Here is a 113,797-nt window from a genome sequence, read left to right as displayed (position 1 = left end):
GCTCGGCTTCATCACCACGGCGTTGCCGGCCGCGAGGGCGCCGATCACCGGCGCGAGCAGCAGTTGCACGGGGTAGTTCCAGGGGGCGATGACGAGCACGACCCCGAGCGGCTCGAGCATGGTGGAGGCGGTGGCCGGCGCGATCGCGAGGGGCACGCCGACCCGGCGCGGCCGGAGCCAGCTCCGCAGGTGCGCGAGGGTGTGGTCGATCTCGGAGAGCAGGATGTTGATCTCCGTCAGCTGCGACTCTGCGGGGTTCTTGCCGAGGTCGAGGAACAGGGCGTCCTCGAAGTCGGCGGAGCGCTCCACGAGCATCCGCCGCAGGGCCTTCAACTGCTCGGTGCGCCACCGCAGCGACCGCGTGACCCCTCGGCCGAAGCTCGCACGCAGAGGCGGAACGACGGGAGCGAACGCGATCTCTAGGGTCATTCCCCCATCGTAGGAGTCGCGGCCTAGCGGTGGAAGAAGGGAACGATCAGGTAGATGCCGAAGAGCACGGCCGCCGCGCTCAGCGCGAAACAGGCGTACGCGAGCACGGAGGCGTAGCGCGGGCGCACCGGCCGGCCGGTGCGGGCATCCGGATGCGTCAGGCCGTGGAACCGCAGGCCGAAGGAGTACAGGCTCACCACGACCGCGGTCGACACGATCGAGGCGACGGCCACCACGAGAAATGCACCCCAGTCGATCGTCATCGGGCCGCCCTCTGCTTGCGGCGGGTGGCCTTGGGGCTCCGCACGACGTCTCCGGCCGCATCGATCTCGCTGATGGCGTTGCTGGAGGTCACCTGGTTGCGTCGCGAGATCACGAAGATCGACACGATCACCCCGAGCCCCGCGAAGAGGTCGACGACGATTCCCACCGTTCCGAGCCGTGCGACGAACGCGGCGACCGCCCCCACCACCGCGGATGCGGGCAGCGTGAGCAGCCAGCCCACGCCGATCCGGCCCGCCGTGCGCCAGCGCACCGAGGAGCCGCGACGGCCGAGACCCGAGCCGATCACCGAGCCCGAGGCCACCTGCGTGGTCGAGAGGGCGAAACCGAGATGGCTCGACGCCAGGATGGTGGCGGCCGTGCTCGTCTCGGCCGCGAAGCCCTGCGCCGGCTTCACCTCGGTGAGCCCTGCGCCGAGGGTGCGGATGATGCGCCAGCCGCCCATGTAGGTACCGAGCGCGATGGCCAGGGCGCAGGCGACGATGATCCAGATCTCGGGGCCGGTGCCGGCCGGCTGCAGACCGGCGGAGATGAGCAGCAGCGTGATGACTCCCATGGTCTTCTGCGCGTCGTTGGTGCCGTGCGCGAGCGCCACGAGCGAGGAGGAGAAGATCTGGCCGTACCGGAACCGGCCGCGCACGCCGGACTGCTCGCTCGAGGCGGGCATCCGGGTGATGAGGTAGGCCAGCCGCGTGGCGACGAAGGCGACGACGCCGGCCACCACCGGCGCCACGAGCGCGGGCAGCACGATCTTGCTGAGGAGCACGCCGTAGTCGACGACCCCGAACCCGGCGCCGACGACGGCGGCGCCGATGAGGCCGCCGAACAGGGCGTGCGAGGAGCTCGACGGCAGGCCGAAGAGCCAGGTCACGAGGTTCCACACGATCGCCCCGATCAGGCCGGCGAAGATCATCTCCGGCAGGATCTGCACCCCGCCTGCGCCCTCGCGGATGAGGCCGCCCGAGATCGTCTTCGCCACCTCCGTGCTGAGGAACGCGCCCACCAGGTTGAGCGCCGCGGCGAGGGCCACGGCGACCTTGGGCCTCAGCGCACCGGTGGCGATGGGCGTAGCCATCGCGTTGGCGGTGTCGTGGAAGCCGTTCGTGAAATCGAAGAACAGGGCCAGGGCGATCACCAGCACGACGATCACCGACAGATCCACTGACGCTCTCCTGATCTGTTGCGTTCGTCGCGCATCCGGCTTTCACCGGATGTTCATGCTGTTCGGGTTGCCCTCGGGGCCGTGACGACTATGCCATCCGGCCCGGCGCAGGTCAACACGGGCCGGCTCTACGCTGGAGGGATGGATGCTCTCCCTCCCCAGGCCCGTCGACAGCCCATCGAACGCGTTCACCACGGCGACACGGTGATCGACGCCTACGAGTGGTTGCGCGACAAGGAGAACCCCGAGGTGATCACCTACCTCGAGGCCGAGAACGCCTACACCGAGCAGGCCACCGCGCACCTGGCGGGGCTGCGCCAGAGCATCTTCGACGAGATCAAGTCGCGCACCCTCGAGACCGACCTCTCGGTGCCCGTGCGCGACGGCGGCCACTGGTACTACACCCGCACCGTCGAGGGCTCGCAGTACGGCGTGCACTGCCGGGCCCCGATCGCCGGCCCCGACGACTGGACTCCTCCGCAGCTCACGCCGGGCGAACCCGTCGCCGGCGAGCAGGTCGTGCTCGACGACAACACCGAGGCCGAGGGCCACGAGTTCTACTCGCTCGGTTCCTTCGACGTGAGCCCCGACGGGATGCTGCTGGCCTACGCCGTCGACACGCTCGGCGACGAGCGCTACACGCTGCGCATCCGCGACCTCGCCACCGGCGCCGACCTGCCCGACGTGGTGGAGGACACCTTCCCCGGCGCCGTATTCTCCGGCGACGGCGGCAGCGTCTACTACCCCACCGTCGACGAGGCCTGGCGGCCCGACACCATCTGGCGCCACCGCGTGGGCACGCCGGCCGCCGACGACGAGACCGTGTTCACCGAGCCCGACGAGCGCTACTGGGTCGGCATCGGCCTCACACGCAGCAAGAAGTACCTCGAGATCGCGCTCGGCTCGAAGATCACGAGCGAGGTGCTGCTTCTGGACACCACCGATCCGGATGCGCGGTTCGAGCTGGTCTGGCCGCGCCGCGAGGGCGTGGAGTACTCGGTGGAGCACGCGGTGGTGGGCGGCCGCGACGTGCTGCTCATCCTGCACAACGACGGGGCGGAGAACTTCGAGCTGATCGCCGCCGACCCCGCGCGTCCGGCCGACCCCGCGGGCTGGACCACGGTGCTCGCGCACGACCCGGCCGTGCGCCTCGAGGACGTCGAGGCCTTCGCCGGGCACCTCACGGTGGACTACCGGCGCGACGGGCTCACGCGCATCGCGGTGCTGCCGCTCGACCCGGCGTCGACGGAGATCGACGGCTCCGCGCTGCGGGAACTCGCCTTCGACGAGCCTCTGTTCGCCGTAGGGACCTCGGGCAACCCCGAGTGGCTGCAGCCCACCGTGCGCTACGGCTACACCTCGTTCGTCACCCCCTCGTCGGTGTTCGACTACGACGTGACCACCGGAGCCTCGACGCTGCTCAAGCAGCAGCCGGTGCTCGGCGGGTACGACCCCGCCGCCTACGAGCAGCGGCGGGAATGGGCCACGGCGGCCGACGGCACCCGCGTGCCGATCTCGGTGGTCGCACGGCGGGGTGTGCTGGACGCCGGGCCGGCCCCGTTCATCCTCTACGGCTATGGATCGTACGAGTCGTCGATCGACCCCGGGTTCTCCGTGGCGCGTCTCTCGCTGCTCGACCGGGGGGTCGCCTTCGCGATCGCGCACGTGCGCGGCGGCGGCGAGCTGGGGCGGCACTGGTACGAGAACGGCAAGACGCTCAGCAAGAAGAACACCTTCACGGACTTCGTCGCCTGCGCCGAGCGCGTGATCGAGCTCGGCTACACGAGCCCCTCCTCGCTCGTGGCGCAGGGCGGCAGCGCCGGTGGGCTGCTGATGGGCGCGGTCGCGAACCTCGCGCCCCAGCTGTTCGCGGGCATCCTGGCGCAGGTGCCGTTCGTCGACGCGCTCACCTCGATCCTGGACCCGTCGCTGCCGCTCACGGTGATCGAGTGGGACGAGTGGGGCGACCCGCTGCACGACCCCGAGGTGTACGCCTACATGAAGAGCTACTCGCCCTACGAGAACGTCACCGAGCAGCAGTACCCGCGCATCCTCGCCGTGACGAGCCTCAACGACACCCGGGTGCTCTACGTCGAGCCCGCGAAGTGGACGGCCCGCCTGCGCGAGGTCGGCGCCCCCGTGCTGCTGAAGACCGAGATGTCGGCCGGCCACGGCGGCGTCTCGGGCCGCTACGCCCGCTGGCACGAGGTCGCCGAGGAGTACGCCTGGATGCTGGACGTGCTCGGCCGCGCGAGATAGCCGACCGCGCCGTGACCCCCTTGATCGGAGTGCTGGTGGCTTTTGCCGTGGCCGCCGCTCTCACGCTGGCGGTCTTCGGCATCTCGGTCGTCGTCGCGCACCACCTCCCGAAGTCGCTCACCGCCGAGTACGTCCCGCCACCCGGAAACCTCATCGACCACGGCCTCGCCGTGCGCGCCGACCGGCGAATCGTCGCAGCGATGATTGCAGACCTCGCCATGCGCGGCCGCATCCGCGTGCTCGCGCCCCGCGGCTCCCGGGGACCCGTGGCAGTGCAGCCACTGCCGGGTACCGTGCTCGCGCGCGGGGAACGAGCATTCCTCGCGATGCTCAACCCGTCGTCGCCGAACCTCTGGCAGACGCGAGTCCGCGATCAGGCGCTTCGGGAAATCGGACTCGAGCGGGGCGGGGCGCCCGATCTCGTCTTCCTCACCGGTCCGGCGTCCTTTCCATCCCATCGAGCGCGTGAAGTGGCGGTGTTCCTCGCCAAACGGCGGACGGCGATGGGATACCGGGGGCTGACGCGGGGCCTGTCACCGGGACTGCACCTGCTGCTGATCGCACTCTGCCTCCTCGCCACCGGGGCACTCGGCCTGCTCGGCGGTCTCGGAGCGCTGATGGCGGGCTGGTGGCCGGTCGCGATCGCGATCGCCGTGGTACTCGCGGGGTTGCTGTATGCGATCGCCGTGGCACCGCCTACGCTAACGCGGTTCACGCCGGCCGGAACGGCGCTTCGCCGGAGGCTCTCCGGCCTTCGCTACTACATGCGCCTCGCAGAACAGGAGCGGATCCGCTTTCTGGCCTCCACCGAGTCGGCATTACGCACACCGGCCGGCGACCCCACCCCCGCGGGACTCCGGCTCGGGATCCGCATACCCACGCCCGCGGTCGACCCGGTCGCTCAAGCGGGCCTGGACCGTCTAGTCCTCACCGAGCGCCTCTTGCCCTACGCCATCCTCTTCCGTCAGGAGAAGTCGTGGCGTCGCGAACTCCGAGGCCTCGCGGAACTCCCGGCTTCTGAGGGCCTGATCGTCTTGGGAGCCACGACGAACGCCCTGCTCTCCTCCCTCGACGCTCTCGTCGCCGTCGGTCAGGTGGCTCGCATGACGTGGTCACTCGCCGGACTGGTCACCAACGCACTGAACTGAGAGCTAAGCGCCGGCCCGTCTACGAGGCCGGCGACCCGGCGCCCCACTCACTCCGGAAACGGTCGTAGCTCCAGCTGTCCGTTCCGCGCCATGGGATGCCGGGATGCCACCGCGATCGCCTCGGCGACATCCTCGACTTCGAGGATGTCGAAGCCCCAGAGCTGATCGCCGACCACCGTGCGGTCGCTCACCAGCGTCTCCCCGCCTCGCACGCGCACCGTGGTCGCGTTGCCCGGGTCGAGGATGTCGCCGATCAGCCGCCGCCCGGATGCGTCGAGCTCGTCGACCCACACCTCGACATCCGACTCATCGGCCACCGCGTCCGGCGCCGCATCCGACAACACGAACATCATGAACTTCACCGACACTCCTCCGCCCGCCCCACCAATGTGAACACTGTACACATCATCGAGCACCGCGAGAAGGGGGCGGGGATTTCGTCTTCCGCCGCCTTTGAGCTCCGCTCAACYGAAGGCGGAAGTCGAAATCCCCCTCCGATTCGCCTACCTCAGCCCCCTACAACCACTTGGCCGCCAGGTGATCCGCCTCGATCCGCCGGATCGTCCCCGAGTGCGAGCGCAGCACGATCGACTCCGTGCGGATGATCGGCCCGAGGCGCTTCACGCCCGCGACCAGCCCGCCGTCCGTCACGCCGGTGGCCACGAAGAAGGTGTTGTCGCCCGAGACGAGGTCGTTCGCCTCGTAGAGCTTGTCGATGTCGAGGCCGGCGTCGATGCCCTTCTGGCGCTCGTCGTCGTCTTTCGGGGCGAGCCGGGTCTGGATGAAGCCGCCGAGCGCCTTGATGGCGCACGCCGTGGCCACGCCCTCGGGGCTGCCGCCGATGCCGACGCACATGTCGATGCGGGTGCCGTAGCGGGCCGCGTTGATGCCGCCGGCCACGTCGCCGTCGAGCATGAGCCGGGTGCCGGCGCCCGCCGCGCGGATCTCCTCGATGAGCTCGACGTGGCGCGGGCGGTCGAGCACGGCCACGCGGATGTCCCCGACGTCCTTGCCCTTGGCCTTCGCGAGCGCGCGGATGTTGTCGCCGATCGGCCGGTCGATGTCGATCACGCCGATGCCGTCGGCATCCGTCACGATCTTCTTCATGTAGAACACCGAGGAGGCGTCGAGCATGGTTCCGCGGTCGGAGGCCGCGAGCATCGAGATGGCGTTCTGGCGCCCGGCAGCGGTGAGCGAGGTGCCGTCGATCGGGTCGACCGCGATGTCGCAGGAGGGCCCGCGCCCGGTGCCCACGTGCTCACCGTTGAAGAGCATCGGGGCCTGGTCCTTCTCGCCCTCGCCGATCACGATCACGCCGTCGAAGTCGACGGTGCCGAGGAAGGCGCGCATCGCGTCGACCGCGGCCCCGTCGGCGGCGTTCTTGTCGCCCTTGCCGATGAACGGCTGAGCCCGGATGGCCGCGGCCTCGGTGGCGCGCACCAGCTCGAGCGCGAGGTTGCGGTCGGGGTGTTCGTAGAGGGGGATGCTGCTGGTCATGACACAGTCCTTCCGAGAAGTGCAGAGGCGCGCCGTGACGGACCGCGCCGGCGGGGGCCACACGCCTCCCGGTGCGTTTTCCAGCCTATCGGTCGGAGTGCTCACACCACCGCTGGCTAGACTCGGTGCTGTACGCAGGCCGGCGCGCTGCCATCGCGCCCACCAAAGGAGATGACATGCCCATTGCAACCCCCGACCAGTACGCCGAGATGCTCGACAAGGCGAAGCAGGGCGGCTTCGCCTACCCCGCCGTCAACGTCTCCTCGTCGCAGACGCTGAACGCCGTGCTCCAGGGCCTGGCGGAGGCCGGGTCCGACGGCATCATCCAGGTCACCACCGGTGGAGCCGACTACTTCGCCGGCCAGACCGTGAAGGCCCGCGCCACGGGCGCCCTCGCCTTCGCCGCGTTCGCCCACCAGGTGGCGAAGAACTACCCCATCACCGTCGCCCTGCACACCGACCACTGCCCGCAGCCGGCTCTCGCCGACTTCGTGCTCCCCCTCATCGCCGCCTCGGAAGACGAGGTCAAGGCCGGCCGCGAGCCCATCTTCCAGTCGCACATGTGGGACGGATCGGCCATCCCGCTCGGCGAGAACCTCACGATCGCGCAGGACATGCTGAAGCGCACCAAGGCCATCAACGCCATCCTCGAAGTGGAGATCGGCGTCGTCGGCGGCGAAGAAGACGGCGTGAGCCACGACATCAACGAGCACCTCTACACCACGCTCGACGACGCCATCCAGACCGTCGAGGCCCTCGGCCTCGGCGAGAACGGCCGCTACATGGCCGCGCTGACCTTCGGCAACGTGCACGGCGTCTACAAGCCCGGCAACGTGAAGCTCAAGCCGGAGCTGCTGAAGGAGATCCAGGACGGGCTCGAGGCCAAGTTCGGCACCGGCCCGAAGCCCCTCGACCTCGTGTTCCACGGCGGATCGGGCTCGACCGACGCCGAGATCGCCGAGGCCGTCGCCAACGGCGTCATCAAGATGAACATCGACACCGACACCCAGTACGCCTTCACCCGCTCGATCGCGGGCACCATGTTCACCAACTACGACGGTGTGCTGAAGGTCGACGGCGAGGTCGGCAACAAGAAGGTCTACGACCCGCGCGCCTGGGGCAAGATCGCCGAGACCGCGATGGCCGCCCGCGTGGTCGAGGCCACGCAGCAGCTCGGCTCCGCCGGCCACTCCGGCAAGTGAGCCGCGAACAGGAGATTTCGTGACCGACGAGCGACCGAAGCCGAAGTACGGAGAGCTGGCCCCCGAGGGCTGGGTCTGGCAGCCGCCGCAGCAGGCGGCGCCGGATGCGGACGAGCCCGCCTCTCCGGCCCCGGCCGCGGCCGCGCCGCCCGCCCGAGGCGCTCAGGCACCGGGCGCGGCGGCGACGCCGCACACCGGGCTCGGCTTCAGCACCGGCGACGTCGTGGCCACCGTGATCCTGCTGGCGATCGGCCTGTACTCCACGCTGAACTCCATCGTGGGCGGTCTGCTCAATCTGCCGGCCCTCATCCAGCCCGTCATCGACGCCCAGGGGCTCGGCGTGACGTACACGGCCACGAGCGCGGCGAGCGTCATCGGCACGATCGGCGCCGTGGTGCTCGCCCTCATCTACGCTCTGGCGGTGTGGGCCTCGGTGGTCGCCATCCGCAAGCACAAGCGGGCCGTCTACATCCCGCTCGCCTGCGCCGTGCTGAGCTTCATCGCGCTCGTGTTCGTTCTGGTGCTGGCCATCTTCGCCGACGGCGCACTCGTGAACGCGATGCTCGCGAGCTCCGGGGTCTGATCGCCCGAGCCGAGCCGTCAGTCCGTGCCGCCGGAACCTCGGATGGAGGCGCGGACGGACGGTTCGGCAGCAGGCTCAGGCGCTGTGGCGACCGCCGAGGGCGCGGGCGTCCTTCTTGCCGGCGGTGTCGCGGCGGAGTTCCTTCGGAAGCGAGAACACCAGGTCCTCCTCGGCCGTCTGCACGGTCTCGATGTCACCGTAGCCGGCCCCGGCGAGGTCGTCGAGCAGTTCTTGCACGAGCACCTCGGGAACGGATGCGCCCGAGGTCACCCCCACGGTCTCCACGCCGTCGAGCCACTCCTGCTTCACCTCGTGCGCGTAGTCGACCCGGTAGGCGGCCTTCGCGCCGTACTCGAGGGCGACCTCGACGAGGCGCACCGAGTTCGACGAGTTCGCCGAGCCCACGACGATCACGAGATCGGCGTCCTTCGCCACCTTCTTGATGGCGACCTGACGGTTCTGGGTGGCGTAGCAGATGTCGTCGGACGGCGGATCCTGCAGCTTCGGGAACTTCTCGCGCAGGCGGCGCACCGTCTCCATGGTCTCGTCGACCGAGAGCGTGGTCTGCGAGAGCCACACCACCTTGTCGGGGTCTTTCACCTCGATGCCGTCCACCGCATCCGGGCTGTTCACGAGCGTGATGTGCTCGGGCGCCTCGCCCGCGGTGCCCTCGACCTCCTCGTGGCCCTCGTGGCCGATGAGCAGGATCTCGAAGTCGTCGCGCGCGAAGCGCACGGCCTCGCGGTGCACCTTGGTGACGAGGGGGCAGGTGGCGTCGATGGCCTGCAGCCCGCGATCGGCGGCGCCCTGCACCACGGCCGGCGACACCCCGTGCGCCGAGAACACGACGTGGGCACCCTCGGGCACCTCGTCGACCTCCTCGACGAAGATGGCGCCGCGCTTCTCGAGCGTGGTGACGACGTGCACGTTGTGCACGATCTGCTTGCGCACGTAGACGGGGGCGCCGTAGTGCTCGAGCGCCTTCTCCACGGCCACGACGGCCCGGTCGACACCGGCGCAGTAGCCTCGCGGTGCGGCCAGGAGCACGCGCTTGTGCCCGGCCACCGGGTTGTCCTTGAGCCTGTTCCGCACGCCGGGGATCCTCGGCATCGGCAGGCTGATGGTCGTCGCGTTGCTCACCCGATCGATTCTACGTGCCCCAGCCTGGGTGACGGCGGCGTGTGGAATGCTGGACGGCGTGACCGACGCACCCACCGCCCCCGCCGCATCCGGCCCGTCGACGGCCGACGCCCCGTGGCCGGTGGGCGAGCTCGCACAGAAGATCCGCGGCTACATCGAGCGCCTGGGCACCGCCTGGGTCGAGGGCGAGATCACCCAGTGGGGGGTGTCGGGCGGCAACGTCTACGGCAAGCTCAAAGACCTGAACGACGAGGCGACCATCAGCTTCACGGTCTGGTCGTCGGTGAAGGCGCGCCTTCCGGCCGACCTGAAGCAGGGCGACCGCGTGATCGCGCTGATCAAGCCCAACTACTGGGTGCGCGGCGGCACGCTCACCATGCAGGTGTTCGAGATGCGGCACGTCGGCCTCGGCGACCTGCTCGAGCGGCTGGAGCGGTTGCGTGCCCAGCTCGCCGCCGAGGGCCTGTTCGACGCCGCGCTCAAGAAGCCGCTGCCGTTCCTCCCCGGCGTGATCGGCCTCGTCACCGGCAAAGACAGCGACGCCGAGAAAGACGTGCTGCGGAACGCCCAGCTGCGCTGGCCCTCGGTGCGCTTCCGCGTGGTGCACGCGGCGGTGCAGGGAGACCGCACTCCGCGCGAGGTCGTGGCCGCCATCGAGGAACTGGATGCCGACCCGGCCGTCGAGGTCATCATCATCGCGCGCGGCGGCGGCGACTTCCAGAATCTGCTCGGCTTCAGCGACGAGGCGGTGCTGCGCGCCGCTGCGGCGGCCCGCACGCCGATCGTGAGCGCCATCGGGCACGAGGCCGACCGTCCGCTGCTCGACCTCGTGGCCGACCTGCGCGCGTCGACGCCGACGGATGCCGCCAAGCGCGTCGTTCCCGACGTCGGCGAAGAGCTCGCCCGCGTCGACCAGGCGCGCCTGCGCATCCGAGGCCGCGTGTCGTCGCTCGTGTCGGTGGAGGTCGACCGGCTGCAGCAGATCCGCAGCCGGCCGGTGCTCGCCACCCCGGGCCGGATGCTCGATGCGCGCTCCGAAGACCTCACCCGCTTCGTGGCGCGCGGCGAAGAACTCGTCTCTCGCGTGATCGAGCGCGAGGGCAACAGGGTGCGGGAGCTCGCCGGCCACCTGCGCGCCCTGTCCCCGCAGCGCACCCTCGACCGCGGCTACGCGATCGTGCAGGCGTCGAACGGGCACATCGTGCGCGCGGCGACCGAGGCGCCGAGCGGCACCGCGCTCACCATCACGGTCGCCGAGGGCGCTCTCGACGCGCACTCAGACGGACCGCACAGCGATCGATAGGATTGTTCCCATGGCCTCCACGCCCGCATCCCCCTCGTCCTCCGGCCCTTCGGCTGCGGCGTTCGCCGACGTCGCGGAGCTGAGCTACGAAGAGGCGCGCGACGAGCTCATCCGTGTGGTGAGCGAGCTCGAGCAGGGCTCCGCCACCCTCGAGCAGTCCCTCGCTCTCTGGGAGCGCGGCGAAGCGCTCGCCTCGCGCTGCGAGAGCTGGCTGATCGGCGCCCGCGAGCGACTCGAGGCCGCCCGCCAGACGGCAGCGGAGTAGGCGCGTGGCCAAGAGCACCGCGAGCGCACCCCCCGAGCGGCCCGTCGTCGCCGAACTCGGGCGGCCGGAGACGCCTGAGGAGGAGGCTGCCCGCAAGCGGGCGCGAACCATCGCCTACCGCGACAGCAAGACACTCAAGAACCTGCTGATCGCCCTGGGGCTCACGGTGGCCCTCCTGCTCGGATTCATGCTGCTCGTGCCGCGGCCCGACGGAGTACCGCTCTACCAGGCCGTCGACTACCAGCAGGTGGCTGCAGGTGCACAGGCCTCGATGCCGATCCCGCTCGCCGCGCCCGCCCTGCCCGAGGGATGGTCGTCGAACGTCGCCGAGATCCGTTCCGGCGCGAGCGACAAGGTCGTCTCCTGGTACATCGGGCTGATCTCGCCGAGCAAGCAGTACGTCGGCGTCACGCAGGCCCTCGACGCCAACCCGAGCTGGCTCGCCGAGCAGGTGGCCAAGGGCTTCGCCTCCGACGTGGTCACGCTCGACGGCGTGCAGTGGACCGTCTACGACAACCGCTCCACCGGCGCCGACGTGGGCAACGCGAAATACGCCCTCACCACCGAGTCCGGGCCCACCACCTACGTGGTGTTCGGCACCGCCGGGGTCGACGACATCACCACGGTGGCCACCGCGCTCGGCGACAACGTGCGTGCGCAGGCCGCCGTCGACCCGGCGACGCTGCCGTCGGCATCCGCTTCCCCCTCCTCCTGAGCCGCACTACGACCCCACCCGATTTGGAGAACGACACCGTGGCCGAATTCACCCCCCCTGCTCGCGTCTGGGCCACCATGGTGCGCGGCAACGAGCGGTTCATCGCCGGCACCCCCAAGCATCCGCGCCAGGACGCGGAGACCCGCGCCGAACTCGCGCACCTGCAGAACCCCCGCGCGGCCCTGCTCGGCTGCAGCGACTCCCGGCTCGCGGCGGAGATCATCTTCGACCTGGGCCTCGGCGACCTGTTCGTGGTGCGCAACGCCGGTCAGGTCGTCTCCGAGTCCGCGGTGGGCAGCCTCGAGTACGCCGTCGAGGTGCTCGGCGTCTCGCTCGTGGTCGTGCTCGCCCATGACGAGTGCGGCGCCGTGCGCGCCGCCATCGACTCGCAGTTGCCGGATGCGGCGCCGCTGCCCGGTCACATCCGCACCCTGGTGCAGAAGATCGTGCCGGCCATCAGCGAGGTGCCGGCCGAGCGCGCCGAGGACGGTTCGCTGCTCTCGGCGCCGGATGCGGCCGACGTGGGCCGGGCTCACCTCCGCGACACCGTGAAGGCGCTCCTGGAGTCGTCGGAGATCATCACGGCGGCGGTCGCCGAGGGTAGATTGGCTGTGGTCGGAGCCAACTACCGACTGGCCGAAGGCCGAGCCGTGGCCGACATCGCCATCGGCGAGATCTGACCCCTCGATTCCCCGCGACCGCGCCCGCGCGCCGCGGATGACACACCAACGAAAGGACGACCACACAGTGGTGGACAACGCCTCGGAGACCGAGTACCGCATCGAGCACGACACGATGGGCGAGGTGCGCGTGCCCGTCTCTGCGCTCTACGGAGCGCAGACGCAGCGCGCGGTCGAGAACTTCCCCGTGTCGGGCTCGGTGCTCGAGCCGGCCCAGATCGCCGCGCTCGCGCGCATCAAGAAGGCCGCCGCGCTCGCCAACGCCCGCCTCGGTGTGCTCGACGGAGCGATCTCGGAGGCGATCGCCGCCGCCGCCGACCGCGTGATCGCGGGCGAGTTCGACGCCGACTTCCCGATCGACGTCTACCAGACCGGCTCAGGCACCTCCTCGAACATGAACATGAACGAGGTGCTCTCCTCGCTCGCCACCGCTTCGCTCGGCTCGCTCGTGCATCCGAACGACCACGTGAACGCCTCGCAGTCCTCGAACGACGTGTTCCCCACCTCGGTGCACGTGGCCGTGACGAGCGCGCTCATCCACGACCTCATCCCCTCGCTCGAGCACCTCGCCGAGGCGCTCGGGGAGAAGGCGGTGCTCTGGGCCGGCGCTGTGAAGGCGGGCCGCACGCACCTCATGGATGCCACGCCCGTCACGCTCGGTCAGGAGTTCGGCGGCTACGCGATGCAGATCCGGCTCGGCATCGAGCGCGTGCAGTCGGCGCTCCCGCGGGTCGCCGAGGTTCCGCTCGGAGGCACGGCGGTCGGCACCGGTATCAACACCCCCGCCGGGTTCCCGCAGCTCGTCATCTCGATCCTCGCCGAGGAGACCGGGCTGCCGATCACCGAGGCCCGCGACCACTTCGAGGCGCAGGGCGCGCGCGATTCGCTGGTGGAGGCATCCGGAGCCCTCCGCGTGCTCGCGGTGTCGCTCACGAAGATCTGCAACGACCTGCGCTGGATGGGCTCCGGCCCGAACACCGGCATCGGCGAGCTGCACATCCCCGACCTGCAGCCCGGGTCGTCGATCATGCCCGGCAAGGTGAACCCCGTCATCCCTGAAGCCGTGCTGCAGGTGTGCTCGCGCGTGATCGGCAACGACGCCTCGATCGCCTGGTCGGGCGCCTCCGGAGCGTTCGAGCTGAACGTGGCCATCCCGGTGATGGGAACGGCTCTGCTCGAGTCGATCCGCCTGCTGTCGAACTCCGCGGTGCTGCTGGCCGACAAGACGGTGGCGGGGCTCCAGGCGAACCTCGAGCGGGCGCGCGCGCTGGCCGAGTCCTCGCCGTCGATCGTCACTCCGCTGAACCGGATCATCGGCTACGAGGCCGCTGCGAAGATCGCCAAGCACTCGGTGGCGCGGGGCATCACGGTGCGCGAGGCCGTCATCGACCTCGGCTTCGTGGAGCGCGGCGAGGTCACCCTCGAGCAGCTCGACGCAGCGCTCGACGTGCTCTCGATGACCCGCCCGCCGCAGGCCAAGTAGAGCGCCGGCGCCGGCGCCGGCCGGCACCGAAACGACGGAGGCTGCACCCCGATACGGGTGCAGCCTCCGTCGTTTTCGTCACCGGGCTGCTTTCTCCGTCGTCTCGGCGTCAGGGTGAGGTGAGGAGGGGCAGCTCGGCGGCCCAGAACGCCGCCAGCAGGGCGGGGCCGAGCGGATGCCGGGCCGCGCACACGGGGTCGAGCGGATGCCGGGCCGCGCGCACGGGGCCGAGCGGATGCCGGGCCGCGCGCACAGGGTCGAGCGGATGCCGGGCCGCGCGCAAGGGGTCGAGATGTGCGGGGTCGAGATGTGCGGGGTCATCGGGCACGGGGTCATCGGGCACGGGGTCGGCGGGCACGGGACGCCCCACACGCGCTCGCACGCCAGTGCGCGACGGAATCACCATGCCTGCTCCCCTGCCCACAGTCCACGCCCCGAAGACCTGCGCGCTGACGACGGCCGCGCCCACGAGAATCCCGGCACTCAGGGACTCCGCTCGCCCGAGGGCTCCCGTCATCCCCGCCAGCGAGCCCAGCCACAGGCCCAGCTTCACATCGCCCATCCCCACCCAGCCGGCAGCCCATCCCGCACCGAGCACGGCAGCGGCAGACGCCCCGCCCGCGATCGCCGGCCCCGCGCCGCCCGAGTCCGTGATCGCGGGGCTCGCGCCTCCCGATCCAACGGGTGCCGGCCCCGCGGCTCCAAACCCGCCGAGTCCAGCCCAAAGCATCACCCAGCCCGTCAGAACGAGACCCGGCACCACGAACGTATTCGGCAACCGGAACTCCCGCAGGTCGGCGAGCGCGAGCGGAACCGTCACCGCAGCGAGGTGGAGCAGCGGCAGCATGACGGGCCACCACGGTGGCGAGAGGATGGGCATGCCGACACCGTAGGACTCGCGAAGCGGCCCGCCGAGTTCTCCACAGGGATCCGCTGAACCGCCACGAGGTGAACGATCTGTGGACAAGCTGGCGGGCGTCGGCGGATCGGGGTATCCCGGAGGCAGAGCCGCCCGACCGGAAGGATCCACGATGACGCAGCCGCCCTTCTCCCCGCCACCCGGCATCCCGGCCTCCGCGCCGGGTGCGCCTGCCCGCAATCCGCTCGGCCTCGCCGCACTCATCGTGGGCTCGGCCGGACCCGTGATCGGGCTGGTGTTCCTTCTCGTCCAGGCGGTGCTCGTCGCCCGCGGCGAGCTCTCGATGCTCGCCGTGGTCAGCACAGCGAACGGAGTGCTCGCAGCTCTGGCGGCGGTGGTGGCGGTCATCCTGGGTGTCATCGCCGTCACGCGCCGTGGGCGATCCCGGGTGCTCGCCGCGGCCGGCATCGCACTCGGAGCATCCGGTCTCGTCGGAGTGATCGGCACAGTGCTCTACGGGATCGTCGTGAACCTCTCACGGGTCTACGACTGAACGACCCGGCAGTTCGTGTGCGCACCCCGCAGAGAGGGCGGCACGAGCTGCCGGGTCGGCGACCTGGCGAGCGGCTAGGCCAGCTCGTTCGACTCCAGCATCTCGGTGACGAGCGCGGCGATCGCCGAGCGCTCCGAGCGGGTGAGCGTGATGTGCCCGAAGAGCGAGTGCCCCTTGAGCGTCTCGATCACCGAGGCCACGCCGTCATGCCGCCCCACCCGCAGGTTGTCGCGCTGGGCCACGTCGTGGGTCAGCACCACCCGTGAGTTCTGGCCGATGCGCGAGAGCACGGTGAGCAGCACGTTGCGCTCGAGCGACTGCGCCTCGTCGACGATCACGAAGGCGTCGTGCAGCGAACGGCCACGGATGTGCGTCAGCGGCAGCACCTCGAGGATGCCCCGGTCGATCACCTCGTCGAGCACGTTCTGCGAGACGAGCGAGCCGAGCGTGTCGAACACGGCCTGCGCCCACGGGTTCATCTTCTCGGCGGCGTCGCCCGGAAGGAAGCCGAGCTCCTGCCCGCCCACCGCGTACAGCGGCCGGAACACCATGATCTTCTTGTGCTGCTGCTTCTCGAGCACCGCTTCGAGACCGGCGCAGAGGGCCAGAGCCGACTTCCCTGTTCCGGCTCGACCTCCCAGCGACACGATTCCCACCTCGGGGTCGAGCAGCATGTCGATCGCGACGCGCTGCTCGGCCGAGCGCCCGTGCAGCCCGAACACGTCGCGGTCTCCGCGCACCAGCTGGAACGAGTCGCGTGAGGTCACGCGGCCGAGCGCCGAACCACGGTCGGAGTGGATGACGAGCCCCGTGTTCACGGGCATGTCACGCACCAAGGGGGTCGTCAGCTGCTCCTGGTCGTAGAGCTTCGACATCTCATCGGAGCCGAGCGTGATCTCGTCGAGGCCCGTCCATCCGGAGTCCACGGCGAGCTCGGCGCGGTACTCCTCGGCCGGAAGGCCGATCGACGCGGCCTTGACGCGCAGCGGCAGGTCCTTCGACACGACAGTGACGGCGAAGCCCTCGTTGGCGAGGTTCATGGCCACGGCCAGGATGCGCGTGTCGTTGTCGCCGAGTTGCAGCCCCGAGGGCAGCACCGAGGTGTTCGAGTGGTTGAGCTCGACACGGAGGCTTCCCCCCTCCGTGCCGACGGCGATCGGGAAGTCGAGACGTTCGTGCTGGATGCGCAACTCGTCGAGATTGCGCAGCGCCTGGCGCGCGAAGTACCCGATCTCGGGGTCGTTGCGCTTGGACTCGAGCTCGGTGATGACGATCACCGGCAGGACGACCGCGTGTTCGGCGAACCGGAAGATGGCTTTCGGATCAGACAGAAGAACCGAGGTGTCCAGTACGTAGGTCACCTCGGTCGTGTGCGTCGATCCGGTCGTGCGGGTGGTGCTGCGGGCATCCTTTCCGGTGTTCGTCCTGCTGGGCTTCTGAGTCATGGGCTCGGCCACATCCACTCCAACCCCGAGCGCTCGGCGCTCGGATCAGTAGGCGATCGGGCCACAGTGGAGGTCAGTCGAAACGTACTTATGTGGCCGTCTCGATCAGGCGCCATGCCTGATGAATCCGAAGCTACGCCCGATCCCGGATGCGCGGGTTACGACACACAGCCAAAGAGATTAACTTCGTGTTACACGGCTGTAATTCAGCCCGTTCCCTAGCCGCCGAAGCGGCGCTGGCGGCGGGAGTAGTCGCGGAGGGCGCGGAGGAAGTCGACCTCGCGCACGTCGGGCCCGAGTGCCTCCATGAAGTAGAACTCACTGTGCGCGGACTGCCAGAGCATGAAGTCGCTGAGCCGCTGCTCCCCCGAGGTGCGGATGACGAGGTCGGGGTCGGGCTGGCCGCCGGTGTAGAGGTGCTCGGCGATGAGCTCCTGGTCGATGGCCGCCTCGAGTTCGTCGAGGCCGTGCCCGAGCCCGCGGTGCTTCTGGATGATGCTGCGCACCGCATCCGCGATCTCCGATCGACCGCCGTAGCCGATGGCGAGGTTCACGTGCAGGCCGGTGTGCGAGGCCGTGCGCTCCTCCGCGGCGTCGAGCGCGGTGATCAGCGCCTCGGGCAGGCCCTCGTCTGTGCCCACGTGCTTCACCCGCCAGTCGCGGTAGTGGGAGATGTCGTCGGCGAGCTCGGCGATGATCTCGATCAGCTCGCCGAGCTCCTCGGTGGAGCGGTTCGTGAGGTTGTCGGTGGAGAGCAGGTAGAGCGTCACCACCTCGATGCCGAGGTCGTCGCACCACACAAGGAATTCCAGGAACTTCGCGGCCCCTGCCCGGTGCCCGTGCGCCACCGTCTCGAGCGAGCGCTGCCGGGCCCAGCGACGGTTGCCGTCGAGGATCATGGCCACGTGCTTGGGCAGCACCGAGCCGTCGAGGTGGCGGCGGATGCGTCGCTGGTAGAGACGGTAGAGGAGGCCTTTCCCGACCTTCTGCTGACTGTTCGACACACCGATACGCTACTCGCTCGCCCTGACCAGCACGTGCATCCGGCTCACGCCCGGCGCTCACCCGGCTTCCGTGCATCGCTCAGGCGTAGTCTGAGCGCATGGCCGCACGCGAGACCCCCGCCACCTCTCCCACCCCGGATGCGCAGCGCGAGTCCGCGGACGACGGCGGCCCCGAGCTGCCCCGGATCCCGCTGATGGAAGACGCGCTGGAGCACCCGGTCGCCGAGGTCAAGCCCACCTGGCGCGGCTGGATCCACGCGGGCACCTTCCCGTTCACGATCGCCATGGGCATCGTGCTGATCTGCCTCGCTCAGGGCGCGCCGGCCAAATGGGCGAGCGCGGTGTTCATGCTCACCTCGATGCTGCTGTTCGGCAACTCGGCCCTGTACCACCGCTTCAACTGGAAGCCGAAGATGAAGCTTCTGCTGAAGCGCATCGACCACGCGAACATCTTCCTGCTGATCGCCGGCACCTACACGCCCATCGCCGTGCTCGCGCTGCCGCCGGACAAGGGCGTGCTGCTGCTGAGCCTCGTCTGGGCCGGCGCCCTGCTCGGCATCGGCTTCCGCGTGTTCTGGATCGGCGCGCCTCGCTGGCTCTACGTCATCCTGTATCTCGCGCTCGGCTGGGCCGCGGTGATGTACCTCGTCGACATCTTCCACGCGAACCCGGCCTCGATGGTGCTCGTGATCGTGGGCGGACTGGCCTACACGGCGGGCGCGATCGCCTACGGGCTCAAGCGGCCGAACCCGTTCCCCGGGAAGTTCGGGTTCCACGAGATCTTCCACACGCTCACGGTGGTGGCGTTCCTCTGCCACTGGACCGCCATCCTGCTGCTCGCGATCAACCCGCCGTTCAACGGCTGACGGTCAACGGCTGGCGGTCGGGCCCGGCCCGGCGGCCTGCACGTTCGAGACCACCAGGGCGGCGAACTGCGGAAGCAGGGCCGTCTGTTCGGCCGGAACCCGCAGGTCGAACCAGGCGTTGTCGACCAGCACCGCGATCTCGGTTCCGTCGGGCGAGACGTAGGCCTCGCCGGGGTAGCCCGTGGTGGGGGTCCATGCCCCGCCGCCAATCGGTGAGGATGTCGTGAAGTACCCGGCGCCGCCCGGCAGCACGGAAGCCGACATCGCGCCGCCGGCGCCGGCGCCCGACCACGCGCATCCGTAGCCGCCGACCTGGGCGTTGCTGCGGAAGGTGGCGATGCGGAACTCGCCCTCGTAGCTGCGGAAGTTGTACATCGTCGGGTCTCCCGTGAGGTCGACCAGCTGCTGGGTGGTCGCCAGCCCGTCGCAGTCGGTCACTCCCGCGAGGTTCGGCCCCGCGGGCTCCCAGAGCGGCCCGGAGGCCCCGGCCCCGGCCACCGCATCGGCGACGGCCGAGAACCGTTCGCGGGCCGCACTCAGGGTGGACTCCGAGATGTCCAAAGTCGCCGGGACCACGACGAGTTGCACGCCGGAGCCCGCGACGCGATCGACGAGCGCGCACAAGGGGTAGCTCGTGCCGATGGTGCAGGCCTCTCGCGAACCCTCGCCGAACCCGGGGATCGTGGGATACGAGCCGAGATCGATGCCGTCTGAGGTGGCGCGGTAGTCCTCGGCGGTGACGTCGGGCACGATCGTCAGAACCACGGTCGGGGTGTAGGTGCCGTTCGGCGCCCCCGCCGGGGAGAGCCACCCGCAGAGGAGCGATCCTGCACGCTCGTCGGCGAAGCCGAGGGGACCAGGGGCGGCCGACGGCGCAAGAGGCACGAGCGGCATTCCCACCATTGCTTCGGCGACGGACTGCGGCAGCAGAGTGTCGCAGCTCAGCGGCACGCGCACCGGGGCCACGGTGGCCACGGGCGTGGGGGTGGGAGCCGGGGTCGGGGTCTGTGTGGGAGTCGGCGACGGGGAGGGTGTGTCGGTGACGACCACCGACGCAGGCCCTCCGCCGAACAGCGAGACGCCGCTCAGGGCGAGCGCGGCACCGCCGGCACCGAGACCGCCGACCACCGCCGCGGCGATGATCGCCACGCCGATGCGAATCTGACGCCGCCGGCGCACAGCGGGGCTCGCCTCGACCGTCTCCATGAGGAGATCACGGATGGCCGCGCTGCGGGCTGCATCGAAGGTCCGGTTCTCGGTCATTCCGCACCTCCCTGAATCGTGGTCTGCACATCGGTCGCATCGGCACCCGTCGCATCGATACCCGTCTCATCCGCACCCGTCAGCCCGGCGAGCCGGGACTTGGCGCGGGAGAGGCGCGACTTGACGGTGCCGGCGGGAACTCCGAGCACCTCGGCCGCCTCGCTCATGCTGAGCTCCTCGAGAACGCAGAGGGTGATGACGTTCTGGTCGGCCGCGCTCAACGACGCGAAGGCGCTGCGCACCCTCTCGTCGCGCCCGGCGCGATCGAGCCTCTCGCCGACCGCGTCGGCGTGATCGGGCTGCTCGTCGATGCGCGGGAGCGGCAGTCTCTCCAGTGCCGCCCGATACCGGCGCCGGCTGCGCTCGAGGTTGTGCACCACGTTGTTCGTGGTCACGAGCAGCCAGCCGATGACCGAACCGTCGACCACGCGCACGGCGTTCCGACGGCGCCAGGCCTCGAGGAAGACGAGCGCCGTCGCATCCTCGGCGTCGTGCGGGGAACGGAGCAGCCGCAGGGCCTGCCCGAACACGCGGTCGCGGTGGGCGTCGAACACGGCCGCGAAGGCCGCAGAGTCGCCGCCCCGCGCCGCAGCCCAGGTGTCAGCACTCGCGGTGCTCTGTTCCGTCCTCATATCCCCTAATGTCCGCTCGCCCCGAAACGGTTCCCTCGGGTGAGGAGACTACTTCGGTGCGTTCCCGCCGGCACTCGGCGCGCTCGGGGCGTCCGGCGCCGACGGTGTGCCGGCCGGATGCTCGGCGAGCTCCGCCTCGAGCTCCTCGCGCACCTGGGCGCGGTAGTTCACGCGGCGAACGCGGCGCACCATGTCGACGATCAGGCCGACGGTGACGATCGCGATGAAGAAGGTGGCGATGAAGCCGATGATGCCGGGGGTGACGTCGTCGGGGTTCGGCGTGGCCGGGTCGGTGGCGACATCCGTGGCCGCGAGCACGATCGAGACGAGCACGGGACTCATGCCTGGCCCTCGCCCTCGTCGGTGACGCCGTCGAAGAGATCCGTCTCAGGCGTCGGGGTGGTCACGCGCGCGTTCGCGAGCTCGAAGTCCTCATAGGGCCAGGCCCGGAACTGCAGATCGTTCGGCCAGAAGAAGAACGGATGGTCGGGCGCCACCTGGCTCGCGTGCGCCCGCAGCGCGGCATCCCGCACCGGGAAGAACCCGCCCGCCGGAATGCTCACGACCTCGAAGGCCCGGGCGTCTTTCATGCGCTCCCGCATCTCGGCGAACTGTGCGAGGAAGGGATGCTCGGGCTCTTCGACCGTCAGCAGTGCGACCACCGCCTCGAAGCGCGCCGGGTTCATCACGCGGTCGTAGTAGAGCTTCGACACCTCCCACGCCGGGCCCGCGTCGGGGTAGGCGGAGGCATCGGCCGCGGCCTCGTAGGCGAGCGCCGAGATGTCGTGGCAGCGGATGTGGTCGGCGTGCGGGTAGCCGCCGTTCTCGTCGTAGGTGATGAGCACGTGCGGGCGGAACTCGCGGATGAGCTTCACGAGCGGAGCGGCCGCGGTGGCGATCGGCGTGACGCCGAAGGCATTGGCCGGGATGACGTCGTCGGAGCCGGGTTCCTGGTAGCCGGAGTCGACGTAGCCGAGCCAGCGGTGCTGGAAGCCGACGGCGGCCTGTGCGGCGGCCATCTCCTCGCGGCGCAGACCCGCCATGTCGCGCTCGGCGCGGATGCGGGGCTCGAGCCCCTCGTTGAGCACCGAGCCGCGCTCTCCCCCGGTGCAGCTCACCACCATCACGTCGACACCGCGGTCGAGATAGTAGGCGTAGGTGGCGGCGCCTTTGCTCGACTCGTCGTCGGGATGGGCGTGCACAGCCATGAGGCGCAGCGTCAGCGGTCTCAACTCCTCGGAAATAGCAATTAGCCTGGTAACCAGGACCACCTCAAGACTAATTGCTTTACCCCGGGAGATTACCGCGTGAGCCTCGACGACGAACTGCAGCCGACGCCCGTCACGGCGCCGGCCGAGTCGGCCGAGTTGCAGAGCCGCTACGGCCGCACTCCGGGCCGCCGGTTCCGCGGCCGCGTGATCGCCTGGATCGCGGGCGCCGGCGTGGCCGTGGTGATCGCCGCCTGGGTGATCTGGGCGGGCCTGGACAGCAATCAGGCGAGCCTCGACACGCAGGACACCGCACACTCGGTGATCGACGCACACAGCGTGCAGGTCGAGTTCAACGTCACGGCGCCCCGCGGCAGCACCGTGAGCTGCGCCCTGCAGGCGCTCAACGACACCTTCGCGGTGGTGGGCTGGAAGGTCGTGGCGCTCCCCGCATCCGACAGCGCCACTCGCTCGTTCAGCGAGACGGTGCGCACGAGCGAACTGGCCTCGACGGGTTTGATTTACAGCTGTTGGCTCACATAGTCTTTCTTGATCGCTCGGGCCGGTCGGCCCGGGCGAACGCATGCCCGGCGCACGCGGGCGCGAAGGAGCAATTCGATGGCTGAACAGACCCCGGTCACCTTCCTGACCCAGGAAGCCTACGACCGCCTCGCGAACGAGCTCGAAGAGCTGAGCGGACCCGCGCGCATCGAGATCGCGAAGCGCATCGAAGCGGCCCGCGAAGAGGGCGACCTGAAGGAGAACGGCGGCTATCACGCCGCGAAAGACGAGCAGGGCAAGATCGAGGCGCGCATCCGCCAGCTCACGCTGCTGCTGCGCACCGCCGAGGTGGGCGAGACGCCCGAGAGCCACGGCGTGGTGGAGCCCGGCGTGGTCGTGAGCGCGCTCGTGGCGGGCGGCGAGGAGCGGTTCCTGCTCGGCAGCCGCGAGATCGCAGGCGCCGCCGATCTGGATGTCTACAGCGAGCAGAGCCCGCTCGGCGCCGCCATCATCGGCCTCAAGATCGGCGAGAAGACCACCTACACGGCCCCCAACGGGCGCGACATCACGGTGGAGATCACCGACGTCGAGACCTTCCAGGGCTGAGCCCCTCCTCGCGAGTCGCCGAAAAACGCCCCATCCGGACGGATATGGGGCGTTTTTTGGCGACTCGCGAGGAGGGCTACTGCTCGACGCGGAGCTCGTAGCCGGCGTCGCGGAGCTTCGCGATGACCTGGTCGCGGTGGTCGGGCCCGCGGGTCTCGATGTGCAGCTCGAGCTCCACCTGGCTGATCTGCAGCCCTCGGCCGTGCCGGGTGTGCTGCACCTCGACCACGTTCGCGTTCGCCTCGGCCACGAGCTCGGCGGTGCGGGCGAGCTGTCCGGGGCGGTCGGGCAGCATGATGCGCAGCTTCAGGTAGCGGTCGGAGGCGGCGAGACCGTGGCTGATGACGCGCTGCATGAGCAGCGGGTCGATGTTGCCGCCGGAGAGCATCACCACGGTGGTGCCCGAGTTCTTCACGAGCCCCGCGAGCACGGCGGCCACGGCCACCGCGCCGGCCGGCTCGACGACCTGCTTCGCGCGCTCGAGCAGCATCAGCAGCGCTCGGGTGATGTCGGCCTCGGTGACGGTCACGACCTCGTCGACGAGGCTCGAGATGATCTCGAAGTTCAGGATGCCGGGCTTGGAGACGTGGATGCCGTCGGCGATCGTGGGTGAGGTGACGATCTCGACCGGCTCCCCCGCGGCCAGCGAGGGCGGATAGGCCGCCGCATTGGCCGCCTGCACGCCGACGACGCGGATCGAGCGACCCTCGGCCGCCGCACGCTGCTTCACCGCGCTCGCGATGCCGGCGATGAGACCGCCGCCGCCGATGGGAACGACGACGGTGTCGGCATCCGGAACCTGGTCGAGGATCTCGAGGCCGATGGTGGCCTGCCCCATGATGACGTCGCGGTGGTCGAACGGCGGGATGACGACGGCCCCGGTGGACGCCGCGAACTCGGCCGCGGCACGCAGCGCCTCCTCGACGCTGTGCCCACGCAGGATGACGTCGGCCCCGTAGTGCTTGGTGGCCTGCAGCTTCGGCAGCGGGACGCCGATCGGCATGAAGATGGTGGCCTTGATGCCGAGCTCGCGCGCCGCGAAGGCGACGCCCTGGGCGTGGTTGCCTGCCGAGGCGGCCACGACACCGCGCTCCTTCTCGGCGTCGCTGAGGCTCGAGATCCGGTTGTAGGCACCGCGGATCTTGTACGACCCGGTGCGCTGCAGGTTCTCGCACTTCATGTACACCGGGGTGCCGAGCACCTCGGCGAGGTAGCGCGAGCTCTGCATCGGCGTGACCTGCGCCACGGCGGAGACGCGCGCCCGCGCACCCTCGATCTCGGCCAGGGTGGGGCCGGCGAAAACGGTGTCGGAATCAGGCATCGGTGGGCAGTTCCTTCTCGGGTGACGGTGGGGTGGTCGACGTCGCGCTCGGGGGCTCCGAGCCGTCGCCGGGCGGCGATGCGGAGACGGGCGGCGATGCGGGGTCGGGCGGCGATGCGGGGTCGGGCGGCGCGGTGCGCCAGGCTCCGCCGGCGACGTAGTTGATCATCACGTTGAGCGTGGCCACGAACGGAACGGCGAAGAACGCCCCGGGGATGCCCGCCACCATCGACCCGCCCGCGACGGCCAGCACGACGGCCAGCGGATGCACCTTGACGGCCGTTCCCATCACGAGCGGCTGCAGGATGTGCCCCTCCACCTGCTGCACGAGCAGCACCACGCCGAGCATGATGAGGGCGATCACCCAGCCGTTGTAGACGAGGGCGATGAACACGGCCACAGCGCCGGTCACGACGGCGCCGATGATCGGGATGAACGAGCCCAGGAACACGAGCACGCCGATCGGGATGGCGAGCGGCACCCCGAGGATCGCCGCGCCGACGGCGATGCCGACCGCGTCGATCGAGGCGACCAGGATCTGCACCTTCACGAAGCTCTGCAGCGTCGCCCAGCCGGTGCGCCCGGCGCCATCGACCGCGGCCCGGGCGCGCCGCGGGAACACGTGCACGAGCCAGGCCCAGATGCGCTTGCCGTCGATGAGGATGAAGAGCGTCGAGAACAGGGTCAGCAGCACGCCCGTGAGCACGTGACCGACGCTCGAGCCGACCGCGGCGGCGCCGGAGATGAGGGCCGAGCTGTCCTGCTGGATCGAGGTCCAGATCTGCGAGACGTAGTTGTTGAAGTCGGCTTCGGAGACCTGCAGCGGCGAACTCGCCAGGAAGGCCTTGAGATCGTTGAAGGAGGTGATCGACTGGTTGCGCAGATCGTCGAACCCGGAGTAGACCTGCGTCACCACCAGGAACAGCAGCCCCGCCACCACCACGATGGTGCCGAGCTCGGCGGTGGCGATGGCCGCCCAGCGGGGCCACCGGTGCCGCACCAGGAAGTTCTTGAACGGCACGAGCAGGGCCGAGAGCACCACGGCCACCAGCACCGGGATGATGAGCAGCCGCAGCTGCACCACGAGGAACCCGAACACGGCCAGCGCGGCGACGAGAACGAGGATGCGCCAGGACCAGGCACCGGCGATCCTCATGCCGAGCGGCACCGAGTCGTCAGCGGATCGCCTGGTCGTGCCGGTCTCTGACATGCCTCAATTCTATGGACGGACGTATGCGCCCGCCCGCATGCGTCCGAATCTCCCAGCGGCGCCGCCGGGATGCCCGTCGGCGCGGCCGTCAGCGGCCGGCGGGCACCCACGCCTTGACGGCCACCGGCGCCGGATCGAACTGCAGGAACAAGCGGGCATCGACGGACGGCACGAAGCCCGGCGCGTGCTGCACCGACACCACGGTGCCGTCCTCGAGCGCCACCGCCGTGCGCCGGATGGAGCCGAGGAAACTCGTCGACACCACCTCGACGGGTACGCCCTGCTCGGCGAACCGCAGGTCTTCCGGCCGCACGAAGGCCACCACCTCCCCCGCGGGGACCGCCTGGTCGATGAGCGGCAGCGTGACGCCGCACACCGTCACCCGGCCGCCCGAGACGGTGCCGCGCAGACGGTTGCTGAGGCCGACGAACTCGGCCACGAACGGCGTCTTCGCCCGGGCGTAGAGCTCTTCAGGAGCACCGATCTGCTCGATCGTGCCGGCCCGCATCACGGCCACCCGGTCGGCGACCGCGAGGGCCTCCTCCTGGTCGTGCGTGACGAAGACCGTGGTGATGCCGAAGTCCTGCTGGATGCGCCTGATCTCGTCGCGCAGCTGCACCCGCACCCGCGCATCCAGAGCCGAGAGCGGCTCGTCGAGCAGCAGCACCCGCGGCTCCGTGACGAGCGCCCGGGCGAGCGCCACCCGCTGCTGCTGGCCACCCGAGAGCTCGTGGGCGTAGCGGGCGCCGAAGTCGGCGAGGCCCACCATCTCGAGGGCGGCGGCGGCCCGGGAGCGGCGGTCCGCCGCAGGGACCCGGCGCATCCGCAGACCGAACTCGACGTTCGCCAGAGCCGTCATGTGCGGGAAGAGCGAGTACGACTGGAACACCATGCCGATGTCACGCTTGCGCGCCGGCAGGCCCGAGACGTCGGCGTCGTCGATGAGCACGGTGCCGCCCGAGGCCGCTTCGAGCCCCGCGAGCACGCGCAGTGCGGTGGTCTTGCCGCACCCCGAGGGCCCGAGCAGCGCCACGAACTCCCCCGGCTCGATCACGAGGTCGATGCCGTCGAGCGCGCGCTGGCCGCCGCCGAACTCCTTCACGATGCCGCGCAGCTCGACGCGCGCGCCCGCCTGGCGGCCCGGGGAGCCCGAGGCGGTGCCGGCCGGAGAGATGGTCTGCGTCATGCGGAGCCTTTCGGAGTGGAAGCCGGTGCCACCGGCGGGAGAGCGGATGCGGCGGCGCGACGGCGCGAGCGGCGCCCCGGCCGCCCTCCCCCGCCGATGAAGCCGATGGCGAGCAGCAGCACGAAGGCGAAGAGCAGGGCGAGCAGAGCGAAGATCACCGCGATGAAGGGGTCGGCCTTGTTGACCACGAGCAGCGCCGTCTGGAGGTTCACCCGGTTCAGCAGCGCCGCGATGGTGAACTCGCCGAGCACCACGGCCACCGAGATGAACGAGGCGGCGAGCAGACCCCGGCGGATGTTCGGCACCACCACCGTGAACAGGATGGTGAGCCAGCCGGCCCCGAGCGAGCGTGCCGCCTCGCTGAGCGTCACGACGTCGACCGCCACCAGGTTCGCCTGGATGGAGCGGTAGGCGTAGGGCAGCACGATCACGCCATAGGCGAAGGCGAGCGTCCAGACCCCGCTGCCGAACATCTTCGACACGACCGAGTACACCGGCGCGAGCCCCACCACGAGCACGATCGCCGGGATCGTGATGGGCAGCAGGCAGAGGAACTCGAGCACCCGCTGCAGCTGAGGGAACCGGATGCGAACGAGCACCATGGTGGGAACGAGCAGCACCAGCATCACCAGCACCGTCACCACCGCGAGCAGCAGCGAGTTGCCGAGCCCCGTGAAGATGGGCTTGAACTCGGGCGTGAGCCCGCCGCCGAACACCGTGGCCCAGCGCGCGAAGTCGTGGCCGCCGTCGACGCCCTTGCGGAGGGTGAACTCGACCATCGCGACGATCGGCACCAGGAAGAGCGCTCCGATGACGGCCACGATCACCCAGCGGGCGACGCGGCCGGGGCCGGGATGCACGGTGCGCAGACGGGCGGCGCCGGCCCGGCCGGCGGCCTGCGGGCGGCTCATCGCTGCCACCGCGCGGCCCGGCGCATGAGCAGGGAGTAGACCGTCATCACGACCACCATCACGACGATCATGCCGAGCGCGAGCGCACCGGCGAGGTTCTCGCGCCCGAGCACGGTCTCGCTCGTGAGCGCCGCCCGGATCTGCAGCGGCACGATCTGCGAGCCCTGGCTCGTGAGCGCAGCCGCCGTGGCGAACGAGGAGAAGGCGTTCGCGAAGAGCAGCAGCAGGCATCCGAAGAACGAGGGCAGCAGCACCGGCACACCGATGTGCCGCCAGTAGCTCAGGATGCCGCCGCCGAGCATCGCGTTCGCCTCGGCCCACTGCGGCTTCAGGCTCTCCAGGGCGGGCGAGAAGGTGATGATCATCAGCGGAACCTGGAAGTAGATGTAGGGCAGGATCAGCCCCGGGGTGTCGTAGAGCCACACGCCGTCGGCGAAGATGTCGACACCGAAGCTGGTGCGCAGCCAGACCGTGATCATGCCCTGGATGCCGATGGTCGCCACGAAGGCGAAGGCGAGCATCACGCCGCCGAACTGGGCGAGAACGCCGCTGGCCGCATCCACGATCGAGCGCAGCACCCCGGTGGGCTTCGCACCGAGCAGGGCGTAGCAGAACAGGGCCCCGAGGAGGGCGCCGATCACGGCGGTGAGCGCCGAGAGCCAGAGCGAGTTGCCGAAGGTGCGGAGGATCACCGGGTCGCCGAGAGCCGTGAGGTTGTCGACGGTGAAGGCTCCGTGCTTGTCGACGAAGCCGGTGACCAGCGCGATCACGGTCGGCAGCGCCAGGAACAGCACGATGTAGGCCGTGAACGGGATGAGCCCGAGGACGCTGCCCGAGAGCAGCGAGGAGAAGCGAGGGCGCGCCCGAGGGCTCCGGGGCGGTGTTGCCGCCCCGGAGCCCTGTGCACCCGCGACCGGACGGAGGGTGTCGGTCATGTCGTTCGCGTCAGGAGGCCGGAGCCTACTGAACCGCGGCCGCCCACTTCTGGCCGAGCAGAGCGGATGCGGCGGCGGCCTGTGCGGCGTCGGGCACCACGGTCTTGTCCGGGCTGGCCGGCAGCGCGGCGAACAGCGTCTTGTCGATCGTGCCCGCGGCGGCCATGGCGTCGGCGCGCACGGGGCGTGCCCCACCGGCGAGCCAGAGGTTCTGCGCCTCGTCGCTGTAGAGGAACTCCTGCCAGAGGCGGGCGGCGGCCGGGTGCGGCGCATCCTTGCTCACGGCCTGGTTGTAGTAGCCGGCGTAGCCCGTTCCGGGGAGCAGAACGACCTTCCAGTCGCGCTGACCCTGGAGGCCCTTTCCGTAGCCGACGTTGAGGTAGTCCCAGTCGAAGACGACGGGGGTCTCGCCCGAGGCGATCGTGGCGGGGGTCGGGTCGATCTTGAGGAAGTTGCCCGCCTTGTTCAGCTCGGAGAAGAAGTCGATGCCGGGCTGGAAGTCGTCGACCGATCCGCCGTTCTGCACGGCGGCCATGCCGACGGCGGCGAAGGCCGCTCCGGCCTGCGTCGGGTCGCCGTTGATGGCGATCTTGCCCTTGTAGGCCGAGCCGAGCAGGTCCTTCAGGCTTGTGGGCGCGGGCACGGCGGCGGGGTCGTAGCCGATGGCCATGTATCCGCCGTAGTCGCCCACCCAGAGGCCGCTGGCCTCCTTGAGCGCATCCGGGATGTCCGACCAGGTGGCCACCTGGTAGGGCGCGAACTGGTCGGTGTTGGCGAGCGCGACCGCGGCGCCCACGTCGAAGACGTCGGGGGCCGTGTCCTGACCCGCGAGGTTCTTGGCCGCCTGGATCTCCTCGGCGCTCGAGGCGTCGGGGGTGGCCTCGTTGATGGTGATGTCGGGGTACTTCGCGGCGAAGGCGTCGAGCACGGCTCCGTAGTTGGCCCAGTCGCGCGGGAGCGCGATGACGTTGAGGGCGCCTTCGGCCTTGGCCGCGGCCTCGAGCCCGGCCAGACCGCCGAACGCGTCGAGGTTGGTGGCGGTGGCCGCGTCGGCGGCGCCCGAGGTCGACGAGGCGGTCGACGCGGACGAGCATCCGGCCAGCCCCAGGGTGAGTGCCACGGCGGCGGCGATGCCGGCCGTCGCGATGCGCTTCGTGAACACGATGTCCTCCATGGAGTCGGCCCGCGGGCCGCCCGCGCTGTGTGCGGGCAGTTCGACGCCGTTGTGCCGACAACCGGGACAGTAGGCAGCCGACCGGGCGGGCATCCGTCTGGCCCCTGAATGGGGGATGAACGAGAAGTGACGAGCGTCGGCGGTCGGTGTCGGATGCTCTGGGTAGGGTCGTAGTCGTGGTCGACACTCTCTCCCCCGCTCTGGCGCGCCGCGTGGCCCTCGCCGCGCAGGGGTTCGGGCGGCCTCCGGCGAACACGGCCAGCACCCGGCAGTTCGGGCTGCTGCTGAAGCGGCTCGGACTGCTGCAGATCGACTCCGTGAACGTCTACGAACGCAGCCACTACCAGCCGGTCTTCGCCCGGCTCGGCCACTATGACAAGGCGCTGCTCGACAAGCTCACCTACGGCAAGACCGTCACCGAGTTCTGGGCGCACGAGGCCTCTTTTTTGCCGATCGAGACGCTGCCGCTGATGGCCTGGCGCAAGGGCGACTACCGCGACTACTACGCCGCGCATCCGGATTCCTGGGGGGCGTCGAACCCCGAGACCCTGGCCTGGCTCCTCGCCGAGCTGGCCGAGAAGGGCCCCATGCGGGCGAGCGAGATCGAGCACGAGTCCAACCGGAGGCAGGGGCCGTGGTGGGGCTGGTCCGACATGAAGCGCGGGCTCGAGACGTTGTTCCGGCAGGGCGACGTGGTGTCGGCCGGGCGGGTGCGCTTCGAGCGGGTCTACGGGCTGCCCGAGCAGGTGCTGCCCGAGGCCGTGCTGAACACGGAGGTGCCACGGACCGACGCCGTACGCCAGCTGATGTCGATCTCGGCGCGCGCCCACGGGGTGGGCACGGCGAGCGACCTGGCCGACTACTTCCGGCTGAAGACAGTGGATGCGCTGCCCGCCATCGCCGCGCTCGAGGAGGACGGCGAGCTGCTGCCGGTGACGGTTCCCGGCTGGAAGAAGAAGGCGTGGCTGCACCGCGATGCGCGGCTCCCCCGCCGTCTGGAGACCGCGGCGCTGCTCTCCCCGTTCGACCCCGTGGTGTGGGAGCGCGAGCGGGCGCTGCGGATGTTCGACTTCCACTACCGCATCGAGATCTACACCCCGCAGCCCAAGCGTGTCTACGGCTACTACGTGCTGCCCGTGCTGATCGACGATCGCATCCCGGCCCGCCTCGACCTGAAGAGCGATCGCCAGAACGGCGTGCTGCGCGTGCAGGCGGCCTGGGCGGAGCCCGGCCTCGTGGCCGACGACGTGCCGCGGATCGCCCAACTCGTGCGGGAGGCGGCCGCCTGGCAGGGCCTGCCCGGTGAGATCGTGGTGGCCGGCCCCGGCACCCTCGCGCCCGCGCTGGCCGCCGAACTCAGGCGGGCCTGAGCGGAGGGCTAGAAGCTGCCGCCCATTTCGTGGAGGCGCTTCACGCGGTCGGGGATCGGCGGGTGGGTCGCGAAGAGGCGGTCCATGATGCCGGGCTTGTTCGGGTCGGCGATCCACATGTGGGCCATCGAGGTGGACTGCTTCTGCAGCGGGCGCCCGTAGGCGCCGAGCTTCTCGAGGGCGCTGGCGAGCGCATCCGGGTGGCGGGTGGTCATGGCGCCCGTCGCATCCGCGAGGTATTCGCGCTGGCGGGAGACGGCGAGCTGCACCACGGTGGCCACGATCGGGGCGACGATGATGGCGACGAGACCGAACACGAGCACGATCGGGTTCTGGTTGTTGTTGTTGCGGCCGAAGAAGGCCATGCGCAGGAACATGTCGGCGATGAAGCCCACGGCCACCACCAGCCCGAACACGATCATCGAGACGCGGATGTCGTAGTTGCGCACGTGGCCGATCTCGTGGGCCATGACGCCCTCGAGCTCGGCGTCGTCCATGAGGTCGAGGAGGCCGGTGGTGGCGGCCACGATGGCGTGCTGCGGGTCTCGGCCGGTGGCGAAGGCGTTCGGCGCCGGGTCGTCGATGACGTAGACCTTGGGCATCGGGGTGCCGGTGGTGATCGACAGGTTCTCGACCACCCGCCAGAGCCGCGGGTTGTCGCGCTTCTGGATCTCACGGGCGCCGCTCATGGCCAGGGCCTGGCCGCTGGCGGCGAAGTACTGGATGAGGGCGTAGGCGATCGCGACGATGAGCGTGATGATGACGATCGACCAGCTGCGGTAGATGATGCTGGCGAGGTAGCCGAGCCCGCCGATGATCAGCAGGAACAAGGCGATGATGATGACGGTGTTGCGCTTGTTCTTGGCTATGGCGCTGTACATGGAGCCGTTCTAGCTGCTCGGGTGTCGTTGATCGGCGTGCGGGTCAGAACTGCACGCGCGGCGGCTCCGCGATGGCGGCGACGTCGGAGACCTCGAAGAACTCGCGCTCGGTGAAGCCGAGGTTGCGGGCGAAGATGTTGTTGGGGAACACCTTGATCTTGGTGTTCAGCTCGCGCACACCGCCGTTGTAGAAGCGACGGGAGGCCTGCACCTTGTCTTCGGTGTCGACGATCTCGGCCTGCAGCTGCAGGAAGTTCTGGCTCGCCTGGAGCTGCGGGTAGGCCTCGGCCACCGCGAAGATGCTCTTCAGGGCGGTCTGCATGTGGTTCTCGGCCACGGAGGCCTCGGCCGGGCCCTGGGCGCTCAGTGTCTCGGCGCGCGCCTTGGTGACGTTCTCGAACACGCCCTTCTCATGCGCCGCGTAGCCCTTGACCGACTCGATCAGGTTGGGCAGCAGGTCGGCTCGGCGCTTCAGCTGCACCGTGATGTCGCTCCAGGCCTCGTCGACGCGCACATTGAGGGTGACGAGGGAGTTGTAAGTCGCCCACAGGTAGATGCCGACGATGAGCACCAGAACGACGACGATGATTACCGGGATGAGCCATTCCATGCGCTGAGTATATCGACCCGACGCCCGTCGATCACGGGGATGCAGGCGTCCTCACAGCATCCCGCGGCCGCCGCACGATGGCCCGCGTGCGCCGAGACGACGGAGGTGTATGCCGACGACGGAGTGGAGATCCGTCGTTCGCGTGAATCGGGTCGAGACTCCGTCGTTTGGGGAGTGGGGGTGGGTGGAGTCAGGTGCGCGACTCGGCGACGAGGCGCAGCCAGGCGTAGGAGTCTTTGGGGGTGCGGGTGAAGTCGTCGAAGTCGACGTGCACGAGGCCGAAGCGCTGGGTGAAGCCGGCGGCCCACTCCCAGTTGTCCAGGAGCGACCAGACGTAGTAGCCGCGCAGCGAGATGGCCGAGGCCGGGCCGCCGCCGGTCACCGCGCCCACGGCGGCGTCGAGGTGGGCCGCGAGGTAGTCGATGCGGGAGCCGTCGTGCACGTGGGGTTCGCCGGTCTCGGGGTCGAGCTCGACCGCATCCGCGAAGCTCGCGCCGTTCTCGGTGATGAACACGGGCGGCAGCAGCGAGCCGTAGCGCGTGGCCAGCTCGTCGAGCGCCGTGCCGAGGAACTCGGGCGCGATCGGCCAGCCGAAGCCCGTGCGCGGGAACTCCGGCCAGGGTGCCAGGTGGAAGGGCAGCGACGCCATCGCGTCGGAGGAGCCGTCAGGGGTGGCGCTCCCGCCGGAGCCCGCCGCGATCTTCGTCGGCGCGTAGTAGTTGAGGCCGTAGAAGTCGAGCTTCTCGGAGATCACCGCGAGGTCGGCCGGGTCGACCTCGGCGAGCGCCGAGAACAGCGCCTCGAAGCCCTCGGGCGGCGCCGGGTAGTGCCCGAGCAGCACCGGGTCGGCGAAGACGCGGTTGTGCAGCAGGTCGAACAGCTCGGCGAAGGCCGCATCGGCCTCCGAGCCGGTGGCCGGCACGACGGGCGAGTGCACGTTGACGATGCCGATACCGCCCTGCACGCCGGCCGCCCGCAGCGCCTGCACGGAGAGCCCGTGGCCGAGCAACTGGTGGTGCGCGGCGGGCAGCGAGTTGAACAGGCGGGTGGCGCCCGGGGCGTGCACGCCGAGCGCATAGCCGTCGAGCGTCACCGTGGCCGGCTCGTTGACGGTGACCCAGCGGCCGATGCGGTCGCCGAAGCGCTCCCCCATCGCGTGCGCGAAGTCTCCGAAGCGCAGCGCGGTGTCGCGCGCGAACCAGCCCCCGCGCAGCTCGTTCGGGGTGTCCCAGTGGAAGAGGGTGGCCATCGTGTCGATGCCGGCGGCGGCGAGCTGGTCGAGCAGCCGCTCGTAGAACTCGACCCCGGATGCGCGCAGCGCGCCCTTGCCCTCCGGCTGCAGCCGCGGCCAGGCGAACGAGAAGCGGTAGGAGTCCACGCCGAGGTCGTGCAGCAGCGCCACGTCCTCGGTCGTGCGATGGAAGTGGTCGGTGGCGCGATCGGCCGTCGACCCGTCGAGGATGCGGCCGGGCTGGGTGGTGAAGGCATCCCACACCGACTCCCCGCGGCCTCCCTCGTGGGTGGCCCCCTCGATCTGGAAGGCGCTCGTCGCGGCGCCGAGCACGAAGCCCGCCGGCAGACGGCCGCCGAGGTCGCGCGCGAACTCGCGGCGCTCCTCCGGGGACATGGCGGGCATGGTTCAGGCTCCCAGCACTCGGTCGAGGTAGGCGTTGGAGAACATCCGCGCCGGGTCGAGTCTGTCACGCAGGGCCACGAAGTCGGCGTGCCTCGGATAGAGCGCTCCGAGCGCGGCGGCGTCGAGCGTGTGCAGCTTGCCCCAGTGCGGCCGCCCGGCGTGCCGGGCCATGATCTCCTCGACGGCCTCGAAGTATTCCGTGTGGCTCTCGCGAAAGTAGCGGTGCACGGCGATGTAGCCGCTGGCCCGGCCGGAGGCGGTCGAGAGCCAGAGGTCGTCGGCGCGCGCGTTGCGCACCTCGATCGGGAACGAGATCCTCCAGCCGCGCGACTCGATCAGCTCGTCGATCTCGGTGAGCACGACCGGCACGTCCGCCGCCGGCACGGCGTACTCCATCTCACGGAACCGCACGGTGCGCTTGGTGGTGAACACCTTGTGCGAGTGGTCGGAGAAGGAGCGGTTCGACCAGAGCCGCTCGGCGAGCGCGTTGACGCTCGGCACGATCGCGGGCACCACGGCCCCGGCGGCGCAGGTGACCCGGTAGACGCCGTTGGCCAGGAAGGTGTCGTCGACGAACACCTGGCGCCGGGTGAGCGGCCGGCGCGTGACGGATGCCGCGGCCCGCGTGTTCGTCTTGGTGACGGCCGTGCGGGTGCCCGGGAACCAGTAGAACTCGAAGTGGTCGGCGCCGCCGATGTGGCCGTCGAGGTCGCCGATCACCTCCGCCAGCGGCAGCGGCCGCTCGACGGCCTCGAGCACGAAGGCCGGCACGCACTGGAGGGTGACCTCCACGATGATGCCCAAGGCCCCGAGCCCCACGGCCGCCGCCGGGAGGAGCTCGGCGTTCTGGTTCTCGTCGATCGTGAGCAGTTCGCCGTCGGCAGTGACGAGCGTGAGCCCCACCACCTGCGTGGAGATGCCGCCGAAGTCGCGGCCGGTGCCGTGGGTGCCGGTGGAGATCGCGCCCGAGATCGACTGCCGGTCGATGTCGCCCATGTTCTCCATGGCGAGCCCGTGCGGTTTCAGCAGCCGCGGCAGCTCGAACAGGCGCGTTCCGCCGAGGAGCGTGACGCGCATCCGTTCGCGGTCGACGGCGACGATGCCGCTCAGCTCGTCGAGCTCGAGCAGCACCCCGGTGGCCACGGCGATACCGGTGAAGCTGTGGCCGGCGCCCACCGCCTTCACCCGCAGGCCGGTGCGTGCCGCGGCCCGCACGGACCGCTGCACCGCCCCGATCGAGGAGGGCCGCTCCACCCGCACCGGTTTCACCGTCTCGGTGCGCGCCCAGTTGCGCCACACGCCGTTCGCCGCCGTCACAGGAACGCCTTCCCTTCACCGCGGTAGCTCGGCACCACGTCGATCACCTTCTCGTCCTCGACCACGCAGAACTCGTTCACGTGCTCGGAGAGCTCGCCCGACTTGGTGTGCCGGAGCCACACCCGGTCGCCCGTGCGCAGCGCCGCAGCACCACGGCCCGAGAGGGGCGTCTGCACCTCGCCGGCCATCTCGCGCGCCTGCATCCTGGTGTTGCGGGGCCACACGATCTCGGGCAGCCGGTCGGCGGCGGGCGGCCCGGATGCGACCCAGCCGCCGCCCAGCAGCGTCGCCATCTCGGGCCGGGGCTTGCGCACCACCGGCAGCGCGAACGCGGCCGCCGGCGCCGGGGCGAAGCGCGAGTAGGTGTCGAACAGGTGCCCGCCGAAGAGCCCGCTGCCGGCCGCCACCTCGGTGACAGAGGGGTCGGCGCTCGTGCTCTCGAGCGACCCGGTGCCGCCGCCGTTCACGAACTCGAGCTCGGCGATCCGCCGCACCGCCGCCACCACCGCGCCGCGCCGCTCGGCGAGCTCGGCGACCGAGCGGGACTGCATCCAGTCGATCACCCGGCCCATCGCCGGCTTACCCGCCGGGCGATTGCCGACGCCCGCGATCTGCGACTCGTAGGCCATCATGCCCACGAGCGCGAAGCCGGGGCGCGAGACCACGGCGTGCGCGAGCGCCTCGGCCTGCGAGACCGTGGAGATCGGCGAACGCCAGACGCCGAGCCGGCCGAGACCCGGGGCGGTGTAGGAGGCGTCGAGCTCGATGGCCACGCGGAGCGCCGGCCGCGCGCCGGGCGCGATGGCGGCGTCGATGAGGTCGAGGTGCTCGACCGAGTCGATCATGAGGGTCACGCGCGCGGCCAGCGTCTCGTCGGCGGCGAGCGCACGGATGGCGGCGCGGTCGACGCTCGGATACCCCACCACCACGTCGGTGACCGTCTCGGCCAGCCAGAGCGCCTCGGGCAGCGTGTAGGCGAGCACGCCGGCGTATCCCGGCAGCGCGAGCACCGCATCCTGCACCGCCCGCACCCGGATGGACTTGCTCGCCACCCGGATGGGCATGCCGCCGGCCCGCCCGAGCATGTCGCGGGCGTTGTGCACGAGCGCCTCGAGGCCGATCACGGCCACGGGCGGCTCGCGGTCGGCCGTGGCCTCGGTGAGGCCGCGCCAGTAGCGCTGGCCGTCGCGCCAGGCGCCGGGGTTGGCGGGGGTGCGGGACAGGTCGAGGGTCATCGGACGCTCCTCACGCGCGAGACGGCGAACGCTCCGGCGAAACCGAAGATCGCCGAGAGCAGGAACAGGGCGGGGAAGCCGCCGAGCAGGGCGACCACGAAAGCGCCGAGCAGGGGCGCGATCGCCTGCGGCACGGCCGTGGCGATGTTCATGATGCCGAGGTCTTTTCCGCGGGAGGCGGGGTCGGGCAGCACCTGGGTGGCGAGCGCCTGGTCGACCGAGAGGAAGCAGCCGTAGCCGAGGCCGAGCAGGGCGGCGCCCACCATCGTGACCGTGAGGTCGGGCACGAAGGCGAGCAGCAGCGCCGCCACGGCCTGCAGCACGGCGGCGACGAGCACGAACACCCGGCGGCGCCGCAGCTTGTCGGAGAGCGCACCGGCGCTGATCGAGGCCACCACCACGAAGATCGTGTAGATGACGATCAGCACGAGCAGGTCGTCTTCGGCGGTCGGGTCGTTGAGGCCGTACATCAGGAAGTAGAGCAGCAGCGTGGTGCCGAGCGCGTTGCCGATGTTGACGAGGATGCGGCTGAGCAGCGTCCAGCCGAAATCCGGATGCGCGCGCGGGCTCACCCACATGCTCTCGACGAGCGCGCGCAGGGTGAGCGGCGGCCGGTCCTCGGGCCGCAGTCGCGCATCCGGCATCCACAGGCAGAACGGGCCGACGAGCAGCAGCAGGAGCACGGCCACCGCGGTGTAGCCCAGGAACTGGCCGGTGAAGAGGGTGGTGGCCAGCAGCACGCCGAGGATGAGGCCGACGGCCTGCGGTGCCGAGATCCAGCTCGAGACGAAGCCGCGCTGATCGACCGGCACCTGGTCGGAGATGCTGGCGGTCAGGGCGGCCGAGAGCACGCAGAAGCCGATGATCGCGAGCGTCCAGAACACGCCGATGCCGAGCAGGTCGACCTGGAAGCCGAGGAGGAAGAGCGCGAGCGCGAAGAGCACGGCACCGCCCGCGATCCAGGGGCGGCGACGGCCGAAGCGCGAGGTGGTGCGGTCGGAGAGGGCGCCGGTGACGGGGAAGGTCACGAGGGCGAAGACGCCGGCGATCGCCGAGATCACGCCGAAGGCCACCACGTTGTCGGTCCAGCTCGCCGCTCCGAGGCGCTGCTCGACCTGCAGTGGCAGCAGCAGCTGCACCGGGGTGAGCTGCGCCATCCAGATGCCGAGCCAGGAGGCGCCGAACAGGGCGATCCACAGCCCTCCGACCCGGCGCACGGGCTCCGAGAACACGCCCGGGGCGGCCTCCTCGCGTTCTGTGGTCATGACGCTTCTCCTCTGCGGGTCGTGGGGGTGGTGCCGGTGAGGGTGGTGCGTGAGGTGGGGTCTGTCGGGGCGGCGGCGGGCGGCGGATGCACGCCCTCCGCAGCCAGGGCGCGCGCGGCGAAGGCGATGGTGCGGCGCGCGCGCCCGTCGTCGCCGTCGGCGAGCCAGGCGAGCGTGATGCCGTCGGTGAGGGCCACCAGGTCGGCCGCGAGCTCGGGCAGGGGCACCCGCCACGAGCATCCGGTGCGGTCGGCGGCCTCCCGAAGCGACGCCACGGCCAGTTCGCGGTAGCGGGCGTACTGACGCTCGGCGAAGCCCTGCATCGAAGGCGTGCGCATGGAGTACTGGGTGAGTTCGAACATCGCGCGTTCGCGCAGCGGGTTCTCGCGCACCTGCTCGAAGTAGCGCAGCAGGCCCAGTTCGAGCAGGCGCTCGAGATCGGTGCCGGCTTCGGCGGGGAGGGCGAGCACCACCTCTTGGTTGCCGACCACCACGTCGACGAGCTGGGCGAGCAGCTCCTCGCGCGACTCGAAGGCGTAGTGGAAGCTCGCGAGCTTCATGCCCGCCTCGTCGACGATGGCCCGGGTGGTGGCACGGCTCACGCCCTGGCGAGAGATGACCGCGAAGGCGGCGGAGAGCAGGATGCTGCGGCGCTCGGCCACGGGCATGCGCGCCATGCTCCCCCTTCGCGTGCCTCGGGACGATGGAGTGGGTCATCTGACCCAGTTGCGTCAGTATGCCGTAACGGAGCCGATCTGTACACGCCCGGCTCCGAATTTCATCCGAAACGCCGGGGCGGGGGTGGCGCGGAACGCGGGGCATCGGCGTAAATGGTGGGAGGTGTCGGGATCGCGCAAGGGGTGGGAACGAACGCCGTCGCGAGTCGGCGACGGCGTCGAGTGGCGAACCCTCGACCGCTCACGGCCCGACTCGGGCGCACGAGCCGGCTCTCCCGCCCGGCTCGTCGCGGCCCTCCTCTTCGCCGCGGCCCTCTTCGCGGGCGGCCTCGCCGCGGTGGGCGGCGCAGGCGCCGCTTCGGCGAGCGCCTCCCCGATCGCCGCCGCGCCCGCGCCCACTCCGGCGCCCTCGGAGGCTCCCGCAGCACCGGCACCGGCACCGTCGACCGACCCCGGGGGCTCCTCGCCGACGCCGCCGGCAGAGCCCGCCGCCCCGGTCATCCTCTCCCCCGCCGGCGGCGCGCAACTCGCCGGCACGGTCACCGTCACGGGCACGGGAGAGCCCGGCAGCTCCGTGCAAGTGCTCGCCGGCGGGTCGTCGGAGCCGCTGTGCATCGTGACGCCCGGCGACTCGGGCGACTGGAGTTGTGCGACGACAGGGCTCGCGAGCTCGGCCTCGACCGTCATCCGCGCAGTGCAGCTCGTGTCCGGCTCGCCGCAGCAGGAGGCTTCGGTCACCGTGCGCGTGCTCAACGCCCCGGTGGTGACGGGCGGACCCCGCGGACCCCTCACCAACGCCGTCGTTCAGGGAACGGGCTTCGCCGGCGCCACCGTCACGGCCACCGCGGGCTCCTTCGCCTGCAGCGGCACGGCCGACGCCTCCGGAGCCTGGTCGTGCCCGCTGGGCGGCGGCATCACCGACGGCGACTACCTGGTCTCGGCCACCCAGAGCACCCCGTGGAGCAGCGGAGCATCGCCGGCGAGCGACGCCGTCGCCATCCGCGTCGACGTGACGGTGCCGGCGGCTCCCGTGCTGCTCTCGCCGCAATCGGGCACCACGCTCCCCACCTCGGGCTCGACCTTCCGCGGCACCGGCGAGGACGGCGCCACCGTCTCGGTGTTCGCCGGCGCCTACACGATCTGCCAGGTCGCCGTGAGCAACGGCTCGTGGTCGTGCGCCGCGGCCGCCGTGCCGGCGGGAAGCTATTCGCTCGCCGTGCTGCAACAGGATGCCGCGGGCAACGTGAGCGTGCAGTCGGGCCCTCTGACGATGCTGTTCCAGGATGCCTCGACCGCGACGCCGACCACGCCCTCGGGCCCGACGACGGCGCCGGCCGGCCCCACCGCCCCCGCCTCCCCGTCCGCCGGCTCCGACCCGGCCGCACCCGGCCCGCCGGCGACGGGCGACGGCTCGACGCCGGGCGGCGGAGCGGAGCCGTCCAGCCCGTCGGCGCCGTCGCCCCCCGGCGGGGCCGCCCCGCCCGCGGCCGGCGGCAGCCCGGTCGCCCCCGGAAGCTGGTCGGACGCTACCCGATTCACCGCGGCACTGCAGCCCGCCTTCGGCACCGGCGCCGGCGCTCTCTGGTGGCTCGCGCTCGTGCTCGGGGCTGTCGCCCTGGTGGGGATCGCCCTTCCGGCCCGGTTGCTCGCCGGCACCGTGCGCGAACTCGCTCCCCGGGAGACCCCGAGCGGCGGCGCACGGGTCGGACTGGCGGCGTCGCTGCTGGGCCGCAATCGCCGCCGCCAGGAATACGACCAGGCCCCGGAGATCCACATCAGTCCGGTCGTCACCACGGTCGCGGTCGTGCTCGCCTCGGCGGCTCTCGTGACCCTCTCCGGACCCGTCGAGAGCCAGCCCGCCTACCTGCGGCTGTTCCTGGCGGTGGTGGCCGGACTCGCCATCGTGAACGCGGTGGCGACGGTCGTTCCCGCAGCTCTCGCGAAAGTCACGCTCGGTGTGGTCGCGGCCCCGCGCATCCGGCCCGCCCTCTTGCTGGTCTCGGCGGTCCTCGCGCTGTTCTCGCGTCTGGCCGATCTCGACCCGGCGCTGGTCTTCGGACTGGTGGCCGGACTCGTGGTCGCGGAAACCGCCGCACGCAGCGCCCGCGGAGCCCTCGCCACCGTGCAGGTGCTCTGCCTGCTCGTTCTCGGCGCCGCGGCGTGGCTCGCCTCGGGGGCGCTCGGCGTGGATCCGGCGTCGAGCGACGTCTGGGGCGCCGCGCTCGCCGAGCTGCTGCACGTAGTGGTGCTCGCCTCGTTCGGCGCGAGCTCGGCATTGCTGCTGCCGGTGGGCCGTGCCCCCGGCCGCAGCCTGCTCGACTGGTCGCCGGCCACCTGGACCCTGCTCACCATCGCCTCGTTCACGGCGCTCGCGATGCTCTTCGTGCCCACCCTCACCGCGGGCACCGGCGGAGCCCTGCTGGCGCTCGGCATCGCGACGGCGGCCTTCGCGGCCGTGAGCGTCTCGGCCTGGGTGTGGCAGCGCTACCTCGCCGACGACGAGGAGCACGCCCGCTGACACGGAGCAACCGTCTCCGCAGGTATTAAGAGCGTGTTACGCAGGTTACGCCGTGGGGCGGAGTGGGCCGGGAACCGACTTAGTATCGAAGGGTGACAGGCGCACCGGCTTTCCCGAACCACCACGAATTCGACCGCGGGAGCGAACACCACGAGAACAACCTCGTGGCGCACCCGAGCGCCGAGAGCGTGAGCCCCGACGAGTTCAAGGCGGCGTTCCGCAACCACCCCGCCGGGGTCGCGGTCATCACGGCCGACGCCGGAGACGGTCCGGTCGCGCTCACCGCGACCTCGGTGTTCTCGGTGAGCGCCGAACCGCCGCTGCTCGTCTTCTCCGTCTCAGAGCTCTCCTCGAGCACGCCGACCATCCGCAAGGCCGACACCGTCGTGGTGCACCTGCTCGGCGCCGGCCAGCTCGACATCGCGAAACTCGGCGCCACGAGCGGCATCGACCGCTTCGCCGACACCTCCATCTGGGAACGGCTGCCCACGGGTGAGCCCTACTTCCCCGCCGCGCACGCCTGGATCCGCGGCCGGGTGGTGAACAAGATGGAGGCGGGCGGCTCGACCGTCGTCGCCGTGCAGGCCCTGCAGACGAAGGCACCGCCCGCGGGCGACCCCTCGGCCGACGCCTCCGAAGCCGAACCGCTGGTGTACCACAACCGCACCTGGCACCGCCTCGGCGAACACTCCAAGATCCAGTAGATAAGCCCCCGAAAAGGGGACATACTCCGAAGGTCTCGAGGCGCACACTGGTGAACAACCCCGGTGCCCGACCGGGGGGATGCCCGGAGTTCCACCATGACCCAGTCCCGTGATATCCGTTTCGAACGCATCGAGAGCGACTACTGGCTCGTGCGCGACCACAGCGACGACCACGCCGTGCCCCTCGGCTGGGTGCGCGAGCGGCTCGTGTTCGAGGCCGGCCGCTATGGCCAGGTGCGCGCAGACCGGCTCTGCACCTCGCTCGAGGCCAGCCGTCGCTGGTTCACCGAGCTGGCCGCCGCGGCGGGCGCCTCAGCCGTCCGGCGTACGCGATAGGTCATCCGATCGGGTGATGCCGCGCGCATCCACTCTGCGTAGCGTGGTCGGTGGCGGCGCTCCCCGGCGCCCCGAGCCGAGGAACGGATGCGCCATGCACGAGCTGACCCACGAACTGCTGAAGTACGGCATCCCCTTCGCCGCGTTCTGGCTCGCGAGCTCCGTCGGCGTCGCCGTGGTGCTCGGCCGGATGATCCGGGCCCGGGATCACGGCGGCCTGCGCCGGTAGAGTGACGCTCGTGTGGGCCTGGTTCGAACAGCATCCGCGGATCGCCGACCTCGCGATCGGCGGTATCGCGCTGATCCTCTTCGGGCTCGCCGACCTTCTGCGCGACGGCGCGCGCGGCGCCCTCATCACGGTGGTCTTGGCCGTCTCGGTGGTGTTCTGGCGACGGCTGCCAGGCCTCGGACTCGCGATCGCCTGGCTGGGCGCCCTCGTGCAGGTACTCACCTTCGGCGGCCTGCTGGTGGGCGACCTGCTGATCCTCGTCGCCGTGTTCGCCACCGGGCTCGCCCGCAGCCGGCCCGTGCGTGTGGCGGGCGTGGTGTCGGGCATCGTCGGCGGCGCGATCGCCGGCGCGCGGCTCGTGCTGTTCGCGCCCACCTCGAGCGACGCCGCCTTCCTCGTGACCGACCCCTCCGCGCGGGGGGTGCCCTTCGCGATCGTGAGTGGCGTGGTGGCGGCGGCGCTCATCCTGTTCTGGGCCCTGGGTGTGCTCGTGCGCAACCGTCAGGCCGCCGCCCGGCAGCGGCAGGAGCGCGACCGCGAGCGCATCCTCGCCGAAGCCGCGCTCATCCAGGAGAAGGAGCGGGCCCTGCTCAGCCGCGAGATGCACGACCTCATCGGGCACGCGCTGGCCGTGGTCATCGCGCAGTCCGACGGCGCTCGCTACGCGAAGGCGAACGACCCGCACGCGGAGAGCACGGCACTCGAGACCATCAACCGCGCCGCGCGAGCCGCCCTCGACGACGTTCACGAGCTGCTCAGCGTGCTCCGCGAACCGAGCGATGCCCGCCGTCCGGCGGTCACGAGCGCCGACCTCGAGCAGTTGCTCGCGAGCGTCGGGGATGCCGGGCTCGCGGTGTCGCTGGCCGTGACCGGAGAGCCGGTCGCGCTCTCCGGGGCGCACGAGCTCGCGATGTACCGCGTGCTGCAGGAGTCGCTCACCAACGCGATCAAGCACGGAGGCCCGGGAACCCGGGCCGAGGTGTGGATCGAGTGGGGCGCCGACGAGGTGCGTTTCGGGGTGGTCACCACCGAGTCCACGCGTCGCGTCGCGCCGCTGGCCGCGGCTCCCGCTGAAGGGGCCAGGAACACCTCGGTCCGGCATTCGTCCCTGACCGCGGCGGCGACCACGGCCTCGGCCGGTCAGGGCCTCATCGGCATGAGCGAGCGGATGCGCCTGCTCGACGGCTCGGTCGACACCGGCCCGAGACCGGGCGCCGACCCCGGCTTCACGGTCTCGGCCCGACTGCCCTACCGCGCGCCGGACGGCACCCGATGAGCGCCGAGGCGATCCGCGTCGGGCTCACCGACGACCAGCCGCTGTTCCGCGCGGGCATCGCCATGGTGGTGGGCTCGCAGCCCGACCTCACCGTGGCCTGGGAGGCCTCCGACGGGCTCGAGGCCGTCGAGCTCACCGCTCGTGAACCCGTGGACGTGGTGCTCATGGACCTCGAGATGCCCCGGCTGGGCGGCATCGACGCCATCCGGCAGATCGTGCAGCGCGGCGGCGCCACGACCCGCTTCCTCGTGCTCACGACCTTCGACCTCGACGACAAGACCTTCCAGGCCATCGAGGCCGGCGCGAGCGGATTCCTGCTGAAGTCGGCCGAGCCCGAGTTCCTGCTCGCGGCCATCCGCACCGTGCACTCCGGCAGCGCCGTGATCGCGCCGCGCGCCACCGCGGGTCTCGTGCGCCGCTTCGCCGAGCCGCGCGAGCGCACGGCCGGCGAAGGAGACGACCCGCTCGAACCGCTCACCCCGAGGGAACGCGACCTCTTCGCCCTGCTCGCCCAGGGGCTCAGCAACGCCGAGATCGCAGGCCGGCTCGTCGTGAGCGAAGCGACCGTGAAGACGCACGTCAGCCGCATCCTCGGCAAGCTCGAGCTGCGCGATCGCGTGCAGCTCGTGATCTTCGCCTACCAGAACCGGCTCGTCTCCTGATCCCGGGCGGGGGCCGGATGCGCGCCGCGGCCCCTGCTGTCATCCGAGCGATGTACGCCGGAGTTCGCCCGTCCGGGCGATTCGGCGAACCGCTCCCGCTCCCTAGTGTCGAAGCACCGACATCGAGGGAGACCCCATGAGCGACACCGCCATCCGCACCATCGCCGCCCGAGCCCGAGGGGTGGGCAAGACCTACGGCGCCGGCGATTCGGCCACCGTGGCCCTGCACGACGTCGATCTGGACATCCGGGCGGGCAGCCTCACCGCCATCATGGGGCCGAGCGGATCGGGCAAATCGACCCTCATGCACGTGTTCGCCGGCCTCGACTCGGCCAGCACCGGCACCGTGCTGATCGGCGACGTCGACATCACCCACCTCGACGACGACGCCCTCACCCTGCTGCGCCGCCGCAGCCTCGGCTTCGTCTTCCAGGCCTTCAACCTCGTGCCCACCCTCTCGGTGTTCGGCAACGTGACGCTGCCGTTCGAGCTCGACGGACGCAAGCTCACCGACACCGAGTCCGCCTGGATCCACGAGCTGCTCGCCCGCCTCGGCCTGGGCGCACTCGAGCAGCGCCGCCCGCACGAGCTCTCCGGCGGCCAGCAGCAGCGCGTGGCGATCGCCCGTGCCCTCGCCATGAGGCCGCAGCTGATCTTCGCCGACGAGCCCACCGGGAATCTCGACTCCCGATCGAGCCGTGAGGTGCTCACCCTGCTCCGCGACCTGACCCGCGAGTACCAGCAGACCGTCATCCTCGTCACGCACGACCCGGTGGCCGCGTCGCACGCCGATCGGGTGATCTTCATCGCCGACGGGACCCTCGCCCGCGACGTGCCGGCGAGCGACCCGAAGACGCTCTCCGACATCATCCTCGACCTCGAGGTGCGGTCGTGATCGCGCTCGCCCTGCGGGAGCTGCGTCACCGCGGTCGCCAGCACACCTCGAGCCTGCTCGTGGCGATCATCACCTCGGTGTTCGCGACGATGATGATCGAGATGGACATGGTGCTGCGCCTGCAGACCCTCACCGCCGGCTTCATGCAGCACGGCTTCGTGCGGCTGCTGCTCGACGTGCTCGACGCGCTGTTCTTCTTCGTGGCGGTGTTCGTGGCGTGCATCGTGACCGCCAACACCTTCGGCATCATCATGGCGGGGCGGGCACGCCACATCGCCCTGATGCGCCTGCTCGGCGCTTCCGCCCGCACGCTGCGCGGCGCGATCGCGATCGAGGGGGCCGCCGTGGGCCTCGTGGGCTCGGTGGCCGGGCTCGGGCTCGGGCTCGTCGTGACGGCGGTGACGTACGCGGCGCTCGTCGCATCCGGAACCTTCGTGGACACCCCGATCGAGCTGTTCTCGCCGTTGCTGGCGGCCCCGGTCGTCGTGGGCGTCGTCAGCACCACGGGAGCGGCGTGGTACGGCTCACGCCGCGTGCTCGCGGTATCGCCGATCGAAGCCACCGGCCAGATGCAGGAACCGGCGCCGGTGAGCGCCTCGGAGATGCCCCGGCGCCTGCGCACCCTCGTGGTCGTGGCCACCGTCGGCGGCGTCGTGCTGCTCGTCGCGGGAGTCGTGATCGGCCTGAAGTCGCCGCTCGGCCTCCTCCTCGCCGCCCCCGGCGGGGCCCTCAGCTTCGTGGGCTTCGTGCTCGGTTCCTCGTCCGTCATCCCCGTGCTGCTGCGGGCGGCCGGGCGCCTCACCGGCTCCTCGACGCCCAGTGTGCTCGCGAGCGCGAACGCCCTGCGGTACCCGGCGCGTTCGTCGCGCTCCACGGTCGGGCTCGTGATCGGCGTCACCCTCATCACCATGTTCTCGGTGGCGGGGCAGTCCTTCCTCGCGCAGACCGGTCCGGTCGCCGCGGCGGCCGACCCGGCCGAGGCGGCCTCCGACGCCGCCTTCCTGCAGCTGACCACCGGCATCCTCGCCGTGCTCATCGGCTTCTCGCTCGTGATCGCGGCCATCGGCCTCGTGAACTCCCTCTCGCTCAGCGTGCTCCAGCGCCGGCGCGAGATCGGGCTGCTGCGGGCGCTCGGCTTCACGAAAGCGCAGGTGCGGCGCATGGTGCTCGCCGAGAGCATCCAGCTGACCGTCGTGGGCGGGGTCACCGGGCTCGTGTTCGGCATTGTCTACGGTTGGGCCGGTGCGCTCGCGGCCATCGGGAGCGACCACCACATCGGCGGCCTCTTCCCGCCCACCGTGCCGCTCTGGATCATCGGCGCCATCGCCGCCGGCGCAGTGCTGCTGGCCGTGGTGTCGTCGGCCGTGCCCGCCCGCTCGGCCGTGCGGGTCTCGCCCGTGCGGGCGCTCGCGATCGACTGACGGGCCGCCGGCTGCCGCAGAACCGGGCGCCAGGCCGTGGCGAGCGGGTCACTCGGGGTGAGGATCCGTGACCAGGGCAAGCGCGTCGGCGAAGTCCACGACGGAGCTGCTCAGCACGCGGGCGTCGGCGGACACCGCCCCCTCCGCGTCGGTGCCGGCGATCACGATCACGCGCGCGTCGGCCAGCCGGCACACGCGGATCTTGTAGTTCACCGAGACCCGCTCCCCCGCACGCTGCTGCAGGATGACGACCTCGGTGGGGAACGCCGGATCGGTCAGCAGCTCTCCGAGCGAGCCGGCGGAGATGCGGATGTCGACGCCGGGGCTGCGCACGAGGGCGGCGGTCTTCGCGCGCAGCTCACGGGCATCCGCGTCGAGCACGGCCACCGTCGTCAGGTGTGGATGCGACATCGGCCTCCTCCGTCGGATCAACGGTACGTCGCCGGAGGCCGAAGAGCACCACCCCGGCGCAAACCTTGTCGGGTGGGTCACTTCGGGCGTCGCGTGTTCGAGCAGCTTCGGAGAAGCCCGCCGCGGCGTCAGCCGCGTGTGGCGCGGTCGTGCACGGTCACGAGGTAGCCGTCGAGGTCCTGGAAGACGAAGGTGGTGCCGAACGGACCCTCGAAGGGTGGCTGGACGATCACGGCCCCCGCCGCGGCGACCGTGGCGTGCAGCGCCACGGCATCCGGGTCGTGCAGCCAGAGCGCGATGCCGAGACCCGCGGGGCCGGCATCCAGATCGACACCCGGAGCGGGCTCGCGCACGGCGAAGGTCGGCTGGGTGTCGAAGACGACGGCGTGCGGCGGCGAGAAGGGTGCCCGGGTGAGCCCGACGACCTCCTCGTAGAAGCCCGCCGCCTTCTCGAGGTCGCGCACCTGCAGGGCGATGAAGTCGGGGCCGGTCACACTCACGATGGTTCTCCTTTATGTCAGTTTCCTTACATTCGATTGTATGTGAGGATACTGACATGAGCAACTCCTCACCGCAGCTCGGCTACCTGCTGAAGCACGCGCAGTCGCTGCTGCACCTGCGCATGGACGAGGCGCTGAAGCCTCTCGACCTGACGGTGTCCCACTACTCCTGCCTCTACCGGCTTCGCCTCGAACCCGGCATCTCGGCCGCGGCTCTCGCGCGGCGCACCTTCGTGACGCGACAGTCGATGAACGTGATGCTGCAGCAGCTGATCGACCGAGAACTCGTCACCCGGCCGGCCCAGGCCGACAGCGGCCGCGCCCTGCCCGCCGTTCTGACGCCCGCCGGCGATGCCGCCCTCGACGCCGCCCAGGCGCTCGTCGACGCCGTGGAGCAGCGGATGCTCTCCGCCCTGACCCCCGGCGACAGCGCGGCCCTCGCCCGGGGCCTCGCGGCGTGCGTGGACTCACTCGCCGAGTGAGTTCACGAGCCGTCCGACGGCTCGGCACAGGAACGCTGGATGCACGCCCGCAATTCGTTCAGAAACCTAGGTGATCGGCACTCCCGCACCTACTGTGGGGCGTGCCGCACGCGCGTCGTTCCCCGCCCCGCGTCGGCCACCCAACGCCGGGCCGGAGTGATGACAGATCACTGTGCTCTCCGGCTCGGCCGCCATCGTGGAGGCCAGATGCCAGACAGTGTCACCGACTACGGCAAGCACAAGTTCCACTCCGCCAGCGCACGCCCCAAGATCGTCGGGGTCTACGCCGGAGCCGGCGGCTGGACGACGCCCACCGCCGACGAGCGCCTCACGAAGGGCACGGCGGAGCGGCTACGCGACGCCGGTTACACCATGGTGCGGGTGCGGCACCATTTCAAGACCCAGGAGATCATCCTCCGCCGGTACCTCGGCGGGTAGACGTCGGCGGACTGCGCACCGAGCAATTGGTACCCCCACTGGGACTCGAACCCAGACTGGGACGATTTTAAGTCGCCTGCCTCTGCCGATTGGGCTATGGGGGCCCGGGTGCGCCCGTCGCACCGGGCCGGAGCTCCGGAGACCCCGGTGCAGGGCGTCCCCCATCGTAACGCCGGCACGGCCGGAGACAGCGGCGCCGCGCATCCGGAGGGGAAATCGACCGGATGCGCGGCGCGCGATGACGGGGGCGTGGACGCCCGGAGACTACTCCGCGGTGGGTGCAGCCTTCGGGGCGCGGGCTTTGGTGGTGCGCGGCGCCTTGGCCGGCGCGGCCTCGGCGTCGGCGGCAGCGACGGCCTCGGCGGCCGGAGCGGATGCCGGGGCGCCGACGAGCACGGGCGCCTCCTTCTCGGCCGGCGCCGGGGCGGGTGCGGCCGGTGCGGCCGGAGCAGCGGCCGCCGGAGCAGCCGGACGCGGACGCGCCGCCCACTTCTCGAACGCTGCGCGCGGCTCGACGCGCGCCTCGAGCGAGACGTTGTCGCGACCGAGGAAGAAGTTGTTGACCCAGCCCCAGATCACGCGGAACTTGCGCTCCCACGAGGGCATCGCGAGACCGTGGTAGCCGCGGTGCGCGAACCAGGCCGGGAGTCCCTTGAGCGCGATCTTGCCGGACTGGAACACGCCGATGCCGAGGCCGAGACCGGCGACCGCACCCATGTTCTTGTGGAAGTAGTCGCGAACGCCCTCGCCGCGCAGCGTGGCGACGATGTTCTTCGCGAGCAGCTTGCCCTGGCGCACGGCGTGCTGGGCGTTCGGCACGCAGAAGCCGCCGACGCCGCCACCCGTGAGGTCGGGCACGGCCGACACGTCGCCGGCGCCCCAGGCGCCCTCGACGATGCCGTCGTCGCCCTCGACCCGCAGGTCGGCGCGCACGCGCAGGCGCCCGCGCTCCTCGATCGGCAAACCGTAGTGCTTGATGTCGGGCGTGGCCATGACGCCCGCCGTCCAGATGATGAGGTCGCTCTCGAAGCTCTCACCGGTCGACAGCTCGATGACGCCGCCGACGGCGGACTTGAGCTGGGTGTCGAGGTGCACCTGGGCGCCGCGCTCGGCGAGGTTCTTGATGACCCAGAGCGAGGTGGGCAGGCTCACCTCGGGCATGATGCGACCCATCGCCTCGATGAGGTGGAAGTGGGTGTCCTCGAAGCCGATCTCGGGGTAGCTGTCGAGCAGCGCGGTCACGAAGGAGCGCAGCTCGGCGAACACCTCGATGCCCGCGAACCCGCCGCCGACCACGACGACCGTCAGCAGGCGGTCGCGCTCCGGGCCGGCCGGGAGCTGCGCGGCCTTGTCGAAGTTGGTGAGGATGCGGTCGCGGATGGCGGTCGCCTCCTCGATCGTCTTGAGCCCGATGGCCTCGTCGGCCACGCCGGGGATCGGGAAGGTGCGCGACACGGCGCCGGCGGTGATGACGATCTGGTCGTACGTCTCCTCCCACGGCTCACCGGCCACGGGGGTGATGGTGGCGGTCTTCGAGTCGTGGCTCACCGAGGTCACCTTGCCCGCGATGACGCGGGTCTTCTTGAGGTGGCGACGGATGCCGACGACGGCGTGACGAGGCTCGATCGACCCCGCCGCGACCTCGGGCAGGAACGGCTGGTAGGTCATGTACGGCAGCGGGTCGACCACCGTGACCTCGGCCTCACCGGAGCGAAGCCACTTCTCCAGCTTCCATGCAGTGTAGAAACCGGCGTAGCCGCCGCCGACAATCAGGATCTTGGGCACAGTGAAACGATCTCCTCAGTACAGGGGCCTGGGTACAGGCTACTACTTGCGAAGCAGCCCTCTGAAATGCGAGACCGCTCCGATGGCCGATGTCGCCATGAGGATGAGGAACCCGAGCAGGAGCCCCAGCGGCACCGCCCATTGAATCAGATTGTACACCTCGGGTCGTTCGGCCGAAGCGGCCGGAGTGGGCGTCGGCGAGGCAGCGGGCGGCGGGACGACGAGGGTGTCGATCGAGGTCGTGCTGGAGCCGGGCCGGTAGGTCGCGATCCAGGCGCTGAGGTCGCCCAGCGGGTTCGCGGAGACCGGCGGGACATCGGCCGAGACCGCAGCCGCGGCATCCACGAGTCCGTAGCCGTAGAGCGGACCGGGCACCGGCGAACCCTTGGGGGTGGCCGTGGCGATGATGCGCTGGATGACGTCGTTCGCACTGAGCTCCGGATGCGCGGAGCGCACGAGCGCGGCCAGCCCGCTCACGAGGGGCGTGGCCCCCGAGGTGCCGCTCCAGAGCACGTAACCGCCGCCCGGCACCACGCCCACGAGCTGCTCGCTCGGTGCGGCCACGGCGATCGAGATCCCCTGTGACGAATCATCGGCGCTCGCCTCGCCCTGCTGATTCACCCCGCCGACCGCCACGACCCCCGGGATGGTCGCCGGCGCGCCGACCTCGGTGGTGCCGCTCCCCCGGTTGCCCGCGGCCGCCACAACCACGACGTCGTGGGCGAAGGCGTAGGAGAAGGCGTCGTCCCAGCTCGCCGGCCAGTCGAGGCTGTTGCGCGTGAGCGACATGTTGATGACGTCGGCGCCGTGATCGACGGCCCAGCGCACGGCTCGCGCGATCTGCTGGTCGGAGTCGACCGAGCCGGTGCTGAGGGCCACGGAGATCGACAGCAGTGAGGCCTCGGGAGCCACTCCCAGCACGCCGCTGCCGACGCCCGAGCCGCGTCCCGCGATGAGAGAGGCCACCATGGTGCCGTGGTCGGGAACGTCACCGACCGGGGTCTGGCCGTCGGAGGAGCCGATGCCCGAGACATCCGTTCCGTCGACCACGGCGCCCTTCAGCTCGGCCACGCTGCCGTCGACCCCGGTGTCGATCACCGCGACCGTCGCCCCGGCCCCCCGCGTCTCGGCCCAGGCCGAGGTGTAGCCGTAGTCGCCCAGCCAGTACTCCATGTCGCGGATCGAGTCGGCCCGGGCAGCGGGCACCGCCCCGAGCGGCCCGACGGTGTCGAACGGCCAGAGGGCGCCGATGGTCGCGACCGCCGTCACGAGCACGACGACGACGGCGACCCGGGATGCGCGGCGGCGCCGGGGAGCCGACGGATGCGCGGACCGGCGCCCGGACATCACACGTCGATCGCGTAGTCGACGCACTCGCAGACGAGCGGCGACCAGTCGCCGCGCTCGAGCGCGAGATCGCCGATGGGGTTCACCCCGGGGCCGGCGGCCAGCGAGTGCGCGGCGAGCGCGTGCAGGCACTTGACGCGCGCGGGCATCCCGCCCGCCGAGATGCCGGCGATCTCGGGCACCTCGCCGTAGTGCGCGCGGTCGGCTAGGTAAGCCACGTGGGCTGCGGTATAGGCGGCCTGGAACTCTTCGTCGGCGAGCGCATCCTGCAGCTCAACCATCACGTGCTCGGCCTCGAGGTCGCTCATCGCCGCCGTGGCAGCGGGGTGCGAGAGGTAGTAGAGGGTGGGGAACGGCGTGCCGTCGGCGAGGCGCGGCGCGGTGGCCACCACGGTGGGGTTGCCGCACACGCAGCGCGCGGCGATGCCGAGCACGTTGCGCACGGGGCGGCCGAGCTGGGCGGAGGCGACGGCGAGGTCGCGCTCGGTGGCCGGTTCGAACGGGGGCGTCGTCATGGCAGCACCACTCCGTTCGTCTGCAGCTGGTCGGGGGTCTGGGTGGAGAGGCCGGCCGTCACCCCCGAGGCGAAGAGCGAGGAGAGCCAGTCGACGTTCGTGGTGGTGATGGTGCCGCTCACCGGCGCGGGCGTGCCCGAGTCGGAAGCGGGAACATCGTCGATGATGAGGAAGCTCGTCTCCCCCGGCATCACGTAGTAGAGCCGGTCGCGCGCCTCGGCCTTGATGTAGGCCGGGTCGTTCCACCGAGCGATCTGGGTGGTGAGATCGTTGTTCGCGGCGGTCTGCGAGTCTACCGCCGCGTGCAGCTGCGCGAGCTGCTGCCGTTGCTCGATGTACACCCGGAGCCCCGGCGCCACGATCACCACGAACATCACGATCACCACGAACATGAGGACCGTGAAGCCCGAGAACCGGATGCTCCGCAGCCAGTTCGCCGGCGCCGCCTGGCCCGCAGACGACGGCGGCAGCGCAACCGGCACCCGTGTGGGGCGCGATGCCGGTGTGCGCTGCCGCATGCTGCCTACCTCTGGTCTGTCGCCCTGGTGTCAGGGCAGGCCGGGCGGCGGGGAGCCGCTAGGCCGTGAAACGGGGGAACGCGCCTCGGCCGGCGTAGACCGCCGCCTCGGCGAGCTCCTCTTCGATCCTCAGCAACTGATTGTACTTAGCCACGCGCTCGCTGCGGGCAGGCGCACCGGTCTTGATCTGACCCGCATCCGTCGCCACGGCGAGGTCGGCGATCGTGGTGTCCTCGGTCTCACCGGAGCGGTGGGAGAGGATGGCGGTCATGCCGGAGCGCTGGGCGAGGGCCACGGCGTCGAGGGTCTCGGTGAGCGTGCCGATCTGGTTGACCTTCACCAGGATCGAGTTGCCGGTGCCCTTGGCGATGCCGGTGGCCAGGCGCGTGGGGTTGGTGACGAACAGGTCGTCGCCCACGAGCTGGACCTTCGAACCGATCTCGGAGGTGAGGTGCGCCCAGCCGTCCCAGTCGTCTTCGTTCAGCGGGTCTTCGATCGAGACCAGCGGGTAGCTGGCCACGAGCTCGGCGTAGTAGGCCGACATCTCCTCGGCCGAGCGCTTCTGGCCCTCGAAGGTGTAGGCGCCGTCGGTGTAGAACTCGCTCGCGGCCACGTCGAGGGCGAGGCCGATGTCCTTGCCCGGGGTGAAGCCGGCCTGCGTGATGGCCTCGAGGATGAGGTCGAGCGCTTCACGGTTGCTCGGGAGCTCGGGGGCGAAGCCGCCCTCGTCGCCGAGGCCGGTGGAGAGGCCCTTCGACTTCAGCAGCGCCTTCAGCGAGTGGTAGGTCTCGACGCCCCAGCGGAGTGCCTCGGAGAAGGTCTCCGCGCCGAGCGGCACGGCCATGAACTCCTGGATGTCGACGCCGGTGTCGGCGTGCGCGCCGCCGTTGACGATGTTCATCAGCGGCACCGGAAGGGTGTGGGCGTTCGGGCCGCCGACGTAGCGGAACAGCGGCAGGTCGGAGGAGTCGGCGGCGGCGCGGGCCACGGCGAGCGAGACGCCGAGGATGGCGTTGGCGCCGAGGCGCTTCTTGTTCTCGGTGCCGTCGAGGGCGATCATCGCGGCGTCGACGAGACGCTGGTCGGTGGCGTCGAAGCCCTCGATCGCGGGGCCGATCTCGTCGATGACGGCGTCGACCGCCTTCTCGACTCCCTTGCCCAGGTAGCGCTTCTTGTCGCCGTCGCGGAGCTCGTAGGCCTCGAACGCGCCGGTGGAGGCGCCGGAGGGAACGGCGGCCCGCGAGACGACGCCGTCGTCGAGCAGAACCTCGACCTCGACGGTCGGGTTCCCTCGGGAGTCTAGGATTTCACGAGCGCCAACGGCTTCGATGAGTGCCACGGGTGGTTTCTCCTCTGTATCAGGCAAGGCGGGGACGCCTACCTGCGCCCACCGCTGGCTAGTCTAACGATTCGCGCGCGATGGCCTGCATGGTCATGACGGCGTCGAACAGCCACTCGGTGAACTCTTGGTCGTAGGCGGCGTCGAGCGGCCGGTGCAGGGCGCTGTCGACGGCCGCCATCACGAGGGTCACCGAGAGCTGAGCGCGCTCGGGCGTGGTGCGCTGCTCGGCGAGCTCCACGATGTCCTCCCGCAGGGCGGCCGCGAACTTGATGACGTCGGGGGCGATCTCCCGCCGCTTGCTCAGCAGGTGACGGATGGCCTCGCGGTCGACGCCGTCGCGGGCCGTGGCATCCATGATGCCGCCGACGAGGGTGCAGAGGTCGCGCACCAGCCAGCGCTCGCCCGGGCGCGCCAGGAAGGCCTCGCGCTGCGCATCCGTGATCTCGAAGGAGGGCAGGCCGACGACGGCGGAGACCTTCGAAGGGAAGTAGTTGAAGAAGGTGCGCGTGGAGACGCCGGCCTCGGAGCAGATGGCGTCGACCGAGGCGTGCTCGACGCCGTTCTCGGCCACGAGGCGCAGGGCGGCTTCATGGATGGCCGCCCGGGTCTCGACCTTCTTGCGTTCCCGCAGCGGCAACGCGGTGGTGCCCGGGACGGGCTCGTGGGTGTTCAGCGTCGTCATCGTCGCTCGATCCTGTCGTTGAAGAGACCCAGCAGGCGCACGAAGGTCTCGAGGTCGTCGTCGGACCAGTCGTCGAGCATGCCGGAGTAGTCGGCCTTGGTCTCGAGGCGCAGCCGCTCCATCCGCTCGAGGGTCTCGTCGGTCGGGGCGTAGAGGCTCGCGCGCCGGTCGTCGGGGTCGGGGACGCTCGTGACGAACCCGAGGTCCTTGAGGATGCGGAGCTGCCGGCTCACCGCGCTCTTGTCCATGCCGAGGCCGTTGATCACGGCGCCCGGCGGCGTGGGTCCGTGCACGATCACGTACCGGAGCACGGCATAGCCGGAGGGCTGCACCTCGGGCGAGAAGCGCAGCGCGTTGCCGTGGATCATCACGCGCACCGAGCGCACGAGCCGAGCCATCTCCCCCTCGATCGCGAGGGCGGAGTCGGCTCGGCTCGGCTCGGATTTCACAGCACTCAGCGTAACTTCTCGGCCTGGGTCTGCCGATCGCCCCGGGCCAGGAGGGCCTCCTGGTCTTCGAGCTCCTCGCTCACGGTGTCGCCGGCCACTTCGGCGCCGGCGACGGCCACGAGCGTGGCGGCCTCGCTCTCGGCGATCTGCTCCACCGAGGTCTTTGTGCCGAGCGTGCGGTTCGGCAGAAGGGCGATGGCGATGATCGAGATGACGGCGAGCGGCACGCCGAGGAGGAAGACGTCGCCCACGGCCTCGCCGTAGGCCGACTCCACCAGGATGCGCATCGGGTCGGGCAGCGTGCTGAGGTTCGGGATGCCGCCGCCGTCCAGCGATCCCACGGAGCTCGGATCGACGCCCAGCTTCACCAGTCCGTCGGTGATCAGCGTCGTGATGCGGCTGCCGAGGACGGCGCCCATCACGCTCACGCCGATGGTGCCGCCGAGGCTCCGGAAGAACGCCACCGAGGCGCTGGCCGTGCCGATCTGCCGCGGGTCGACCGCGTTCTGCACGATGAGAACGAGGTTCTGCATCACCATGCCGACGCCGGCGCCCATCACGAACATGAAGAGGAACACCAGGCCGAAGCTCGTGTCGTAGCGGATGGTGCTCATCAGGGCGAGCCCGATGGTGAGCAGCACCGAACCGATCACCATGTAGCGCTTCCACTTGCCGGTGCGGCTGATGACCTGGCCGATCACGATCGAGGAGACCAGCACGCCCGCGATCATCGGGATCGTGTACAGACCCGACTCGGTGGGGGTCTTGCCCCGGGCCAGCTGCATGTACTGGCTGAGGAACACGCTCGTGCCGAACATCGCCACACCCACGGAGATCGAGGCGATGACGGCGAGCCAGAAGGTGCGGTTCTTGAAGAGCGTCATCGGGATGATGGGCTCCTTCACCTTGAGCTCGGTGAGCACCGCGAGGCCGAGCAGCACGACGGCACCCACCACCATCACGATGGAGATGGCCGAGCCCCACTCGAACTGGTTGCCCGCGAGGGTCACCCAGATCAGCAGCAGCGAGACGCCGGCGGCGATGAGCGCGGCGCCGAGGTAGTCGATCTGCACCTTCCGCTTGTGCGTCGGGATGTGCAGGGTGCGCTGCAGCACGATGATCGCGATCACCGCGAAGGGCACGGCGATGTAGAAGTTCCAGCGCCATCCGGCGGAGTCTGTGATGACGCCGCCGAGCAGCGGGCCGCCGACCGTGGCGACGGCCATCACCGCGCCGAGCAGGCCCATGTAGCGACCGCGTTCGCGCGGCGGGATGATGTCGGCCATCACGACCTGCACGAGGGCCGTGAGGCCGCCCGCGCCGAGGCCCTGGAGCACGCGGAAGAAGATGAGCATCTCGGTGTTGGCGGCGAGGCCCGCGAGGGCCGAGCCCACCACGAAGATCACGAGGGAGAGCTGGATGAGCAGCTTGCGGTTCGTGAGGTCGGCGAGCTTGCCCCAGATGGGCGTGGACACCGTGGTGGCCAGCAGGGTCGCGGTGACGACCCAGGTGTAGCCGGCCTGGGTGCCGCCGAGGTCGCCGATGATCTTCGGCAGGGAGCTCGACACGACGGTGCTCGCGAGCATCGCCACGAACATGCCGAGCAGGAGGCCCGACAGCGGCACGAGCACGTCTCGCCGCGACTTGCCGGGTGCGGCCACCGCTGCGGCGGTGGCATCAGAGGTTGTGAGGGACACGGTTCTCCTGGGAGTAAGAAAGTTGATCTGCATCAACAATAGACCTCTTGTTGACGCAGATCAACTAATTACTGCAGGATGCGCAAACTTTCTCGTCGTGCAGGAAGCGAGCCCCCGGGCTCTACTCCCCCGCGGTGATCGCCTCGGCCTTTTCGAGCTCGTCTTCCTCTTCGTGGTCGACGTGCGCGATGGCGCGGTGGCCGAGGATGACGATGAGGGAGGCGACGACGGCCGATCCGGCGGCGAAGTAGAACGGCGTCGCGGCGGTGAACCACACCGCAATGAGCGACGCCAGCGGCGGAGCCACGGCGCCTCCGATGAACCGCACGGCCGAGTAGGCCGACGACGCCACCGGGCGCGGCAGGTCGGTCGCCGCCATGACCGACTCGGTGAGCACGGTGTTCATCACGCCGAGCAGCGCGCCGCCCGCGACCACGCAGGCGATGAGGCCGGCCGTCGTCCCGATGAACACGCCGGCCAGCACGAGGTCGGCGGCGAGCAGCAGCAGCACCGCCCACAGCACGCGCGTGCGCGGGATGCGCCGGGTGAGCGCCGGGGCCACCCAGACCGAGGTGATCGCCACCGCGAGCCCCCAGCCGAAGAAGGTGAGCCCGAGGCCGATGGCCGAGAGGCCGAGCGGGAACGGCGTGTAGGCGAGGAGGATGAAGAAGGCGATGTTGTAGAACAGGGCCGCCACGGCCAGAACCGCGAGGGCGGGCCTCGTCAGCGCTTTGAAGGGGGCCGAGAGCGGAGTCGGCGTCGGGCGCTGCGAATCCTTCTTCATCAAGGCGAAGATGGCGATGAAGCCGACGGCCATGAGCACCGAGGTGCCGAAGAACGGGCCGCGCCAGCTGATGGAACCGAGCAGGCCGCCGAGCAGCGGGCCGATCGCGATGCCGAGACCGAGGGCCGCCTCGTACAGGATGATGGCCGAGCTCGCTCCTCCGCTCGCCGCGCCCACGATGGTGGCGAGCGCGGTGGAGATGAAGAGCGCGTTGCCGAGACCCCAGCCGGCGCGGAAGCCGATGACGGCCTCGACGCTGCCGGAGAGCCCCGCCAGCAGGGCGAAGACGACGATCAGCGCGAGGCCGATCAGCAGCGTCTTGCGGGCGCCGATGCGGGTGGAGATCCAGCTCGTGAAGAGCATCGCGAAGCCGGTGATGAGCAGGTAGCTCGTGAAGAGCAGGCTCGTCTGGGTCTGGGTGGCGTGCAGGCTCTCGGCGATGGCGGGGAGGATGGGATCGACGAGGCCGATGCCCATGAAGGCGATCACGCAGGCGAAAGCGACGGCCCAGACGGCCTTGGGCTGGTGCAGGATCGAGTTCTGCTTCTTCGGCGCCGCGGCGACGCCGGCGGTGGTGGGCTTTGCGGTGGCCGTCATCCTAGGCCGCCCGCACGATCCGGTCGTCGCGCAGGTCGGTGGCCTCGTGCAGGAGGTCGACCGCGCGGCTGATCACGTCGAGCTCGGCGCCGTCGAGGTCGCTGAACATCGGGGCGAGCACCGAGCCGAGGCGGTCGCGCCAGTCCTGGAGGGCACGGATGCCCTTGGGGGCGAGGGCGATCTGCCAGGCGCGGGCGTCGTCGACGTCGGCGATGCGGCGGATCCACTCGACCTCGTTGAGGTTGGCGACGATCTTGGTCATCGTGGGCTGCGACACCCGGCTCTGCTTGGCGAGCTCGCCGAGGCGCATCGGGCCGAAGGAGCTGAGCACGCTGAGGGTGCGCCAGGTGGCGGGAGAGGTGGACTCGCCGGTCGCCTGAGCGGCGATGCGGGTGAGGCGGTGGGTGACCGACACGAGGTCGGAGAGGAGCTCGGAGAGTTCGGGAGACGGGGCAGTGGTGGTGGCTTCTAGGGTATTCACGGGAATCTATTTTACATAGCTCAACTATTCAATTGTCACTTTCCGCGAAATCCGTGCGTCAGGCCGGCGGATTCGTGCCCAAGGGCTTGAATTCGAGCTCTTCCGCCGCTGCCGTCTCGCGCCCCACGAGCGCGAAGGCGGTGAACCCGGATGCCGCGGCCCGGTCGAGCAGCGGCGTGAGGTTCTTGGTGCGGCGCTCGAGGCGCACCCGCTTGCCCTCTGCCACCAGCTGCTGTTTGAGCGCGAGCAGGCGCGTCGGGTCGGCGGCTTTGTCGTGCACCAGCACCACGGCATCCGTCTGCCCGTCGGCCGGATCGGCGATGAGGTCGATGATGCGCTCGAAGCCGATGGAGAAACCGCACGCGGGCACGTCTTCGCCGAGGAAGCGGCCGATCATGCCGTCGTAGCGGCCACCGCCGCCGAGAGAGAAGGTGAAGTCGGGGTGCTCGATCTCGAAGATGGTGCCGGTGTAGTAGCCCATGCCGCGCACGAGGAAGGGGTCGAAGACGAGGGCGCCCTCGATGTCGGCGTCGCGCAGGGCGGCACCGATCGCAGCGAGGCCGGCCACGGCATCCGGAGCGACACCGGCGGGGAGCGCTGCGGCCACCGACTCCGCCGTGAGCGGGGTCGACTCGACCGCGAGGGCGTCGGGGGCCGCCGCACCCGCTGCCGCGGCGGGCGGGCTGGCCTCGAAGTACTCCGCGAGAGCGTCGACCGCCGACGCGGTGGCGCCCTTCGAGCGGAGCTCGTCGACCACTCCCCCGGTGCCGATCTTGTCGAGCTTGTCGACGGTGATGAGCACGCCGGCGTGCTCGGCCGCGTCGAAGCCGAAGGCGTCGAGCATGCCGATGAGCAGGCGGCGGTCGTTGATGCGGATGCTGCAGCCCTCGAGCCCCAGGGCGTCGAGCGTGGCGAGGGTGGCGGTGAGCAGCTCGATCTCGGCGAGGATGCCGGCCTCGCCGATGATGTCGATGTCGCACTGCACGAACTGGCGGTAGCGGCCCTTCTGCGGGCGCTCGGCGCGCCAGACCGGGGCCACCTGCACGCTGCGGAACACCTGCGGCAGGTTCGCGCGGTGGGTCGCATAGAAGCGCGCGAGCGGCACCGTCAGATCGAAGCGGAGGCCCAGGTCGGCGAGCGCGTCGGGGTCGTCGGCGGCGGCGGCGCGCTGCAGGGCCTCGGCGTCGAGGCCGCGCTTCATCACGTTGAAGGCGAGCTTCTCGTTGTCGCCGCCGAGCCCGGCGTGCAGGCGGGCGAAGTCCTCGACCACCGGCGTCTCGATCTCGTCGAACCCGTGAGCGGCGTAGGTGGCGCGGATGACGCCGAGCGCCCGCTCCCTCTTGGCCTTGTCGGCGGGCAGGAAGTCGCGCATGCCGCGCGGCGGGGAGACGGGGGTTGCCATTGCTCGATTCTACCGAGGGCGCTCAGCTGCAGGCGCGGAGGTCCATCACGCCGGCGCCGAGGCTCGCCGGGCCGCCGAGCAGGGTGGTGCGCGCCACTCCCCAGTGCTCGAGGGCCGCATGGGCCGCGGTCGGCACGCAGTCCGGCCGCACCAGCAGCAGCGGCGCGTGCCGGGAGGCCGCGAGCACGCCGCCGGTGAGCGCATCGGGGAAGTTCGAGCCGGTCGCTACGAAGGCTTCCGTGGCGGTCGGGAAGAAGCGCGTATTCACGGCCGTGGCCACGGCGAAGCGGTCGGCGCCACCGATCCGCTCGAGCGAGGGCGCCACGGAGGAGAGCTGCGCCTCGATGCCCGGCGAAACAGACACCGGACCGCCGACGATCACGATCTTCTTAGCGCCCAGCCGTCTGATAGCCGCGATCGTGGCCTGATCAACGACTTGCTGGGATCCCGGCACCAGGAGAACGGGCGCTCCCTGGCTGGCGGCGGCAGGCACCGCGGCGAGCGCGTCGGGGAAGTTCTCGCCGGTGGCGACGAAGACGGTGGCGGCTGAGCCCTCCGGGAAGTACGCCCACGCCACACGTTGCGAGACCGCGTAGCGGTCCGGCCCGTCGAGAGTGAAGATGCTGTTCGTGCCGCCCTGGTCGGCGATGCCGTAGCTCATGGCCGGGTCGATGGACTGCTGGCCGCCGACCGGCCTGACCTCGGCGACCTGCACCCGTTGCGCCTCGCTCGCCACGCCGACGACCGCCGGGTCGACGAAGGAGGTGTGCGGTAGCAGCAGCAGATCCCCACCCGCCTGAGCCGTGGCCGCGGCCGCACTGAGTGCGTCGGCGAACTTGTCTCCGGCGGCGAGCGCGAGCGTCACATCCTTCCCCGGATGCTCGGCCACCGGAAAGAGCACGCGACTGAAGGCGATGGCGCCCCAATAGCGGTCGGCGGCGGCGATGCGCGTCGTCACTCCTGGGCCCGCGCTCGGACGATGATCGACCACGAACCGCGTGCCGATCTGCACCGAGGTCCCCTCGAGGGAGCCACTCGTCGTCAACCACATCCGGTGGTTCAGGAGCGGACTCAGCGCCTGCTCCGACGGAATCGTCACGGCGGTGCTCAAACCGGATGCGTCGACCACGGTGGCCGCGGGGACCGTCGTGGTGACATCCCACTCGCTCGACAGTGCGGTCGTCGCCCCAGCCTCGAGGGGCAGCCCGCCCGCGAGCGACACCGTGTCGCCGGCGAAGACATGCAGGTCCGGCCCGGAATCCACCCAGTAGCGCACCGACGAGGAGTAATTTGCGGCGCCGGCGAAATCCACGACGCGGGAGACGTCCGTGGCACCCGGACCACCGACGGAGAAACCGATACCGATGATCCCGCTCGAGAGGTACGAGCTCGCGTGCTCCGTCGGCGGCAAGACGACGCCGGCCGGCGTCGGCCGGGAACTGCGGAGGACCAGGAAGTAGTCCGGGGAACCATTGGGCCTCGGGCCGCCGACGGGTGAACCGAAATACCCGTCGGGAACCTCGACGTCCACAGTGCGGGCGACCCGATCGACCGAGGAGACCGTCAGTGCTGAGTTATGGGCACCATTCAGCTGCGCCGTGATCGGCGAGTCGAAGTCGAAGAGTGCGCGAGGCACGGTGACGGTGATGTGGCGGGTCGTCGACGGCAACGGCACGGACGGGTCCGCATTCCATCTCGCTTCGAGACGCTGCTGCCAGGGAACCCCGATCGGCAGGGAGCCCGGCGCGAGTGCCGGAATCGAGGCCGGTGCGGCCGCCCGCACCGGTGCGGCCACTGCCGCGGTGGTGCCGATCAGAGCGCCCGCCATCGTCGAGGCGATGACGGCGAGCGCGATGGTGCGCCCCGCCCGCCCGCGTGCTGCATCCGCACCGAATTTCCATGACACGTTCGTCCACCCCCGAAGACCGGCGAACCCGTTGCCGAAGATATCGACAGATGTTGCCTCGCAGCCGTTATATCACGCCGGATGCGCGATCGCGGGTGCGCGGCGGGCTGGTCATCAGCTGTCGAGCGGCCCTAGACTCGAGATTCGCCGCGAGACACCCTGGAGGCCCCGTGACGCAGTATTCCCAGCCGTTTCCGAGCGCGGTGCCGGGCGCATCCGGTGGCCCGGCGTCGACCGGCATCGTCGTCGATGACGTGCGGCGCTCCTTCGGCTCGGTGCACGCCGTGCGCTCGGTGAGCTTCGAGGCGCGACCCGGCTCGATCACGGCGCTCATCGGCCCGAACGGCTCGGGCAAGACCACGCTGCTGCTGATGCTCGCGACCCTGCTGCGGCCCGACGCGGGCAGCATCCGGATCGCCGGCATCGACCCGGTGACCGAGCCGCATCGCGTACGCCCCCTGATCGGCTGGATGCCCGACGCCCTCGGCTCCTGGAACAACCTCACCGTGCGCTCGGCCCTGCAGATGACCCACCGGATGTACGGCCACGACCGCGCCGCATCCGCTGTCCGCGCCGAGCAGCTGATCGAGCTCGTCGACCTGGTCGAGCTCGCCGACCGGCCCACGCGGGTGCTCTCGCGCGGCCAGAAGCAGAAGCTGAGCCTCGCCCGCGCGCTCACGAACGACCCGGCGGTGCTGCTGCTGGACGAACCGGCATCCGGGCTCGACCCCGTGGCGCGAATCGAACTGCGCGAGCTGCTGCTCGGGCTCGCCGCCCAGGGGCGCACCATCCTGCTCTCGAGCCACGTGCTCGCCGAGCTCGACGAGGTCGCCACCGACGCCGTCTACCTCGACCACGGCGTCACGGCCTCGACCGAGGCGGTGGCACGGGCCCGAGCCACCGCGCGCTCCTGGCGCATCAAGGCGCTCGAAGGCGCGCAGCTCGGGCCGGCCCTGGAGGGCATCGGCGTCGACCGGGCGCGCATCAGCACCGACAGCCAGGGCTTCTCGGTCACCATGACCGACGAAGCGGATGCGGCGGCCGTGCTGAGCGCGCTGGTGGCGGCCGGAACGCGGGTCACCTGGTTCGCGCCGGCCACCGGCGAGCTCGAGCGCACGCTGCTCGACCTGACGAACGGAGATGCGGCATGAGCGCGTTCCTGCGCGGGGTCGGACTCATCGTCGCCCTCGAACTCAAGCAGCGCGTGCGCGGGGTGGCGTGGTACGTCATCCTCGGCGTGTTCTTCGGACTCATCGCGGTGGTCACCGTCGGCGTCTGGGTGATCACGGGCGGCTGGGGCACGAGCGGCGGCGCGCTGTTCTCCTCGGTGGTCTACTTCGTGCTGCTGCTGTCGAGCCTCATCTCGCCGGCGCTCAGCGGCAACGCCATCAACGGCGAGCGCGAGGGCGGAACCCTCGCGACCATCCAGGTCACCGCCATCACCACGGGGCAGATCGTCGTCGGCAAGTGGCTCGCCGCGTGGCTGGCCTCGCTCGCCCTGCTCGTGGTGACGCTGCCGTTCCTGGCGATCGCCGTCGGCATCGGCGCGGTGTCGGCCGCCACGGTGGCCTCCTCGCTCGCCATCCTCACCGCCGAGCTCGGCGTGTTCGCGGCGCTCGGCGTCGGGCTCTCCGGCCTCATCCGCAAGCCGCTGTTCTCCGTGGTGGTGAGCTACCTCGTGGTCGCCGCGCTCAGCATCGGCACCCTGATCGCCTTCGCCATCGGCGGCGCGGTCACCCAGACGACCGTGACGCAGACCACCCTCGAGTCCAACTACTCGGTCGACGGCAGCCCGCTGGCCGGGTGTGCCACGCTCTCGACGAGCACCTACTCCGCGCCCCGCTTCGATCTCTACTGGGGCCTGCTCGCCGCGAACCCCTACGTCGTGGTGGCGGACGCCTCCTACGGCGACTTCACGTCGACCGGTCAGCCCAACGACCTCTTCGGCACGATCGCCTACGGTGTGCGGCAGGCCCAGATCCCGCCCGAGACCGAGCGCTTCGACGACTACTGCCACGCGAGCGGCAACGGCTACACCGATGACCGGCCGACGCCGCAGGAGGCCATGCGCTCGGGGGTGCCGAGCTGGTTCGTGGGGCTCGCGATCCAGGCCGTGCTCGGGGCCGCCGCGTTGTTCGGGGCGTGGCGGTTCACCCGCACGCCGTCGGGGCGCCTGGCTTCGGGCAGCCGCGTCGCCTGAGCGGGCGAGGCGCAGGCGGGTGGCCGGTCAGCCGCAGCGCCGAAGCTCCTGAACGGCGGAGGTGAGCGTGGCCGAGCCGCCGAGCAGCGTCACCTGCGTGACGTGCGACGCCGCCATGCTGTCGAGAACGCCTCCGGGCACACAGTCGGCCTGGGCGAGGTAGAGCGGAGCGCCTTGGGCGCCCGCGAGCACGCCCCCGGGGAGGGCATCGGCGAAGGCCTGACCTGAGGCCAGGTAAGCCGTGCTCGCGCGGGGGAAGTACGCGGCATTGATGGCCTGCGAGACGGCGTAGCGGTCGGCGCCGCCGAAGCGGGTGACGGATGCTCCCGGCAGCAGGGCGCGCAACTCCCCCTCGATCGCGGGTGACACGCTTTCGGGCCCCCCGACGATCACGGCCCGGCGCGTGCCCAGTTGGGCGAGCAGTGCCCGCGTGGCGTCGCCGATCGTTCCGGAGCTGCCGTCGACGAGCACGACCGGGGCCTTCTGCGACGCGGCCGCCGGCACCGACGAGAGCGCATCCGCGAAGGACCGACCGGTCGCGATGAAGACGGTCGGCGCGCCGGTGGCTCCCCAGCCGTACGAGGCGATGTTGCGCGACACCTCGAAGCGGTCGGCGCCCTCGATCTTCTCGGTGAAGAAGTGGGCACCCTGGCCTTGGGTCAGGGCCCAGTACCAGATGTACGGCAGCGACGCGTCTCCGCCGATCTCCACGAGCTTCGACGCCCCGGCCCCGGTGCCGGTGACGTCGACGTAGTCGATCGCATGGTTCAGTTGCGATGGGTCGGCCGTGCCGAGGGCCACCGGCCTCCCCTGCATCGCCGCGAGCGGTGCGACGCTGAGCGCATCGGCGAAGTTCTGACCGGAGGCCAAGTAGATCGTGTCGATCGGATGCGGCACCAGCGCTTTGGAGATCTCGTAGGCCCCCATGAAGCGGTCCTGACCCGCGATCCGCGACACCGAGACGGGCGTCGCCAAGGTGGGCGCACTCCCGAGCATGGCAGGCAGCCTGACCACCGACTCGTCGATGCCGTTCCGCACCGCCACGCCGAGCACAACGGAACCGCTGCCGCCCAGCGCAGCGCTGACGTCGAAGTCCGTGGGTATCGACACGGACACCGGAACCAGCCCGTTCCTGGTCGGCGCACCGGCCTCGGCAGGCACGGGCGTCGGCGGGTCCGACCAGATGTTGCCCGACTCGACGCGCGCGGTGGTGCCCCCGTCGCTACCGGACGCAGGCACCATGACCGTGAACTGCGATCCGGGCGACAGCCAGGCCGGCACCGGGGAGTCGATCCAGTACGTGTTGCTCGAGGTGAAAGTGTCGGCTTTCGCCGGATCCAGCGAGAGGACCGTCGTCGTGGGAGCCGTGCCGGCATCCGGAGGCACCGGGCTGAAGCTGCCTTTCAGGTCGATCGTGTCGGAGAGTGGCCCCGTCGACTGGATCTTGCTCTGGGACGGCGCTCCGACTCGGGCCCAGTAGTTGACCGTCGCCGAGATGTGGAAGGTGTAGTAGGGGTTCCCCGAGGCGTCGATGAGGGGATCCAGATTCGGGCCGTCCAGCGATCCGCTCTTCAGCGGCGCGTCGATGGAGGTCGCGCCCGCCGGGACCGTAATCAGGCCGTGGGAGCGCGGGTTTCCGGGTCCACCGCTCACGTTGTAGGAGTACGTCGTGATGCCGAGCGCGACGGCTTGGGGAGGGAGCTCGAAACGCAGGGTGGTGGTCGACGTGGGAACGAGCGGTTCAGGCGCGCCGGGGGTGTAGCCGTAGTCCCCCAGAACCGTGCGACTGTAGGGGTCGGTCGAGGGAGCGCTGACCGGGGTGGGAGCGGTGGCGAGTGCGGTCGCGGGGGCAGTGGTGGCCGTGGCGGTGGCGCTCGCGTGCGCTGACGCGGCAGGCACCACGAGCATCCCGATCAGGAGGACGGCGGCCTCGCCGATGACCCAGCTCGTCTTGCTTCGCATTGCTCCCCCGGCCTCACGATCATCACTCGTCGCATAGCCTACGGGTTCGCGATACCCGCCAGCGTCACTCGGTCGAGCCGGGCGGGGCGGTCGGCAGGCCGATGACGCCCGCGTCGGAGGCCGCGAGGGCCTCCGCCTCCACGATCTCGGCGCGGAGCGTGCGGAGCGTGGAACGGAGGGCGCGCTCCGCGTCGAGGCCCTGCGCCTTCGCCGAGGCGACGATCGCGAGCAGCAGGCCGCCGAGCTCCTCCTCGTTCTCCACCGGGATCGCGGCCGGCGCATCCTTCTCGAGCAGGCCGACCTTCTGGGCCTTGCCGAGCAGCTTGTCGGCGAGCGCGAGCGAGGGCATGCCGAGCGGGATGCCGTCGAGCACGCTCGTGCGGGCCGGCTTCTCGCGCGCCTTGAACGAGTCCCAGGCGTTCTCCACGTCGCCGGCGGTGGCGAGGTCGAGATCGCCGAAGACGTGCGGATGCCGCCCCACCATCTTCGCGGTCATGTGCGCCGCCACGTCCTGGAGGTCGAACTCCTCCCCCGGCGTGTGCGCCGCGATGTCGGCGTGGAACACCACCTGGTACAGCACGTCGCCGAGCTCCTCGATCATCTCCTCGCGAGATCCGGCCTCGATCGCGTCGATGAGTTCGTGGGTCTCCTCGGTGAGGTACTGCACGAGGCTCTCGTGGGTCTGCTCGGCGTCCCACGGGCAGCCGCCCGGCGCCCGCAGCAGCGCGGTCACCGCGACGAGCTGGTCGAGCTTGGTGGGCGCATCCGGAATCTCTGCCATGCAGCGATGCTAGCTCGGGGTGGGGGCCTTCGCCGGGGCGAAGATGGCGTCGAGGAGCTGGTCGACCCAGGCGATGAGCTCGGCGTCGGCGAGGGGCTTGCCGTCGACGACGGGCATCTGCACCGAGACCGAGCTGGTCTGCGCGAAGTACTTCGAGCCCGGGTACAGGCGCTTGAGGCGCACCTGAATGGAGTCGGGCAGATCGGCGGGCGCGATGCGCAGGTTCGAGCCCATGGTCACCACTTCGCTGAGGTTCGACTTCTGGGCCTTGCGGCGCAGCCGCGAGACGGCGATGAGCGAGGTGAGTTGCGCGGGCGGCTCGCCGTAGCGGTCGGTGAGCTCCTCGATCACGCGGTCGATCGAGTCGTCGGAGGCCGTCGGCGACGAGGCCGTCGAGAGCTTCTGGTAGGCCTCGAGGCGCAGGCGCTCGCTGTCGACGTAGTCCTCGGGGATGTGCGCATCCACCGGCAGCTCGAGCCGCAGCTCGGTCTGGCCCTCGGCGACGTCGCCGCGGAAGGTGGAGACGGCCTCGCCGATCATCCGCAGGTAGAGGTCGAAGCCGACGCCCGCGATGTGGCCGGCCTGCTCGCCGCCGAGCAGGTTGCCGGCGCCGCGGATCTCGAGGTCTTTCAGCGCCACCTGGATACCCGAGCCGAGCTCGTTGTTCGCCGCCAGGGTCGACAGGCGATCGTTCGCGGTCTCGCTGAGCGGCTTGTGCTCGTCGAACAGCAGGTAGGCGTACGCCCGCTCGCGCCCGCGGCCGACGCGCCCTCGCAGCTGGTGCAGCTGCGAGAGCCCGTATTTGTCGGCCCGGTCGACGATCAGGGTGTTCGCGTTCGCGATGTCGATGCCGGTCTCGATGATCGTGGTCGACACGAGCACGTCGAACTTGCGCTCCCAGAAATCGACGATCACCTGCTCGAGCACGTGCTCGTTCATCTGCCCGTGCGCCACCGCGATGCGCGCCTCGGGCACCAGCTCGGCCAGCTGGGCGGCGACGCGGTTGATCGACGAGACCCGGTTGTGCACGAAGAACACCTGGCCCTCGCGCAACAGCTCACGCCGGATGGCGGCCGAGACCTGCTTGTCGGAGCAGGGCCCCACGAAGGTGAGGATCGGATGCCGGTCCTCCGGCGGCGTCGCGAGCGTCGACATCTCGCGGATGCCGGTGACCGCCATCTCGAGCGTGCGCGGGATGGGCGTGGCGCTCATCGCGAGGATGTCGACGTTGGTCTTGAGCTTCTTCAGCTGGTCCTTGTGCTCCACGCCGAAGCGCTGCTCCTCGTCGATGATGAGCAGCCCCAGGTCTTTGAAGGCGATGTTGTCGCTCAGGATGCGATGGGTCGCGATCACGATGTCGACCGTGCCGTCGGCGAGCCCCGCGATGGTCTCCTTCGTCTCCTTGTCGGTCTGGAAGCGGCTGAGCGCCTTCAGGTGCACCGGGAAGCCGGCGAAACGCTCGGCGAAGGTCTCCATGTGCTGACGCACCAGCAGAGTGGTGGGGACGAGCATGGCGACCTGCTTGCCGTCCTGGATCGCCTTGAACGCGGCCCGGATGGCGATCTCGGTCTTGCCGAAGCCGACGTCGCCGGAGAGCAGCCGGTCCATCGGGATCGGCCGCTCCATGTCGGCCTTCACCTCGTCGATCACGGTGAGCTGGTCGGGCGTCTCCTGGAACGGGAACGACTCCTCCAGCTCGTGCTGCCACGGGGTGTCGGGGCCGAACGCGTGCCCCTTGCTGGCCATGCGGGCCGAGTAGAGCTTGACGAGTTCGACCGCGATGTCGCGCACCGCCTTGCGGGCCTTGCTCTTCGCGCCGGCCCAGTCGCTGCCGCCCATCTTGCTGAGCGCGGGGGCCTCGCCGCCCACGTAGCGGCTCAGAAGGTCGAGCTGGTCGGTGGGCACGTAGAGCTTGTCGCCCGGGTAGCCGCGCTTGCTCGGCGCGTACTCGATCACGAGATATTCACGGGTGGTCTTCACGGCGTTTCGGCCGCCGGATGACACCTCCCGCTGCGTCAGTTCGAGGAACTTGCCGATGCCGTGCGTCTGGTGCACCACGAAGTCTCCGGTCTTCAGCTGCAGCGGGTCGACCACGTTCTTGCGGCGGCTGGCGAGCTTCTTCACCTGGCGGGTGTCGTAGCCGATGGTGCGCCCGTAGAACTCCGTCTCCCCGATCAGGGCGAGCTTCAGCTCGGGCAGCTCGAAGCCGTGCTCCACCGCGGCCTTCAGCAGGTAGGCGACGCCGGTGTCGGGAGCGGCCGGGAAGTCGTCGACCAGGCGAGCCGGCACCTCGCGCTCGGCGAGCACGTCCGCGGCCCGCTCGACCAGCCCCTGACCCTTCGCGGCCACCGCCACGATCCAGCCCTCGGCGAGGCGCGAGGCGACATGCTGGATGGCGCCCTCCGCGTTGCCCTGGAAGCTGGGCACCGCATCCGCGGCGATGCGCAGCGTAAGGTGCTCTTCGAGTTCACGGTGCTCGGGCAAGACCTCGTCTTCTGCAGGCCCCTGCTGGAACTCGCTCAGGGTCCACCAGGCCCGGCCGGTGCCGGCGGCGTGACGGAGTGCGTTCAGGGTGATGAACTCACCCGAGGCGAGATCGATCGGGGCCTCGGCGCCCGCGGTGGCCGCCGTCCAGGCGGCGGCGAGGAACTCCCGGTTCGTCTCGGAGAGGTTGACGGCGCGGGTGGCGACGCGCTCCGGGCTGACCACGGCGACCGCTGCGCCCTCCGGCAGGTAGTGCGCGACGGTGACCAGGTGGTCGAGCAGCGCCGGCGCGAGCGATTCCATGCCCTCGACCGGGATCCCCTCGGCGATCTTCTCGAGCATGCCCGCGAGGCTCGGGAACTCGTGCTGCATCTCTCGCGCGCGCTGGCGCACGGCGTCGTCGAGCAGCAGTTCGCGGCTCGGCGGCAGGCTCACGCTGCCCACCGCATCCGGCAGCGAGCGCTGGTCGGCCACCGAGAACGCACGGATCTCCTCGACCTCGTCGCCGAAGAAGTCGACGCGGTACGGATGCTCCGCCACGGGCGGGAACACGTCGAGGATGCCGCCGCGCACGGCGTACTCGCCGCGGCGGGTGACCATGTCGACCCGGGAGTAGGCGAGCTCGACGAGCTGCACCGAGAGCGCCGAGAGGTCGAAGCCGCGGGCGCCCTTCTGCAACACGATCGGCTCGAGCTCGGTGAGGTTCGCGGCCAGCGGCTGCAGGGCGGCGCGCACGGAGGCGACGACCACCAGCGGCGCCGGGTTCTCGCCGTTGTCGCGGGCGCGCTGCCAGAGCACCAGCCGGCGCAGCGCCTGGATGCGCTTGCCGACGATCTCGGCGCTCGGGCTCAGCCGCTCGTGCGGGAGCGTCTCCCAGGCGGGGAACTCGATGATCGAGGCGTCGGGGGCGAAGCATCCGAGGGTCTCGCGCAGTTTCTCGGACTCGCGCCCGGTGGCGGTGACCACGAGCACGACGGCGGGCAGATCGCGCTCGACCCGGCGCGCGAGCATCGCCGCCAGGAAGGGCGCCCGGATGCCTTCGGGAAGCGAGAAGTCGCTGTCACGGCCGGCATTCGCCAGGGCCTTCTCCACCGTGGAGGCGCGCGCGAGTACGTCGATAATCCCGTGGAGAGTCACCCGTCGAGTTTACGCGCCCCCACCGACACCCCGGCCCGGAGGCCCCCACGCCCGACGGCCCGCCCCCGGTGGGCAGCCCCCTCGTCTCCAAAAACAAGGAGTTTCCAGCCGACACGCCGGTCGCGGGCTTCGGCCAGTCGGCGAGTCGGCTGGAAACTCCTTGTTTTTGGAGGGAAGGGAGACGGAGAGGGGCGGAGGGGGCGGCCGGCCGGGCCGGACGGGGCGGTCAGGCCGTGTGGACCTTCAGTTGGGCGGCCGTGAGACCGGAGCCCGCGATGAGCTCGACGGCGTCGGCCGCGTCGGAGACGAGGTTCGGGAGCGTCTGGCGCTCGACCGAGGAGAAGTTCTGCAGCACGAAGTCCGCCGCCTGCATGCGGCCGGGCGGGCGGCCGATGCCCACCCGCACGCGCAGGAAGTCGGAGCTGCCGGTGGCGGCGATGATGTCACGCAGGCCGTTGTGCCCGCCATGGCCGCCGCCCTGCTTGAGCTTGAGGGTGTCGAACGGGATGTCGAGCTCGTCGTGCACCACGATGAGCTGCTCCGGCGGGAGGTCGTAGAACTTCAGCAGGCCGTTGACGGGGCCGCCCGAGACGTTCATGTAGGTGTTCGGCTTCGCGAGTACGAAGCGGGGGCCGCCCGGAACGACACGGCCCTCGGCCACCTGGGCGTTGGCCTTGTGGGTCTTGAACGAGGCGCGCATCCGGTCGGCCAGCTCGGCCACGACCATCTGCCCCACGTTGTGCCTGTTGGCGGCGTAGCCGGGCCCGGGGTTGCCGAGCCCGACTACGAGCCAGAGATCTGCTGCGCTCACGAGGTCAGCTCAGATCTGTTCAGACGATTCGAGGAATCGGACGCGACTACTCGGCGCTCTCAGCGGCCGGGGCGGCCTCGCCCTCGGCGCCCTCTTCGCTCTCGCCCGCGGCCGGCACGGTGATGCCGACGACGACGAGGTCTTCCTCGCTGATGAGGGTCGAGCCGGCGGGCAGCACGAGGTCCTTCGCGTGCACGAGGGTGCCCTCTTCGAGGCCCTCGATCGAGACGACGACGCGCTCGGGGATGTTGGTGGCCTCGGCCTCGAGCAGCACCGTGTTGGTGTCCTGCGTGGCGATGGTGCCGGGGTACGACTCGCCCTCGAGGTGGATCGGGACCTCGATCTGCACCTTCTCGCCCTTGCGCACGACGATGAGGTCGATGTGCTCGATGATCTGGAGAACCGGGTCCTTCTGCACGTCCTTCACGAGCGCGAGCGACTGAGTGCCCTCGATGTCGAGCTCGAGCACCTGGTTCGCCTTGCGCAGGATGAGTGCGGTCTGGTGACCGGGCAGCGTGATGTGCTGCGGCTCGGTGCCGTGACCGTAGATGACGGCGGGGATCTTGCCGATGGCGCGGATGCGGCGGGCCGCTCCCTTGCCGAAGGTGGTGCGGATCTCTGCAGAGACCTTGGTGTCGTCAGCCATGATGTACTCCTTCGCGAGCCGCTGGGCCCGCATTCGATGATTCGATTTCAACTCGACCGCATGAAGCGAGAGGAAAGACGTGAGCCCAGTCCACCGCGTCGATAACGGATGCTCGCGATCGCACGCGCATCCCTCGCCGAAGTTCAGTCGCCCAGCTTAGCGCATCGGGGTCGGAGCAGACGAACGACGTCGTCGACCAGCGCCCCGGGGGGCAGCGCGACGTCGAGGGCGGCTCCCTTCTCGTCGTCGCCGAGGGGCTCCACGAGGGCGAGCTGCGACTCCAGGAGCGACGCCGGCATGTAGTGCGCGGTGCGGGCGGTGATCCGCTCGGTGAGGAGCTCGCGCGAACCGGTGAGCTGCACGAAGGCGGCGTCGGGCGCGATGAGCCGGATGCGGTCGCGGTAGATCCGCCGCAGAGCGGAGCAGGCCACGACGACGCCCTCGGGCGGTGCATCCCGCAGCACGGCGGCCACGCGGTCGAGCCACGGCCAGCGGTCGAGGTCGGTGAGCGGCACCCCGCTGGCCATGGTGGCCACGGCGGCGGCGCTGTGCAGCTCGTCGGCGTCGACGAATCCGGCGCCCAGCCGGGCGGCGAGAGCCCGGCCGACCGTGCTCTTGCCGGCGCCGCTGACACCGCCCACGACGATGCGCAGAGGCGGGCCGTTCACGAGAACCTCAGCAGCACCTTGCCGGAGCGCTCCGGCTCGAGCGCGACGCCGAAGGCCTCGAGCGCCTCGTCGAGGCCGAACTCGTGCGTCACGACCCCGGCGACGTCGAGGGAGCCGTCGGCGAGCGCCGCGAGCACCTCGTCGATCTCGTCGTTGAACCGGAACGAGCCCACCAGGTCGAGCTCGCGGGCGATGGCCACCGACATCGGCACCGGCTGCTCGCCGGGCGGGAGCAGGCCGACCATCACCACGCGGCCGCCCCGGGTGGTGGCCGAGATGGCCGAGGCGAGACCCTGCGGACTGCCTGACGACTCGATCGCGACATCGACGTCGAGCGCGGCGATGGCCGCGGCGTCGACAGCCCGGATGGCGCGGGTCGCCCCGAGCGCGAGAGCCGCGGCGAGCGGCCGCTCGAACAGGTCGACGGCCACGATCTGCGCAGCGCCGGCCCGCTTCAGCACGGCCACCACGAGGGCCCCGATGGGCCCGCTGCCGACGACGAGCACCGTCTTTCCGGCCACGTCGCCGGCCCGGGAGACGGCGTGCCAGGCCACGGCCGCGGGCTCGGCGAGTGCGGCGGCGCGCAGCGACAGCCCCGCGGGCAGTTCGCGCAGCATCCGGCTCGGCAGGGTCACGAAGCGCGCGAACGCTCCGTCGGTGTGCGGTCGGTGCGCGGCACTGCCGAGGTAGCTGCCGCCCGGAGAGAGGTTGGGGCGTTCTGCCGGATGCCGTGGACCGCCGGCGGGGACGGGAGTGCCCGGGCCCGCCGGATGCACCGCGACCGCCGACCCGAGCCCCGGCCCGGAGCCGTCGGCGGCCGCCCGCACCACGGTGCCCACGACCTCGTGCCCGAGCACGAGCGGGTCGACGAGCTGCGAGAGACCCGCCGCCCCGTGCCTCCAGTAGTGCAGGTCGGAGCCGCAGATGCCGCCGTAGGCGATCTCCAGCACCGCGTCACCCGGCCCGGGGGCGGCGACCGGCACCGACTCGACCCGGAGGTCGCCCGCGGCGTGCGCCACGACGGCGGGCGTGACGGACGGGATGCGCGTGTCAGACGACAACGGTCATCCCCCCGTCGACGAACACGACCTGGCCGTTGACGTAGTCGGAGCCGTCGGAGCTCAGCCACACCGCGGGCCCCGCCAGATCGGCCGGAGTCCCCCAGCGGGCGGCGGGCGTGCGGCCGAGGATCCAGCTGTTGAAGGCCTCGTCGTCGACCAGCTTCTGGGTCATCTCGGTGTGGATGTACCCGGGCGCGATCCCGTTGATCTGCAGCCCGGATGACGCCCACTCGGCCGTCATCGCCCGCGTGAGGTTGCGCAGTCCGCCCTTCGCCGCCGTATAGGCGCCGATCGTGGGACGGGCGAGCTCGGTCTGCACGGAGCAGATGTTGACGATCTTCCCGGCGCCGCGCGGAACCATGTGGCGGGCGACCGCGCGGCCCACCAGGAACGCGCTCGTGAGGTCGGCGCGCAGCACGCGGTCCCAGTCGGCCGGATCGAGGTCGAGGAGCGGCACGCGATGCTGCACCCCGGCGTTGTTCACCAGGATGCGCAGAGGCCCGGCCTCGCGCTCGAGGCGATCGACCGCTTCGTCGACGGCCGCCGGGTCGGTCACGTCGAATGCCGAGGCGAACACGCGGCTCTCGCCGAACTCGGCGGCGAACTCGGCCCGCGTCGTCTCGAGACGGTCGGGGTCGAGGCCGTTGAGCACGATCGAGGCGCCCGCCTCAGCGAGACCGTGGGCGATCGACCGCCCGATCCCCCGACTGGAGCCGGTGACGAGGGCGAGGCGCCCGGTGAGATCGAAGAGCGGGGAGGTCACGTGATGCCGGCTTTCTGGTCGGAGTGCTGGAGGGTTCGGACGGAGCGGCGCCCCGGATGCGCGAGCGCGCGGATCGACGTCGCGTGCGTCACGCGGCGGGCAGCGCGGCGCGCCGGCGCCCGGCGACCACCTCGTTCTCGAGGGTTCCGATGCCCTCGATGGTGATGGCGACGCGGTCACCGGGGCGGGTGGGCGCCGAGGTGTTCGGGGCGCCGGTGAGGATGACGTCGCCGGGCCCGAGCGTCGTCGTCGACGTGATGTACACGAGCTGCTCGACGACGTTCCAGCCGAGATCCGCCGTCGAGGCGTGCGCCTGCACCGCGCCGCCGATCCGCACCTCGATGGCGTGCGGCGCGTCGACGGCGAGAGCTGTCTCGATCCATGGTCCGATGGGCGTGTAGCCGTCGCCGTTCTTGGCCTGCAGGAGCTTGTCGTCGAGAGCGATCTGATCGACCGCCGTCACGTCGTTGCCGATCGTGAAGCCGAGAACGTGGGCGAGCGCGTTCTCGGGAGTGAGGTGGCGGGCCGTGCGCCCGATCACGAGCGCGAGCTCGCCCTCGACCACGACGGTGCCGATGCCCTCGTCGAGCACGATCGGATCGCCGGGCGCCGTCGCCGTGCGGGCCGACTTGTGGAAGGCCTGCGGCGGGAGCTGCCGATCGGCCGCCGAGCTGTTGTGCGCGAGACCGAGGATCACCCGCGGTTCCACCGGGGCGAGCAAAGGCGTCGTGCCGGCGGGATGCCGCTCGCCTGTGCGCTCGAGAGGCTCGGCGAACAGGTCGCGCACCACGGCCCACTCCTCGCCGTCGAGCACGGCGGGCTTCGGCCCGTCAGCGGTGAGGATTCGTGCGAGGCGCATCTCAGACCCTTCCGGCGAGGTTGCGGTGGTGTTCGCGGCGCGACACCGTGGCGGTGGGGCGCGACGTCACGTCGTCGTAGCTGTCGTTCAGCGCGTCCGTGGTGAGGGTCAGGTCTCGTGCCCGGGTCTCCGGGGTGACGAGCGTGGCCCAGAGCGTGATGGCGGTCAGCACCATGACGTACAGCGCGAGCGGGATCCACGATCCGCCGAAGGCGCCGATGAGCAGAGCCCCGATGAACGGGGCGATGCCGCCGGCGATGACGGCGCTGAACTCGCGCGAGATCGCGACGCCGATGTAGCGGTGCCGGTTGCCGAACAGCTCCGGGAGCGTGGCGCACTGAGCGCCGAGCATCACGTTCACGCCGATGCCGTAGGTGATGGCCAGAACCACGATGATGAGCACCGGGTTGCCCAACGAGAAGAGGTACCAGGCCGGCAGGGCGAGCACGAGCTGGATGATGGAGCCGGCGCGGTAGACCTTCATCCGGCCGAACCGGTCGCTGAGGAGCCCGGCGAACGGGATGACGAAGATGCCGAGCCCGGCGCCGATGGCGATCGCGAGCGGGCCCGCCCAGGGCTGCGTTCCGACGATGGTGGTGACGAAGCTGACGGCGAGGGTCTGGTAGAGCGCCGAGCCGCCGTTCTCGCCCAGGCGCAGGCCGATGCCGCGCAGGATCGAGCGCCACGACTGCGAGAACACCTCGGTGAAGGGGTTCTTGGCGACCTGCTCCTGCTTCTCGAGCTGGATGAAGGTGGGGCTCTCGCGCAGCCGGAGGCGGATGAACAGGGCGATGGCGATGAGGAAGATCGAGGCGAGGAAGGGGATGCGCCAGAGCCAGTCGACCACGACCTGGTGGTCGGCGAGGCCGAGCAGAGCGAACACGCCGGAGGCGAGGATGGTGCCCACCATGATGCCGACGAACGGCAGCGCGGCGAAGTAGCCGCGGCGCCGGGCCGGCGCGTACTCGGCCATCAGCACGGTGGCCCCCGCCTGCTCCGCTCCGGCGCCGAAGCCCTGCAGCACGCGCAGGAGCACCAGCAGGATGGGCGCCCAGACGCCGATCTGCTCCCCGGTGGGGAGCACGCCGATCAGAGTGCTGGACCCGCCCATCAGCGCGATGGTGACGGTCAGCACCCATTTGCGGCCGAGCCGGTCGCCGATGGTGCCGAAGAACAGGCCGCCGAAGGGGCGGGCGAAGAAGCCCACGGCGTAGGTGGCGAAGCCGGCGGCGATGCCGGCCGCCGCACCGAACGCCGGAAAGAAGACCTGGCCGAAGATCAGCGCCGAGGCCAGGCCGTACAGCGCGAAGTCGTAGTACTCGAGCGCACTGCCGACGCTCGAGGCGAGGGTGGCGCGGCGCAGATTCGCCGCGTACTCCGGGTCGGTATTGCCCCGTGGAGGTGTGGTACCGGAAGCAGCGTTGCTCATGGTGACGTCCTTCAGCCGACCGCCTCAGCCGGAACGGGTGTCTCGGCCTCGAGCGGGAATTGTCGTGCGGATGGTCATCCGCATCCACAATCTAACACTGGGCTGAACAGCATTCAATATGCTGAACGCTTAATTCTTCTCGTCAGAGCGATTCGGGCACCAGAACCGGCGCGGTCAGCGCACGCGCGGCCTGATCGAGAGCGGCCAGGACCTCGGCGCGCGACTCCTCGCCGGTGTCGGGCGCCACGAGGGAGACGCCGATCGCGAACGAGGGATCGGCCGCCTTGGCCGCCGGGATCACCACGGCGATGCCCACGACACTCGGATGCACCTCCCCGGCGTCCAGCGCGAATCCGCGCTCGCGAGTGAGCCGCAGCTTCTCCTGGAGTGCCTCCAGGGTGGCAGTGGAGTTCTCGGTGAAGGTGACCAGGTGCCGGCCGCCCTCGTAGATGGCCGCGACCTGGCCGGGATCCAGCTCGGCGAGGAGCGCGGTTCCGACCGCCGTCGACGACGCCGGGTAGCGGTCTCCGACGCTCGCCGACATCGGGAAGCGGTCCTGCCCCTCGTAGACGGCCAGATACAGCACTCGCGGCCCGTCGAGCATGGCGATCTGCACCAGACGCCCCGAGAGGGCCGGGTTCTCCTCGCAGATGCGGTAGAACTCGCGCACCTGGTCGAACGACGAGAGGTACGCGCTGCCGAGTTCGACCGTGCGGCGGCCGAGCACGTAGCCACCCCCGGAGCGGCGGATGAGACGCCCCTCCTCGAGCGCGGCGCAGAGGTTCGAGGTCGAGGACTTCGCGATGCCGAGTTCGCGCGCGATGTCGCTCAGGGTGCGGATCTGGGCGCGCGATTCGGCCAGGTAGTCCAAGATGCGCAGGGCCCGCACGACGGCGGGCGCCGCCGCGCCCGCCCCGCTCTCCAGCTCCGACATGGGTGCCCCTCTCCGCCAACCGGCCGCGATCAGTAGAACTCGACAGTATCGACTCTGTTGATGAGTTCCGCGCCGTCGAGCAGCCGGGTCGCGTTCTCGGCGAAGAGCTCGGCGATCAAGCGGTCCTCGGCGGAGTTGAGGGCCGCGGTGTGCGGACTGATCACCACGCGAGGGTCATCCCAGAGCGGGCTGTCGGGGGCGAGAGGCTCCGACGCGAACACGTCGAGCGCCGCGAAGCCCACCCGACCCGAGCGGAGGGCGGCGATGAGCGCCTCCTCGTCGACGACCGTTCCGCGCCCGACGCTCACGAAGCTCGCGCCCGGCTTCAACGACTCGAAGAACTCCCGGCCCACGAGGTTCTCGGTCGCCGCGGTTCCGGGTAGCGTCACGACGACGCCGTCGAGCTCCGGGGCGACCCGGGCGATCTGATCGGGGTGCACGACGACGTCGACGTTCTCGACGGCACTCTCGTGCCGGCTCGTGCCCGTGACGTGCGCGCCGAGAGCCGAGAGCTTGCGCGCGGTCGCCCGGCCGATGCTGCCGAGGCCGACCACCAGGATCCGCTGCTCGGAGATGAGGCCCATGGTCCAGCGGTCGCCCCACTCATGGCGCCGTTGCTGCTCGAGCAGCCGCGGGAGCGACTTCGCCCCCGCGAAGAGCCCGAAGAGCGCGTACTCGGCCAGGGGCTCGGAGTGCACGCCCGCCGAGGTGGAGAAGGCGATGCGCTGCAGTTGGCCGTCGGAGAGCCCGGCAGCCTTCACCTGTGCTCCGCCGCCGGCGGGCATGGTCTGCACCCAGCGCAGCCGCGGGTTCGCGTCGGCGACCCGCTTCAGCAGTGGAGGCCGCTCGTCGGGCACCCCGTACAGGGCTTCGGCCGAATCGAGGAGGGATTCGAAGCGCGCCTGCTGCGCCGGCGTGCGCTCGAACGCGGGGTCGCCCGCGTGGTCTCCCGGGAAACGCTGCGGATGCAGCAGCTCCGGCTCCCACACGAACTCGATCCGGGGCTCTCGTGCGGTGATGAGATCGACGAGCTCCCGCTCGATGGGCGTGGCCGCCACGACCCGAAGACTCGATGGATTGCTCGTCACGTCGCTCGCTCTTTTCTCTCGCCGGGAGCACAATTGACCCACAGCTTAGCTCATTGTTCACAATAATGAACCGCGTTCGCTATGCTGAACGCATGACGACGACGACATCACTCCCCCGGAGTGCCACGACGGGTTTCATCGGGCTCGGCAACATGGGGTCCCCGATGGCGCAGAACCTCGCCGCCGGCGCACCGGGTTCGGTCGTGGTGACGGGGCGTTCCCGGGAGCGGGCACGGCGCGTGATCGACGCCGGCGCCGCGTGGGCGGAGAGCCCCCGGGAGCTCGTCGATCGTGCCTCGGTGGTGCTGCTCATGGTGCCCGATCTGCCCGAGGTGGAATCGCTCCTGCTGCGCGAGGACGGCCTGCTCGCGTCCGGGGCCGACGACGCGATCGTCGTGGTGTGCTCCACGGTGTCGGCCGACGGCATCCGGTCTCTCGCGGAGCGGGTGCGGGCGGAGTCGGATGGCCGGGTGCGTCTGGTGGATGCGCCCGTCAGCGGGGGCACGGAGGGTGCGGAAGCCGCCACCCTGTCGATCATGGTCGGCGGGGAGACCCCCGACGTCGATCTCGTGCTGCCCGTTCTCCGGCGACTCGGGGCCCCCGTGCACCTCGGACCGCTGGGCGCCGGCTGCGTGGCCAAGAGCTGCAACCAGATGATCGTCGCAGCCACCATGACCGCGATCGCCGAGGCCTGCGTGGTGGCCGAGCGCAGCGGTCTCGAGCTCGCCGCGCTGCTGCCGGTGCTCGCCCGCGGCTATGCGGGCAGCCGGGTGCTCGAGACGAAGTGGGAGCGGATCGTCGCCCACGACTACACCCTGGGCGGCGCCGCCGCCTACATGGCGAAAGACCTGCGCTTCGCCTCCGCCGCCGCGGCGGCGACCGCCACCGCGACCCCGCAGCTCGACGCCCTGCTCGGCGTCTTCACCGATCTCACGGAGCGCGGGATGGGCGCCGACGACGTGGCCGTGATCCACCGCTGGGTTCGCGAGACTGCCAGAATATGAGAGGCAGCGGCACCCCTCCGCGCCCACAGGCCCGACGACATCGAGACCACATGTCGATCACACATGCAGGGAAGGCACCATGACAGAGAAGAACACCACCGCCCAGGCCAACATCGGAGTCGTCGGGATGGCGGTGATGGGGTCGAACCTGGCCCGCAACCTCGCCAGCCGCGAGGGGAACACCGTCGCCGTCTACAACCGCTCGCCCGAGCGCACCCGCAAGCTGGTCGCCGAGCATCCGGAAGCCGGCTTCGTGGCCTCCGAATCGGTCGACGACTTCGTGGCCTCGCTCGCCAAGCCACGCACCGCGATCATCATGGTGCAGGCCGGCGCCGGCACGGATGCGGTCATCTCCGAGCTCGCCGCCCGTTTCGAGCCCGGAGACATCATCGTCGACGGCGGCAACGCGAACTTCCACGACACCATCCGCCGCGAGAAGGACATCTCGGCCACCGGCATCCACTTCGTCGGCACCGGCATCTCCGGCGGCGAGGAGGGTGCCCTGAACGGCCCCTCGATCATGCCCGGTGGCACCGCTGAGGCCTACGAGACGCTCGGCCCCATCCTCGCCTCGATCGCCGCGGTCGCCGAGGGCGAGCCCTGCGTGACCCACATCGGAACCGACGGCGCCGGTCACTTCGTGAAGATGGTGCACAACGGCATCGAGTACGCGGACATGCAGCTCATCGCCGAGGCCTACGACCTGCTCCGCACCCTCACCAAGCGCGAGCCGGCCGAGATCGCCGAGGTCTTCGAGGCCTGGAACTCGGGCGACCTCGAGTCGTACCTGATCGAGATCACCGCCGAGGTGCTGCGCCAGGTGGACGCGTCGACCGGCAAGCCGTTCATCGACATCGTGCTCGACCAGGCCGGCGCCAAGGGCACGGGCTCGTGGACCGTGCAGAACGCGCTCGACCTCGGTGTGCCGGTCGGCGGCATCGCCGAAGCCGTCTTCGCCCGCTCGCTCTCCTCGAAGCCGGCGCAGCGCGCCGCCGTGCAGGCGACGATCAAGGCCCGGCCCGCGGTGGTCGAGGTCGACGTCGACAGCTTCGCCGACGACATCCGCGCCGCGCTCTACGCCTCGAAGGTGGTGGCCTACGCGCAGGGCTTCGACGAGATCATCGCCGGCGCCCAGCAGTACGGCTGGAACATCGACAAGGGTGCGATCGCGAAGATCTGGCGCGCGGGCTGCATCATCCGCGCGCAGTTCCTCAACCGCATCGTCGAGGCCTACGAGAAGAACCCGGAGCTCGAGACGCTTCTCGAAGACCCGTACTTCGCGGAGGCCGTGGCCTCGGGCGAGGAGGCCTGGCGCCGCGTGGTGTCGACCGCCGCGCTCTCGGGCGTGCCGGTTCCCGGCTTCGGTGCGGCGCTGTCGTACTACGACTCCCTGTCGGTGCCGCGTCTGCCCGCCGCCCTCGTGCAGGGGCAGCGCGACTTCTTCGGAGCGCACACCTACAAGCGCGTCGACCGTGAGGGTACCTTCCACACCCTCTGGTCGGGCGACCGCACCGAGATCGAGAGCGAGCCCTCCACCCACTAGCCGCACCCTCCCCAGACTCGTCACTTTCGGCGGAAAGACGCCTGTTTTTACGCCGAAAGTGACGAGTCTGCGTCGTTAAGCGAGGGGGGTCAGGCCGAGGCTTCTTCGGTCTTGACGCGCTGGCCGACGACGGCGGAGACGCCGTCTTGGCGCATCGAGACGCCGTAGAGTGCGTCGGCGATCTCCATCGTGCGCTTCTGGTGGGTGATGACGATGAGCTGGCTGGTCTGGCGCAGGTCTTCGAAGATCGTGAGCAGGCGGCCGAGGTTGGCGTCGTCGAGCGCGGCCTCCACCTCGTCCATGATGTAGAACGGGCTGGGGCGCGCCTTGAAGATGGCGATGAGCAGGGCCACCGCGGCGAGCGAACGCTCACCGCCGGAGAGCAGGGAGAGGCGCTCGATCTTCTTGCCCGCGGGCTTGACGCTCACCTCGATGCCCGTGGTCAGCAGGTCGCCGGGGTTCGTCAGGTGGATCGACCCGGTGCCGCCCGGGAAGAGCACGGGGAAGACCTGGGCGAACGCCTCCTGCGTGTCGGCGAAGGCGCTCTCGAAGATCGTCTGCATGCGCTCGTCGATCTCGTCGATGATGGTGAGCAGGTCTTTGCGGGTGTTCGTGAGGTCGGTGAGCTGCTCGGTGAGGAACTTGTGCCGCTGCTCGAGCGCGTCGAACTCCTCGAGCGCGAGCGGATTGACCCGGCCGAGCTCGGCGAGCTTGCGCTCGGCCTTCGCGAGGCGCTGCTGCTGCTCGCTGCGGACGAACGGGCGGCCGACGGGCTGCTCGGCAATCGACGCCTCAACGGGGGCGGGCTCCGCCGCGGTCTGGTCGTTCGCGGGCTCGTCGAACTCGGGCTCGCCGAAGTCGTCGTCTTCGCCGTCGGCGTCGCCGTCGCTGGACGCGGACGCGGACGTGGCCTCGGCCACCGCGGCGGCGCTCGTGTCGATGACCGCCACGGCACTGTCGTCGGGAATCAGTTGATCCGGGCCGTATTCCGCCACGAGCACGTCTTCGACCAGGCCGAGCTCCGAACCAGCCCGCTCGAGCAGCCCCGAGAGGTGAAGTTTCTTCTCGTAGATCTGCAGTTCGAGTCCGTGCACGTTCTCGGTGATCGCCTGCAGCCGTTCGCGCAGGCCCGCCTCGTCGCGCCTCAGCGCGAGGAGCTCCTCGTTCTGCTCGGCGCGCTCGGCTTCGCGTCGGGCGAGCACGACGCGGGCCTCGGACACCGAGCGGTCCATGGACTCGAGCACAGGCGGGAGCGAGTCGACCACGTCGGTCGCGGCCTGGATCTGCCGGCGACGGATGACCGCTCGCCGCGCCGCAGCCTCGGCGGCAGCCCGGTCGGCCTCGAGCTGGCGCTCGAGCCCGGCGGTGCGCGCCTGCTCGGCCCGCACGCGCTCCCTCGCGGTGTCGACCCCGAGCCGCGCCTCGACCTCGTGGTCGCGCGCCGCCTCGAGCTCGGTGAGCAGTCCCTCGCGGGAACTCACATCGAGAATCGGTCGCGGACGCTCCCGAACGGACTCGAGCTCGGATCTCGCCTTCTCGGCGGCCTGCTCGGCCTGGGCCACCGCATCCTGGGCCAGCTGCAAGGCCTTCTGCAGGCGCTCGAGCTCGCCGGCGCTCGCGTCGACCTGGGCCTTCAGGCGGCTGAGTCGCTCGGTGCGGGCCGCGAGCTTCGCGTCGAATTCCCGCAGGGCCGAGAGGGCCGCCTGCGACTGCTCCTTGGCAACCTGGGCGATGCCGCGCTGCTCGGCGAGCGCGAACCGCGCCCGCGCGATGTGGGAGTTGCGTTCGTCGAGGGCCTCGGCCGCCGCGTCACGCTCGGCCACCAGCTCGATGCGCGAGCGCGTGGCGCCCGAGCCTCCCCGCAGCACATAGCGCGTGAGCACCTCGCCCGCCTTCGTGACGATGGTGAGGCCCTCGAGCCCGGATGCTGCCAGGGTTGAGGATCCGGCCGCGGCGGCGCGCCCCGCGTCGAGACCGGCCCAGGCCTCCCGCGCAGCATCGAGGTCGTCGGCGATGAGCACCGCGCGCAACAGCCCGATGACGCCGCCTGGAGCCGTCACCACCGTCGTCGCGGCCACGACGCCGTCGGCACCGATGAGATCGGCGAGGGCCGAGCCCAGGGCGAAGTCGTCTGCCCACGATGCGGCGGAGCCGTCGCCCTCGCCGCCCGGCTTGCCACTGGAGCGCCCCACAGGGCTGGCGATCACGAGCTCGACACGGCCCATGTCCGCCTCGGCGGCCGCCGTGGCCGCCGCGACGGCCGCATCCACGTCGTCGGCCAGCACCGCGTCGGCCAGCGAGCCGAGCGCGGCCGCGACGGCGGCTTCGAAACCGGGCTGCACCTTGACCTGCTCGGCCACGAGCCCGCGGACACCGGCGAGTCGGGCGGCGACGAGTTCGGCCGAGCCGTCCTTCTGGTCGAGCGCCATGGTGAGCGCGCTCGTTCGGGCGGCCAGCGCATCCCGCTCGCGTTCGTGGGCGTGCAGTTCTTCACGCAGGCGCTCGATCTCGCCCTCGGCCTCGAAGACCTGCGCCTGCGCGAACTCGTAGGCCTCGTCGAGGTCGGTCTCGTCGACCTCCCCGATCGCCGCCTCGGCCTCGGCCTGGGCGAAGTCGGCTTGCGCGCGCTCGCGCCGCTCGTCGGCCGCGTCGAGGGCGTTCTGCTGCCGGAGCACCTCGCCGCGCACGGCGGCGAGCCGGGAGTTGGCCGACTCGAGCTGGCCCGTGAGCTTGGAGAGCTCGAGGTCGTGCTTGGAGACGAGCGAACTCTGGTAGGCGATCTGCTCGTCGAGCGCGTCGAGCGAACCGCGGGCCTTGGTGGTGACGAGCTGGGAGGCCTCCCAGGCCGCCTGAGCCGCCTGCACCTCGCCGGCCAGCCGCTTGGCCTCCTCTTTCGAGTCGGCGACCATGCCGGGCGTGACGCTCGGCGCCGCCTCCGGAACACTCTCCTCGCCGCCGAGCAGCGCGAGCCGCTGGGTGGCCAGGTTGTAGAGGTTGCGCAGACGCTCCTGCACCGACTCGAGCCCGAAGCTCGTGCGGCGCGCGAGGTCGACGGCGTCGCCCACCTGCGCCTGCTCGAGCCGGTTGACCCGGAGCTGGTTCTGCTCGAGACGCTCCTGCAGCACGATGCGCTCGGTGTGCCGCTCGCTCTCGCTGCGCGCGGCCGCATCGAGCGCCTGCCGCAGGCCGACGATCTCGTCGGCCAGCAGGCGCGCCTTCGCGTCGCGCACGATCGCGGCGATGGACTGCGCCTCCTTGGCGATCTCGGCCTGGCGCCCGAGCGGCTTCAGCTGCCGCCGGATCTCGCCCGCGAGATCGCTGAGCCGCGTGAGGTTGGCCTGCATGGCCTCGAGCTTGCGCTGGGTCTTCTCCTTGCGACGGCGGTGCTTCAGGATGCCCGCCGCCTCTTCGATGAAGCCGCGCCGCCCCTCGGGAGTCGCGTGCAGCACCGCATCCAGCTGCCCCTGGCCCACGATGACGTGCATCTCGCGGCCGAGCCCGGAGTCGGAGAGCAGCTCCTGCACGTCGAGCAGGCGGCAGCTGTCTCCGTTGATGGCGTATTCGCTGCCGCCGTTGCGGAACAGCGTGCGGCTGATGGTGACCTCGGTGTAGTCGATCGGCAGCGCGCCGTCGGTGTTGTCGATGGTCAGCGTCACCTCGGCGCGGCCGAGCGGGCCCTTGGTGCTCGTGCCGGCGAAGATGACGTCTTCCATCTTGCCGCCGCGGAGGGTCTTGGCGCCCTGCTCCCCCATCACCCAGGCCAGGGCGTCGACCACGTTGCTCTTGCCCGAGCCGTTCGGGCCGACCACGCAGGTGACCCCGGTCTCGAACGCGAAGGTGGTGGGGTTGGCGAAGCTCTTGAATCCCTTGAGGGTCAAGCTCTTCAGATGCACAGGGGGCCTTTCGTCGTCGGTGTGCCCCTACGGTACCGAATGCGCACCCGCCCGCCGTGCAACGGGCGGTATCTGTGCACAGCCGCGTCGCATCCGGCACCTGTGCAGAACAGGACGTGCGCCGCAGATGCAGCACACGAACGGATGCTCAGCGCGCGCTGAGCACGCAGAACTCGTTGCCCTCGGGGTCGGCCAGCACCACCCAGGTCACCGACTCGCTCTGCCCGATGTCGGCCCGGGTGGCCCCCAGAGCGAGCAGGCGCTCCACCTCGGCGGCCTGATCGTCGGGCACGAAGTCGAAGTGCAGGCGGTTCTTGACCGTCTTCACCTCGGGCACCGTCAAGAACAGAATGGTCGGATGCGCCCCCTCGGCGGAGGCGATCTCGATCTCGGGATCGGGGTCATCCGGATCCTCGCTCTCGAAGATCACCGACCAGCCCAGCGCCTCGGCCCACCAGTGGGCGAGGCGGCGCGGATCGTGGGAATCGACGACGACCTGCTCCCAGCGCAACGACATGCGCCGACCCTACCCCCAGGGCGCTTACGCTGGAAGGGCTCGAAAGGAACAGCATGACTCTGCAGGCGCTCGTGTCGCCCGGGCCCGAACTCATCCGCGCGGAGCTCGTTCGCTACGCGCGCCAGATCTCGTTGCCGCACATCGGCGTGGAGGGTCAGCGTCGATTCAAGGACGCCCGCGTGCTCGTGCTCGGCGCCGGCGGGCTCGGCTCCCCCGTGCTGCAGTACCTCGCGGCGGCGGGCGTCGGCACGCTCGGCATCGTCGACCACGACACCGTGGAGGTGTCGAACCTGCAGCGGCAGACCATCCACACCGACGCCGCCGTCGGCCGACGCAAGACGGCATCCGCCGCGGCCGCCGTGCGGGCGCTCAACCCCTTCGTCTCCGTGATCGAGCACGACGAGGAAGTCACTCCCTCGAACGTGCTCGAGCTCGTGTCGGAGTACGACGTGGTGGTCGACGGCACCGACAACTTCGAGGTGCAGTACGTCCTCGACGCCGCCTGCGCGCTCGTGGGCAAGCCGATCGTGTGGGGCTCCGTGCTGCGCTTCGACGGCCAGGTGACGGTGTTCTGGGCCACGGCGCCCGACGGTCTCGACCGGATGCTCAGCGACCTCTATCCCGAGCAGCCCGGCGCGGACCCGGCCGAGTCGTGCTCGGTGGCCGGGGTGCTGGGGCCCGTCTGCGCCGCCATCGGTGCCGTGATGGCCACCGAGACCCTCAAGCTGCTCGGCGGCTTCGGCACCCCGCTTCTGGGGCGGATGCTCGTGCACGACGCCCTCGACGCGAGCTGGAGCGAGGTGCCGTTCGGGCACGCCGCCCCCTCGGCGCGCGCCGCGAACATCGGCGAGCCCTACAGCATCACCAAGCAAGGGGTCCGGGCGACCGGACCCGCCACCAAACTGTTCGAAAGGTCACCCGTGAGCGACTCCCCCGCATCCGATTCCGTCACCGTCAGCGAGCTCGCCGAGCTGCTCGCGGCCCGCGAGCGCGGCGAGGCCGACTTCGTGCTCGTCGACGTGCGCGAGCCGCACGAGAACCAGCTCGTGTCGATCGACGGGGCCGAGCTCGTGCCGCTCGGCAGCATCCTCAGCGACGCGGCCCGCGAGATCCTGCCGCCGCAGGAGAAGGTGATCGTGCACTGCCACCACGACGGCCGCTCGCGGCACGCCGCCGCCGTGCTGCGCGCGAACGGCTGGGAGGACGTGGTGTTCGTGCAGGGCGGGATCGACGCCTGGGTGGCCGAGGTGGAGCCGGACAAGCCGCGGTACTAGCGACACCGAGTCACGGTGCTCGAGGCGCGGGGCGGTCAGCCGCCGGCGAACGGCGGGAGCACGTCGAGGGAGTCGCCGTCGGCCAGGCGGGTGGCGCGGTCGGTCGTCGCGGCGCGGTTCAGGATGAAGGAGCAGCGGGCCAGCACGGCCGCCGCAGCCGGCGCATCCGGGGCCTCCGCGGCGCGTTCGGCCAGGAACTCGCCGATGGTGAGCCCGGCGGCCTCGCGAATCTCCTCGCCCACGCCGAGAGCGGCCTTCGCCGCGGCGAAGTAACGGATGCGCTGCACGACCCTCAGCCGCCGATCGCGCTCATCGGGCGGTCGGGTTGCGCGAACCCGGCCTCGTTCATGAGGTGCCCGGCGGGCTTGGCCCACATCGCCGCGCGCCAGAGATCGGCCAGCTCGGCGTCGTCGGCTCCCGCCCGCAGCGGACCCAGCAGGTCGGTCTCGGTGTGCGAGAACAGGCAGCTGCGCACGGCGCCCTCGGCCGTGAGACGCGTGCGGCGGCAGTCGGAGCAGAACGGCTCGCTGACCGAGGCGATCACGCCGACGAGGCCGAGCATCCGGCCCTCGGGCCCTTCGCTGCGCTCGCGCACCTGGTAGAGCTCGGCGGGCGCGCCGTCGCGCGGGGCGTCGTCGGGGGTGAGCAGGTAGCGGGCGCCGAGGCGGTCGCGGATGCCTTCGGCCGTGATCATCGTGTCGCGGGCCCAGGTGTGGTCGGCGTCGAGGGGCATCTGCTCGATGAAGCGCAGCTGGTGTCCGCCCGCGAGCGCCCATTCGAGCAGTTCCACGGCCTGGTGGTCGTTGATGCCCGGCATCAGCACGGCGTTGATCTTGGTCTCGGCGAGCCCGGCGCGCTTGACCGCATCGATGCCCGCCAGCACGCGCTCGAGGAAAGGCCGGCGGGTGATCTTCGCGAAGGTCTCGGGCTCGATCGAGTCGAGCGAGACGTTGATGCGGTTCAGCCCGGCGGCGGCGAGCGCCTCGGCCCGGCTCGTGAGGCCGATGGCGTTGGTGGTGAGCGAGATCTCGGGCCGCGGCTCGAGGGCGGCGACGTCGCGGATGATCTCGACGAGGTCTTTGCGCAGCAGCGGCTCGCCGCCGGTGAAGCGCACCTGCCGCACGCCGAACTCCGTGACCGCGATGTGGGCGAGGCGGGTGATCTCTTCGCGCGACATCAGTGCCGGCGGGGGAAGGAAGGGCAGGCCCTCGGCCGGCATGCAGTAGGTGCAGCGGAGGTTGCAGCGGTCGGTGAGCGAGATGCGCAGGTCGGTGGCCAGGCGGCCGAAGCGGTCGAGCAGTCCGGATGCCTCGGGTCGGCCGCTCGGCAGCGCGACGGGCGGGCGCGGCCCCGTGGAGCGCGGGGTGCCGCCGGTGTCGGCGCCGTCTCCCGCAACCCCGGAGATCGGCAGCCCGGGGCGCGGCTGCGGCAGACCCAACACGACGCTCATGCCCAAAGCCTACGCGCCGCGGCGGGGTGCCCGGCCGGGGCCGGGCGAACTCGCGCGCGATCCCCCTGCACCGGGTGGCGCGGACAGCGCATAGGGCAGACTGAGGGGATGCGCACGATCGAGGATCACCGCCAGGAGGTCACCGCTCTCGTGACCGGGTCGCTCGGCCCGCTCGAGGCCGAGACGCTCGCCGTGTCGGGCACCGCGCTCACGGCCGATCCGCACGGGTACGAGCACCGCGTGCTCGCGCACGACGTGCTCGCGCCGAGCAGCCTGCCGGCCTTCGACAACTCGCAGATGGACGGCTACGCCGTCATCGCCGCCGAGCTGGCCTCGGCGAGCGCCGACCGGCCGGTGACGCTCGCCGTCGCCCGGCGTGTGGCCGCGGGCGACCCGTTCTCGCAGCATCGCCCCAGAACGGCGACGCCCGTGATGACGGGCGCGCCCATCCCGGTGGGAGCGGATGCGGTGGTGCAGATCGAGCGGGCGGACCCGCCGGTGTTCCCGACCGACGACGTCGTCCTGGGCGCCGGCGGGAGCGACCTGGCAGATGGGGGCACGGGCGACGGCGGCCTAGCCGACGCGGGCACCGGCACAGGCGACCTGGCATACACGGGAACCCCCGCGGACGGCGGCGTCCCCGGCTCCGGTGGGGCGGCACTCGCGGCCGCCACGAACGGCGGCATCCCGGGCGCCGACGGGGCGGCACCGGCACTCGACGCACCCGCGCCCGCACACCGGGTCGCCTTCACGGCCCCGGTCGCTCCCGGCACCTTCGTGCGCGCCGCCGGCAGCGACGTCACTGCCGGACAGACCCTGCTGCACGCCGGAACGACGCTCGGCCCCGCGCACTACGGAGTCATCGCCGGGACAGGAGCCACCGAGGTGGCGGTGCGCCGCCGCCCGCGCGTGCTGCTCGTCTCGACCGGCCACGAGATCCGCGACCCCGGCTCGACTCTCGCGCCCGGCCAGATCTTCGACGCGAACACCGTGGCCCTCACCTCGGCCCTCCAGGGCATCGGATGCGCGGTGACGGCCGCTCCGTGCCGCTCCGACGACGCCGACGACCTCCTGCGCCTGCTGGCCGATCACGCCTCCGGCACCGATCTCGTGGTGACCGTCGGCGGCGTGAGCGCCGGGGCGCGCGAGGTCGTGCGCGACGCGCTGGGGCCGCTCGGCGTGAGCTTCATGAAGGTCGCCATGCAGCCCGGCGGGCCCCAGGGGTTCGGTCTCGCCCGGATCGGCGGCGGCGAGCGTGACGGCACCCCTGCCAACGAGCTCCCGGTGGTGTGCCTCCCCGGCAACCCGGTCAGCGCCCTCGTCTCCTTCGAGGCCTTCCTGCGGCCGGCCCTGCTGGCGGCGCTGGGCGCCACCACCGTGTTGCGCGAGCAGCGCCGGGGGCGGGCCGCGCATCCGTTCGACTCGCCCGCGACCCACCACCAGCTGCGCCGCGCGCGGGTTCTCCCGGACGGCACGCTCGAACTGGTGGGCGGGCCCTCGAGCCACCTGCTGCACTCCTATGCGGAGTCGACCGCGCTCGTGCACGTTCCCCTCGGCATCAGCGCGGTGGCCGCCGGCGACGAACTCGACTACTGGAGGATCGATGGCTGACGGCTCCGAACTCACCCACGTGCTGCCCGACGGCGCCGCCCACATGGTGGACGTGAGCGACAAGGCGATCACGAAGCGGGTGGCCTCGGCCCAGGCCGTGCTGCACACCCGCCCCGAGGTCATCGCCCTGCTGGTGGCCGGCGAGCTGCCGAAGGGCGAGGCCCTCGCGGTGGCCCGCGTGGCCGGCATCCTCGCGGCGAAGCAGACCTCCACCCTCATCCCGCTCTGCCACCCGCTGCCCATCTCGGGCGTGACCGTCGAGTTCACCACCGGCGAGACGAGCGTGCGCATCGTCGCGACCGTGAAGACCACGGGCGTGACCGGGGTGGAGATGGAGGCGCTGACCGCGGCCTCCGTCGCCGCTCTCACCGTGTACGACATGATCAAGGCCGTCGACCGCGGCGCGCGCATCACCGACCTCGAGGTGCTCTCGAAGTCGGGTGGCGCGAGCGGCGAGTGGACACGCGGATGACCGCCGTCGCACGCTCCGCCGTGGTACTGGTGGCCTCGAGCCGGGCGGCGGCCGGTGTCTACGACGACACGACCGGGCCCGTCATCCGCGCCTGGCTCGGCGAGCGCGGCTGGACGGCCGAGATCGCGGTGGTTCCGGATGGCGAGCCCGTGGGCGGCCGGCTCCGCGAGGCCGTCGCGGCCGGCGCCGCCCTCGTGGTCACGACCGGCGGAACCGGCGCCTCGCCCACCGACCGCACGCCCGAGCAGACCCGGGCGGTGCTCGACTTCGAGATCCCCGGCATCGCCGAGGAGATCAGGCGGGTCGGCGCCGCGAACACCCCGCTCGCGCTGCTCTCGCGCGGGCTCGCGGGGGTGGCCGGGCGCACGCTCGTGGTGAACCTGCCGGGCTCGCAGGGCGGCGTGCGCGACGGACTCGCCGTGCTCGGCCCGGTGCTCGACCATCTTCTCGATCAGATCCATGGAGGCGACCATGTCAGAGGCGACTGACATCGAGGATGCACGGGTCGTGCGGGCGCGGATCTCCGCGTCGCCGATCACCGTCGAGTCCTGCGCGGCGGCGGTCGAGAGCGCCTCCGCGGGAGCCGTGGTGACCTTCGCGGGGGTGGTGCGCGACCACGACGAGGGCCGCGGGGTGACGGCGCTCGGCTACACCGCGCATCCGGATGCCGAAGCGACCCTGCGCGCGGTCGCGGCCGAGATCGCCGCCCGGCACCCGGCCGTCACGATCGCCGTCGAGCACCGCACCGGCGATCTCGTCGTGGGCGACGTGGCGCTCGCCTGCGCGGTGGCGTCGGCCCATCGGGGGGCGGCCTTCGCCGCGTGCTCGGAACTCGTCAACGAGATCAAGAAGCGGGTGCAGATCTGGAAGGAGCAGTCCTTCGACGACGGCAGCTCGGAGTGGGTGGCGTCGCTCGGCTGAGCCCGTGATCGCGGATGACTTCTCCACAGTCGGGGGCAGGGGCCAGGTTGTGCACAACTCGGCCGGGCGTTACATGCCAGACACATTGCTGATGTGTACTGAACGGAGCACCATCCCCGAACGGAGCACCACGTGGACCTCAACACCATCGCGACCATCGTCCCGGCACGTCATCGCGATGACCTCATCGCCCTCGGAACAACCGTCGCGCCGCTCGCCGGCGGCTCGTGGCTGTTCTCGGAGACGCAAGACCACCTCACCGGCCTCGTCGACCTGATGACCTTCGAGTGGCCCTCGCTCACGGTCACGCCTGACGGCCTCGAGGTGGCCTCCACCTGCACTCTCGCCGAGCTCGCGGCGATGCCCGACGACCGGGGCTGGGTCGCGCATCCGCTGTTCTTCCAGTGCTGCACCGCCCTGCTCGGCTCGTTCAAGGTCTGGAACGTGGCCACCGTCGGCGGCAACATCTCGGCGTCGCTGCCGGCAGGGCCGATGACCTCGCTCTTCTCTGCGCTCGATGCCGAAGCGCTGGTGTGGCGCGCCGACGGAAGCGACGAGCGCATCCCGGTGGCCGCGTTCGTGACGGGCAACGGCACCAACCGGCTGCGCGCCGGCGACGTGCTGCGTTCGCTGCACGTTCCCCGGAGCTCGCTCGAGGCGCGCACCGGCTATCGCAAGATCGCGCTCTCGCCGCTCGGGCGCTCGGGCGCCGTGATCGTGGGGCGACTCGACGCCGACGGTGCGTTCACCCTCACGGTGTCGGGCGCCACCGTTCACCCGGAGCAGCTGCACTATGCGTCGCTGCCGGATGCCGCAAGCCTCGGTGCCGACGTCGAGCGCATCGAGACCTGGTTCACCGATCCGCACGGGGCGGCCGACTGGCGCCGGGCGGTGTCGTCGCTGCTCGCCCGCGAGATCCTTGTCGAGCTGGCCGCGCCGGCCGGAGCGGAGGCCGCACGATGAAGTTCATCCTGAACGGCGAACAGCTCGAGGGCGAGCCCGCGGCAGGCCAGTGCCTGCGCACCTTCGTGCGCGATCAGGGGCATTTCGAGGTCAAGAAGGGCTGCGACTCGGGCGACTGCGGGGCCTGCTCCGTGATCGTCGACGGCACACCCGTGCATTCTTGTGTCTACCCGGCTTACCGCGCCGAGAACAAGATCGTCACGACGGTGGCGGGTCTCGGCGAGCCCGACGACCTCAGTGCCGTGCAGCAGAGCTTCGTCGAGCACGCCGGCTTCCAGTGCGGCTTCTGCACCGCGGGCATGGTGGTGACGGCCACGACCCTGCGGCCCGAGCAGCTCGACGAGCTGCCGCGTCTGCTCAAGGGCAATCTCTGCCGCTGCACCGGCTACCGGGCGATCGAGGAGTCGATCCGCGCAGGGGTGACGGCGGCGGCGGGCGAGACGGATGCGGGCGACGGTGCGGGGTGCGGCGGCCTCTGCACGGGGCACGCGCACGACGACGGCGAGGCCGGTGCGGCGAGCGAGGCCGGCGAGGCCGGTGGCCACACCGGGTCTCACCCCCAGGCCCAAGCGGCCCACGCAGCCCACGCTCCGGCACCGGTGGCCGGTGTGGTGCGGCGCACCGGGCGGGCGCGGCGCGAGGCCAACGTCGAGGGCGAGCTCACGGTCGGCACCTCGGTTCCGGCTCCGGCGAGCCGCCGGGTCGTGACGGGCCGCGAGCCCTACACGCTCGACGTCGCCGTGCCGGGCGTCACACACCTCAAACTGCTGCAGAGCCCGCACGCGCATGCGCGCATCCTGTCGATGGACACGACGGCGGCCGAGGCGTTGCCGGGCGTGCACGCCGTGCTCACCGCCGCCGACTCCCCCGAGACCCTCTACTCCACCGCGCGCCACGAGCACCGCACCGACGACCCCGACGACACGCGGGTGTTCGACACCGTGGTGCGCTACCGCGGGCAGCGCATCGCCGCCGTGGTGGCCGACTCGATCGCCATCGCGGAAGCCGCGTGCCGGCTCATCGAGGTGGAGTACGAGCTGCTGCCGGCCGTCTTCGATCCCGAGGAGGCCCGCAGCCCCGGAGCGCCCCTGCTGCACGGAGACCTCGACCCCGCGATCTCGCGGGTGATGGAGCCGCACCGCAACGTCATCGCCGCCGTGCACAGCGAGATCGGATCGATCGAGGCAGGCCTCGAGGCCGCCGAGGTGCAGGTCTCCGGCACCTGGCAGACCCACCGCGTGTCGCACGCGGCGCTCGAGACGCACGCCACCATCGGGTGGGTCGACGACGACGGGCGTCTGGTGCTCCGCACCAGCACGCAGGTGCCGTTCCTGGTGCGCGACGAGATCAGCCACATCTTCGGTCTCGACCCCGAGAAGGTGCGCGTGTTCACCGCCCGCGTGGGCGGCGGCTTCGGCGGCAAGCAGGAGATCCTCACCGAAGACGTCGTGACCCTCGCGGTACTGAAGACCGGGCGGCCCGTGCAGTTCGAGTTCACCCGCACCGACGAGTTCACCATGGCGCCGTGCCGGCATCCGATGCGCGTCTCGGTGCAGCTCGGCGCCACCCGCGACGGCAGGCTCACCGCGCTGGCGGTCGACGTGCTGAGCGACACGGGCGCCTACGGCAACCACGGCCCCGGCGTGATGTACCACAGCGTGGGCGAGACGGTCAGCCTCTACACGGTGCCGAACAAGAAGATCGACGCCGAGGTGGTGTACACCAACAACATCCCGTCGGGGGCGTTCCGCGGCTACGGGCTCGGCCAGGTGGTGTTCGGCATCGAGTCGGCGATGGACGAGCTGGCCGTCGAACTCGGCATCGACCCCTTCGAACTGCGGCGCATCAACGCCGTGCGTCCCGGCGAACCACTCGTGGCGAGCCACGTCGAGGGCGACGACATCGGCTTCGGCGGCAGCTACGGGCTCGACCAGTGCCTCGACCTGACGCAGGCGGCGCTCGAGCGCGGCAACGGCGTCTCGGCGCCCGTGGGGCCCGAGTGGTCGGTGGGGGTCGGGATGGCATCGACGATGATCGCCACGATGCCCCCGCGAGGGCACTTCTCGCAGGCCTCCGCCTCCCTGGAGAGCGACGGCGGCTACCTGGCCGGCGTCGGCACCTCCGAGTTCGGCAACGGCACCACCACGGTGCACACCCAGATCGCCTCGAGCGTGCTGGGCACCGCGCCCGAGCGCATCCGCATCCGCCAGTCAGACACGGATGCCGCCAAGTACGACACCGGCGCGTTCGGCTCCGCGGGCAGCGTGGTGGCCGGCAAGGCGCTCTACTCCGCGGCCACGCGGCTCAAGGCGGCCATCCTGCAGCAGGCCGCGGTGATGACGGGCACGACCGACGCCGGCCTCGCCGGCGCGGTGCTCGAGCCCGACGGAGTGCGGATCGGTGAGAGGTTCGTGACCCTCGCCGAGATCGCGGCAGCCGCGGGCGGATCGATCACCGAGCACGGCAGCGAAGACGGTGCGAAGCGTTCGCTGGCCTTCAACGTGCACGCCTTCCGGGTGGCCGTGAGCCGCGACACGGGCGAGGTGCGCATCCTGCAATCGGTGCAGACCGCCGACCCGGGCTTCGTCCTCAACCCGCAGCAGTTGCGCGGGCAGATCGAGGGCGGCGTGGCGCAGGCCATCGGCTCGTCGCTCTACGAGGAGGTCATCCTCCGCGAGGGCACGGTGACCACCGGGGTCTTCCGCAGCTACCACCTCCCGCAGCTCGCCGACATCCCCGAGACCGAGGTGTACTTCGCCACCACCGACGACGAGGTGGGGCCGTTCGGCGCCAAGTCGATGAGCGAGGCGCCCTACAACCCGGTTGCGGCAGCACTGGCGAACGCGGTGCGCGACGCGACGGGCACGCGGCCGCACGAACTGCCGCTCTCGCGTGACCGGGTGTGGCGGATGCTCAACGCCTGAGCGTGGGCAGGGGTGCCGAGGGATCGGCGGCGCGGCCCGGCGCTGCCTGCGGGCGCCGATCGGGTGCGGGGAGGAGTGCGACCGCCGCCACGGATGCCCCGGCGGCTGCGGCTCCGGCTGCGGCTGCGGCTGCGGCGAGCCTGGAATCTAGCGCAGCGAGTCCGCGGCGGCGTGCTTCAGGGCGGCCGCGACGAGTTCGAGCGAGGGCGTGCGCAGCTGCCACTGCTGCCAATAGAGCGGAACGTCGATGATGCCGTCGGGGCCGAGCTCCACGAGCTCGGGTGCGCCGTCGCGTTGCAGGTCGGGCACCATGCCCCAGCCGAAACCGAGTCGCACGGCACTCACGAAGTCGCTCGACGACGGCACGAAGTGGCGGGCAGCACCCGGCGAGGCGCCCTTCCCGCGCAGGAACGCATCCTGGAGGTCGTCACGGCGATCGAACACCACGACGGGCGCCCGGCCCAGGGCCTCGGCGGTGACGCCGTCGGGAAACCAGTCCGCCACGAAGTCCCGCGTCGCCACGGCGCGGTAGCGCATGGCGCCGAGCAGGGTCGACGAGCATCCCTGAACCGGGGCGGCCTCGCCCGTGATGGCGGCCATCACCGTTCCCTCCCGGAGGAGCGAGGTGGTGTGCGCCTGGTCTTCGCGATGGAGCTCGAACGCGATCCGGTCGCCGAGCCGCGAGAGGGCGGGGAGGATCCAGGTGGCGAGCGAATCCGCGTTGACGGCGAGCGGCATCGGGATGCGGTGGGCCGGCCGGAGCGGCGATGCCGGGTCTGCGGCGGGATCGTCGCCGGACTCGAGGTTCAGGGTGTGCACCAGGTCGGCCGAGAGCACCTCGATCTGATGCGCCAGCGAGAGCAGCGCCCGGCCGGATTCGGTGGGCACCACCGGCCTGCTGCGCTGGAGCAGCACCCGGCCCACCGTCGCCTCGAGCGCCTTGATGCGCTGGCTGATCGCCGAGGGCGTGATGTGGAGCGAGCGGGCGGCGGCCTCGAAGGTGCCTTCGCTGACGGCGGCCCTCAAAGCGGCCAGCTGGGCGAGATCGAGGTCCAAACTCATGAAGCAATTCTAATGTTGCGACAGAATCATTAGCTGGCGTCGTGAAGCGGTCGACCCTACGGTCGAAGGGTGCCCCCAGCCGTCGACCCCCTCGCCCTGTTCGCCGGGCTCGGCTTCGGGCTCTCGCTCATCGTCGCGATCGGCGCTCAGAACGCCTTCGTGCTGCGCCAGGGCCTCCTCCGCCGCCATGTCGGCGCGGTCGTCGCCATCTGCGCGCTCTCCGACGCGGTGCTGATCGCCCTCGGCATCAGCGGCGTCGGACTCGCGCTGCAGCAGGCGCCGGTACTGATGACGGTCGCGCGCATCGGCGGGGCGGCATTTCTCGTCGTCTACGGCATCCTGGCGGCGCGGCGGGCACTGCGCCCGGCCCGGCTCGATGCGGCCTCGTCACCCCGCGCATCCGCGGGTCTGCTCGCCACGGTCACGACCTGTCTCGCCCTCACCTGGCTGAACCCGCACGTGTATCTCGACACGGTGGTGCTGCTGGGCTCGGTGGCGAACACCCACGGCGACGCACGCTGGATGTTCGGACTCGGCGCCGCGATCGGCAGCGTACTCTGGTTCACCGCGCTGGGCTACGGCGCGCGCCTGCTGCAGCCGGTGTTCGCGCGGCCCGTGGCCTGGCGGGTGCTAGACGGAGTGATCGCCCTCATCATGGTCGCCATCGCGGCCTCCCTGCTGCTCGGCCTCTGAGCGGGCATCCGCGCACCACGCGATTCGCGCCGGGGGTGCGGATGCGGGCGGGGCGGTGTGCGGCACGCGGGCGGCCGCGGGTGCGGGGCGCGGTCGGGATGTGCGGCACACCGGCGACCGCGGGTGCGGGATGCGAGCGGCGGGATGTGCGGCGCGGGCGACCGAGCGGCGGGATGTGCGGCGCCGGCGACCGGGCGGGGGTCAGGCGTCGAGCAGGGTGCGCACGGCGGCGGAGACCTCGCGCGCGACCGTGCCGGCGTCGGCGCCCGTGAGTGCGCCGTCGCGCACCACGGCGCGTCCGTTCACGAGCAGCAGCGAGAGCGGCGGCTGAGCACCGAGGGTGAGGGCCGCCACCGGGTCGACGATGCCGGCGTGCTGCACACCGTCGACCTTCCAGAGGGCGAGGTCGGCCAGCTTGCCCACCTCGATCGAGCCGAGCTCGCGGTCACGGCCCAGCACGCGCGCGCCACCCATCGTGGCCACGTAGAGGCCGTCGCGTCCGCTCATCGCCGAGGCGCCGCCGCGCAGGCGGTTGACGAGCACCGACATCCGGATCTCCGTGCCGAGCTCACCCGACTCGTTCGACGCCGAGCCGTCGACCCCGAGCCCCACCGGCACTCCGGCGGCGAGCAGCTGGGGAACGGGCGCGATTCCGGCGGCGAGCCGCGCGTTCGACGACGGGCAGTGGGCGACCCCCGTGCCGGTCTCGGCGAAGCGGGTGATCGCCGCGTCGTCGAGGTGAACGCAGTGCGCCATCCAGACGTCGGAACCGAGCCAGCCCAGATCGTCGAGGTACTGCGTGGGCGTGCGGCCGAAGCGCTCGAGGCAGTAGGCATCCTCCTCCACGGTCTCGGAACCGTGGGTGTGCAGCCGCACGTCGAGCGAGCGGGCGAGCACGGCCGCCTCGCGGAGCAGGTCGGCGGTCACCGAGAAGGGCGAACAGGGGGCGATCGCGATCTTCACCATCGCCTCGCGGGAGGGGTCGTGGTAGCGGGCCACGGCATCCGCGCTCGCCTGCAGTGCGTCGGCCGTGGTCTCGACGGCGAAATCGGGCGGGAGGCCGCCCTGCGAGGCGCCGAAGTCCATCGACCCGCGGGTGCCGTGCAGCCGCACGCCGAGCGTCGAGGCGGCTTCGACGATGCCGCCCAGGATGTCGCCCGAACCCCGCGGGAACACGTAATGGTGGTCGCCCATGGTGGTGCACCCCGAGAGCGCCCCGACGGCCATGCCGCCGAGGGCGCCGGCGCGCACGGTGTCGGCCGTGATCTTCGACCAGGTGGGGTAGAGCGCGGTGAGCCAGTCGAACAGGATGGCGTCCTGCGCGATTCCGCGGGTGAGCCACTGATAGAGGTGGTGATGGGTGTTGATGAGGCCCGGCGTGAGCAGGTGGCCGGTGCCGTCGACCCGGGTCACCGCGATTCCGGATGCGCCGCGCACGTCGGTCATGCCCGCACCGCCGCGCGGCTCCCCCGAGACGCCGACCGCGCCCGTGCCCGGTGCGTCGGCCGCGCCGCGCACCGCGGCACCGCCGCGCGCCCTGCCCGGTGCCCCCAGGCCGTCGAGCGCCCATCGCGGTGCAGCGCCCGGCCCCACTGCCACGATCTCGGCGCCGTCGATGACGACGTGCCCGCCGTCATATTCCGTTCCGGCTATGTCCACGGTGGCGACATACGCATTCTCGATGATCGTGCGGGAGACCGCGCTCATTCCGCGCCTCCTGGCCGCGTCGCGACGACGTCGCGATGGATCGCTCCGCGGGTCGTCCGCAGTGGGGCTCCCGTGGATCCGCTGCGCTCGGCGAGCACCTCGGCGAGAATCGACACGGCCGTCTCTTCGGGGCTGCTAGCCCCGAGATCGAGCCCGATCGGCGAGTGCAGCGAGGCGAGCGCCTCCTCGGGGATCCCGCGATCACGCAGCGCCGCGAGACGCCGCTCGTGGGTCTTGCGCGATCCCATCGCCCCCACGTAGGCCACGGGCAGCGACAGCGCCGCCTCGATCAGCGGCACGTCGAACTTGTCGTCGTGGGTGAGGATGCACAGCACTGTGCGCTCGTCGACCTCGGTCTCGAGCAGGTAGTCCGAAGGCCACTGGTTGACGACCTCGGCACCCGGAAAGCGCTCGGGCGTGGCGAACACCGGCCGCGCGTCGCAGACCGTGACCCGGTAGCCGAGCAGGCGGGCGGCATTCGAGAGGGCCACCGAGAAGTCGACCGCGCCGAACACGATCAGGCGCGGCGGCGGAGCGCTCACGAGCAACACGACCTCGACCGACTCGCCCTCGCAGTCGACCCGGCGGCGCACCGAGCGACCCGAGTGGATGCCCGCCACGAGCTCCGCCGTCACACGATGGCGAACGGATGCGCCGAGCCGGCCGGTCCCGCTCCCGCGGCCCGAGAAAGCGGTCGCGACCGCGTTTTCTTCGGCGGTGGTGTGCGCGGCGAGCATGACCACGCCATCGCCGGCAGACTCCGCGTCGTCCGACGCGGCAACACCCGACCGGCGGTCGTCCGACGCGGCAAGACCCGACCCGCGGTCGTCCGACGCGGCAACATCCGACCGGCGGTCGTCCGACGCAGCAACACCCGACCGGCGGTCCTCCGACGCAGCAACACCCGACCGGCGGTCGCGCGAGTCGTCGCTGCGACCACCGTCCGGCCCGTCGACGCGCACCCGCACGCCCGCGGCACCATCGGCGCCCGTGCGGCCGGTGCCGGCACCCTCACCGTCGAGCACGAGAGCCAGCCCGGCCGCACGCCCGTCGCGAGCCCTCTCGAGCTCGCCCCGCACGCTCGCCGGGAGCGCATTGCGCGCATCCGGGAGCCCGAGCTCCTGCACGAACACGCGCAGCCGGCCCCCGCAAGCGAGCCCCACCGCGAAGGCGTCGTCGTCGCTGAAGCCGAACTCGCACACCTCGGGCGCGCCCGTCTCGAGCACCCGGTTGCAGGCGTCGTAGACGGCGCCCTCAACGCAGCCGCCGGAGATGCTCCCGATCACGCGACCGTCGGCATCCACGGCCATCGAGGTGCCGAGCGCACGCGGCGCACTGCCGTCGACGCCGATCACCGTGGCCACCGCGAGGCGCCGGCCGGAGTCGAGGGCGGCGAGCAGCGATTCCGCCAGTTCGAGCATCCGTCCACCGGCCTTTCCGTCATTCGGATCGCGTCGGGCACGCGATCGGGGCCGTCATCAGCCTGACACATGATCGTGTTAGACATTCTGCATGCTCCTCATCGACGACGCCGTGCACATCGTGATCGCCGCCTCCTCCGACGCCGAGACGGATGCCGCGCCCCGCGCCGACGGCAGCGGCACCGGCACCGAAGCACCGGGCTCGCTCCTGCTCGGCAGCACCGTGCGCAGCGGCCCCGGGGTCTCGGCGTCCGAGGCCGCAGCGCTGGCCGGCGGCGAGCCCGTCGAGCGACTCGACGCCTCCGGCTGCGTCGTCACGCCCGGCCTCGTGAACGCCCACCACCACCTGCTGCAGAGCGCCTTCCGCACCCTGCCCGGCACTCGCGGTGTGCCGATGCACGTGTGGCTGCCCACGATGGCGGCCGCGTATGCCGAGATCGGCATCGATCCCGAACTGGCGCACGCCTCGGCCTTGGTCGGTGTGGCCGAGGGGCTCCTCAACGGCGTCACCACCGTCGCCGACCACCACCTCACCTGGCCCGCGGGCAGCGACAGCGTGGGCATCGCGCGCGCGACCGCCGCGGCCGCCCGCGAGCTCGGCGGCCGCCTGGCCTTCGTGCGCGGCTCGGCGCGCGACGACCCCGAGGAGGCCGCGGCCTCGGCCGACGCGATCGCCGAGGCGCTGGTTCCGGATGCCCGGGGCGGCATCACCGACGACGGCCTGCTGCAGCTCGCGGTCGGCCCCGCCGGCGTGCACAGCGACAGCGAGGCCACCTTCCGGCTGCTCGGCGAGGTGGCCGCGCGGCGCGGCCTGCGCCGACGCACCCAGGCGAACGAGCAGGTCGACGTGGCCATCGCGCTCGAGAAGTACGGCAAGCGGCCCATCCGGCTGCTCGAGGAGTGGGGCTGGCTCGACGACGACGTCACCCTCGCCCACCTCTGCGCGGTCACCGACGAGGAGATCGCGCTGCTCGCCGAGCGCGGCGTCACCGCCACGCACGCGCCGGGCTGCGACCTGCCGATGGGCTGGGGCATCGCCCCGGTCGCCGCACTGCGCGCAGCGGGGATCCCAGTCGGGCTCGGCACGAGCGGCGGCGGCAGCAACGACGCCGGGCACCTGCTCGCGGATGCACGACTCGCCATGCAGGTGGCTCCGCTCGCCGGTCCGCCGATCGACGCCCGGAGCATCCTGTCGATGGCCACGGAGGGCTCGGCCGCCGGTCTCGGCCGCCCGGAGCTCGGGCACCTGCGCGTGGGCGCCGCCGCCGACCTCTGCGTGTGGGACGTCTCGGGCGTCGCCGACGCCGGCGTCGCCGACCCGGTGGCCGGGCTGCTCTGGGGCTCCCCCGGCCGGCGCCCCAAGCACGTGGTCGTGGCCGGCCGCGTCGTGGTGCGCGACTACGAGCTCGTCGACCACGACCAGCGCGCCCTGGCCGCCGCCCTCACGACCCTGCTGGCCTCCCGCCGGGCATCCTGACCCGTCCCCCGCCGGGCATCCTGACCCGTCCCCCGCCGGGCATCCCGCCCTCTGAGCACCCTGCCCGCCCCTCCCAAAAACAAGGAGAACTCGGCCGACACGCCGCGACTCAGCCACCTCATATCGGCGAGTCGTCCCTCGGCTCCTTGTTTTTGGGAGCACCGGAGGGTTTTTGGGAGGACGGGGGGGAGGGGGAGGCGGGGCGGCGGGAGGCAGCGGCGGGGGCAGAGGAGGCAGGGGCTAGAGCTCGAGCACCAGGCGAGGGCAGGCGGCGCGGGAGACGCAGATCATCATGACCTCGTTCGCCTCCTGCTCGTCGGGGGTGAGCACCGAGTCGCGGTGGTCGACCTCGCCCGACACCACCGGGGTCTCGCAGGTGCCGCAGGTGCCTTCGCGGCACGAGGAGAGCACGAGCACGCCCGCCTCCTCCACGACGTCGAGGATGCTGCGGTCGGGCGGCACCTCGAGCGTCAGTCCCGAGAGCTCGAGCTCGACCTCGAACGACTCGTGCCGCACCGGTTCGGCGACCTCGCGCGCCTCGAAGCGCTCGAGATGCAGCGTGCCGGAAGGCCATCCCGCGGCGGCGGCCACCTCTTCGAGCTCGGTCAGCATCCGGGCCGGCCCGCAGCAGTAGACCGCGACGGGCCGCGAGATCGAGCCGCCCGAGAGCGACGAGAGGTCGAGCCGCCTCCCCGACTCGGGCACGTACACCGAGACGCGCGATCCGTACTGGCCGACGAGCTCGTCGACGAACGGCATGCGCTCGAGCGACCTGCCCGCGTAATGCAGCTCCCAGGGTTGGCCCGCCGCCTCGACCGCGGCGATCATCGGCAGAATCGGCGTGATGCCGATGCCGCCGGCCACGAAGACGTACGAGGGCGCGAGCGGGGTTCCGGGCGGCGCCACCGAGAGCGCGAAGTGGTTCAGCGGCCCGCGCACCCGCAGGGCCGAGCCCACCTCCACGTGGGCGTGGATGTGCTCCGAACCGCCGCGGCCGTCGGGCTCCCGCAGCACCGCCACCTCGTAGCGGGTGAGGTCGGACGGGTCGCCGCAGAGCGAGTACTGGCGCTCCACGCCGGGCTGCACCACCACGTCGAGGTGCGCGCCGGGCTCCCACGGCGGGAGCAGCGAACCGTCGGCCGCGCGCAGTTCGAGCAGCACGACGTCCGTCGCCACCGCCCGCGCAGAGGTCACGACCGCGTCGATCTCGGTCAGGGTCACGCCGCTCATGCGCCGCTCCTCCGCTCTTTCACGATGAACAGGTGGTACTCCTCGCCCCGCGGCGAGCACCAGCGATGCAGGGTGCCGCCGGCGTAGTGCACCGAGTCGCCGGCCGCGAGCTCGAACTGCCCTTCCTCGGCCAGGTCGACGACCACGACACCGCTCACGACGTGCAAGAACTCGGCTTCGTCGTGACGGTAGAAATCGCCCGGCGAGGTGTTGGAACCCCGGAAGTCCATCGGGATGAAGGGCGCGTCGCCGTGCACCAGGATGCGCGCCTCGCCGCCGCCGAACGGCCCCTGCGGGCCCTCGATCTTGCGCACGACCGAGACGCGCGCCGTGCTCTCACCCGGCACCAAGTCGTCGGTCGCGGCGGCGATGAGCTCGATCTGGCTCGAGCCGAGCGCCCGGGCGATGCGCTCGAGCGACACCATCGAGGGTCGCGCCTGCCCGCGCTCGAGCTGGCTGAGGAACGGATGCGAGAGTTGCGCGAGCCGCGCCAGCTCCACCAGGGTGAGCCCGCGCGCCTGACGGAACGAGCGGATGCGGGCGCCGAGGCGCTCGGTCTGCTCGTCGAGGGCGACGCTTCCGGATGTGATGACGCACCCCTTTCGGAGCGGGGTCGGGGAACGGGTTCACAGAGACAGTAACCACGAATCGCATCCGCCGCGAAATCGGCGCCCGCCGCAATTTACACGGGGAAATCTTTGCGTTACGTGTCGGAAACGCGGCGACCGTAGCGTGGCCCATGTTGAACCCATCAACATCCATGCACCGATCACCCCAGCGCCGAGATGATCATCCACCGGGCCACGAGGCCCACCAATCAGCGGGGAGAACGACTCGATGACCGTGCTTCCCCGACAGCTGACCAGACTCACGGATGCGACGCTCGCCTGTGGCACGAAGGTCGACATCGAGATCACCGGCGACACCGTCACCGCGGTGGTTCCGGCCGGCACCCTCGGCACCCCGCGCGCCGCCGTTGCCGCCAGCGCCCCGGCAGCCGGCGCCGCCGCCGACTCCGTGCTCAACCTCGACGGCTTCCTCGTGCTCCCCGCCCCGGCCGAGCCGCACGCGCACCTCGACAAGGCCCTCTCCTGGGACCTCATCGACCCGCCGATGGGCGATCTCGTGCTCGCCATCGAGTCGTGGAAGGCCTACTCGGCCGAGATGACCACCGCGTCGATCGCCGACCGGGCCCGCCAGCAGGCTCTCGCGATGCTCTCGAACGGCACCACGGCCATCCGCTGCCACGTCGACATCCTGCACGGCGACGACCCGATGCGCGGAGTGCGCGCCCTCGTGCAGGTGCGGCAGGAGCTCGCCGGTCTGCTCGACCTCGAGCTCGTGGCCCTCGCCGGCCCGACCGCTCCGGATGCGCTCGTGCACGAGGCCATCGACCTCGGAGTCGATCTCGTGGGTGGCGCCCCGCACCTCGCCGACGACCCGGACGGCGACCTCCGCCGCCTGCTCGCGATCGCCGCAGCCCGCGGCATCGGCGTCGACATGCACACCGACGAGAGCCTCCACGGCCCCGTCACGATGCGCACGCTCACCGAGGTCGTGCGCGACTGGCCCGCCACGCAGCCCGTGACCGCCGGGCACTGCGTGCGGCTGGGCACCCTCGAGCCCGAGGAGCTCGACGAGATCGTGGCCGAGATCGTGCGGAGCGACGTAGGAATCGTCACCCTGCCGATCACGAACCTCTATCTGCAGGGCTGGGAGCATCCGGTCTCCACGCCGCGCGGTCTCACCGCCGTGCGCGCCCTGCTCGACGCCGGAGTGCGCCTCGGCGCCGGCGCAGACAACGTGCGCGACCCCTTCAACCCGGTTGGCCGCAGCGACGCGCTCGAGACCGCCTCTCTGCTCGTCACCGCCGGGCACCTCACGCTCGACGAGGCCTACGCCGCCGTGAGCACGGGGGCCCGCTCGGTGATGAGCCTGCCCGCCGCCGGTCCGGTCGTGGGCGCCCGCGCCGAACTGCTCGCCGTGCGCGGCGTCAACCTCTCCGACGTCGTGGCGAACGCCTCGGCCGACCGCTACGTGATCCACGCCGGCCGGCTCGTGGCCCACAGCGAGGTCACCCGCCACGTCGCGGTTCCGGCCGCGGCGCCCCAGAACCAGAACCTGCCCCTCCCCACCCCATCACCCACCGCATCAATTCTCGAAACGAGGTGAGAAGCTCCATGTCCATCGCCACTCCCCCCGTCGCCCCCACGACGATGACCCAGCAACTCCTGCACTTCGAAGACGTCGCCATGACGTTTCCGAACGGCACCACCGCCCTCTCCGGCGTGAACCTGACCGTCAACCGCGGCGAGTTCGTCACGGTCGTCGGCCCCTCCGGTTGCGGAAAGTCCACGCTGCTGCGCATCGCCTCCGGTCTCACCCCGGCCACCGAGGGTGTCACCGAGGTCGACACGAGCCGCATCGGCTACGTCTTCCAGGATGCGACGCTCCTGCCCTGGCGCGACGTGCAGTCGAACGTGGAACTGCTCGCCGAGCTCAACGGCAAGCCCAAGAAGGAGCGCGCGGCCACGGCCAAGGAGGCCATCGACCTCGTGGGCCTCACCGGTTTCGAGAAGCACCTGCCGAAGACCCTCTCCGGCGGCATGAAGATGCGCACGAGCCTCGCCCGCTCGCTCACCCTCGACCCCGAGCTCTTCCTCTTCGACGAGCCGTTCGGCGCCCTCGACGAGATCACCCGCGAACGCCTCAACGACGAGCTGATCAAGCTCTTCACCGAGCAGCAGTTCGCCGGGCTGTTCATCACGCACTCCGTGTCGGAGGCGGTCTACCTCTCCACCAAGGTCGTCGTCATGTCCGGCCGCCCCGGCAAGATCGTCGACACCTTCCCCGTCGAGTTCCCCTTCCCGCGCGACCCGGAGATCCGGTTCACCGCCGAGTTCGCCGAACTCTGCGGCAAGGTCTCGCACGCACTCCGAGAGGGACACCACTGATGACCACCACACCTCCCGCTCCCCCGAAGAACCGCACGATGATGCGGCCGGCGACCATCACCAAATCGCGCACCAAGACCCCCACCTGGGTTCCCCCGGTGCTCGTCGCCCTGGGCATCATCGCCATCTGGTACTTCGTGAGCTACGTCGTGCTGGATGCCTCGCGCCGCTTCCTCCTCCCGCCGCCCCACGAGGTCTTCACGCAGGCCTTCTTCGATCCGACCGTGTTCGGCGACATCATGGTCGCCCTCGGCCGCACCGCGATCGTCGCGCTCGTCGGTCTGGCCATCGCCATCGTCCTCGGCGTCGGCTGGGCCGTCGCGATGAGCCAGGCGCGCTGGATCGAGCGTTCGACCTTCCCCTACGCCGTCATCCTCCAGTGCATCCCGATCCTCGCCCTCGTGCCGCTGATCGGCTTCTGGTTCGGCTTCGACTACCCGGCCCGCATCATCGTCTGCGTCATGATCGCCCTGTTCCCGATGGTGTCGAACACGCTCTTCGGCCTGCAATCCGTCGACAAGGGCCAGCGGGAGCTCTTCCAGCTCCAGAAGGCGGGCCGCTGGACCGTGCTCTCCAAGCTCGAGTTCCCCGCGGCGCTCCCGGCGATCTTCGCCGGCATGCGCATCTCGGCCGGCCTCGCCGTGGTCGGCGCCATCGTCGGGGACTACTTCTTCCGCCGCGGCGAGCCGGGCCTGGGCTCCCTCATCTCGAACTACCAGTCCCGGGTGCAGTCGGCCGAGCTCTTCGCCGCCATCATCACGGCCTCGCTGTTCGGCGTGCTGATCTTCGTCGTCTTCGGCTGGCTCGGCAAGCGCGTCGTCGGCAAGTGGTACGACTTCTCCGCCAGCTGATCACGCGAGCGGATGCCGCGGGCCCGGCCCCGCGCATCCGTCGCCGACCCATCCGNCCCCCCCATCTGTCCCACCCCCACCGCACCATCCATTCCTGCACCACAGAAATAAGGAGATGAAATGCGCAGCACCCGAACCCGGCTCATCATCGCAGCCGGCCTGGTCGCCACCACGGCGGTCGCACTGAGCGCCTGTTCCAGCAGCAGCTCGACCAGCACCCCCGCAGCGACGGCCGCCGCCGGCGCCGTCGACCTCGCTGCCGCCGGATGCCCGGCGACCGTCGTCATCCAGACCGACTGGAACCCGGAGGCCGAGCACGGCCACCTGTACCAGCTCCTCGGCCCGAACCCCACCGTCGACGCGAACAAGAAGTCGGTCTCCGGCCCGCTCTACGCGAGCGGCGCCCCCACCGGCGTGAACGTGGAGATCCGCTCCGGCGGCCCGGCCATCGGCTTCCAGCAGGTCTCGACCCAGATGTACACCGACCCGGACATCATGCTCGGCTACGTCACCACCGACGAGGCCATCCAGCTCTCCGACAAGACCCCCACCACCGCCGTCTTCGCGCCGCTCGACAAGAGCCCGCTGATGGTCATGTGGGACCCGGCCACCTACCCGAACGCCAAGACCATCGCCGATGTCGTGAAGGCCGGTGCCGTGGTGCGCTACTTCGGCGGCTCGGCGTACATGGACTACCTGAACGCCACGGGCATCATCCCGAAGGCCCAGGCCGACGGATCGTACGACGGCACACCGGCGTCGTTCATCGCCGCCGGCGGCAAGGACGCCCAGCAGGGCTTCGCCTCCGCTGAGCCGTACATCTACCAGAACGAGGTCTCGGCCTGGAACAAGCCGGTCGACTACCAGCTCATCCACGACACCGGCTACCAGCCCTACCAGTCGGCCATGGCCGTCCGCACCGGCGACCTGGCGAAGGACAGCGACTGCCTCAAGGCGCTCGTGCCCGTGCTGCAGCAGGCCGAGGTGGACTACTTCGCCGACCCGGCTCCGGTTAACACGATGATCCTCGACCTGGTCACCCAGTTCGACACCGGGTGGGTCTACTCGCAGGGTGTCGCGGACTACTCGGTGAAGACCATGAAGGACATCGGTCTCGTCGGAAACGGCACCGACTCCACGATCGGCAACTTCGACGACGCCCGCATCTCGAAGTTCTTCGACACCGTGACGCCCATCTTCACCGGCGCCGGCACCACCCCCAAGGCGGGCCTGACGGTGAAGGACATCTACACCAACGAGTTCATCGACACCTCCATCGGGCTGAAGTAGCACTTCTCCCCGTTCCCGGCAGGCGGTCGGGATGCCCTCACCGGCTTCCCNNCCCCCGCCGGGCCCCTCATCCCACCCGCGCGACCCCCCGCATCCGCACCAAAGGATCCACCATGAACACCACCCCCGAGCAGATCGCCGCCCTCGCCGAAGAACTCGTCGACCTCCTGGGCGCACGGGGCGTCACCACCGAGCTCCGGGGTCGTGAGAAGGCCTCGCTCGACGGCGCGAAGATGTCGCCCATCCTGGCTGCGCAGTTGCCCCTCGGCCTCGCCGACATCGTGGCCTTCCCCGCGAACGCCGAGCAGATCGCCGAGACCGTGGCCGCCGCCGTGCGCCACGGCGTGCCGGTCACCCCGCGCGGCAAGGGCACCGGCAACTACGGCCAGGCCATCCCGATGCAGGGCGGCCTCGTGCTCGACATGTCGAAGGCCCGCGCGGTCGTCGAGGTCGGCGACGGCTACCTCGTGGCCGAGGCCGGCACGCCGCTGGTCATCATGGAGCAGGCTGCCCGCGAAGCCGGCCAGCAGGTTCTGATGTACCCCTCCACCGCCCAGTCCTCCATCGGCGGCTTCCTCTCCGGCGGTTCCGGCGGCACCGGGTCGATCAAGCACGGCTCCAACATGAGCGGCGCCTACGTGCGCGCGCTCGACGTGGTCTACGCCTCCCCGGTCGCCGAACTCGTGCACGTGGAGGGCGACGAGGCCCAGCCGTATGTGCACACCTACGGCACGGCCGGCATCATCGCCCGCGCCACCATCGCCCTCGAGCCGATCCAGGAATGGGTGGGGTTCTACGCGAGCTTCCCCACCTTCGAGCAGGCCACCTCCGTCATCCGCCAGGTGGGCTGGCTCGAGCCCACGCCCCGGCTCGTCTCCGCCGACCTGCCCACCATCGCGAACGCGCTCCCGGCCGACCCGGCCATCCCGAAGGACCGCGCCTCGCTGCGCGCCATCCTCGACCCGGCCTCCGTGGCGGCCGCCACCGCGCTCGTCGAGGGCGCCGGCGGCCGCGTCGAAGAGGTGCGCGAGGGTCCGCAGGCCACCGTGAAGATCTCGATGCTCTCCTACAACCACCCCATCGAATGGCTGCAGAAGTCGGTGCCCGACGAGACCTGGTTCCACGTGGAGGTCTCCGGGGCCTCGCTCGTGGAGCGGCTCGACGAGGTGCACGAGGTGTACCCCGGCGCGCTGCTGCACATCGAGGCGCAGCGCGACCACCCCATCGGCATGCTCGCCGCCCCGTTCGTGAGCCCCGAGGAGGTGTACGCCGGGTTCGACCGCCTCACCGCCATCGGCGTGGGCTTCCACAGCCCGCACCAGTGGTACGTCGACCACATGGTGGAGCGCGTGCGCGAGCTCGCCTCCCGCACCGACCCCGACGGGCTGCTGAACCCCGGCAAGATCCCCTCCGGCGACACGGTCCCCACGGGGGTGAAGTGGGCATGAGCCACACCACCCGCAAGCTCCAGGAGCTCTCCGGAACCGCCGCCGAGGCCGCTCTCTCCGCCGACTCGGTGATCGTGCTGCCCACCGGCGCGATCGAGTTCCACGGCCCGCACCTGCCGTTGATGACCGACTACCTCATCGCCGATTCCGTGGCGAACGCCTCGGTGGCGCAGGCGGCGGCCGAGGGTCAGGACGTCTGGATCCTGCCCACCCTCGCCTACACCAAGTCCGACGAGCACCACTGGGCGCCCGGCACGATGTGGATCAGCTGGGACACCCTGATGCAGACCGTCGTCGAGCTCGGCAACTCCATCGCCGCCACCCCGGCGAAGAAGCTGGTGTTCTTCAACGGCCACGGCGGCAACCTGGCCCTGCTGCAGGTGGCGTGCCGCGAACTGCGCCGCCGCTTCGGACTGCAGACCTTCCTCATGGGCGCCACCGTCCCGGCGGGAGCGCACGACGGCCCCGAGGAGCTCGGGCTCGGCATCCACGCCGGCCACGCCGAGACCTCGCTCGTGCTGCACCTGCGACCGGAGCTGGTCGACCTCTCGCTGGCCGAGCGGAGCGTCCCCGTGCACCTGGCCGAGTTCGAGCACATCGGCTTCAAGAAGCGCGTGACCTTCGGCTGGCTCTCGAACGACTTCAACACGAACGGCACGCTCGGCGACCCGACCGGAGCCACCGCGGCCTACGGCAAGCAGCTCTTCGACGCCGCCGTGGTGGAATCGGTGGCCGCCTTCGCCGAGATCGCCCGCTTCGACGCCGCGGGCACCGCGGACCCGTCCGCTCCGGTCACCGTCCCGGCTCCGCCGGCGCCCCCGGTGGGCGCGTGAGCGAGAACCCGATCGGCCCCGACGCCTCTGCCGGAGCGGCAGCAGAGGTGAGCGCCTCGGCCGACCCCGTCGAACTGCTCACCGCCTGGCTGCCCGCGAACGACGACCCGGTGCGACCGCTGATGACCTTGTCGACCGTGTCGGCCTCCGGCTATCCGGATGCGCGCACGGTGCTGCTCTCCGAGTTCGACGACAGCGGCTTCTACTTCCACACCGACTCGCGCTCGCGCAAGGTGGCCGACGTCACGGCGAACCCGCGTGTGGCCCTCACCGTGATCTGGCCCGGGCGGCAGCTCGTGGTGCAGGGTGACGCCACCCGGGCGCCGCAGGAGGAACGGAGCTGGGCCTACGAGCACCGCTCCCGCTACCTGCAGGTGCTGGCCTGGCTGAACACCCCCGAGTTCGCGGCCCTGCCGCTCGAGCGGCGGCTGGCGGAGTGGGCCGAGTTCTCCGACGCGCATCCGCACCCGGCTCCGCCCGTCACCTGGGACGGTTTCGTCGTGCGGCCCGTGCGCCTGACCTTCTGGGAGGGGAACCCCGACACCGCGAGCCGCCGCACCGAGTTCCAGCGCACGCCGTCGGGCTGGAGCACCGCGATCCTCGCCGGCTGAAGACGCACGTCGCCGCATCCGAGGCCCAGAAGGGACCGGATGCGGCGACGTCCGTCGTTCTCCGCGGAGCGGAGGGGATGGCTCAGTGCTGGAGCGCCTTGGCCTTCAGCAGCTCGTACTCGTCCTGCGTGATGGTGCCGGCGTCGAGGAGCGCCTTGGCCTTCGCGATCTCGTCGGTGGGGCTGGAACCGGCCACCGTGCGGATGTAGTCGTCGGCAGCGGTCTGCGCCTGCTTGACCTCTTTGTTCTGGCGCTCGGCCATGCCCTTGCCGCGCGCGATCAGGTAGACCAGCGCGGTGAGGAACGGCACGAAGACCAGGAAGATGATCCACAGCGCCTTGTACCAGCCGTTGAGCGCGCGGTCACGGAAGAGGTCTCCGATGATCGAGAACACGGCCATGATGTAGACGATGAAGACGAAGGCCCAGAGGAACCAGCCGATGACGTCCCAGAAATTTCCCCAGAAGCTCATGATGAACCCTTCCGATCGATGCCTTGCGGCGATTCGCACGACTCCCGGCCGCACGGGCGCCAGGCGCCACTGCTCACAGTAGTGGACAGACGACGCCGTACCACCGGATGTCGCATTGCGCCACCCCTGCGGCGCAGGATGCGCGGTCTCAGGCCTCCGGTTGCGTGGCGCGGGCGGCGGCGGCGGCGATCGCATCGGCCAGCACCGTGAGCAGCCGGGGCGAATCGAGCTTGGGCAGCACCACCTCGATCAGCACCGCCTTCTCCACCGTCTCCCGCGCGAGCGTGAGCGCGGCCGCCAGCTCGTCCTGCGTCGTGGCCCGGGCGGTGACCACGCGGTCGGCGGCCCCGAAGGCGGCCGGGATCAGCGTCCAGTCCCACGACGTGATGTCCTGGTACACCGCGGCCGGGCTCTGGATCTTGCGCTCCACCGTGTAGCCGTCGTTGTTGAGCAGGAACACCACCGGGGTGTACCCGCGGTGCAGGATGGTGGCGAGCTCCTGCACCGTCAGCTGCGCCGCCCCGTCGCCCACGAAGAGCACCGAGCGCCGGTGCGGCGCGGCGACGCAGGCGCCGAGGGTGGCCGGGATGGTGTAGCCGATGGCCGACCACACCGGCTGGCCGAGCAGGTCGGACTCGTCGGGCAGCACGAGGTCGAGGGCTCCGTAGAACGAGGTGCCCGCGTCGGCGATGACGGTGGTGCCGGGCTGCAGCCAGCCCTGCACCGCCGCCCAGAAATGCGCCTGGTCGAGCGCGGCGCCCGGCACGGGTGCGGTCGCGGCCACGGCATCCGGATGCCCGACCGGCGTCACGGCCGCGCGCGGCGTCCTGCCCAGAACGCGGTGCAGCGCCCGCAGCGAGTCTTCCAGGCGCACGCCGTAGAACGTCGTGTCGGCGATCCGCGCCGAGGTGAGCCCGAGCTCGATCGCGGCGTCCTCGTCGAAGCCCTGGGTGAAGAAGCCGGTGAGGAAGTCGCTCATCACGGTGCCGGCGAGCACGAGCAGCTCGGCGTCGTCGACGGCGGCGCGGGCCTCGGGCACGCGCGTGAAGGCGCCCATGTAGGTGCCGAGGCTCGCCCGGTGCGACTCGTCGAGCACCGCCTTCGCCATGTTCTGCGAGGCGAGGTAGACCCCGTCGTGATCGGCGATCTGCCGCACGACCTTCTCCAGGCTCGCGCGGTGCACCTGCGGGCCCACGAGCATCGTCACGCGGTCGTGCGCGGCCACGGCCTCGGCGAGCGCCTCGGTGAAGCGCTCGAGTTCGCCGGCGTCGCTCGTGGCGGCCAGCAACGGGTTGCGCAGGTTCGCGGCGTGCACGGGCGCGACGGCGACATCGGCGGGGATGCCGAGGTAGACCGGCTTCGATTCGCGGAGCGCGGTCATCAGGGCGGCGTCGATGTCGCGGGTGGCGGAGGCGGCGCGCACGATCGTGGCCGAGGCGGTGACCTCGCGATAGGCCCGGAAGAAGTGGTCGTAGTCGCCGTCGATCAGGGTGTGGTGCAGGTGCAGCCCGTTCGCGCGGGCCGAGGTGGAGGGCATCCCGGTGATCTGCACGACCGGCACGTCTTCGCTGAAGCTGCCGGCCACGCCGTTGATGGCCGAGAGCTCCCCCACCCCGAAGGTGGTCACGAGGGCGCCGATCCCCCGGCGGAGGCGCGCGTAGCCGTCGGCCGCGTAGGCCGCGTTCAGCTCGTTGGTGGTGCCTTCCCAGTGGAAGCCGTCGACGGTCACCATCTCGTCGAGCAGGGCGAGGTTGAAGTCGCCCGGCAGCCCGAAGACGTGGCCGGCGCCGAGTTGCACGAGGCGGCTGGCGAGGTACTGACCGACGGTGACGGTCGTTGCGGTGGATGGGGTTCCGGATTGTGTCTGGTCGCTCATGCCCCCAGCTTCCCACTCGCGGCAGGCGCCCGGGGTCACGCCGCGGTGAGGCTCCGGAGGAGCACGGGCCAGACGGCGCTCCGGGGATCGATGAGTTCGTAGTGCCCGACCCCGGCGAGCGTGTGCAGCTCGGTGCCCGGGTGACGCGCGGCGTAGCGGATGCTCAGCTCGGCCGGCACCTCCTCGTCGGCGTCGCCGTGCAGCAGCACCGTCGCCACGCCGCGCGAACCCGGCCACGGGAGCACCATCGGGTCGGTGCCCGCGAGGCGCTCGTCGAAGCCCGGCGT

At 71.0% G+C, this 113,797-nt stretch carries 108 protein-coding genes and 1 tRNA gene (2 of these 109 running past the window's edge); 44 read left to right on the top strand and 65 right to left on the bottom strand.

The features are described from left to right. The 3 genes in view from VD659_RS10695 to VD659_RS10685 are tightly spaced (at most 23 nt apart) and all read right to left on the bottom strand, a layout consistent with a single transcriptional unit that may run on beyond the window. A protein-coding gene (locus VD659_RS10695; RefSeq protein ID WP_423261067.1) for an aldehyde dehydrogenase family protein crosses the window boundary here: on the bottom strand, positions 1-429 show its beginning. Its footprint begins 966 nt before the window's first position; 429 of the gene's 1,395 nt are visible here — the first part of the coding sequence; its start codon is at positions 427-429; the stop codon falls past the left edge of the window. Positions 430-452: 23 nt separating this feature from the next. Continuing rightward, positions 453-692, bottom strand: coding sequence for a hypothetical protein (locus VD659_RS10690; protein WP_423261066.1), 240 nt, complete (start codon positions 690-692; stop codon positions 453-455). Continuing rightward, positions 689-1,873, bottom strand: a complete 1,185-nt coding sequence (locus VD659_RS10685; RefSeq protein ID WP_423261065.1) for an inorganic phosphate transporter — start codon at positions 1,871-1,873, stop codon at positions 689-691. Before VD659_RS10685 ends, VD659_RS10690 begins: the two co-directional genes overlap by 4 nt. 141 nt (positions 1,874-2,014) lie before the next feature. Here VD659_RS10685 and VD659_RS10680 point away from each other — a divergent pair, with 141 nt between their 5' ends. Together VD659_RS10680 and VD659_RS10675 are read left to right on the top strand one after the other, a co-directional pair. Beyond that, positions 2,015-4,132 carry a S9 family peptidase gene (locus tag VD659_RS10680; protein ID WP_423261064.1) on the top strand — a complete coding sequence of 706 codons (2,118 nt, stop codon included), beginning with the start codon at positions 2,015-2,017 and terminating at the stop codon, positions 4,130-4,132. Positions 4,133-4,179: 47 nt separating this feature from the next. Continuing rightward, positions 4,180-5,280 (top strand): hypothetical protein, encoded by a 1,101-nt coding sequence (locus VD659_RS10675; protein ID WP_423261063.1) that lies wholly within the window; start codon positions 4,180-4,182, stop codon positions 5,278-5,280. Positions 5,281-5,327: 47 nt separating this feature from the next. Here the strand turns inward: VD659_RS10675 and VD659_RS10670 are convergent, their stop codons facing one another. After that, on the bottom strand, positions 5,328-5,633 hold the full coding sequence (locus VD659_RS10670; RefSeq protein WP_423261103.1) for a YciI family protein: 306 nt from the start codon (positions 5,631-5,633) through the stop codon (positions 5,328-5,330). Between the two features lie 163 nt (positions 5,634-5,796). Beyond that, a complete protein-coding gene (gene glpX / locus VD659_RS10665) occupies positions 5,797-6,777 on the bottom strand; it encodes a class II fructose-bisphosphatase (RefSeq protein WP_423261062.1) in 981 nt (326 codons plus the stop codon). Between the two features lie 176 nt (positions 6,778-6,953). Here glpX and fbaA point away from each other — a divergent pair, with 176 nt between their 5' ends. After that, positions 6,954-7,979 carry a class II fructose-bisphosphate aldolase gene (gene fbaA / locus VD659_RS10660; RefSeq protein ID WP_137836428.1) on the top strand — a complete coding sequence of 342 codons (1,026 nt, stop codon included), beginning with the start codon at positions 6,954-6,956 and terminating at the stop codon, positions 7,977-7,979. Positions 7,980-7,998: 19 nt separating this feature from the next. Further along, positions 7,999-8,562 carry a DUF6264 family protein gene (locus VD659_RS10655; RefSeq protein ID WP_423261061.1) on the top strand — a complete coding sequence of 188 codons (564 nt, stop codon included), beginning with the start codon at positions 7,999-8,001 and terminating at the stop codon, positions 8,560-8,562. Positions 8,563-8,637: 75 nt separating this feature from the next. Here VD659_RS10655 and VD659_RS10650 read toward each other — a convergent pair whose 3' ends face one another. Further along, positions 8,638-9,672, bottom strand: coding sequence for a 4-hydroxy-3-methylbut-2-enyl diphosphate reductase (locus VD659_RS10650; RefSeq protein WP_137836446.1), 1,035 nt, complete (start codon positions 9,670-9,672; stop codon positions 8,638-8,640). Positions 9,673-9,748: 76 nt separating this feature from the next. Between VD659_RS10650 and xseA the strand changes: the two genes are divergently transcribed. The 5 genes from xseA (at position 9,749) to VD659_RS10625 (ending at position 14,148) form a co-directional block, all read left to right on the top strand. Next, on the top strand, positions 9,749-11,005 hold the full coding sequence (xseA, locus tag VD659_RS10645; RefSeq protein WP_423261060.1) for an exodeoxyribonuclease VII large subunit: 1,257 nt from the start codon (positions 9,749-9,751) through the stop codon (positions 11,003-11,005). A 10-nt stretch (positions 11,006-11,015) separates the two neighbouring features. After that, complete coding sequence (locus VD659_RS10640; protein WP_423261058.1) at positions 11,016-11,270, top strand: exodeoxyribonuclease VII small subunit; 255 nt, start codon at positions 11,016-11,018, stop codon at positions 11,268-11,270. Between the two features lie 4 nt (positions 11,271-11,274). After that, complete coding sequence (locus VD659_RS10635) at positions 11,275-11,985, top strand: DUF4245 domain-containing protein (RefSeq protein WP_423261057.1); 711 nt, start codon at positions 11,275-11,277, stop codon at positions 11,983-11,985. Positions 11,986-12,062: 77 nt separating this feature from the next. Beyond that, a complete protein-coding gene (locus tag VD659_RS10630) occupies positions 12,063-12,665 on the top strand; it encodes a carbonic anhydrase (protein ID WP_423261101.1) in 603 nt (200 codons plus the stop codon). 67 nt (positions 12,666-12,732) lie between these two features. Continuing rightward, positions 12,733-14,148: a class II fumarate hydratase gene (locus VD659_RS10625; RefSeq protein WP_423261056.1), complete on the top strand. Its 1,416-nt coding sequence runs from the start codon at positions 12,733-12,735 to the stop codon at positions 14,146-14,148. A gap of 109 nt (positions 14,149-14,257) precedes the next feature. On the opposite strand, the gene VD659_RS10620 is transcribed toward VD659_RS10625, so the two are convergent. Next, positions 14,258-15,028 carry a hypothetical protein gene (locus tag VD659_RS10620; RefSeq protein WP_423261055.1) on the bottom strand — a complete coding sequence of 257 codons (771 nt, stop codon included), beginning with the start codon at positions 15,026-15,028 and terminating at the stop codon, positions 14,258-14,260. 151 nt (positions 15,029-15,179) lie between these two features. Here VD659_RS10620 and VD659_RS10615 point away from each other — a divergent pair, with 151 nt between their 5' ends. Further along, positions 15,180-15,560, top strand: coding sequence for a hypothetical protein (locus VD659_RS10615; protein ID WP_423261054.1), 381 nt, complete (start codon positions 15,180-15,182; stop codon positions 15,558-15,560). Between the two features lie 74 nt (positions 15,561-15,634). Here VD659_RS10615 and VD659_RS10610 read toward each other — a convergent pair whose 3' ends face one another. Further along, positions 15,635-17,005: a PhoH family protein gene (locus VD659_RS10610; RefSeq protein WP_423261053.1), complete on the bottom strand. Its 1,371-nt coding sequence runs from the start codon at positions 17,003-17,005 to the stop codon at positions 15,635-15,637. A gap of 218 nt (positions 17,006-17,223) precedes the next feature. Next, positions 17,224-18,009: an isoprenyl transferase gene (locus VD659_RS10605; RefSeq protein WP_137836435.1), complete on the bottom strand. Its 786-nt coding sequence runs from the start codon at positions 18,007-18,009 to the stop codon at positions 17,224-17,226. Between the two features lie 194 nt (positions 18,010-18,203). On the opposite strand from VD659_RS10605, the gene trhA reads away from it, so the two are divergent. Next, entirely contained in the window at positions 18,204-18,875 is a 672-nt protein-coding gene (gene trhA, locus VD659_RS10600) for a PAQR family membrane homeostasis protein TrhA (RefSeq protein ID WP_423261099.1), read from the top strand. 3 nt (positions 18,876-18,878) lie between these two features. Here the strand turns inward: trhA and VD659_RS10595 are convergent, their stop codons facing one another. From VD659_RS10595 to mca, 4 genes are read right to left on the bottom strand one after another with little or no spacing between them, the layout of a single operon-like run. Further along, the gene (locus VD659_RS10595; protein ID WP_423261051.1) at positions 18,879-20,138 is read right to left on the bottom strand and encodes a hypothetical protein; all 1,260 of its coding nucleotides are present in this window, start codon (positions 20,136-20,138) and stop codon (positions 18,879-18,881) included. Then, on the bottom strand, positions 20,135-20,770 hold the full coding sequence (locus tag VD659_RS10590; protein ID WP_423261050.1) for an RNA polymerase sigma factor: 636 nt from the start codon (positions 20,768-20,770) through the stop codon (positions 20,135-20,137). Before VD659_RS10590 ends, VD659_RS10595 begins: the two co-directional genes overlap by 4 nt. 48 nt (positions 20,771-20,818) lie before the next feature. Then, positions 20,819-21,112, bottom strand: coding sequence for a hypothetical protein (locus tag VD659_RS10585; RefSeq protein WP_423261049.1), 294 nt, complete (start codon positions 21,110-21,112; stop codon positions 20,819-20,821). Next, a complete protein-coding gene (mca, locus tag VD659_RS10580; protein ID WP_423261048.1) occupies positions 21,109-21,978 on the bottom strand; it encodes a mycothiol conjugate amidase Mca in 870 nt (289 codons plus the stop codon). Before mca ends, VD659_RS10585 begins: the two co-directional genes overlap by 4 nt. A gap of 99 nt (positions 21,979-22,077) precedes the next feature. Between mca and VD659_RS10575 the strand changes: the two genes are divergently transcribed. Both VD659_RS10575 and greA read left to right on the top strand, forming a co-directional pair. After that, a complete protein-coding gene (locus tag VD659_RS10575; protein WP_423261047.1) occupies positions 22,078-22,521 on the top strand; it encodes a DUF4307 domain-containing protein in 444 nt (147 codons plus the stop codon). Between the two features lie 75 nt (positions 22,522-22,596). Next, the gene (greA, locus tag VD659_RS10570) at positions 22,597-23,085 is read left to right on the top strand and encodes a transcription elongation factor GreA (RefSeq protein ID WP_137837475.1); all 489 of its coding nucleotides are present in this window, start codon (positions 22,597-22,599) and stop codon (positions 23,083-23,085) included. 76 nt (positions 23,086-23,161) lie between these two features. Here greA and ilvA read toward each other — a convergent pair whose 3' ends face one another. The 6 genes from ilvA to VD659_RS10540 form a co-directional block, all read right to left on the bottom strand. Then, positions 23,162-24,406, bottom strand: coding sequence for a threonine ammonia-lyase (gene ilvA / locus VD659_RS10565; RefSeq protein ID WP_423261046.1), 1,245 nt, complete (start codon positions 24,404-24,406; stop codon positions 23,162-23,164). Beyond that, complete coding sequence (locus tag VD659_RS10560; RefSeq protein ID WP_423261045.1) at positions 24,399-25,616, bottom strand: AI-2E family transporter; 1,218 nt, start codon at positions 25,614-25,616, stop codon at positions 24,399-24,401. The genes ilvA and VD659_RS10560 overlap by 8 nt, the downstream gene beginning before the upstream one ends. 88 nt (positions 25,617-25,704) lie before the next feature. Further along, on the bottom strand, positions 25,705-26,802 hold the full coding sequence (locus VD659_RS10555; RefSeq protein WP_423261044.1) for an ABC transporter ATP-binding protein: 1,098 nt from the start codon (positions 26,800-26,802) through the stop codon (positions 25,705-25,707). After that, the gene (locus tag VD659_RS10550) at positions 26,799-27,722 is read right to left on the bottom strand and encodes an ABC transporter permease (protein ID WP_423261043.1); all 924 of its coding nucleotides are present in this window, start codon (positions 27,720-27,722) and stop codon (positions 26,799-26,801) included. The genes VD659_RS10555 and VD659_RS10550 overlap by 4 nt, the downstream gene beginning before the upstream one ends. Beyond that, the gene (locus tag VD659_RS10545; RefSeq protein WP_423261042.1) at positions 27,710-28,648 is read right to left on the bottom strand and encodes an ABC transporter permease; all 939 of its coding nucleotides are present in this window, start codon (positions 28,646-28,648) and stop codon (positions 27,710-27,712) included. The genes VD659_RS10550 and VD659_RS10545 overlap by 13 nt, the downstream gene beginning before the upstream one ends. Positions 28,649-28,673: 25 nt before the next feature. Beyond that, positions 28,674-29,822, bottom strand: coding sequence for an extracellular solute-binding protein (locus VD659_RS10540; protein ID WP_137837470.1), 1,149 nt, complete (start codon positions 29,820-29,822; stop codon positions 28,674-28,676). A gap of 176 nt (positions 29,823-29,998) precedes the next feature. Between VD659_RS10540 and VD659_RS10535 the strand changes: the two genes are divergently transcribed. Beyond that, positions 29,999-31,192 carry a winged helix-turn-helix domain-containing protein gene (locus tag VD659_RS10535; protein ID WP_423261041.1) on the top strand — a complete coding sequence of 398 codons (1,194 nt, stop codon included), beginning with the start codon at positions 29,999-30,001 and terminating at the stop codon, positions 31,190-31,192. Between the two features lie 8 nt (positions 31,193-31,200). Here the strand turns inward: VD659_RS10535 and VD659_RS10530 are convergent, their stop codons facing one another. From VD659_RS10530 to VD659_RS10500, 7 genes are all read right to left on the bottom strand, one after another. Then, positions 31,201-32,073, bottom strand: coding sequence for a M48 family metalloprotease (locus tag VD659_RS10530; RefSeq protein ID WP_423261040.1), 873 nt, complete (start codon positions 32,071-32,073; stop codon positions 31,201-31,203). A gap of 43 nt (positions 32,074-32,116) precedes the next feature. Then, a complete protein-coding gene (locus VD659_RS10525) occupies positions 32,117-32,683 on the bottom strand; it encodes a LemA family protein (RefSeq protein WP_137837467.1) in 567 nt (188 codons plus the stop codon). Between the two features lie 190 nt (positions 32,684-32,873). Further along, a complete protein-coding gene (locus VD659_RS10520) occupies positions 32,874-34,319 on the bottom strand; it encodes a glycoside hydrolase family 1 protein (protein WP_423261039.1) in 1,446 nt (481 codons plus the stop codon). A gap of 3 nt (positions 34,320-34,322) precedes the next feature. Continuing rightward, positions 34,323-35,636, bottom strand: a complete 1,314-nt coding sequence (locus VD659_RS10515) for a D-arabinono-1,4-lactone oxidase (protein WP_423261038.1) — start codon at positions 35,634-35,636, stop codon at positions 34,323-34,325. After that, positions 35,633-36,871 (bottom strand): alanine racemase, encoded by a 1,239-nt coding sequence (locus VD659_RS10510; RefSeq protein WP_423261037.1) that lies wholly within the window; start codon positions 36,869-36,871, stop codon positions 35,633-35,635. Before VD659_RS10510 ends, VD659_RS10515 begins: the two co-directional genes overlap by 4 nt. Next, positions 36,868-38,136 (bottom strand): MFS transporter, encoded by a 1,269-nt coding sequence (locus tag VD659_RS10505; RefSeq protein WP_423261036.1) that lies wholly within the window; start codon positions 38,134-38,136, stop codon positions 36,868-36,870. The genes VD659_RS10510 and VD659_RS10505 overlap by 4 nt, the downstream gene beginning before the upstream one ends. Then, complete coding sequence (locus tag VD659_RS10500; RefSeq protein WP_423261035.1) at positions 38,133-38,813, bottom strand: TetR/AcrR family transcriptional regulator; 681 nt, start codon at positions 38,811-38,813, stop codon at positions 38,133-38,135. Before VD659_RS10500 ends, VD659_RS10505 begins: the two co-directional genes overlap by 4 nt. A gap of 163 nt (positions 38,814-38,976) precedes the next feature. Between VD659_RS10500 and VD659_RS10495 the strand changes: the two genes are divergently transcribed. From VD659_RS10495 to VD659_RS10460, 8 genes are all read left to right on the top strand, one after another. Then, positions 38,977-41,331, top strand: coding sequence for an Ig-like domain-containing protein (locus VD659_RS10495; RefSeq protein ID WP_423261034.1), 2,355 nt, complete (start codon positions 38,977-38,979; stop codon positions 41,329-41,331). Between the two features lie 164 nt (positions 41,332-41,495). Continuing rightward, positions 41,496-42,035 carry a flavin reductase family protein gene (locus tag VD659_RS10490; protein WP_423261098.1) on the top strand — a complete coding sequence of 180 codons (540 nt, stop codon included), beginning with the start codon at positions 41,496-41,498 and terminating at the stop codon, positions 42,033-42,035. A 96-nt stretch (positions 42,036-42,131) separates the two neighbouring features. Beyond that, the gene (locus tag VD659_RS10485) at positions 42,132-42,371 is read left to right on the top strand and encodes a hypothetical protein (RefSeq protein WP_423261033.1); all 240 of its coding nucleotides are present in this window, start codon (positions 42,132-42,134) and stop codon (positions 42,369-42,371) included. A gap of 94 nt (positions 42,372-42,465) precedes the next feature. Next, positions 42,466-42,600, top strand: coding sequence for a hypothetical protein (locus tag VD659_RS10480; protein WP_423261032.1), 135 nt, complete (start codon positions 42,466-42,468; stop codon positions 42,598-42,600). A 10-nt stretch (positions 42,601-42,610) separates the two neighbouring features. Next, positions 42,611-43,876, top strand: coding sequence for a histidine kinase (locus VD659_RS10475; protein ID WP_423261031.1), 1,266 nt, complete (start codon positions 42,611-42,613; stop codon positions 43,874-43,876). Next, a complete protein-coding gene (locus tag VD659_RS10470; protein ID WP_423261030.1) occupies positions 43,873-44,538 on the top strand; it encodes a response regulator in 666 nt (221 codons plus the stop codon). The genes VD659_RS10475 and VD659_RS10470 overlap by 4 nt, the downstream gene beginning before the upstream one ends. Positions 44,539-44,674: 136 nt before the next feature. Further along, positions 44,675-45,433: an ABC transporter ATP-binding protein gene (locus VD659_RS10465; protein WP_423261029.1), complete on the top strand. Its 759-nt coding sequence runs from the start codon at positions 44,675-44,677 to the stop codon at positions 45,431-45,433. Next, the gene (locus VD659_RS10460) at positions 45,430-46,854 is read left to right on the top strand and encodes an FtsX-like permease family protein (RefSeq protein ID WP_423261028.1); all 1,425 of its coding nucleotides are present in this window, start codon (positions 45,430-45,432) and stop codon (positions 46,852-46,854) included. The genes VD659_RS10465 and VD659_RS10460 overlap by 4 nt, the downstream gene beginning before the upstream one ends. A 48-nt stretch (positions 46,855-46,902) precedes the next feature. Here VD659_RS10460 and VD659_RS10455 read toward each other — a convergent pair whose 3' ends face one another. Continuing rightward, a complete protein-coding gene (locus VD659_RS10455) occupies positions 46,903-47,265 on the bottom strand; it encodes a hypothetical protein (protein ID WP_423261027.1) in 363 nt (120 codons plus the stop codon). Between the two features lie 128 nt (positions 47,266-47,393). Further along, positions 47,394-47,765, bottom strand: coding sequence for a VOC family protein (locus VD659_RS10450; protein ID WP_423261026.1), 372 nt, complete (start codon positions 47,763-47,765; stop codon positions 47,394-47,396). Between the two features lie 56 nt (positions 47,766-47,821). Here VD659_RS10450 and VD659_RS10445 point away from each other — a divergent pair, with 56 nt between their 5' ends. Together VD659_RS10445 and VD659_RS10440 are read left to right on the top strand one after the other, a co-directional pair. Further along, a complete protein-coding gene (locus tag VD659_RS10445) occupies positions 47,822-48,247 on the top strand; it encodes a MarR family winged helix-turn-helix transcriptional regulator (RefSeq protein WP_423261024.1) in 426 nt (141 codons plus the stop codon). 207 nt (positions 48,248-48,454) lie between these two features. Further along, positions 48,455-48,685 (top strand): hypothetical protein, encoded by a 231-nt coding sequence (locus tag VD659_RS10440; protein WP_423261023.1) that lies wholly within the window; start codon positions 48,455-48,457, stop codon positions 48,683-48,685. Positions 48,686-48,712: 27 nt separating this feature from the next. On the opposite strand, the gene VD659_RS10435 is transcribed toward VD659_RS10440, so the two are convergent. The 13 genes from VD659_RS10435 to VD659_RS10375 all read right to left on the bottom strand — a co-directional run bounded on the left by VD659_RS10435 (position 48,713) and on the right by VD659_RS10375 (position 62,190). Further along, positions 48,713-48,789: transfer RNA gene (locus VD659_RS10435), tRNA-Leu, on the bottom strand. 160 nt (positions 48,790-48,949) lie between these two features. Next, on the bottom strand, positions 48,950-50,470 hold the full coding sequence (locus VD659_RS10430) for an NAD(P)/FAD-dependent oxidoreductase (RefSeq protein WP_423261022.1): 1,521 nt from the start codon (positions 50,468-50,470) through the stop codon (positions 48,950-48,952). A gap of 42 nt (positions 50,471-50,512) precedes the next feature. Next, positions 50,513-51,817, bottom strand: coding sequence for a S8 family peptidase (locus tag VD659_RS10425; protein ID WP_423261021.1), 1,305 nt, complete (start codon positions 51,815-51,817; stop codon positions 50,513-50,515). Further along, complete coding sequence (locus tag VD659_RS10420; protein WP_423261020.1) at positions 51,817-52,332, bottom strand: DUF501 domain-containing protein; 516 nt, start codon at positions 52,330-52,332, stop codon at positions 51,817-51,819. The genes VD659_RS10425 and VD659_RS10420 overlap by 1 nt, the downstream gene beginning before the upstream one ends. Beyond that, on the bottom strand, positions 52,329-52,850 hold the full coding sequence (locus tag VD659_RS10415) for an FtsB family cell division protein (protein ID WP_423261019.1): 522 nt from the start codon (positions 52,848-52,850) through the stop codon (positions 52,329-52,331). The genes VD659_RS10420 and VD659_RS10415 overlap by 4 nt, the downstream gene beginning before the upstream one ends. Positions 52,851-52,908: 58 nt before the next feature. After that, a complete protein-coding gene (gene eno / locus VD659_RS10410; RefSeq protein ID WP_137837446.1) occupies positions 52,909-54,189 on the bottom strand; it encodes a phosphopyruvate hydratase in 1,281 nt (426 codons plus the stop codon). Between the two features lie 58 nt (positions 54,190-54,247). Then, positions 54,248-54,874: a TetR/AcrR family transcriptional regulator gene (locus VD659_RS10405; RefSeq protein WP_423261018.1), complete on the bottom strand. Its 627-nt coding sequence runs from the start codon at positions 54,872-54,874 to the stop codon at positions 54,248-54,250. Next, the gene (locus tag VD659_RS10400; protein ID WP_423261017.1) at positions 54,871-55,323 is read right to left on the bottom strand and encodes a MarR family winged helix-turn-helix transcriptional regulator; all 453 of its coding nucleotides are present in this window, start codon (positions 55,321-55,323) and stop codon (positions 54,871-54,873) included. The genes VD659_RS10405 and VD659_RS10400 overlap by 4 nt, the downstream gene beginning before the upstream one ends. 5 nt (positions 55,324-55,328) lie before the next feature. Beyond that, positions 55,329-57,053 carry an MDR family MFS transporter gene (locus VD659_RS10395; RefSeq protein ID WP_423261097.1) on the bottom strand — a complete coding sequence of 575 codons (1,725 nt, stop codon included), beginning with the start codon at positions 57,051-57,053 and terminating at the stop codon, positions 55,329-55,331. Positions 57,054-57,141: 88 nt separating this feature from the next. Then, positions 57,142-58,401 carry an MFS transporter gene (locus tag VD659_RS10390; protein ID WP_423261016.1) on the bottom strand — a complete coding sequence of 420 codons (1,260 nt, stop codon included), beginning with the start codon at positions 58,399-58,401 and terminating at the stop codon, positions 57,142-57,144. 1 nt (position 58,402) lies between these two features. Beyond that, on the bottom strand, positions 58,403-58,882 hold the full coding sequence (locus VD659_RS10385) for a MarR family winged helix-turn-helix transcriptional regulator (RefSeq protein WP_423261015.1): 480 nt from the start codon (positions 58,880-58,882) through the stop codon (positions 58,403-58,405). 58 nt (positions 58,883-58,940) lie between these two features. Continuing rightward, positions 58,941-60,284 (bottom strand): histidine--tRNA ligase, encoded by a 1,344-nt coding sequence (gene hisS / locus VD659_RS10380; RefSeq protein WP_423261014.1) that lies wholly within the window; start codon positions 60,282-60,284, stop codon positions 58,941-58,943. 22 nt (positions 60,285-60,306) lie between these two features. Beyond that, complete coding sequence (locus VD659_RS10375) at positions 60,307-62,190, bottom strand: cell wall-binding repeat-containing protein (protein ID WP_423261013.1); 1,884 nt, start codon at positions 62,188-62,190, stop codon at positions 60,307-60,309. Positions 62,191-62,360: 170 nt separating this feature from the next. On the opposite strand from VD659_RS10375, the gene VD659_RS10370 reads away from it, so the two are divergent. Beyond that, a complete protein-coding gene (locus tag VD659_RS10370) occupies positions 62,361-63,341 on the top strand; it encodes an ABC transporter ATP-binding protein (RefSeq protein ID WP_423261012.1) in 981 nt (326 codons plus the stop codon). Continuing rightward, positions 63,338-64,390, top strand: a complete 1,053-nt coding sequence (locus VD659_RS10365; protein WP_423261010.1) for an ABC transporter permease — start codon at positions 63,338-63,340, stop codon at positions 64,388-64,390. Before VD659_RS10370 ends, VD659_RS10365 begins: the two co-directional genes overlap by 4 nt. Before the next feature lie 27 nt (positions 64,391-64,417). Here VD659_RS10365 and VD659_RS10360 read toward each other — a convergent pair whose 3' ends face one another. The 12 genes from VD659_RS10360 to VD659_RS10305 form a co-directional block, all read right to left on the bottom strand. Next, complete coding sequence (locus VD659_RS10360) at positions 64,418-66,352, bottom strand: cell wall-binding repeat-containing protein (protein WP_423261009.1); 1,935 nt, start codon at positions 66,350-66,352, stop codon at positions 64,418-64,420. A gap of 64 nt (positions 66,353-66,416) precedes the next feature. Continuing rightward, positions 66,417-67,133: a MazG family protein gene (locus VD659_RS10355; RefSeq protein ID WP_423261008.1), complete on the bottom strand. Its 717-nt coding sequence runs from the start codon at positions 67,131-67,133 to the stop codon at positions 66,417-66,419. Between the two features lie 9 nt (positions 67,134-67,142). Next, entirely contained in the window at positions 67,143-70,754 is a 3,612-nt protein-coding gene (gene mfd, locus VD659_RS10350) for a transcription-repair coupling factor (RefSeq protein ID WP_423261007.1), read from the bottom strand. A 226-nt stretch (positions 70,755-70,980) separates the two neighbouring features. Then, positions 70,981-71,565: an aminoacyl-tRNA hydrolase gene (gene pth / locus VD659_RS10345; RefSeq protein WP_423261006.1), complete on the bottom strand. Its 585-nt coding sequence runs from the start codon at positions 71,563-71,565 to the stop codon at positions 70,981-70,983. A 46-nt stretch (positions 71,566-71,611) separates the two neighbouring features. Continuing rightward, the gene (locus VD659_RS10340; protein ID WP_423261005.1) at positions 71,612-72,211 is read right to left on the bottom strand and encodes a 50S ribosomal protein L25/general stress protein Ctc; all 600 of its coding nucleotides are present in this window, start codon (positions 72,209-72,211) and stop codon (positions 71,612-71,614) included. Between the two features lie 143 nt (positions 72,212-72,354). Beyond that, positions 72,355-72,879: a gluconokinase gene (locus tag VD659_RS10335; protein ID WP_423261004.1), complete on the bottom strand. Its 525-nt coding sequence runs from the start codon at positions 72,877-72,879 to the stop codon at positions 72,355-72,357. Further along, entirely contained in the window at positions 72,876-73,940 is a 1,065-nt protein-coding gene (locus tag VD659_RS10330) for a zinc-binding dehydrogenase (RefSeq protein ID WP_423261003.1), read from the bottom strand. The genes VD659_RS10335 and VD659_RS10330 overlap by 4 nt, the downstream gene beginning before the upstream one ends. Next, positions 73,930-74,703 carry an SDR family oxidoreductase gene (locus VD659_RS10325; protein ID WP_423261002.1) on the bottom strand — a complete coding sequence of 258 codons (774 nt, stop codon included), beginning with the start codon at positions 74,701-74,703 and terminating at the stop codon, positions 73,930-73,932. The genes VD659_RS10330 and VD659_RS10325 overlap by 11 nt, the downstream gene beginning before the upstream one ends. A gap of 88 nt (positions 74,704-74,791) precedes the next feature. Next, a complete protein-coding gene (locus VD659_RS10320; protein WP_423261001.1) occupies positions 74,792-75,562 on the bottom strand; it encodes a fumarylacetoacetate hydrolase family protein in 771 nt (256 codons plus the stop codon). Between the two features lies 1 nt (position 75,563). Next, positions 75,564-76,991: an MFS transporter gene (locus VD659_RS10315; protein WP_423261000.1), complete on the bottom strand. Its 1,428-nt coding sequence runs from the start codon at positions 76,989-76,991 to the stop codon at positions 75,564-75,566. A gap of 142 nt (positions 76,992-77,133) precedes the next feature. Then, positions 77,134-77,925, bottom strand: a complete 792-nt coding sequence (locus tag VD659_RS10310; RefSeq protein ID WP_423260999.1) for an IclR family transcriptional regulator — start codon at positions 77,923-77,925, stop codon at positions 77,134-77,136. Between the two features lie 29 nt (positions 77,926-77,954). Continuing rightward, positions 77,955-79,013: a D-2-hydroxyacid dehydrogenase gene (locus tag VD659_RS10305; protein ID WP_423260998.1), complete on the bottom strand. Its 1,059-nt coding sequence runs from the start codon at positions 79,011-79,013 to the stop codon at positions 77,955-77,957. Positions 79,014-79,105: 92 nt separating this feature from the next. On the opposite strand from VD659_RS10305, the gene VD659_RS10300 reads away from it, so the two are divergent. Continuing rightward, positions 79,106-80,017 (top strand): NAD(P)-dependent oxidoreductase, encoded by a 912-nt coding sequence (locus VD659_RS10300; protein ID WP_423260997.1) that lies wholly within the window; start codon positions 79,106-79,108, stop codon positions 80,015-80,017. 79 nt (positions 80,018-80,096) lie between these two features. Next, entirely contained in the window at positions 80,097-81,560 is a 1,464-nt protein-coding gene (gene gndA / locus VD659_RS10295; RefSeq protein ID WP_423260996.1) for an NADP-dependent phosphogluconate dehydrogenase, read from the top strand. 89 nt (positions 81,561-81,649) lie between these two features. Here gndA and VD659_RS10290 read toward each other — a convergent pair whose 3' ends face one another. Both VD659_RS10290 and VD659_RS10285 read right to left on the bottom strand, forming a co-directional pair. Further along, positions 81,650-85,453, bottom strand: coding sequence for an AAA family ATPase (locus VD659_RS10290; RefSeq protein ID WP_423260995.1), 3,804 nt, complete (start codon positions 85,451-85,453; stop codon positions 81,650-81,652). A gap of 148 nt (positions 85,454-85,601) precedes the next feature. Beyond that, positions 85,602-85,970: a VOC family protein gene (locus VD659_RS10285; RefSeq protein WP_423260994.1), complete on the bottom strand. Its 369-nt coding sequence runs from the start codon at positions 85,968-85,970 to the stop codon at positions 85,602-85,604. A gap of 53 nt (positions 85,971-86,023) precedes the next feature. Between VD659_RS10285 and moeB the strand changes: the two genes are divergently transcribed. Beyond that, positions 86,024-87,244: a molybdopterin-synthase adenylyltransferase MoeB gene (gene moeB / locus VD659_RS10280; RefSeq protein ID WP_423260993.1), complete on the top strand. Its 1,221-nt coding sequence runs from the start codon at positions 86,024-86,026 to the stop codon at positions 87,242-87,244. Positions 87,245-87,279: 35 nt separating this feature from the next. Here the strand turns inward: moeB and VD659_RS10275 are convergent, their stop codons facing one another. Together VD659_RS10275 and moaA are read right to left on the bottom strand one after the other, a co-directional pair. Further along, positions 87,280-87,531: a MoaD/ThiS family protein gene (locus VD659_RS10275; RefSeq protein ID WP_423260992.1), complete on the bottom strand. Its 252-nt coding sequence runs from the start codon at positions 87,529-87,531 to the stop codon at positions 87,280-87,282. 5 nt (positions 87,532-87,536) lie between these two features. Continuing rightward, entirely contained in the window at positions 87,537-88,694 is a 1,158-nt protein-coding gene (moaA, locus tag VD659_RS10270; protein ID WP_423260991.1) for a GTP 3',8-cyclase MoaA, read from the bottom strand. 108 nt (positions 88,695-88,802) lie between these two features. Between moaA and VD659_RS10265 the strand changes: the two genes are divergently transcribed. From VD659_RS10265 to VD659_RS10240, 6 genes are all read left to right on the top strand, one after another. Continuing rightward, positions 88,803-90,305 carry a molybdopterin molybdotransferase MoeA gene (locus VD659_RS10265; RefSeq protein WP_423260990.1) on the top strand — a complete coding sequence of 501 codons (1,503 nt, stop codon included), beginning with the start codon at positions 88,803-88,805 and terminating at the stop codon, positions 90,303-90,305. Beyond that, positions 90,298-90,777, top strand: a complete 480-nt coding sequence (gene moaC / locus VD659_RS10260; protein ID WP_423260989.1) for a cyclic pyranopterin monophosphate synthase MoaC — start codon at positions 90,298-90,300, stop codon at positions 90,775-90,777. Before VD659_RS10265 ends, moaC begins: the two co-directional genes overlap by 8 nt. Next, positions 90,774-91,265 (top strand): MogA/MoaB family molybdenum cofactor biosynthesis protein, encoded by a 492-nt coding sequence (locus VD659_RS10255; protein WP_423260988.1) that lies wholly within the window; start codon positions 90,774-90,776, stop codon positions 91,263-91,265. The genes moaC and VD659_RS10255 overlap by 4 nt, the downstream gene beginning before the upstream one ends. Then, positions 91,249-91,698 carry a molybdenum cofactor biosynthesis protein MoaE gene (locus VD659_RS10250; RefSeq protein ID WP_423260987.1) on the top strand — a complete coding sequence of 150 codons (450 nt, stop codon included), beginning with the start codon at positions 91,249-91,251 and terminating at the stop codon, positions 91,696-91,698. Before VD659_RS10255 ends, VD659_RS10250 begins: the two co-directional genes overlap by 17 nt. 132 nt (positions 91,699-91,830) lie before the next feature. Next, positions 91,831-92,661, top strand: a complete 831-nt coding sequence (locus VD659_RS10245; RefSeq protein WP_423260986.1) for an FAD binding domain-containing protein — start codon at positions 91,831-91,833, stop codon at positions 92,659-92,661. Further along, a complete protein-coding gene (locus VD659_RS10240; RefSeq protein ID WP_423260985.1) occupies positions 92,658-95,585 on the top strand; it encodes a molybdopterin-dependent oxidoreductase in 2,928 nt (975 codons plus the stop codon). Before VD659_RS10245 ends, VD659_RS10240 begins: the two co-directional genes overlap by 4 nt. Positions 95,586-95,732: 147 nt before the next feature. Here VD659_RS10240 and VD659_RS10235 read toward each other — a convergent pair whose 3' ends face one another. Next, on the bottom strand, positions 95,733-96,647 hold the full coding sequence (locus VD659_RS10235; protein ID WP_423260984.1) for a LysR family transcriptional regulator ArgP: 915 nt from the start codon (positions 96,645-96,647) through the stop codon (positions 95,733-95,735). A 69-nt stretch (positions 96,648-96,716) separates the two neighbouring features. Between VD659_RS10235 and VD659_RS10230 the strand changes: the two genes are divergently transcribed. Beyond that, positions 96,717-97,340: a LysE/ArgO family amino acid transporter gene (locus VD659_RS10230; protein ID WP_423260983.1), complete on the top strand. Its 624-nt coding sequence runs from the start codon at positions 96,717-96,719 to the stop codon at positions 97,338-97,340. A gap of 201 nt (positions 97,341-97,541) precedes the next feature. On the opposite strand, the gene VD659_RS10225 is transcribed toward VD659_RS10230, so the two are convergent. Beyond that, positions 97,542-99,047, bottom strand: coding sequence for an 8-oxoguanine deaminase (locus VD659_RS10225; RefSeq protein ID WP_423260982.1), 1,506 nt, complete (start codon positions 99,045-99,047; stop codon positions 97,542-97,544). Further along, the gene (locus tag VD659_RS10220) at positions 99,044-100,468 is read right to left on the bottom strand and encodes an XdhC family protein (RefSeq protein ID WP_423260981.1); all 1,425 of its coding nucleotides are present in this window, start codon (positions 100,466-100,468) and stop codon (positions 99,044-99,046) included. Before VD659_RS10220 ends, VD659_RS10225 begins: the two co-directional genes overlap by 4 nt. A gap of 91 nt (positions 100,469-100,559) precedes the next feature. Here VD659_RS10220 and VD659_RS10215 point away from each other — a divergent pair, with 91 nt between their 5' ends. Then, positions 100,560-101,945 carry an amidohydrolase family protein gene (locus VD659_RS10215; protein ID WP_423260980.1) on the top strand — a complete coding sequence of 462 codons (1,386 nt, stop codon included), beginning with the start codon at positions 100,560-100,562 and terminating at the stop codon, positions 101,943-101,945. A gap of 240 nt (positions 101,946-102,185) precedes the next feature. Here VD659_RS10215 and VD659_RS10210 read toward each other — a convergent pair whose 3' ends face one another. Together VD659_RS10210 and VD659_RS10205 are read right to left on the bottom strand one after the other, a co-directional pair. Beyond that, on the bottom strand, positions 102,186-103,175 hold the full coding sequence (locus tag VD659_RS10210; RefSeq protein ID WP_423260979.1) for a PDR/VanB family oxidoreductase: 990 nt from the start codon (positions 103,173-103,175) through the stop codon (positions 102,186-102,188). Next, a complete protein-coding gene (locus VD659_RS10205) occupies positions 103,172-103,765 on the bottom strand; it encodes a helix-turn-helix domain-containing protein (protein ID WP_423261096.1) in 594 nt (197 codons plus the stop codon). The genes VD659_RS10210 and VD659_RS10205 overlap by 4 nt, the downstream gene beginning before the upstream one ends. 247 nt (positions 103,766-104,012) lie before the next feature. Here VD659_RS10205 and VD659_RS10200 point away from each other — a divergent pair, with 247 nt between their 5' ends. The 7 genes from VD659_RS10200 (at position 104,013) to VD659_RS10170 (ending at position 111,162) form a co-directional block, all read left to right on the top strand. Next, positions 104,013-105,347: an amidohydrolase family protein gene (locus VD659_RS10200; RefSeq protein ID WP_423260978.1), complete on the top strand. Its 1,335-nt coding sequence runs from the start codon at positions 104,013-104,015 to the stop codon at positions 105,345-105,347. 8 nt (positions 105,348-105,355) lie between these two features. Continuing rightward, positions 105,356-106,129 carry an ABC transporter ATP-binding protein gene (locus VD659_RS10195; RefSeq protein ID WP_423260977.1) on the top strand — a complete coding sequence of 258 codons (774 nt, stop codon included), beginning with the start codon at positions 105,356-105,358 and terminating at the stop codon, positions 106,127-106,129. After that, positions 106,129-106,980, top strand: a complete 852-nt coding sequence (locus tag VD659_RS10190; RefSeq protein ID WP_423260976.1) for an ABC transporter permease — start codon at positions 106,129-106,131, stop codon at positions 106,978-106,980. Before VD659_RS10195 ends, VD659_RS10190 begins: the two co-directional genes overlap by 1 nt. Before the next feature lie 120 nt (positions 106,981-107,100). After that, positions 107,101-108,270, top strand: coding sequence for an ABC transporter substrate-binding protein (locus VD659_RS10185; RefSeq protein ID WP_423260975.1), 1,170 nt, complete (start codon positions 107,101-107,103; stop codon positions 108,268-108,270). A 113-nt stretch (positions 108,271-108,383) separates the two neighbouring features. After that, a complete protein-coding gene (locus VD659_RS10180; protein ID WP_423260974.1) occupies positions 108,384-109,718 on the top strand; it encodes an FAD-binding oxidoreductase in 1,335 nt (444 codons plus the stop codon). Then, positions 109,715-110,551, top strand: a complete 837-nt coding sequence (locus VD659_RS10175) for a creatininase family protein (RefSeq protein ID WP_423260973.1) — start codon at positions 109,715-109,717, stop codon at positions 110,549-110,551. The genes VD659_RS10180 and VD659_RS10175 overlap by 4 nt, the downstream gene beginning before the upstream one ends. Continuing rightward, complete coding sequence (locus VD659_RS10170; RefSeq protein ID WP_423260972.1) at positions 110,548-111,162, top strand: pyridoxine/pyridoxamine 5'-phosphate oxidase; 615 nt, start codon at positions 110,548-110,550, stop codon at positions 111,160-111,162. Before VD659_RS10175 ends, VD659_RS10170 begins: the two co-directional genes overlap by 4 nt. A gap of 82 nt (positions 111,163-111,244) precedes the next feature. Here the strand turns inward: VD659_RS10170 and VD659_RS10165 are convergent, their stop codons facing one another. The 3 genes from VD659_RS10165 to VD659_RS10155 all read right to left on the bottom strand — a co-directional run. Then, positions 111,245-111,634: an SHOCT domain-containing protein gene (locus VD659_RS10165; RefSeq protein WP_137837533.1), complete on the bottom strand. Its 390-nt coding sequence runs from the start codon at positions 111,632-111,634 to the stop codon at positions 111,245-111,247. Positions 111,635-111,782: 148 nt separating this feature from the next. Then, entirely contained in the window at positions 111,783-113,510 is a 1,728-nt protein-coding gene (locus VD659_RS10160; protein WP_423260971.1) for an alpha-keto acid decarboxylase family protein, read from the bottom strand. Between the two features lie 35 nt (positions 113,511-113,545). Continuing rightward, a protein-coding gene (locus VD659_RS10155) for an alpha/beta hydrolase (RefSeq protein ID WP_423260969.1) crosses the window boundary here: on the bottom strand, positions 113,546-113,797 show its 3' portion. 513 nt of this gene lie beyond the right edge of the window; only the last 252 of its 765 coding nucleotides appear in the window; the start codon falls outside the window, past its right edge; it ends in the stop codon at positions 113,546-113,548.

The organism is Herbiconiux sp. 11R-BC (assembly GCF_049472555.1).
GTDB lineage: Bacteria > Actinomycetota > Actinomycetes > Actinomycetales > Microbacteriaceae > Herbiconiux.
This window is presented reverse-complemented; position numbering and strand designations above follow the sequence as displayed.

Excerpts from the sequence above, each read along its gene's own strand:
- VD659_RS10185 (WP_423260975.1), top strand. The coding sequence starts at position 107,101 with ATGCGCAGCACCCGAACCCGGCTCATCATCGCAGCCGGCCTGGTCGCC.
- VD659_RS10545 (WP_423261042.1), bottom strand. The coding sequence starts at position 28,648 with ATGACCGACACCCTCCGTCCGGTCGCGGGTGCACAGGGCTCCGGGGCG.
- VD659_RS10540 (WP_137837470.1), bottom strand. The coding sequence starts at position 29,822 with ATGGAGGACATCGTGTTCACGAAGCGCATCGCGACGGCCGGCATCGCC.
- VD659_RS10425 (WP_423261021.1), bottom strand. The coding sequence starts at position 51,817 with ATGTCCGGGCGCCGGTCCGCGCATCCGTCGGCTCCCCGGCGCCGCCGC.
- VD659_RS10190 (WP_423260976.1), top strand. The coding sequence starts at position 106,129 with ATGACCACCACACCTCCCGCTCCCCCGAAGAACCGCACGATGATGCGG.
- VD659_RS10690 (WP_423261066.1), bottom strand. The coding sequence starts at position 692 with ATGACGATCGACTGGGGTGCATTTCTCGTGGTGGCCGTCGCCTCGATC.
- VD659_RS10440 (WP_423261023.1), top strand. The coding sequence starts at position 48,455 with ATGCCAGACAGTGTCACCGACTACGGCAAGCACAAGTTCCACTCCGCC.
- VD659_RS10390 (WP_423261016.1), bottom strand. The coding sequence starts at position 58,401 with ATGACGGCCACCGCAAAGCCCACCACCGCCGGCGTCGCCGCGGCGCCG.
- mca (WP_423261048.1), bottom strand. The coding sequence starts at position 21,978 with ATGGCTGTGCACGCCCATCCCGACGACGAGTCGAGCAAAGGCGCCGCC.
- VD659_RS10595 (WP_423261051.1), bottom strand. The coding sequence starts at position 20,138 with ATGACCGAGAACCGGACCTTCGATGCAGCCCGCAGCGCGGCCATCCGT.
- VD659_RS10240 (WP_423260985.1), top strand. The coding sequence starts at position 92,658 with ATGAAGTTCATCCTGAACGGCGAACAGCTCGAGGGCGAGCCCGCGGCA.
- hisS (WP_423261014.1), bottom strand. The coding sequence starts at position 60,284 with ATGGCAACCCCCGTCTCCCCGCCGCGCGGCATGCGCGACTTCCTGCCC.
- VD659_RS10315 (WP_423261000.1), bottom strand. The coding sequence starts at position 76,991 with ATGAGCAACGCTGCTTCCGGTACCACACCTCCACGGGGCAATACCGAC.
- VD659_RS10300 (WP_423260997.1), top strand. The coding sequence starts at position 79,106 with ATGACGACGACGACATCACTCCCCCGGAGTGCCACGACGGGTTTCATC.
- VD659_RS10525 (WP_137837467.1), bottom strand. The coding sequence starts at position 32,683 with ATGGAATGGCTCATCCCGGTAATCATCGTCGTCGTTCTGGTGCTCATC.
- VD659_RS10250 (WP_423260987.1), top strand. The coding sequence starts at position 91,249 with ATGTCAGAGGCGACTGACATCGAGGATGCACGGGTCGTGCGGGCGCGG.
- ilvA (WP_423261046.1), bottom strand. The coding sequence starts at position 24,406 with ATGCCTGATTCCGACACCGTTTTCGCCGGCCCCACCCTGGCCGAGATC.
- VD659_RS10355 (WP_423261008.1), bottom strand. The coding sequence starts at position 67,133 with ATGGCAGAGATTCCGGATGCGCCCACCAAGCTCGACCAGCTCGTCGCG.
- VD659_RS10340 (WP_423261005.1), bottom strand. The coding sequence starts at position 72,211 with ATGGCTGACGACACCAAGGTCTCTGCAGAGATCCGCACCACCTTCGGC.
- VD659_RS10630 (WP_423261101.1), top strand. The coding sequence starts at position 12,063 with ATGGTGCGCGGCAACGAGCGGTTCATCGCCGGCACCCCCAAGCATCCG.
- VD659_RS10510 (WP_423261037.1), bottom strand. The coding sequence starts at position 36,871 with ATGACCCTCGACCTGTCCCGCACCCCCGCCAACCCCGGCGCCTGGCGC.
- VD659_RS10180 (WP_423260974.1), top strand. The coding sequence starts at position 108,384 with ATGAACACCACCCCCGAGCAGATCGCCGCCCTCGCCGAAGAACTCGTC.
- VD659_RS10615 (WP_423261054.1), top strand. The coding sequence starts at position 15,180 with ATGACGCAGCCGCCCTTCTCCCCGCCACCCGGCATCCCGGCCTCCGCG.
- VD659_RS10255 (WP_423260988.1), top strand. The coding sequence starts at position 90,774 with ATGACCGCCGTCGCACGCTCCGCCGTGGTACTGGTGGCCTCGAGCCGG.
- VD659_RS10405 (WP_423261018.1), bottom strand. The coding sequence starts at position 54,874 with ATGACGACGCTGAACACCCACGAGCCCGTCCCGGGCACCACCGCGTTG.
- VD659_RS10285 (WP_423260994.1), bottom strand. The coding sequence starts at position 85,970 with ATGTCGTTGCGCTGGGAGCAGGTCGTCGTCGATTCCCACGATCCGCGC.
- VD659_RS10505 (WP_423261036.1), bottom strand. The coding sequence starts at position 38,136 with ATGACCACAGAACGCGAGGAGGCCGCCCCGGGCGTGTTCTCGGAGCCC.
- trhA (WP_423261099.1), top strand. The coding sequence starts at position 18,204 with ATGGAAGACGCGCTGGAGCACCCGGTCGCCGAGGTCAAGCCCACCTGG.
- VD659_RS10455 (WP_423261027.1), bottom strand. The coding sequence starts at position 47,265 with ATGTCGCATCCACACCTGACGACGGTGGCCGTGCTCGACGCGGATGCC.
- xseA (WP_423261060.1), top strand. The coding sequence starts at position 9,749 with ATGCTGGACGGCGTGACCGACGCACCCACCGCCCCCGCCGCATCCGGC.
- VD659_RS10485 (WP_423261033.1), top strand. The coding sequence starts at position 42,132 with ATGACCCAGTCCCGTGATATCCGTTTCGAACGCATCGAGAGCGACTAC.
- VD659_RS10420 (WP_423261020.1), bottom strand. The coding sequence starts at position 52,332 with ATGACGACGCCCCCGTTCGAACCGGCCACCGAGCGCGACCTCGCCGTC.
- VD659_RS10465 (WP_423261029.1), top strand. The coding sequence starts at position 44,675 with ATGAGCGACACCGCCATCCGCACCATCGCCGCCCGAGCCCGAGGGGTG.
- VD659_RS10650 (WP_137836446.1), bottom strand. The coding sequence starts at position 9,672 with ATGCCGAGGATCCCCGGCGTGCGGAACAGGCTCAAGGACAACCCGGTG.
- moaA (WP_423260991.1), bottom strand. The coding sequence starts at position 88,694 with ATGAGCGTCGTGTTGGGTCTGCCGCAGCCGCGCCCCGGGCTGCCGATC.
- VD659_RS10175 (WP_423260973.1), top strand. The coding sequence starts at position 109,715 with ATGAGCCACACCACCCGCAAGCTCCAGGAGCTCTCCGGAACCGCCGCC.
- VD659_RS10160 (WP_423260971.1), bottom strand. The coding sequence starts at position 113,510 with ATGAGCGACCAGACACAATCCGGAACCCCATCCACCGCAACGACCGTC.
- greA (WP_137837475.1), top strand. The coding sequence starts at position 22,597 with ATGGCTGAACAGACCCCGGTCACCTTCCTGACCCAGGAAGCCTACGAC.
- VD659_RS10640 (WP_423261058.1), top strand. The coding sequence starts at position 11,016 with ATGGCCTCCACGCCCGCATCCCCCTCGTCCTCCGGCCCTTCGGCTGCG.
- VD659_RS10195 (WP_423260977.1), top strand. The coding sequence starts at position 105,356 with ATGTCCATCGCCACTCCCCCCGTCGCCCCCACGACGATGACCCAGCAA.
- VD659_RS10265 (WP_423260990.1), top strand. The coding sequence starts at position 88,803 with ATGCGCACGATCGAGGATCACCGCCAGGAGGTCACCGCTCTCGTGACC.
- gndA (WP_423260996.1), top strand. The coding sequence starts at position 80,097 with ATGACAGAGAAGAACACCACCGCCCAGGCCAACATCGGAGTCGTCGGG.
- VD659_RS10555 (WP_423261044.1), bottom strand. The coding sequence starts at position 26,802 with ATGACGCAGACCATCTCTCCGGCCGGCACCGCCTCGGGCTCCCCGGGC.
- VD659_RS10530 (WP_423261040.1), bottom strand. The coding sequence starts at position 32,073 with ATGTACAGCGCCATAGCCAAGAACAAGCGCAACACCGTCATCATCATC.
- VD659_RS10500 (WP_423261035.1), bottom strand. The coding sequence starts at position 38,813 with ATGGCGCGCATGCCCGTGGCCGAGCGCCGCAGCATCCTGCTCTCCGCC.
- VD659_RS10215 (WP_423260980.1), top strand. The coding sequence starts at position 100,560 with ATGCTCCTCATCGACGACGCCGTGCACATCGTGATCGCCGCCTCCTCC.
- VD659_RS10680 (WP_423261064.1), top strand. The coding sequence starts at position 2,015 with ATGGATGCTCTCCCTCCCCAGGCCCGTCGACAGCCCATCGAACGCGTT.
- VD659_RS10210 (WP_423260979.1), bottom strand. The coding sequence starts at position 103,175 with ATGAGCGGCGTGACCCTGACCGAGATCGACGCGGTCGTGACCTCTGCG.
- VD659_RS10445 (WP_423261024.1), top strand. The coding sequence starts at position 47,822 with ATGAGCAACTCCTCACCGCAGCTCGGCTACCTGCTGAAGCACGCGCAG.
- VD659_RS10590 (WP_423261050.1), bottom strand. The coding sequence starts at position 20,770 with ATGAGGACGGAACAGAGCACCGCGAGTGCTGACACCTGGGCTGCGGCG.
- VD659_RS10310 (WP_423260999.1), bottom strand. The coding sequence starts at position 77,925 with ATGTCGGAGCTGGAGAGCGGGGCGGGCGCGGCGGCGCCCGCCGTCGTG.
- moeB (WP_423260993.1), top strand. The coding sequence starts at position 86,024 with ATGACTCTGCAGGCGCTCGTGTCGCCCGGGCCCGAACTCATCCGCGCG.
- VD659_RS10585 (WP_423261049.1), bottom strand. The coding sequence starts at position 21,112 with ATGAGTCCCGTGCTCGTCTCGATCGTGCTCGCGGCCACGGATGTCGCC.
- VD659_RS10395 (WP_423261097.1), bottom strand. The coding sequence starts at position 57,053 with ATGCAGATCAACTTTCTTACTCCCAGGAGAACCGTGTCCCTCACAACC.
- VD659_RS10220 (WP_423260981.1), bottom strand. The coding sequence starts at position 100,468 with ATGCTCGAACTGGCGGAATCGCTGCTCGCCGCCCTCGACTCCGGCCGG.
- VD659_RS10470 (WP_423261030.1), top strand. The coding sequence starts at position 43,873 with ATGAGCGCCGAGGCGATCCGCGTCGGGCTCACCGACGACCAGCCGCTG.
- VD659_RS10360 (WP_423261009.1), bottom strand. The coding sequence starts at position 66,352 with ATGCGAAGCAAGACGAGCTGGGTCATCGGCGAGGCCGCCGTCCTCCTG.
- VD659_RS10320 (WP_423261001.1), bottom strand. The coding sequence starts at position 75,562 with ATGCGCCTCGCACGAATCCTCACCGCTGACGGGCCGAAGCCCGCCGTG.
- VD659_RS10610 (WP_423261053.1), bottom strand. The coding sequence starts at position 17,005 with ATGACTCAGAAGCCCAGCAGGACGAACACCGGAAAGGATGCCCGCAGC.
- VD659_RS10235 (WP_423260984.1), bottom strand. The coding sequence starts at position 96,647 with ATGAGTTTGGACCTCGATCTCGCCCAGCTGGCCGCTTTGAGGGCCGCC.
- VD659_RS10415 (WP_423261019.1), bottom strand. The coding sequence starts at position 52,850 with ATGCGGCAGCGCACACCGGCATCGCGCCCCACACGGGTGCCGGTTGCG.
- VD659_RS10670 (WP_423261103.1), bottom strand. The coding sequence starts at position 5,633 with ATGATGTTCGTGTTGTCGGATGCGGCGCCGGACGCGGTGGCCGATGAG.
- VD659_RS10620 (WP_423261055.1), bottom strand. The coding sequence starts at position 15,028 with ATGCCCATCCTCTCGCCACCGTGGTGGCCCGTCATGCTGCCGCTGCTC.
- fbaA (WP_137836428.1), top strand. The coding sequence starts at position 6,954 with ATGCCCATTGCAACCCCCGACCAGTACGCCGAGATGCTCGACAAGGCG.
- glpX (WP_423261062.1), bottom strand. The coding sequence starts at position 6,777 with ATGACCAGCAGCATCCCCCTCTACGAACACCCCGACCGCAACCTCGCG.
- VD659_RS10225 (WP_423260982.1), bottom strand. The coding sequence starts at position 99,047 with ATGAGCGCGGTCTCCCGCACGATCATCGAGAATGCGTATGTCGCCACC.
- VD659_RS10365 (WP_423261010.1), top strand. The coding sequence starts at position 63,338 with ATGAGCGCGTTCCTGCGCGGGGTCGGACTCATCGTCGCCCTCGAACTC.
- VD659_RS10560 (WP_423261045.1), bottom strand. The coding sequence starts at position 25,616 with ATGTCAGAGACCGGCACGACCAGGCGATCCGCTGACGACTCGGTGCCG.
- VD659_RS10520 (WP_423261039.1), bottom strand. The coding sequence starts at position 34,319 with ATGCCCGCCATGTCCCCGGAGGAGCGCCGCGAGTTCGCGCGCGACCTC.
- moaC (WP_423260989.1), top strand. The coding sequence starts at position 90,298 with ATGGCTGACGGCTCCGAACTCACCCACGTGCTGCCCGACGGCGCCGCC.
- VD659_RS10165 (WP_137837533.1), bottom strand. The coding sequence starts at position 111,634 with ATGAGCTTCTGGGGAAATTTCTGGGACGTCATCGGCTGGTTCCTCTGG.
- VD659_RS10200 (WP_423260978.1), top strand. The coding sequence starts at position 104,013 with ATGACCGTGCTTCCCCGACAGCTGACCAGACTCACGGATGCGACGCTC.
- VD659_RS10480 (WP_423261032.1), top strand. The coding sequence starts at position 42,466 with ATGCACGAGCTGACCCACGAACTGCTGAAGTACGGCATCCCCTTCGCC.